We start from the raw sequence: 114,150 nt of genomic DNA, 5'->3' as shown, positions 1-114,150 counted from the left end.
CATGCGGGTGAGGCTGTCACCGCTGGCTCGACGGCTGCTCGAAGAGCTCCCGAGCCCGGCCCGAGGCGCCTCCGGCGGCCCGAGGCTGCCGTTACAGCCCAAGGTGCCGGTACGACCCAAGGTGCCGGTACGGTCCAGACTCCCTGCGCGATACAGGGCGCCTGCGGGGCGCGCTGGGAGGTCCTCCGTGTCCCGGCCGGTGCGGTGCGCGGGGCTGGGAGCGAGGGCGTGTGCAGGGACGGGGGGCGCCCCATCGTCCTGCGACGGCGGGGCGCGCTCCTCGTCGGCGTTACGCCCCGGAGCTGCAGCCCGACGCTGTTCCCCCGCTCAGCCCGTCCATGGTTCGCCGGGTCTCTGGGCGTCCGCCGGCCTCCCGGAATCACCGTCCGCGTCCGCCGCCCTGCCGGATGCTGCGCCACCGTCCGCTGCTTTCTCGGGCGCACCGGGGTCGCCCGGGCCACCGGGCCCTCCAGGGCCCCCCGGGCCTCGGGGCTCCAGCTTGACGTCCTTCAGCATCAGCGCGAGCACCAGGCCGACCAGCAGCACGGGCACGGCCGAGAGGAACACGGTGGACAGCGCCCCGCTGTAGACATCCGCGACAGCCGAGGCGGTCTGCGGATCGAGTGCGTCGATCCGTTGCGGCTCCAGCGTGCCGCCCACCAGCCGGTCCGCGACGTCCGCCGGGAGGTGCCGAGCGGCCTCGGTGGCCAGTCGCGCATTGAGGAGCGAGCCGAACACCGTGGCGCCGAAGGCGACTCCGATGTTGCGGGCGAGTCCGACCGTGGACGTGCTGACGCCGATGTGCTGCCGGGGGGCGGTGCTCTGGGCGACGAGGGTGGTCACCTGCGAAGAGAGCCCGACGCCGATGCCCATGACAGCGAGCAGGGCGCTGACGGTCGCGGCTCCGGTGTCCGCGGAGGTCAGCGACATGAATCCGGCGGCCACCGCGGCGAGCGCGGTGCTGGCCACCGGGAACCACTTGTAGCGCCCGGTCTTGCCGATCACCTGCCCCGCCACCACCGTCGCCACGGCCATGCCGATCATCGCGGGCAGGAACAGCAGCCCCGTACGGGTGGCGCTGACGCCCTCGACCGTCTGGAACAGCAGCGGTACGAAGTTGACGCAGCCGAAGAAGGCGAAGCTGACGGCGAAGGCGACGACCACGCAGATGGTGAAGGTCCGGTTTCCGAACAGCCCCAGCGGGACGACCGGTTCGGCCGCGCGCCGCTCGTGACGCGTCCAGACCGCGCCGAGCAGCACCGCACCCGCGCCGAGCGCGAGGACGGCGATGTGCCCCCAGCCGTAGCGGCCCGCCAGGTCGGTCACCAGGACCAGGCAGACGATGAGGCCGGTGAGGAGTGCGGTGCCGCCGTAGTCGATGCGCGGCCGGATCGCGCCGTGGGCGGCGCGGGGCAGCAGGGCCCGGATGCCCGCCATGGCGAGCAGGCCGAGCGGCACATTGATGTAGAAGATCCAGCGCCAGCCGAGCTGGTCGGTCAGGAAGCCGCCGACCAGCGGCCCGGCCAGGTTGGCGATGACCATGACGCCGGCGAACCATCCCTGGTACTTGGCGCGTTGGCGCGGTGGCATCAGGTCGCCGAGCACGGAGAACGCGCTGACCTGGAGCCCGCCTCCGCCCAGGCCCTGCAGCGCGCGGAATGCGACGAGCTGGCCCATCGTGCCGGCCGCGCCGCACGCCGCGGATCCCGCGAGGAAGACCACGATGGCGGTCAGATAGACCGCCCGGCGACCAAAGAGGTCACCGAGTTTGCCGTATACGGGCATAGCCACACTGAACGTCAGCATGTACGCCGTGAACGTCCAGCTGTAGAGGTGCAGCGCGCCCAGATCCGCGGTCAGGCTGGGGCCCGCGGTGGCGACGATCGACTGGTCGAGCATCGACATCGCGCTGGTCAGGAGCAGGGCGGCGAGAAGCAGCGGGAATCGGGGCGGCAGGGGGCGCGGAGGCGGTGCGGTGGCCTCCGTTCCTTGCGGACGGCCTGGTCCGGCGTCGGTCATCGGGTCCTCCTCGGGCTACACTTCTGGGCTATTTGCAATTGTATGCCACGCGCATATAAATGTCTTGTGTAGCCTGGCGTCCGGGGGTGGAGATGCGACCGGGGGATTTCTCAGGCCGTGACCTGATCGCCGCCTGCCATCGAGCACCGCTCAAGCAGAAGTCAAGTAATCGACCTCACGCTCACGAAGTGCATCAGGCCGTATCAATGATGCAGACCAACGGGAGGGCCAGTGCTGCAGATCGGGTTACTTGGAACCCTGCAAGTCGTCCATGACGGCGTGCACGTCACGCCATCCGCACCAAAGGTCCGACAGGTTCTCGCGTTGCTGGCCCTGCGGGCCAACACCACGGTCCCGCTGCACCAACTCGTGGAAGAACTCTGGGAGGAGCGCCCGCCGTCCAGCGCGGCGACGACGCTCCAGACCTACATCTACCAGTTGCGCAAGCTGCCCGGGCTCTGCGATCCGCAGCTCCCCGGCCCCGCTGTGGGCCCCCGGGCCCTGCTCACCACCCCGGGGGGCTACCGCCTCTCGGTCCCTTCGGACTGCCTGGACTCACAGGAGTTCGGAGAACTCGCCGCGCGCGGCAGAGAGTCGATGGAGAGAGGCTCGGTAGCGGAAGCCGCCGACATGCTGCAGCGGGCCCTCACTGTATGGCGAGGGCCCGCTCTCAGTGATCTGGCCCCCGGCCCGATCGTCGGGATCGACGCCCTGCGGCTCGAGGAACAGCGCTACGAGGTCCTCGAGGAGCGGATCAACGCCGACCTGCTCCTCGGCCGGCACCACCGCCTCATCAGCGAGTTGACGGCGCTCGCCGCCGACAACCCCACCCGCGAGGGGCTCCACGCCAAGCTGATGCTCTCGCTCTACCGGGCGGGCCGGCGGCCGGAGGCTCTGGAGGTCTTCCAGCGCATCCGCCGCGTCCTCACCCGGGAGCTGGGGCTGGAGCCCTGCTCCGAACTCCAGCGACTGCACCAGCAGGTGCTGGCCGGCGACCGCGGTCTCGACCTTCCCGGCGGCCGGACGGCCGTCCACGGCGCGCCCACCGGTGGACCACCGGTGACGCTGCCCGCGGACGCTCCCCTGGTGGGACGGGAGGCCGATCTGCTGCACGTGGGGCGGATGCTGTCGGAGCCGGGGGGCACCGACGGCCCGCGGTGCGTCGCCGTATCGGGACCGCCCGGGGCCGGCACCACCGCTTTCACCGTCCATCTCGCCCACCGCCTGGGCGACTCCTTCCCGGACGGGCGGCTCTACGTGTCCTTCGGCAACCCTGCGGACCCGCTGGCCATCGACGAGGTTCTGGCGACCCTCCTCGAGGCCGTCGGCCACCGGCGCGCCGAGCTGCCGCCCCTCCGGGCCGACCGTGCCAGGATGTTCCACGCCTGGACCACGGGCCGCCGGGTGCTGCTGGTCATCGACGACGTGGCGACGACCGACCAGGTCACCGACCTACTGCCTGCCGACTCCGGGTCCGCCGTGCTCGTGGCCGGCTACCGGCGCCTGTACGGCAGCCAGTTCAGGGCGCGGGTCGATCTGCCGCCGCTGTGTTCGGAGCGCTCGCTCGAACTGTTCCTCGCTGCGCTCGGCCGGGACCGGGCGCTGGGCGACGCTCCGGGTCTCCACACGATGCTCGACCTGTGCGGGGATCTGCCCGGTCCGACCCTGGAGGCCGTGGGGCTGCTGGCGCTGCGGCCGCACTGGTCGATCCGTCAGCTCATCGACTGGCTGAGCCGCGACAGACCCGCTGTCGTGGCGCATCAGAGGCCGCATCCGTTCCACCACGTGGTGCGGCGCTGCGGCCGGCTCGAGCCCCGGCTCCGGGAGGCCCTGGCCAAGCTGGCCTGGGAGTCCACCGGCGATCTGACGGTGGAGCAGGCGGCCGCGATCCTGGGGAGGGACGCGGACGAGACCGAGGAACTCCTGGAGGAGCTGGTCGAGTTCTTCCTCCTCGGCGTCGACATGGCGAGCGACCCGACCACGGAGCGGTTCTTCCAGTACCGCCTGGCCCCGCTGGTGCGGACGGCGCTGCGCGCCATGCAGCCCGCACGCACCTGCGTCTGACAGCACGTGACTGATGAAGGGGGCGCCCTCGCGGGGCGCCCCCTTCCGGCGTTGTCCGTGACGCCGCCCGCGGTCACAACTCCAGGTCGTCCCCGAGGTCCAGGAGCCAGGAGTTGACCTGGAGCAGCATCTCGATGTTCATCCGGTGCAGCCAGTCCTGCACATCCGGACCGCCGCCGTCCTGCGAGACGACCGCGCGGGCTGCATCCAGGTCGAGCATCGGCAGCACCGGGGAGGCCGGGTCGGCCAGCACCTCCGCGAACTCCTCGTGCAGGGCTTTGGTGTACGTCGCGTCCTGACTCACCGGGAACGGCGCCTTGGGCCGGTCCAGGACCTTCTCGGGCAGCAGATCGCGGGCGGCGGCTCGCAGCAGGCTCTTCTCCCGGCCGTCGTAGGTCTTCATCTCCCAGGGAATGTTGTACGCGTACTGGACGAGCCGGTGGTCGCAGAACGGTACGCGCACCTCGAGGCCGGAGATCATGCTCAGCCGGTCATTGCGCTCCAGCAGCCGCGGCAGCCAGTGGGTCAGATGGAGATGGCAGATCTCCCGGGCGCGCCTCTCCTCCCCGTCCTCACCCGGGAGCCGGGGTATCCGGGCCATAGCCTGCGCATAGCGCTCCGCGTAGTACGAGCCCATGTCCAGCCGGGACTTGAAAGCCGGCGAGAGCAACCCCTGCCCCAGACCCTCACGGGTCCCCGGGTGCCACTGCTCGAAGGCGACCCAGGGGAACTGCTCCTCGTACGCCAGGTCGGGGATGTGCACCCAGCTGTAGCCGCCGAAAATCTCGTCGGCGCTCTCGCCGGTCAGCGCAACCTTGGAATACCGGTGGACGCCCGCGAACGCCTGATACGTGGAGGTGTCCATGTCCCCGAAGGGGGCGGGGACGTCCTGCGCGCGCAGGACAGTACGGCGCGCGACAGGATCGATCAGGTCGGCGGTGGCGAGCTCGATCTCCAGATGCTCGGCACCGATGTGCTCGGCGACGGCGCGGGCGTACGGTGAGTCGGGCGCGCTGCGCACCAGATCGGGCTGGAAGTTGTCGCTGTAGCCGCTGTAAGTGACCGTCGTCGTGCGGACGGGGCCCGCGCCCTCGGCGGCCAGGGCACGGGCCGCCAGCGCGGCGACGGTACTGGAGTCCAGGCCGCCGGAGAGCATCACGCTCAGCGGAACGTCGGAGACGAGCTCGCGGGCGACGCTGCGCTCCAGCAGCTCGCGCACGGTGGCGATGGTGCGCTCCAGGTCGTGCTCGTGCGGCTGTGCCTCCAACTGCCAGTACCGGCGCAGCGATATCTCGCCGCCCGGCCCATGAAGCAGCGTGTGGCCGGGCGGCAGATCGCGGATGTCACGGTAGACGCTCTCGCCAGGGGCGCGGGCCATGGAGAACAGCACCCGCAGTCCTTCCAGGTCGACGACCGGGCGGACCTCCGGATGGGCGAGCAGGGCCTTGGGCTCGGAGCCGAAGACCAGTCCCTCGCGGGTCTGCGCGTAGTACAGCGGCTTGATGCCGAAGCGGTCGCGGGCCAGGAAGAGCGTGCGCTCACGAGCGTCCCAGATGGCGAAGGCGAACATGCCCTCCAGCCGCTCGACGCAGCGCTCGCCCCACTCCAGATAGGCACGGAGCACCACTTCGGTGTCGCTGCGCGTGCGGAACCGGTGACCGCGGCCGGTCAACTCCGTGCGCAGCTCACGGAAGTTGTAGATCTCACCGCAGTACGTGAGGGCCGCGACCGGCTCCTCGCTCTCGTCCGCGGCCATGGGCTGGCGGCCACCGGCCAGATCGATGACCGCCATGCGGGTGTGCACCAGCGTCACACGCCGACCGGACCAGACGCCCTGGTCATCAGGCCCCCGGCAGGCCATCGTGCGCGCCATGGACTCGGCGACTCCGGGTTCCTCCCGGGGCCGGCCGTCCTGACGGACGGCCCATCCTGCGATGCCGCACATACGGGATCTCCTTCCGTGGCCTCTCGGTTGCCCTCGGTGTCCAAGATTTCCCGGAGCACTCGAAGCCGCTTGGAGAGGCGCTGGACCTGCCCGGTCCGGATCACGCCCGGCGCGCGTCCTTGCGGTACGCCGGGATCAGGACCGCGCCGACCGTCAGGTGCAGGCAGACCAGCGTGATGCGGTTGCCCGTCGTCAGGCCCGCGGCGAACAGGGGCCCGAGGAGGGAGAGCACGACCACCGCCGAGGCGATGGCGGTCCAGACCGTGCGGGCGCGGCCGGTCAGCCGCTCCAGGAGGGCCAGCAGGCCCCACCCCACGAGCGAGATCACGGCCACCGAGATGATCACGGCCGGGAGGACCAGCTCACTGGTCGTGGTGGAGCCGGGGCCGTCCGGGATTCTCAGATCGATCTTGAAAACCCGGTCGGCGAGGATCCAGATCAGCGCGTCGAGCACCACGGCTCCCACGAGGGCGAGCGCGCGCGTGCGCACCGGGCTGCCGGTGCGGGCGGCGGCGGGGGATGCGGACATGTTCTGCCTCCTTCGGTCGCGACCGTCCGGCGAGCGCCGGGTGGTCGACTCTGTGGCCGATACTGTGCACTACGCACATGAATGACCTTCGCACATAATGGTCTCACACCCAGGAATGCCCGGTCCAGTCGTATGCCAGTAGCCTCGAAGCGTGAAAGGTGCAGAAAAAATCGATACGCAAGCACGCAAAAGAGACGTTGACGCGCCGGTCGACGACACGGTGCTGACCGCCGTAGAGGCGGCGATGATCCGGATCCGCCGCCGGCAGTCCCGGCGCAGCCTCGCGCGGCCCGTGATGAAGGGCCTCGCCGAGCCGGTGGATCTCAATACGCTCGCTGTCGTCGACGCCGTCGACGAGGGCACGAGCGAGAGCGGCAGCGACATCACGGTGGGATTCGTCGCCGACCGTCTGGCCATCGACCCCTCCCGGGCCAGCCGGATCGTCGCCGATGCCGTCAGGTCCGGTTTCGTGCGCCGCGCGGCCTCGCAGGAGGACGGACGGCGGAGCTGCCTGGAGCTCACCTCGGTGGGAGAGGAGGCCGTGGCCGCCGCCCACCACACGCGACAGGCGTTCTACTCCGATGTGCTCAAGGACTGGGACCCGCGCGAGCAGCAGGAGTTCGCGCGCCTGCTCACCAAGTTCGTGCGCTCCTTGGACGAGGCGGCCCGCGGCTGACGGCCGGCGACGCAAGCGGCACGGCTCCGGCGAGCCGGGCCGCCTCCACAGCGCGGCGGCGGCCCGCACCGCGCGTCGCCCTGGCGAACGTTCACCGCGTCGCCCGGTGCCCTTTCACGGCATGGTCGCCAGGTGAACCTTCACCGCAGGTCGCCCGGTGAGCGTTCACCTCGAGGGACCGGCCCCCCGCGGACGAACCTCGTTCCATCGCACCGTCGCCCATGCGCCGTCCACCGGACCGTCGCCCACGCCCCGTCCACCGGACCGTCGCCCACGCCCCGTCCACCGGACCGTCGCCCACGCCCCGTCCACCGGCCTTCGAGTGACCTTCGAGCCCTCCCAGCGAGGCTGATCGCGCCAGAACCCCGCAAACCGACGGCGCGTCAGAGCCCCGCTGCCGCGGGGCGTTCGCGCCTTGTCCCGAAGGAGGCGCGACGGTGAGTACGACAGACCAGACGGAGAGGCGGCCCGTACCGGAGGCGAGACGCGGCCGCCCCGAGCCGGCCGAAGCATCCGGTCCGGCCGCCGCCACGGCGCCGCCCGCCGGGCCTCCGACCGGCATCCGCTGGGCCTACGTCATGGTGATCGTGGCGACGCTCGCCGCAATCGCCAGCAATGTCTTCGAGATCGCCCACCAGGTCGACACCGGCGTCGCCGGCGCCGCGACCACGGGCGACCTCGTCCTGACCATCGCGTTCTGCGCGCTGTTCGGGTTCTTTGCCGAGATGCTCAGGGCCGGCCGGCAGTGGGGCCGCGTGCTGCTGACGGTGTTCACCTCGCTGGGCATCCTGTTCACGGGTCTGGGCCTGGCCGGGATCGGCGGAAGGCCGCTCGTGGGGCCGCTCCAGGGCACCCTGGCCGTCGTCAGCCTCGTGGCGTCGGTGGCCGGCCTGGTCCTGCTGTTCGTCCCGTCCGTCAACCGCTGGATGGCGGCGGTGCGCGGGCAGAGCCGTACGATCCCGCAGCGGCTGCGCAAGGCCGTCCTCACCGCGCATGTGGCCATATCGGTCGGGTGGTTGGGTCTCGTGACCGGGATGTTCGCGATGTCGGTGGCGGGCGCCACCACGAGCAGCGCGGAGCAGCAGGCCGCGATGTACCGCACCATGTCGATGCTGGACGAGATCTTCCTCGGCATGACCAGCATGTTCGCACTGATCACGGGCATCGTGGTCGGCGCGGGCACCAAGTGGGGGCTGCTCCAGCGCAGATGGGTGGCCGTGAAGTTCTTCATGACCATGGGTGTGATGCTGCTCGGCTTCTCCGTCATCCACCAGCTCATCCTCAAGGCCAATGAACTGGTCGACGCCGAGGCCCCGGTCCGTGGCGGCGAACTGGACACGGTCGGCTGGTCGATGGCCGGATCGGCCGCCCTGGCCCTGCTGTCCCTGGTGTTCATGACGGCAGTGTCCACGTACAAGCCCTGGGGACCGACCCGCTGGGGCAGGAAGGGCTCGCCCCGGGCGGGCTCATCCCGGGCGGACTCGCGCCGGGGGGGCTCATCCCGGGCGGACTCGTCACGGGCGGGCTCGTCACGGGCGACGGGCTGATCCGGGCCTGAGCCCAAGGCCGTTGCCGGGAGTATCCGCTCCCTGGAACGCCCGCTCCGAACCGACCGACCCCGCACGACCGTGACCTCACGGCCATCACCCAGGGCCTGTGCGCACACGGCCCGGGCGCCGCTCGGACGGCGCCACGTACCGAGCGCGCACCGCACACGACGTACCGCCACACCACAGGTCGCGCACCGCCACGCACCACGTATCGCGCACCGCCCGGTTGATCCGCCCCACCACCGTCCGGGCCTTGCCCGTACGCCAGGAAAGGACAAGCATGACTGCGATCCGGGACACAGAAGTCCTGCGCCAAAGCCGCCTGTTGGGGGTCGGCACCTACCGGCCCGAGCGGTCCGTCCCCAACACCGAGATCGCCGAGCGGACCGGCCTCGACCCCGACTGGATCGAGCGCCGCTCGGGCATACGCTCGCGCCGCTACGCCTCCGCGACAGAGACCCTCCCCGCGATGGCGACGACCGCGGCCGAGAAGGCGCTCGCCACGGCGGGCATCTCCGCCGACCAGCTCGGCACAGTCATCGTCGCCACCATCACATCCATGGAGCAGATGCCCGCCGTCGCCGTCGAGGTCGCGCACCGGCTCGGTGCGGCGCACGCCGCCGCCTTCGACGTCTCAGCCGCCTGCGCGGGCTTCTGCCACGCCGTGGCGCTGGCGAGCGACCAGGTGCGGATGGGCCGTTCGGACTACGTCCTCGTCGTCGGTGCGGAGCGGATGACGGACATTCTCGACCACGAGGACCGCGACACCGCGTTCCTCTTCGCCGACGGCGCCGGTGCCGTGGTCGTGGGACCGTCCCAGGAGCCCGGGATCGGCCCCGTGGTCTGGCGCGCGGACGGCTCGCGCAACGCCGCCCTGAAGATGACCGCGCCCTGGCACGACGGCACGGGCGCCCGCCCCGACGCGCGGCCCGCCATCACCATGTCGGGCTGGAAGGTCTACCGCTGGGCGACCAATGAACTGGTGCCCGCCACCCGCCGGATGCTGGACCTGGCCGGCGTCACGGTGGACGACCTGGATGCCTTCATCCCCCACCAGGCCAACATGCTCATCACCGACTTCGTGGTGGAGCAGCTCGGTCTGACGGAGCGGACCGCCGTGGCCCGGGACATCGTCACCAGCGGCAACAGCTCGGCGGCCTCCATCCCGCTGGCCATGGACGAGCTGCTGGCGGGAGGCAAGGCGCCGAGCGGCGGTCTCGCCCTGCTCGTCGGCTTCGGGGCCGGACTGGTCTACGCGGGACAGGTCGTACGGCTGCCCTGACCCGAGCGCCCCTTCGGCCGAAGCGGGCACCCGGTTGCCGAAAGCACGGCCCGGGTGCTCGCTTCTTCATGCGCTTTCGCACCGGCAGCCGCCCGCCTGCCAGCCGCCCGCCTGCCAGCCAGCCGCCTGGCTGTCTGCCACCGGCCCCGGACACACCGCCTTGACCACTCGGAACGCATACGAGGACGGCCGTGCCGCGGAGAGCGCATGCTCCCCACGGCACGGCCGTCATCGCGTCACGCTCGCCGCGTCAGTACTCCGCGGCCACCTCGAACAGGGCGAAGGGGCGGGGCCGTTCACCGTCCTGGTACTGCCGCAGCGGGGAGGTCGTCCCCCGGTGCGCCGAGCCGGACTCCCAGACCTGGAAGGCCGCCAGGCTCTCCCACTCGCTGAGCACCGCGAAGGCCCCCGGATCGGTGACCTCGCGCAACAGCTCGTTGCCCAGCAGCCCCGGCGTGCCCGCCAGGTCCTTGCTGATGCGGTGGTACGCCTGCTCCACCGAGGGCACATCGGCCTCGGCGGCCCGGAGGTGGAGCAGCACCCGGACCCGTCCCGGCGCCCGGCTCATCAGGCCACCTCCACCAGATGCATCATCGCGAGCGAGCCGCCCGTACGGTACGGGTGGAGCTTCTCCCGGTGGGCAATGTGCTCCGGGCTGCTCTCGAAGGCGAGGAAGGAGTCCTTGTCCGTCCAGTCACTGACCACGTAGTAGACGGACTCCTCCCGCGCGCTGCGCGCCAGGGTGTGGCCGAGGTTCGCCGGCTGTGCGGTGACCTCCTTGCTGCCCTCCGCCCACACCTTCTCGAAGTCCGCCTCCAGGCCCGGCTTGACCTGCACGGTCAGCAGGACGCGAAACGCCCCGACCCGCTCCGCGGTCATCTCAGACACCTCCGTCGACGTGCAGGGTCTCGCCGTTCACGTACGTCGACAGGTCGCTGGCCAGGAAGAGGACGGCGCCGGCGATCTCGTCCGGGCGCCCGAACCGCCCGAGCGCCATCATGCGCAGATAGCGCTCGTTGTACGCGGCACGCTGCTCCTCGGTCAACTCGTCCGGCTCGGAGGTGTCGATGACCCCCGGTGCCACCACGTTGAACCGGATGCCCTTGCCGCCCAGTTCCTTGCACAGCGAGCGGGTGAGCCCGACCAGCCCCGCCTTGGAGGCGGTGTAGTGGCCGCGCAGCGGGATTCCGGCCATGGCGCCGCGTGACCCGATGTTGATCACCGAGGAGCCCTCGCGCAGCATCGGCAGCGCCTTGCTGATCACCATGAAGGGGCCGGTGAGGTTGGTGGTGACGATCCGCTCCCACTCCTCGAACGGGAGCTGGGCGAACGGGATCTGGCTGATGACACCGGCGTTGTTGACCAGGATGTCGAGGCGCTCGAAGCGGCTGCGGCACTCCGCGAGCACCGCCTCGACGCCCTCGGCCGTACCGACGTCCGCGCGGACGAGGGCGTGGTCCCCGCCGAGCTCCTTCAGTTCACGGGCCAGGCTGTCGGCGGCCTCGCCCTCGGTGCGGTAGCAGGTCACCACCGTGGCACCGGCCTTGGCCAGGGCCAGTACGGTGGCCCGGCCGATGCCCCGGGTACCACCGGTGACGAGGGCGTTCTTGCCCACGAGTCGAAGTTCCATGGCTTCCTCCGTCGTCTCGGGTCGCGTTCACAGTCGTGCGGTCGTCGGTCTGGCGCCGCGGCTGGGCGGGGTGCAGTGGCGAGGTGCGCACTCGGGCGGGTGCACGTGCGCGGGGTGCAGTCGCAGCGGGGCACTTGGGCGGGGTGCAGTCGCGCGGGCTCGCAGTCGGGCGGGACGGCCGAGCGCGGGTCGCGGTCGTCCACAAGCAGTGATGCCGTGGCGTCCCGTCGTGGCGGTAGGGCCCCGCGTCACCCGCGCAACAGGCGCGTGGATGGGGGCGGTTCACCGGCCGGCCGGGACGGGGCGGCACTCCAGGACCGCCCAGCGCCCCGGAACCGGGTCGTTGACCAGTTCGAAGCCCGCGGTCGCCAGCAGCGCGCGCCACTGTTCCCCGCCCCGCTCGCGTCCGCCGAAGCGAACCAGCATGTCCAGGTCGAGCAGCTTGCCGCGGTCCCACTGGTTGGCGGGGCCGACGAGGAACTCGCAGATCAGCAGCCGCCCTTCGGGGTTGTTCTCCAGCGCCTCGCGGACCCGGCCGAGGATCACGGCCGCCCGCTCGTCGTCCCAGTCGTGCAGAACGGCCTTCAGCACATAGGCGTCATGGCCCCTCGGCAGCTCCTGGAAGAAGTCGCCCGGGACCACCTCGACGCGGTCCGCGACCCCCGCGTCGCCGAACAGCTTGGGCGCTTCCTCGACCACGGCGGGGCGGTCGACGAGCGTGCCCCGTGTCTCCGGATGGCGGGCGAGCACCTCGGAGAGGAAGAAGCCACGCCCGCCGCCTACATCCGCGATACGGGGGAACCGCCCGAAGTCGTAGCCGTCGAGCAGCATCCGCGCGGTGGCCCGGCTCATGCCGGTCATCGCCCGGTCGAACAGGGCGCTCGCCTCCGGGTTCTCCTCCAAGTGCTCGAAGAACCCGTGCCCGTATGCCTCCTCGAAGGCGGGCTGCCCCGTGCGCACGGTGTGCATCAGGGAGCCGTAGGAGCGCCAGAGCATCTCGGTGCCGTTGTAGAGCACCATGTCCCGCTGGCTGCCGGGCACGTCGGAGCGCAGGACCTGGCTGAGGTCGGTGAGCGCGTACCGCCCGTCCACCTGCTCCTCGAAGACCCCGAACGCCGCGGCCACCCGCAGCACACGCCCGAGGGAGTCCGCGTGGGTGCCGGTGCGCTCGGCCAGTCCGGCCACCGGAAGCGGCCCGTCGGCCAGTTCGTCGGCGATGCCCAGCTCGGCGAGCACGTGCAGCACACGGGATATCCGTTTGCCGTCCGTCAGCAGCAACAGCCGTACGTGGGGCGGCAGCACGGCGGTCATCGCCGGGCCGACCACACCGGTCATGGTGTCCACACGATCTCCTAGGCCGGGAGCAGGTGATGGTGATGGGTGATGGGTGATGGGTGATGGGTGATGGGTGATGGGTGATGGGCTGAGTCACGGGGGAGCGTCATATGAGCAGCGCTGCCGCGCTGACATTGGCGACGAGCGCCGCGACGGCCAGCGTCCCCCGCACGCGGTTCCAGCGGATCCAGCGCTCGCGCGGGTCGAGCCGCTCGAAGTCCGGGGGCAGCGCCTGCGGGTCGAGCGTCTCCAGCCACCGGTTGATCGGCACGTTCTTGGTGAGCGAGACCGTCATGGCGCAGGCCAGCAGCAGGGCGGCGAGCCCCGCCAGCAGCCGCACGGGCGTGTCCCGCGCCGCGACCACCAGGGCCGCGTCGCACAGCAGGCAGCTCAGCAGCGAGACGGGCATGAACGGGTCGAAGCGCGTGACGAGGCCCTTGTGCACCGGGACGTACATCCCGGTGGGCAGGGTGGTGAACAACGGGGCGGCGAGCACGGAGATCGCCAGCCCGCCGGCCGCCAAGCCGCCGGCGAGCAGTGCCAACGGCATCAGTACCTGGACCAGCTCGGCCACGATTCACCCTTCCGCCCTGACCGCCACCCGATGCGGCGGACCACTGCCTCGACTCTCGGAGGTGTTGGTCGAAACGGGCTCGAAGACGGCTCGATGATCAACGTCCGGGCGCCGCCGCCCTGCTGGACACGCACGCCGGAGCCACACACGCCGCGGAAGCGGACTCCGCCGTCGAGCGCCTCTCCACAGCGAGTCGAGCAGGTGACGGCACGGTGACGGACACACCCACCACCGATCGGGAGTCGTGATGCTTGAGGAAGTGCTGAGCGGGATCGTGCTGACCGGGACGGGGACCGTCACAGGCATCTTCGTCGCGGTCGCGGTCAGCGTGGGTCCCGCCATGTCAGCCATGGGGCGCGCCGAGTATCTGCGCGCCCACGCCCTGCTGGGCAAGGGCTACCACCCGTTGATGCCGATCCTGGTGAACGTGGTGACGCTCAGCGGGTTCGCGCTCGCCTGGTTCGCCGAGGCGCCGGGCAGCGTGCTGTTCCCGCTCGCCTCGGTGCTGCTGATCGGGGTGCAGGCGGTCTCGCACCTCGGCAATGTCCCGATCAACCGCTCGCTGAGCGGTCTCGCCGCCGACGGCCCCTGGGTGGATCCGCGGCCGCAGTGGCGCGCCTGGCACCGCCTGCGGACGGGCCTGGCGGCGCTCGCCATGGCCGTCGACACCGTCGCCGTTCTCGCCGCCCGCTGACCTTCGCCGCCGCTGAAGAGGAGGAACCGCCATGCCACTGGACGCCGTCACCTATCGCGTCACGCCCGGCCACGAGGAGGAACTCACCGAGGTCTTCTCACCGCACAACTTCACCCGGGTCGACTCCCCCGTGATCAAGGACAGTTCGGGCGAGACCGTCGGGATGCTGCTCGGCACGGGCCTGTTCGTCCAGGGGGAGACCCTGGTCCGGGTGATCCACCACGACGGTGCCGGGGCCGCGCACATAGCCCGGCACATGTCGGTCCAGAAGGGCGTGCACGAGGCGGAGCGGGCGATCCTGCCGTATCTCGCCGAGTCCCGTGACACCGAGACCCCCGAGGGTTTCCGGGAGCACTTCCACCGCAGCCTGATGACCGTGCTGGAGCAGCACAGTCCCGACGAGCGTCCCGCCGCAGGCACGGTCGCCCTGCGCTACCCGCTGCGCAAGGGAGCCGGCGAGGAACTGGCCGCGGCACGCGCCACGGCGAACCGGCAGGCCTCCCTGCGGCTGTCCGATGAGCACCCGACAATCGTTCGCACGGCGCTGTTCCTGCACGACGACACCCTGGTGCGGGTCGTCCAGTACGACGGCCACCCCTACGACGTCGTGGGCTATCTCTCGGACCGCTGCTTCGGGCAGAACGCGGAGGGGTGGCTCGTGCCGTACCTGGACGGTACGGAGCGGCCCTCGCACCCGGACTCCTATCTGGCCCTGGTCCACGAGCAGGCGATGCTCTCGATCGCGCACATGTCCGTCCTGGGCGTCGACTGACGTGCCCTCGGGGCGCGTCGACGGGCGGATCCCGCCTGCCGGTGCCCGCCCGGACGCGAGAAGCCGCCGCCGCGCCTCAGGGCGCGACGGCGGCTTCGTCGTCGCCCCGTCAGGTCTCGGGGTGGTCGAACCACTCCCCCAGCTTGGTGCCCATGAGCGGGCTGCCGCGCAGCTTCAGCTTGCCCGTGAGGAACGCCTTCGCGCCGGGCAGCTTCCCGACGCCCATCGCCAGCATGTCGGGAAGCTTGATGCCGATGGTTATGTCGGGGCTCTCGTGCCGGCCCTTGTCGGCGCGGCAGGTGCCGCCCTCGACGTGCACATAGTGAAGCTTCTGGCCTTCGGCGGAGGCGATGTCGAACTGGAAGACACCCTTCTGCCCTTTGGCCTTCTCGGGGTTGAACTCCGAGACCAGCAGCTCGAATATCAGCGTCAGGGCCGCGTCCACCCCGCCCTCGCGGCCCGCGACCGCGGCTTCGAGTTCCTTGGACGGTGTCGACTCGACGAGTTCGATCAGTTCGGTGACCTGTTCCTGCTGCACGCTCATATGTGTGTCCTCCCGGTTTTTCAGGCTTCGGCCGTGGCGGCCGGTGACAGTGCGTGGACGACTTCGAGCAGTTGCATCTCCCCACCGGCGCGGATCGCCCACAGCTTGCGGAGGTACGCCTGCTGTTCGGGGCTCTGCTCGAAGGCCCGGAAGGACGGCTCGTCCGTCCAGTCCGTCAGCACGGTGTAGCTGCCGGGCTCGCCCGGCGTGCGCAGCAGCTGCTGCCCGTGGTTGTCGGAGAAGCCGCGGACGGTCTCCGCGTGGCTGCGCCACAGCTCCTCGAACTCTGCCTCGTGCCCCTTGGTGATACGGATCCGCAGCAGAACCCGCAGTGCGGCCGTCACTGCCTGACCGCCCGCTGCTCCGCGGCGGCCTTCTCCACCAGTCCCTTGATCCGAGTCATTTCCCGGCGGGTGTTGGTGTTGAGCCGCTCGGTCATCTCCTTGTCGCCGAACGGCAGCCCGGACCGGACCTCGAACTCCTGCCGCCAGCGCATCTCCACACCCGCGTCGGTCTGGGTGTAGGTCCACAGGAGGTTCATGAACTCGAACGGGCCGGTTTCGATGCGCCGTGCCCGTACGGTCCGAGTGGCCGGGTCGGGTGTGCGCTCGGAGACCCAGTCCCAGACGGCGCCGTTCTCGTCGGGGTGCAGGGTGAGGCGGAAGGTGATGGTCTCGCCCTTGCGGCCGAGGATCTCCGCCTTGGCGTACTCGGAGAACAGCTCGGGCCAGGACTCGACGTCGTTGGTCATGCCCCAGACCAGGTCCATGGGCGCGTTGATGACGATCGCGTTGTCGGTGGCGCTCGCCATGTCAGACCGCCGCCAGACTGGCGTTGACATAGTCGATGACGGCCTTCGGGGAGTCCATCTCCTCGATGGCCTCGTCCGGTATCTGGAGGTCGTACTCGCGCTGGAGCTGGCTGGCGATCTCCAGCACGGCGAGCGAGTCGTAGCCGATCTCGGTGAAGGAGGTGGCGAGGTCGGCCTCGGTGAGCTCCCTCCCGTCGAGCTCGCCGGTGCAACGGCTCATGATCGCCTTGAGGTCGTCGAAGCTGATGGTGCTCATCTGTTCCTCCTGGGGACGTGAAAAGCGGTGCCGGCGCGGGTGGTGCGAGCGGTGCCGGCGTTCAGACGGACTTGAGGACCACGGCGGCGTTGAAGCCGCCGTAGCCTCGCGCGAGGACCAGAGCGGTCCGCAGACGGGCCTCGCGCGGACGGTCGGTGACCAGGTCGAGGCGGTAGCCGGGGTCGGGACGCGCGTTGACCGAGGGCGGGATCACCTGGTCGCGCAGGGCGAGCACGGCCGCGGCGACGTCGAGCGGCGCGCCACCCGCGTAGAGCCGGCCGGTCATCGTCTTGGGCACGGAGACCGGGACGCCGGCCGGACCGAACAGGGCGGTGATGGCCTCGGCCTCCTGGCGGTCCAGCTCCGGCAGGCCGTGGCCGTCGGCGAACACCACGTCGATGTCCACGGGCGCCACCCCGGCGTCGGCCAGGGCGAGTTCGGCCGCTCGCCGCAGACCGGGAGGCCGCCCGGAACCCGGACGCGGGTCGAAGGTGGCCGCATAGCCCGCGATCTCGCCGTAGATCCGCTCCGCGCCCCGGGCGCGCGCGTCGTCGTGGCTCTCCACGACGAGGATCGCGCCGCCTTCCCCCGGCACGTAACCGCTCGCCTCGGGGGCGAAGGGCACGAACGCGCGGTCGGGACGCAGGTCCTCGCTGAGCCTGCCATGGGACAGCTGGCAAACCAGCCCGTACGGGGAAAGGGAGGCGTCGGTTCCGCCGGAGACCACCAGCCGGGTGCCCTTGGCCAGAACCCGCCGGGCCTGCGCCAGGACGTCCAGGCCGCCTGCCTGCTCGGAGCAGAGCACGCCGCAGGGACCCCGCATGCCGTGACGGATGGAGAGCTGTCCGGTGGTGGCCGCGTAGAACCAGGCGATGGACATGTAGGCGCCCACAGCCTGGGGGCCTTCGGTGTAGAGCTTCTGCAGCTCGCGCTGGCCGAACTCCACACCGCCGGAGGAGTTCGCGGTGATGACCGCCATCTCCAGGTCGTTCATCAGGTCCGGTTCCACCACGGCGTCGGCAAGGGCCTCGTTCGTGGCGCCGAACGCGTACTGCGTCATGGCATCGGTCTCGCTGACCAGCCGCTGGGGTGCGTGGTCGGCCGGGTCGAAGCCGGTGGCCTCGCCGGCGACCTGCACCGGGTAGCGGGACGGGTCGAACCGGCTGATCCGGCCCAGCCCCGACTTGCCGTCCAGCGTCGCCTGCCACCACGCCTCGCGGTCCAGGCCGTTGGGCGCGACGACACCCACACCGGTGATGACGGACGCGGTCATCGGATCCTCCTCGGTGACGTGAGCACCACCGCGCTCTGGAACCCGCCGAAGCCGCTGCCCACGCTGAGGACGACGTCCAGTTCGGCCTCACGCGCCGTGCCCGGCACGTAGTCGAGGTCGCACTCGGGGTCGCGCTCCTCGTAGTTGGCGGTGGGCGGGACGGTGCCGCGGTCGATGGCCAGCGCGCTGGCGGCGATCTCGATGGAGCCGATCGAGCCGAGTGAGTGCCCGACCATCGACTTGATGGAGCTGACCGGGATCCGGTACGCGTGCTCGCCGAGGCTGCGTTTGTACGCGGCGGTCTCGTGACGGTCGTTCTGCTTGGTGCCGGAGCCGTGGGCGTTGGCGTAGTCGATCTCTTCCGGGTTGATCCGGGCCTCGTCGAGCGCGGCGGTGATCGCCTCGCCCATCTCCCGGCCGTCCGGCCGGAGGCCGGTCATGTGGTAGCCGTTGGCGCGGGCGGAGTAGCCGGCCACCTCGCAGTAGATTCGGGCGCCCCGCCGCCGAGCGTGCTCCAGCTCCTCGATCACGAAGACCGCGGAACCTTCGCCGAGCACCAGCCCGTTGCGCCGCCGGTCGAAGGGGCGGCAGGCGTGCTCGGGGTCGTCATTGCTGGTGGAGGAGGCCCGCAGGGTGTCGAAGCAGGAGACGGTGATCGGGTAGATCGGCGCGTCCGTGGCGCCGGCCACCATCACCTCGGCGGAACCCTCGCGGATCAGGTCGACGGCGTACCCGACCGCGTCGATGCCCGCGCAGCAGCCGGAGCTGACGACCGTCGCCGGGCCCTCGGCGCCCGTGGCCCACGCCACCTCGGTCGCCAATGAGCTGGACATCACGTACGAGTAGAGGTGCGGCACCATATAGCCCTGATCCACCAGCCACCGGCGGCCGTTGTCGCTGACGGTGCGGTACTCCTGCTCCATGGAGATGGCGTTGCCGACGCCGTTGCCGACGCTGACGCCGATGCGGTACGGGTCCTCGGCGCCGAGGTCGAGGCCGCTGTCGGCGACGGCCTCGCGGGCGGCGACGATCGCGAACTGGCCGGCCCGGTCGGTGCGCCGGATCTCCTGGTACGACAGACCGTTCTGCTCGGGGTCGAAGTCGCACTCGGCCCCGATCCGGCTCCGGAACGGCGCCGGATCGAAGAGGGTGATGCGCCGGGTCGCCGTACGGCCTTTGACGATCATCTCCCAGAAGTTCTCGCGGCCAGGCTGCCCCGGGGCGACGACACCGATGCCGGTGATCACCGCGCGTGCGGTCATCGCACGTCCCCCACTTCGGGCAGGGTGCCCTCCCCCGGGAGCGGCTCGCAGTCCACATGCCCCAGGTCGGGGCGCGGGGCCAGAGGGCTCAGGAAGAAGGCCACGAACGCCTGCTCGGTGCCGGGGTTCTCGATGCGGTGGCGCACACCGATCGGGACCATGAAGGACTCGCCCGGCTCCAGCACCACCTCCCGGCCCTCGATCCGCAGCAGGATGCGGCCGCGGATGGTGTGGAAGAACTCCTCGGAGTAGGGGTGGTAGTGCTCGGAGACGAACTCTCCGGGCTCAAGCGTGCCAACGCCCATGAACCCCGAGGTGGCTCCGCAGGTCTTGGGGCTGAGCAGGACACGCAGATCGCCGCCGCGCTTGCGGTTCGGCTCAACGTCGTCGATGGCGACCTTGGTCAGGTCGGAGGTCTGCATAGGTGCTCCACAGGTGGGGACGGAATGAGCGGGGACGGGATGCGGCGGACCGGCATACTCAAGGCGTCCACGTGTAGAAGGGCTCGGCCATGGAGTCCTTCGGCTCGCGCCACGACGGGTCGTACGGCGTCATGAACTCCTGCAGCCGGGTGTTGATGTCCTGGTAGAGCGGGTGGCTGCGTGCCTTGTAGAGCTCGCCGTTGATCGGCGCCTCCGCCTCGACGAGGTGGAAGTACAGGCCGTGGAAGCGGAAGAGCGTGCGCCGCTGCACGCCGATCATGTGCGGCAGATCGGTCGCGTCGGACTCGGCGAAGAGCGCGGCCACCTTGTCCGCGTCGTCGTGGTCCATCCGCGCGACGATGAGGGTGCGGTGCGCCATGGGGACTCCTTCGGGTAAGGCCCGGAGCGGTCGGGCGGGACGGACGGCCGTGGCGCCCGTGAGCGGACGGGCACCGTGCCCGGAAGCGGTCGGGCAGCTGTCCGAAAGCGATGCTGGCCCCGGGGGCTTGAGACCTCGTCCAGAGCAACTCGACGTCAGATTCGTGCCGTTCTGTGGCGGAGTAACAGGGCGGTGAACGCAGCTGCTGCGGCGAAGCCCGCCAGGTAGATCCAGAGCGGCAGCACGCCCACCAGATGCGACAACTGCCCCCCGGCGCCTGCCCCCAGGGCCGCCCCGAGATAGAACAGCCCCATCATCCGGCTGCCGTGCCCCTCCGGAGTCGACTCCGCCGTGGTGCTCAGGCCCACCGGCCCGAAGACGAGCTCGCCGCACGTCATGCACAGAAAGGCCCCCAGCAGCCACAGCGCGGACACCAGGGTGCCCCCGCCGGAGGCGAACCAGGCCCCGGTGGCGAGGACGGCGAAGCCGCCCCCGGCGCACAGCAGCCCCGCGGTGAACTTCTGCACCACCCCGGCGCGTGCCCCGATCCGCAGCCACAACCAGGCGAACAACGGCGCCAGGAGCAGCAGGAAAAGGGGGTGCGCGGACTGGAACCAGCTCGCGGGCACGGTGAAGCCGGCGATCTCGCGGTCGGTGTGCTCTCGCGCGAACAGGCTGAAGACGGAGCCGAGTTGGCCGTACATCGCCCAGAACAGCACCGAGGGCACGAAGATGCGCCGGTAGCCGCGGATCCGCATACGCTCGGCCTCGTCCAGCTCCGCGCCGCGCAGCAGCCGCCGGAAGTACCAGACGGGTGCCACCAGCGAGGCCAGTCCGCACAGGGCGAGGACGGGCCGCAGCGGCAGGCCGCCCGCAAGGGCCACTGCACCACCCAGCAGTACGGCGGCGGCAAGGGCGGCCCACGCGCCGCGGATCAGCCGGCGCAGCGCACCGGGCGGCAGGGGGCGGCCGGGTCCGGTCGCGGCTCCACGCAGCGAGGAGGCGCCGTGCAGGTACTGGAGGACGCCGAAGGCCATGCCGACCGCCGCGGCACCGAATCCCAGGTGCCAGTCGACGCGTTCGCCCAAAGCACCCGTCACCAGCGGCCCGACCAGGGCGCTGACCTGGATGCTCATGTAGAAGAGCGAGAACGCGGCCTGCCGTCGACTGCTGCTGGCCCCCGGGTTCATCTGGTCGAACATCACGGGCAGGTTGGGCTTGAGCAGCCCGGTGCCGCAGGCCACGAGGACCAGGCCGAGATAGAACGTGGTGTGGGCCGGCACGGCCATGGACAGGTGCCCGGCCATGATGATCAGGGCGCCGGAGAGCATGGCCCGGTGGGTGCCCAGCACCCGGTCCCCGAGCCAGCCCCCGGGCATGGCGGCCAGGAAGGACGCGGAGATGTAGAGGCCGAACAGTGCGCCGGCGGTGCCGTCGGAGAGTCCTAGGCCGCCCTCGGAGGCGGGCGCCGTCGCGTACAGGAAGAGCAGCGCCTGCATGCCGTAGAAGCTGAACCGCTCCCACATGTCGGTCATGAAGAGGGTGGAGAACCAGCGCTCGCGGAACATCGACCGTAGCGGTTGGTCGGGGTCGTCCCGCACTGCTGCCGTGCTCGCGGCCGTGCTCGCAGCGGTGCTCGCGGCCGTGCTCGCAGCGGTGCTCGCGGCCGTGCTGCTGCCGGAAGTCATGACGCTCTCCTCACAGCGCGATCCCGCCGTCGATCTGCACCACTTGGCCGGTGATGTAGTCGGCGGCGTCGGAGACCAGGAACGCAACGAGCTCCGCGACGGATTCGGCGCTGCCGAACCGCCCCATGGCGATCTTGCCGAGGGCCGCCTCCCGGGCCTTGGCCGTCATGCCATCGAGCATCTCGGTCTCGATGAATCCGGGCGCGACCGCGTTGACCCGCACCCCGTACGGGGCGACCTCCTTGGCCAGGGCGCGGGTGAGGCCGTTCAACCCGCCTTTGGCGGCGGCGTAGTTGGTCTGACCCGCGTTGCCGTACACCCCGATGACCGAGGAGACGTTCACCAGAGCGCCGGCCCTGCGAGTGAGCAGTCCGCGCACGACGGCGCGGCAGACGTTGAATGTGCCGTCCAGGCTCGTGCCCACCACGGCCTGCCAGTCCTTGGCGGCCATCAGCGCCATCGGCCGGTCCCGTAGCACCCCCGCGGAGTTGACCACCGCATAGGCCGGGCCGAGCTTCTCCTCCGCCTCGCCGACGAAGGTGCGGACGGCCTCGGCGTCGGTGACGTCGCAGACCACGTGGTGGGCCCGCGCTCCGGTCTCACCGACCAGCTGCGCCGTCTCCAGGGCGGCTTCGTCCGCGGACCGCGAGCAGAAGCCGATGTCGAACCCCGCCCGCGCCAGCCGGACCGCGACCGCGCGGCCGATGCCCCGCGAACCACCGGTCACCAGCGCACTGCGCCTTTGCTGCATCTCGCGTCCCCTCCCACGTGCCCGGCACGGCCGGGCGGCTGCTCCGGCCGTGCGCGAGCATCGTCCAGCCGCCTCGAGGGAGGCTCGAAGGAGTCACGCCAGGCTGTCCCCCATGGTGGAGAACCTCTTCGAACAGAACATGCTCTGGGCCGTGCTCACGGCCGTCTTATGGGGCTTCGCGGCCCGCGGAGCGCGGCGGCTGGCGACCCGGCCCACGCCGGCGTCGGTCCGCCGCAGAGCCCGGCTCGGCCTGATCCTTCTGTCCTGCGCACTGATCGCACTCGCCGTGCGGGCCGCACTGGCCCTCGCCCTCGTCGACACGGCCGGGTGGCTCGGGGGCGCGGACTACGTCCTGTTCGGAGCACTCCCCCCGGTGCTCGCGGGCGTCGCCGTCGTGGCGCTGGCAGTGCCGGCGTACCGACGGGTGCTGCTCACGGCACGCGGCGCGGTACGCGACGGGGTAGGCGATGCGGCACCGGATCGGGTTCGCGATGCGGCACCGGTACAGGCCGATGTGCTCGCTGCGGCACCGGCAAAGGACGGGCCGCACACCGATGACACCGCACAGACCGATGACGCCGCGCGGATCGATGACACCGCACAGACCGATGACACCGCGCGGATCGATGACGCCGCGCGGACCGGTCTGTCCGAACTGCGCCGCCAGGCCGCCCGGACGCGGCTCGTCGTCCCCGTGCAGGCCGGCTGCGTCGCGGCCCTCCTGGGCGCCGCCTACTCGCTCCACCCGCCCACACCTCCGTACACCGGCATGGTTCTGGTGGAACTCGCCCTGCTGGGCGCCGCGTCGGGTGCTCTGCTGCTGCTCCAGCAGCGCCGCCGTACCGCCTTGGAATCGCCCGGGTGGCGGCCGCCGTCCCGTTCGAGGCGCCTGCTGCGCGCCACCGCCGTGGCGACCGGTCTGACCGTGCTGACCGTCGGGGGCTGCTCACTGGCGGCCGAACAGAGCAAACTGCCGGGCCGGATGGGCGAGTCCGGACACGCGCACTCCCACGACACCGGAGGCGGCGCCTCCGCCGGGCGGGCCCCCGCGCGGAGCGTCGAGGACCTCACCCGTGACCGCAAGGGCGAGCCGGACCGGCGCTTCACGCTGACCGCGACGGACCGCACGATGCGCCTGGCGTCCGGCGAGAAGGTGGCGGCCCTGGCCTTCAACGGGCAGCTTCCCGGGCCCGAACTGCGCATGCAACGCGGCGAGTTGGTCGAGGTGGTCCTGGTCAACCAGGACGTTAAGGGCGGGGTGACCCTGCACTGGCACGGCGTCGACGTCCCCAACGCCGAGGACGGCGTGGCCGGGGTCACCCAGGACGCCGTACGCCCCGGTGAGCGTCATGTGTACCGCTTCCGTCCGGACCGGGCGGGCACCTTCTGGTACCACTCGCACCAGCAGTCCAGCAGTGCGGTGGCGCGCGGCCTGTTCGGGGCGCTGGTGGTGGAGGAGCCCGAGGTCGGCGACCCTGAGGTCGTGGACCGCACCGTCGTCGCGCACGCCTGGACCATCGGTGGCGCGAAGCCCTCAGCGGGCGGCCCGCCCCGCGGTGGCGGGGGCGGAGGGGGCGGCGGCGAAGGCGGAGTTGGCGGGGGCGCCCTGAGCGGTGTCAACGGCACCGGCGGCACCCTGCGTACTGCGTTCGGCGACGACACCCGGATGCGGAAGGAGGAGGTCCCGGCCGGGACCGCGGTGCGGCTGCGCCTGGTGAACGCCGACAACTGCCCCCGTACGTACTCGCTCGCGGGAGCGCCCTTCAAGGTCGCGGCGATCGACGGCAACGACGTGACCGGGCCGACCGAACTGCGCGACCGGCGGCTGCGGATCGCGGGCGGCGGCCGGTACGACGTCACGTTCCGCCAGCCCGTCGGCCCCGTCCATCTGACCGTGGTCGGCGACGCCAACGCCTCCAGCGCCAGCCACGGCTTCGAGGGCTGCGGCGAGGACGGCGCCTACGGAGCGGGCCGGGCCGAAACGGCCTCCCTGCTCCTGGCACCGGACACGACCGTCGCCGAGCGTCCCGCCGCCGTCACCGGGCCGCTGTTCGACCCCCTGCACTACGGCTCTCCCGGAAGCGCCCCGTTCGGTCCCTCGCCCCGCTTCGACCGGGACTTCCATCTCGTCCTCGGCAACAGCTTCGGCTTCTTCGACGGACGGCCCATGGTGCTGTGGACCATCAACAACGCGGTCTACCCCGAGATCCCGGCGCTGCTGGTCAAGCAGGGCGACCTGGTGCGCACCACGTTCCTCAACCGGAGTCTGGACGACCACCCCATGCATCTGCACGGCCACCGCATGCTCGTCCTGTCCAAGGACGGGAAGAAGGCGACGGGCAGCCCGTGGTGGACCGACACCCTCAACGTCGCACCGGGCGAACGCTACGAGGTGGCCTTCCGCGCCGACAACCCCGGCCTGTGGATGGACCATTGCCACAACCTCGACCACGCGCGCGACGGCATGGTGCTGCACCTGGCCTACGACGGGGTGTCGAGCCCTTACGAGGAGGGGAGGTCCACCGGCAATCTCCCGGAGTGATCCGGGTGCGAGATTCCTGCCTGGGTTGCTGCCGAGGTTTCCCCCGGGGTTTCCGCCAGGGTTTCCGCCAGGGTTTCCGCCAGGGTTTCCGCCGACGGGCCCTCCGGCCGGGCCGGTGCTCCGGCCGGCGCCCCCTGAAGCGGCTGCGGCGCCCCCTCCATGCGCAGCTGCTCGCGCGCCGCGCCCGCACTCCGCCGGTCCGCCCCGGGCCCCAGGGCCCGGGGCGGCAGCGCGGGCACCACCGCGCTGCGCCCCGAGCGCACGGCCTCGTGTCCCCGGGCCAGCACCGTGAGGCTCTGCGAGGGACCGGCCTCGACGAGCAGGCGGTCGCCGTCCCGCAGCACCCGTTCCAGCGTCGGCCAGAACAGCACCGGAGCCGTGGGCTGAACGGCCCAGAACGCGGGAGCGGTCGCCTCCTCCGGGCTCAACAGCCGTGCGCTGTAAGCGGAGTAGAGCGGCGTACGAGGCTCGGCGAGCCGCATCGAGGCGATGAGCGCCTCGGTCTCCGGCACCAGCGGCGCCAGTGCCGGGCTGTGGTACGGAGTGCGGGACGCCAGCCGGCGGAACGTCCTGCCGTCCGCCACGAGCCGCTCCGCGACCGCGCGCAGCGGCTCCTCCGGGCCCGACAGCACGGTGTGGCGCGGGGCGTTGACCGCACCCACGACCACGCCGTCGCCCAGATACCCCGACAACTCGCGTTCCGTGGCAGCCACCGCGAGCATGCCGCCCGCCGGTGTCCCCCGCTGCATCCGCACCCGCGCCCACAGCAGCCGCACCGCGTCCTCCAGACGGAACACCCCGGCGAGTACGGCGGCGGCGAACTCCCCCATGCTGTGGCCGAGATACGCGGCCGGCCGCACGCCCCAGCTCTCGACCAGCCGCCCCATCGCGTAGTCCACGGCGAACAGCAGCGGCGCGGAGCGGGCGTCGGCGTCCATGGACTCCGCGGGCGCGTCGGCGAGCCAGTCGGCCCGCACGGCCTCGCCCTCGGGGCCGAGTTCGGCCAGGACGGCGTCGACGGCGCCGGTGAAGACCGGCTCGTGTCCGTAGAGCCCGGCCGCCATGCGCGCATGCTGGGCGCCCGTGCCCGGGAACATCAGGACGACGGAACGGTGCTGGAGACACGTCATGGCGCGAGCGTGGACGGCTCGGGTCGAGCCGCACTCCACCCGTAGGTCCAGGGGCCGTCGAGCCCGTCTTGAGCAGGTGCGCGCACCCTGGTCGGCATGAGCGTTGTCGAGGAAACGCCCCTGAGCACCCTGGCCCCCGCGAACGGCCATCTGCGCGACCGTGCCGCCGAACTCGCCGAGCTGCACGAGAGCGTGCGGCGCGGCCCCAGCGAGCGCGCGACCGAAGCGCAGCACGCCAAGGGCAAACTGACCGCGCGCGAGCGGCTCGCGCTCCTCTTCGACGAGGACACCTTCACCGAGGTCGAGGAGTTGCGTCGGCACCGGGCCGCCGGCTTCGGCCTGGAGGACCGCCGGCCCCACACCGACGGTGTAATCACCGGCTGGGGTCAGGTGCACGGCCGCACCGTCTTCGCCTACGCCCATGACTTCCGGATCTTCGGCGGGGCCCTCGGTGAGGCCCACGCCGAGAAGATCCACAAGTTGATGGATCTTGCCGAGTCCGCGGGCTGCCCGGTGGTCGGCCTGTGCGACGGCGCGGGCGCCAGGATCCAGGAGGGCGTGACGGCCCTCGCCGGCTACGGCGGGATCTTCACCCGGAATGTGCGCAACTCCGGCGTCATCCCGCAGATCAGCGTGATCCTCGGGCCGTGCGCCGGCGGCGCCGCGTACTCGCCCGCGCTGACGGACTTCGTCTTCATGGTGCGCGGCACGTCCCAGATGTTCATCACGGGGCCGGACGTGGTGCAGGCGGTCACGGGCGAGGTCATCACGCACGACGCCCTCGGCGGCGCCGACGCCCATGCCTCCGTCTCGGGCGTGGCCCATTTCGCCTACGACGACGAGCGGAGCTGCCTGGAGGACGTACGGCACCTGCTGTCCCTGCTGCCCTCCAACAACCGCGAGCTGCCGCCCGAGGAGCCCACCACGGACCCGGCGAGCCGCCGCACCGAGGCTCTGCTGGACCTGGTTCCGGCCGACCCCGGCCGGGCCTACGACATGCGGGCGGTGATCGCCGAGATCGTCGACGACGGCGAGGTCTTCGAGATCCAGGAGTCCTGGGCGACCAACATCATCTGTGCCATCGCCCGGCTCGACGGGCAGGCGGTGGGCATCGTCGCCAACCAGCCCGCCGCCTTCGCAGGGGTGCTGGACATCCATGCCTCGGAGAAGGCGGCGCGCTTCGTCCAGACCTGCGACGCCTTCAATCTCCCGCTGGTCACCCTGGTCGACGTGCCCGGCTTCCTGCCCGGCGTCGACCAGGAGCACGGCGGCATCATCCGCCACGGCGCCAAGCTGCTCTACGCGTACTGCAACGCCACGGTGCCGCGCGTGCAGCTCATCCTGCGCAAGGCCTACGGCGGGGCGTACATCGTCATGGACTCCCGCTCCATCGGCACGGATATTTCGCTGGCCTGGCCGAGCAACGAGATCGCGGTGATGGGCGCGGAAGGCGCGGCGAACGTCGTGTTCCGCCGGGAGATAGCCGCCGCGGAAGACCCGGAGGCGACGCGCGCCCGTCTGGTCAAGGAGTATCGCGCCGAGCTGATGCACCCGTACTACGCGGCCGAGCGCGGCCTCGTCGACAGCGTGATCGACCCGGCGGAGACCCGCAGCCGCCTGATAGGGGCGCTGGCGATGCTGCGCGCCAAGCACGCCCCGCTCCCCACCCGCAAGCACGGGAACCAGCCCCAATGAGCGGCCCGGACGGCGTCGTCCGCGTCGTCCGCGGTGAGCCGCGGGCCGAGGAACTCGCCGCGCTCCTCGTCGCCCTCGGCGCGCTCGCCGGCGCCGTCACACCTCCGCGCGCCGCACCGCCCCCGTCGGCCCCGTGGACCCGCCGCGCCTCCGGTCTGCCGGCCGCGGCCTGGCTCACGCGTCCCCATCCGGCCTGGCGCGCCCCATAGGCCCGCCCGGCGGAGCACCTGAAGGACGCCCCCGGGCCACTCCGAGCGCGAACCACACCGGACAGCCCGACAGCCCGACAGCCGACAGCCGGACAGCCGGACAGCCGGACAGCCGGACAGCCGGACAGCCGGGCAGCCTGACAGCCCTCATGGGCCACGAGATCCGGTGGGCTTTTCGGGCATAACAATCCGAAACGGACTTTCTGTCGTATGAGAGAAGTGCGCTCGCTCGATCCGGTCCGAGACGGCTCGGCCGGTTCCGGACCGCCGTGTCCCCGCCCGAAGCCGCGTACCGGGCCCCTGCCCGTACCCGGCCAGGGTCCCGACCGCACGGGACCGCGGGGCGGTGGCCGGCGCGGTGACTTGAGGTGTCCTCCCGTCACCGGCCGTGAGCGCAGTCGCACCACAGCACGACCATCACCATCGTTGCGGAGCGTCCGATGACGATTTTCCAGCAGCCCGACACCGTGACCCGTCCTCATGTCGACTCCGAGCTGCCGGGACCGCGCTCGTCGGAACTCCTCGAACGGCAGGAGCAGCGGGAGTCGAACGCGAGGGTCTACCCCCGTCACTTCCCCATCGCCATCGAGGAGGGTTTCGGCAGCTTCGTCCGCGATCTGGACGGCAACGTCTTCATCGACTTCCTGGGCGGCGCAGGCGTCCTCTCCCTGGGTCACAACCACCCGGAACTGGTGCGCTCGGTCGCCGGACAGCTCGGCAGATTCACCCACGGCCTGGATTTCCCCACCCCGGTGAAGGACGCCTTCACCGACGCCCAGCTCTCGATGCTGCCCCTGCGGCTGCGCACCAGGATGAAGCTCCATTTCTGCGGCCCGACGGGAGCCAACGCGGTCGAAGCCGCCGTAAAACTCTGCAAGACCGCGACGGGGCGCGCCGACATCATCTCCTTCCAGGGCGGCTTTCACGGCTGCACCCACGCCGCGATGGCGCTCAGCGGCACGGTGGCGCAGAAGGAGCCCGTGCCGGGCGGGGTGCCAGGCGTCCACTTCTTCCCCTACTCGTACTGCAGCCGCTGCCCGATGGGTCTGGACCCGGACACCTGCGACACCAACTGCGTCGGCTTCCTCGAACGGTCGCTGAACGACGGCCTCGCGGGCATCCCGCACCCCGCTGCCGTCGTTCTCGAGCTGGTGCAGGGCGAGGGCGGTGTGGTGCCCGCCGGACCCGAGTTCGTACGCCGGGTTCGGGCGCTCACCCGCGATCTGGACATCCCGCTGGTGGTTGACGAGGTCCAGACCGGCGGCGGGCGCACCGGCACCTGGTTCGCTTTCGAGCAGTACGGCATCGAGCCCGATGTCATCGTCGCCTCGAAGGCACTGAGCGGCATCGGCGCCCCGGTCGCGCTGATCCTCTACGATGAGCGGCTGGACGTCTGGGCCCCCGGTGCGCACACCGGGACCTTCCGCGGCAATCAGCTCGCGTTCGCCTCCGGCCTCGAAGCCATCAAGATCTTCCGCCGCGACGACGTGCTGGGCAATGTCCGGCGCCGCGGAGACCAGGTCGAGACGCGGCTCGCGGAGCTCAAGGACCAGCCATGGGTGCGCGAGGTGCGCGGACGCGGGCTGATGTGGGGGATCGAACTCGCCGACCCCTGTGACGGACGCCCGGCCGGCGCGCTCGCCGCCGAGGTGCAGGCGCGATCGCTGCGGCGCGGGCTCATCGTGGAACTCGGCGGCCGCGACGACTGCGTCGTCCGAATCCTGCCGCCCCTCAACGTGACCGCCGACGTCCTCGACATCGCCTGCACGATCCTCGTCGACACCATCGCGGAGTGTGCACCCGCGACGCCGTCGACCGCCGCCGCATAGAAACCTCCGCATAGAAGGCCCCCGCACAGGAACAGCCGCACAGGAACCACCGCACAGGAACAGCGGCACTGGAACCACCGCAGAAGAACAACCCCAGAGAACAACCCCAGAAGAACAGCCGCACTGGAACCGCAGAAGAACAACCCCCAGAAGAACAGCCGCAACGGATCGACCGTATGAGCACCGCCGTATGAGCACCGAGGCACGCCGCACACAGTCCCACCAAGGCCGGGACGTGCCCCCGTCCGCCCGGGCGGGCCCGGTGCTGGTTTCCCCCGGACACGAACAGACGGTCCGCTGGCGCCACGGCGAACGCCTGGAGCACCTTTTCGAGGCCCGCTGCGACGTACTGCGGCAGAGCGGCGGGGACAGGCGCCCGGCCGTGGACGAGGGCAACTCCGTCCTCACCTACGACCAGTTGGACGCCCGGGCCAATCAGCTCGCACGCCACCTCCTGGCCCGGGGCGCCCGCCCCGGCGACCGCGTCGGGCTCCTCTTCACCCGGGGGGTGCACGCGTACGTCGGCATGCTGGCGGTGCTCAAGGCGGGCGCCGTGTACGTACCCCTGGACGCCGCGTTCCCGCCCGACCGGCTGGCGTACATCGTGCGGGACGCCGGCGTCCGTACCGTCCTCGCGCACACGCGGTTGCGGGACCGTCTCGAGCACACGGGCGCCGCCGTGCTCTGCGTCGACGAGGACGCGGCGCTCCTCGCCGCCGAGGACCACAGGCGCCTGCGGCGCGGCGAACGCGGCGACCCGCCCGACGACCTCTGCTACATCATCTACACCTCCGGTTCGACGGGCCGCCCCAAGGGCGTGGCCATCACCCACGCCGCCATCTGCAACTTCGTCCGCGTGGCCGGCGAGGTCTACGGGCTGCGGCCGGACGACCGGGTCTACCAGGGCATGACCATCGCCTTCGACTTCTCGGTCGAGGAGATCTGGGTGCCGCTGATGGTCGGCGCGACCCTGGTCCCCAAACCGGCAGGCTCCCCGCTCGTCGGCCGGGATCTGTGGGAGTTCCTCGACAGCCGCTCCGTCACCGCGCTGTGCTGCGTGCCCACACTGCTGGCGACGCTGGACGACGAACTCCCCTCACTCCGCTTCCTGCTGGTGTCCGGCGAGGCCTGCCCGAAGGACCTCGTCACCCGCTGGCACCGGCCGGGGCGGCGTTTCCTCAACGTCTACGGCCCCACGGAGGCCACCGTCACCGCGACTTGGACGCCCGTCCACCCGGACAAGCCCGTGACGATCGGTGTGCCGCTGCCCACCTACTCGGCCGTGATCCTCGACCCCACGGCCCAACGGGCCGTCGGCGTCGGCGAACTGGGCGAGATCGGCATCGCGGGCGTTGGCCTCGCCCGCGGCTATCTGAACCGCGACGACCTCACGGAGCGGGCCTTCGTCGAGGACTTCCTCCGGATCGGCAACAACCCGTCCGGCAGGATCTACCGGACCGGTGACCTCGGGCGGGTCAACGACGACGGCGAGATCGAGTACCACGGCCGCATCGACACCCAGGTGAAGATCCGGGGGTACCGGATCGAGCCGAGTGAGATCGAGTCCGTCCTGCTGCGGGTCCCCGGCATCGCCCAGGCGGTCGTCGCCACCCATGAATCCGCACCCGGTCTCGTCGAGCTGGTCGCGTACTACAGCCCGCAGCCGAACGCCGACCGGCCGACCCCCGGCCGTATCCACCAGGAGCTGCGCGCCCGGCTTCCCGCCTACATGGTGCCCGCGTACCTGGAGGAGGTGGCGGCCCTTCCCGTCCTCCCCAGTGGCAAGGTCGACCGCAGGAATCTCCCGGCGCCCAGCGGCCCGCGGAGCCCGGCCACCCGCCCGTACACCGCTCCGTCCTCCGGCACCGAGGCGGCTCTGGCCGGTCTGCTGGCCGAGGTCCTGCGCCTCGACCGGGTCTCGGCCGACGGCCACTTCTTCGACGACCTCGGCGCGAACTCCCTGCTCATGGCACAGTTCTGCGCGCGCGTGCGGAGGCGCAGCGGGCTGCCGTCGGTGTCGATGCGGGACATCTACCTCCACCCGACGATCAGCGGCCTCGCCACGGCGCTCGCCGAAGCCCCGCCGGCCACCGTCGACGCGCCGGCGACGGAAGCGCCGCCGGTCGAACGGCTCCCGGGCGTCCCGCGCTACGCCCTCTGCGGGGTGCTCCAGCTCCTGCTCTTCCTCGGTTACGTCTATGCCGGTTCACTGCTGCTCATCGAGGGCTACCGCTGGGTCGCGGACGGCGGCGGGCTGATCGACGACTATCTGCGCTCGACCGCGTTCGGCATCGCTTCCTTCCTGGGCCTGGCGACGTGTCCGGTCGTGGCCAAGTGGGTCCTCGTCGGGCGGTGGAGACCGTGCGAGGTCCGGCTCTGGAGCCTGACGTATGTCCGGTTCTGGACGGTCAAGACGCTGATCCGGATGAGCCCGATGCTCTTGTTCGCCGGTTCGCCGCTGTATGTGCTCTATCTCAGGGCCCTCGGCGCGAGGATCGGGCGCGGCACGGTGATCTTCTCGCGGTCGGTTCCCGTCTGCACCGACCTGCTGACGGTCGGCGAGAACACGGTCATCCGCAAGAACGCCCTGATCAACTGCTACCGCGCCGAGGCCGGCCGGCTCCGCACCGGTCGCGTGACCCTCGGTGACGACGTCCTCGTCAGCGAGCACACGGTGATCGACATCGGGGTGACGATGGGCGACGGCGCCCAGCTCGGCCACGCCTCCTCACTGCACCCCGGGCAGACCGTGCCCCCCGGCGAGTCCTGGGCCGGGTCACCGGCCCAGCGGACCGGCACCGACTTCAGGGCCGTCGAGCCGGCGCGCTGCGGCACCGTCCGGCGCGTTGTGTACGCCACCGCGCAGCTCCTGACCGTGCCCCTGCTCTACGTACCGGTGGGCCTGGGCGCGCTGGGCGCGCTGCTCCCGCGATTCCTCACCGCGGACGGTCTCGACCTGACGAGCCCGGCGTTCTACCTGGACCAACTGGCCGCGTCCCTGGTGCTGTTCTTCGGCCCTCTGCTCGCCGGGCTCGCCTTCGTCGTGACCGTCCCCCGCCTGCTGAATGGCGTCCTCAGGCCGGACCGGGTCTATCCCCTCTACGGGTTCCACTACTCGGTCCAGCGGACGATCGCCCGCCTCAGCAACATGTCGGCATACATGGGCCTCTTCGGGGACAGTGCGTTCATCGTCCACTACCTGCGGTCCATCGGCTGGGACCTGTGCAAGGTCGTGCAGACGGGCTCGAACTTCGGTGTCGCGCAGCAGAACGAGACGCCGTTCCTGGCGGTCGTCGGCAGCGGCACGATGGTCTCGGACGGACTGTCGGTCATCAACGCGGAGTTCTCCAGCACCTCCTTCCGCGTCACCAGGACGGCCGTGGGACCGCGCAACTTCCTCGGCAATGACGTGGCCTACCCGTCCCGCGGTAGGACGGGCGAGAACTGCCTGCTGGGGACGAAGGTGATGGTGCCGGTGGACGGCGAGGTTCGCGAGGGCGTCGGGCTGCTGGGGTCGCCCTGCTTCGAGATCCCGCGGTCGGTGCAGCGCGACAGCAGGTTCGACCATCTGAAGAGCGGCGAGGGGCTCCGCCAGGGGCTCGCGGGGAAGCGACGCCACAACACCGTCACGCTCGTCCTGTTCCTGCTCGTGATGTGGATCGAGTTCTTCGTCCTGCTTCTGCTCGCGGTGCTCGCCGCGGACCACTACACGGCTCTCGGCGCCCTGGCGGTCGCCGCCGCCCTTCTGCTCGGTCTGGCCTTCACCATCGCCTTCTCCACCCTGGCCGAAAAGGCCGCGCTCGGATTCCGCTCCCTGCGCCCGCGGTTCTGTTCCATCTACGACCCGCAGTTCTGGCAGCACGAGCGCATGTGGAAGCTCAGCATGGTCCCGCTGTTCAACGGCACTCCCTTCAAGCCTCTGCTGTGGCGGCTGGCGGGCGTACGTATGGGCCGCAGGGTCTTCGACGACGGCTGCGGCATTCCGGAGAAGACGCTCGTCACGATCGGCGACGGCTGCGCGCTGAACATGGAGTCCACCGTCCAGTGCCACTCACTGGAGGACGGCACCTTCAAGACCGGCCGCATCACGATCGGCGCCAACTGCACGCTGGCTCCGGGCGCGTTCGTACATTACGGGGTGACGATGGGCGACGGCGCGACTCTGGGCCCCGACTCGTTCCTGATGAAGGGCGAGGAGATCCCCCCAGGGGCACACTGGCGCGGCAACCCGGCGCGGGAAGCCGTCCCCGCGCGCGCACGTCACGGTGTCGCCGCTGACGACCACCGCAGGGACACCGATTGACCGGGGCTGGTCGCGGGGTCGTCACGGCCGGCACCAGCCCTCAACTCCCCTCCCCCGCCGGGCTGGTCGCCCCGTCCCGCTCTGCAGCCGCGTCTGCATTGCCCGGATCTCGTCGCTCTTCTGTGTCGCCGCAACAGCGATTGTTCGTTCGTCCTCGGATCGCGAGGCTGTTTCGACGTATGCGCGGGCTTCGGGACCCACATACGCCCCCTCGGGCTCCACATACGCTCCGTCAGGCGGCCCGCTTCTCGACCTCACGCCAGAAGAGATCGACGCGGTCATTCCATTCGTCGGGGATCTCCTGGAAGGGCTGGTGTGCCTCCCCCTCCAGTACCACGAATCGAGCGCCGGGGATTCGGGCGGCGACGTCGCGGCAGACTTCGGGGCGGCAGACGGAGTCTCGGCCGCCGGCGAGGACCAACGTCGGCGCGCTGATGTCCGGCAGGCGGTCCCTCGTATCGTGATCGACCAAGGCGTCGAGAAAACGCCGGACGTCCGCGGCCGTCTGCTTGTGCGGGAACGCGAGCACTTCCTCGATGAACTGGTCGACGGTCCCGTCGTTGTGCGCCCGGGCCGTGTAGATGTCCAGGAAGAAGCCCTCCAGGAACGCTCGTTCACTGGGTGCCACCTCGACCAGCCACTGGATGAACCGCAGCCACCGGCGCAGGTAGTGGTCCTGCACCGCCCACGTGCTCTGCAGGACCAAGCTGCGCACCATCTCGGGGTGGCGGAGCGCCAGTTCCTGGCTGATGGTGCTGCCGCCGGAGAAGCCCGCGACGTGGGCGGAAGGAATGTCCAGCGCCCGCAGCACCGCAGCGGCGTCATCGGCCATGATCTCGGCCGAGACGCGTCCCTCGGGCATGGCCGTCCGGCCCGCCCCGCGATTGTCGAAGGCGGTCAGCCGGTAGCGGTCGGACAACCCGTCGAGCTGGAACTGCCAGGACTCGCAGGTGTCCCCGAGGCCTCCGATCAGCAGAACATCCGGTCCGGTCCCGGCCTGCTCGATCCAGATGTCCAGCTCACCGGCGCGCGCGTGCCGTCCCATCGGTCAGCCCTCCTTGGATTGCCGTGCCGGTTCCGCCCTCACTCCAAGCATCCGCTTGTGGAGCAAGCCCCGCCAGGCGGATGGTCCTTGGAGAGGCTTGCGAAACGGGAGACGCGGACGGCCGGTCCACGGGAGGGGTCCGATCACCCCTCGGAGTTCGCGCTGTCTGCCAGTGAGCGCGCCTCATCCGCAAGCTCAGCATCACAACGCTACGGGTTGAGGACGATCTTGCCGGAGACGGTGCCGGATTCAGCCAGCCGCAGTGCGTCGGCGATACGGGTGAGCGGCAGCTGGGCAGCGATCTGCGCGGTGACATCACCGCGCTTCAGGGCCGCGAACACCTGGGTGAGGTCGTTCCGCATCCGGGCCCGGAACCGGTTCCTGGCCAGGGCCCGCCCGGCCCAGACGTTGTAGAAGTAGGCCCTGCGGCGGTTGGGCAGCACGTTCCACATCCACACTCGGCCCAGAAGCTTGAACACGGGCCACTGCTTGGACCCCTCATCGTCCCGAGTGGAGGCGCTGCCGTACGAGACGAGCGTGCCGCCGCGCGCGAGGACGCTCCAGGAGTCGACGATGCCACGCCCGCCGACATGGTCGAAGACGGCGTCCACCCCGCCGGGGGCGAGCTCGCGGACACGTGCCGCGACGTCCGCGGTGCGGTAGTCGACCGGGGTGACGCCCCGGTCCCGCAGGGCCTTGTGGTGGCGCGCGGACGCCGTGCCGATCACCTTCACCCCGACAGCCTGGGCGAGCTGGACCAGGACCGAACCGACGCCGCCGTTGGCGCCGTGGACCAGGATGGTCTGGCCGGCGCGGACGCGTGCCTTGCGGTGCAGCAGCTGCCAGGCGGTGATGCCGTTGACCACCAGCGTCTCGGCGTCCGCTGCCTCGACGCCACTGGGGACGGGCACCACGTCGGCCGCGTCGACGAGCACGTGGCTGGCCCAGCCGCCGACCTTGACCATCGCGGCCACCCGTATGCCCACCAGGCTCGGCTCGACGCCCTCGCCGGTGGCATGCACCGTGCCGACCAGGTCGTATCCGGGCACAAAGGGGTACGGCGGTTGGTCGAAGTAGCGTCCGCGCCGCATCTGCTGCTCGGCGAAGGAGACCCCGGTCGCCTCCATCCGGATCACCACCTGTCCCGGTCCCGCCGTCGGGACGGCTCCGTGCCGGATCTGGAGTCCTTCCGGCTCCACCTTGCCCGGCAGTACGACCTCGACGAGCTCTTCGGTGTTCATGACGACCTCTTGCGTTACTTGGGTGTTCTGTCACTGGAACTCGCGGGCCACTTCGCCGGGATGGGTTTCGACCCGGCGCTGCTCTTCGCGGCGGAAGTGGACGTCCTCCTGGCACGTTGACCAGGCCCCACGTGGTTCGACATGGTCGATACAACCAGTCGGCCTCGCTTGCCGCGGTCCCTGCGGGCACGATGGGTCGACAGCGGCCCGCCATGTGACAACAGTTGATGGGAAAGCCCCGACATCGCATGGCTGCCGTGGCAGACAGGCCTGAACACGTCGGATGTTGCAATTCCTGGCGTTTCGCTGATCGTTCGGTGTCGTGCCCGGCCCGGCTCGAGCAACGTTCGCGAACGCCGGTCAGTGTGCCAGATCCCGAGGTCGGGACAGCTCCCTTGCCGACGCGCCGGCGTACGGACAGAGGACGACGTGCCGCGTGCTTTCCCGTACAGGGCGCTGGCTGAAGGCCTGGTGTCCTGAACGTCCCGTGCCTGCCGCTCGGATGACCGCGGATGACTCTCGCTCATGGCAATTGGTTCGGACTACCCAGAGGATCTTGGCCCGAAAGCGGACCACCCTCACCGCGAGCGCGGAGCCCTTCGAAGGGGACACGGTGAGTGCGAGCTGCGCCGCAGACCGTTGCACGCTGCCACGCCCGCGCAGCTGAAGCGCGTCGCTCGATCGCTCCCACCCCCCGCACGCACTGCGGAAGGCCACTGAGCCTCGCCCCGCCAGTACTGGGACGCCGCTCCAACAGCCCCCCGAAAACGCGAATTCCCGCCCGATCCATAGGATCGGGCGGGATCTCGTGAACCATCCCCGAGCCGACTCAAGAACAGTCCCAGTGTGGACCTGAGGGGATTTGAACCCCTGACCCCCTCGATGCGAACGAGGTGCGCTACCGGTCTGCGCCACAGGCCCTTGCAACGGGTGAAACCTTAGCATCCCGGCCCGGGAGCCTGGAAATCCGTTCCGGGGCCGGTGCGCTGTGTGCGCCGGTCAGGCGTGTGCGAGGGAGCGACTCACTCGTTGGCGGCGCGCGGGCGGTCCATGTCGCCAGCGTCCGCGGCCGGTGCCGTGCCCGCAGACGGCGGAGCGTACTGGTCGAACAGGGGCGTACGGCCCCGCTCCCGGGCCCGGCGGCCCGCTGGGCGCCGGGCGGCGGGCCCCGACTCGTCCGAGGCGGCGGCCTCGGCGGCGGGACCTGCGGTGCTCGACCGCGCCGAGCTCCATGCGTCGGGGGCGTCGAGGTCCAGACTGCCGGTGGCCCGCGGCGCGACGGGCGCGGTTACATACGTGGGCAGCGGCACCGGAACCGGGTCCCAGCTGTCGCCGTCGGCCGCGCCGCGACGGCGCTGCTGGTCGACCCACTCCGCGTGGTCGGTCTGCTCGACCAGGGCCCGCCGGCCGGCGGCGTGCGGGGATGCGGGCACCGGGGCGTCGGCGGCCGGGGCGTCCGGGAGGGAGGCCCGGCCCTCGTCTCCGGAGTCGTCCTCGGCACCCGGTTCGGGGCGGGCGGATGTGCGGGGGCGGCGCTCACGCAGTCGCTGCGCCGCGGCCTCCGCCCGGCGCCGGTCCATGGTCACGGCGAAGCGACGGCGCTCCTGGACGCGCAGGTGTGCGATGTAGAGGCTCAGAAGGACGGCCGGAACGGCCGGGGCCCATAGGAAGGCCAGCCCGCCGACCGCCGCGACGATGGAGCCGAGGGTGAAGCCCAGGAAGAGGACCATCGTGGTGCGCCGGCGCCGGGCGATGGCCTTGGAGCGCCGGGCCCGCTGGGCGGCCGACAGCGCGGGGCGCTGTGCGGCGGGCCGGGGCGCGGGGCGCTCAGCGCGCTCTCGCGCCGTGCCCTCACGCCCGTTCGCGGCTTCGTCCCGCCGGCGGTCCGCCTCGTCACGCCGGTGCAAGGCTTCCTCGGGACTCGTGGTGCGCAGCAGCGTCCGGGTGGAGGCGGACACGGCGAAGGCCCGGACGTCGACCGATCCGGTCTGGGCGTCCGGCTCGGCACTCCGCCCCGGTTCCTCTTCCTCCCCGTCGGCGGAGCTTCGCTTCTCCAGGTCCTTGGCGTACCGGCGCTCCATCCCCGCCCGTCCGGCGAGCAGCCGGATGGCGGTGCTGAAGCGTTCCGTCGGACGGGCTTCGTTCAGCTCGTCCTGCCTACGGAGCCACATCGGCACCAAGTAGGCGGCCCAGGCCCCGACAATGACTGCGTAGATGAGGCCGCTGCTGCTCACGCCTCACACGGTAGAGGGGTTTGCATGGGGCCATCTGCCAATTGGCGCGGTGTGTCGCACGATCTGGCTGATATCTCGAACTTTTCTTGTGATTGTTGAGATCAGCAGACGGCGGAATGTGATCTACTGCGGTCAATTTCGAACAGATTTTTTATTTGTACGCCGTTCCCGGACGCGACCTGTGCCACCGCGCGACCATGCCCTCGGGGACTTCCTCCGCCGTCAGCGCGTAGACCAGGTGGTCACGCCAGTCGCCGTCGATATGGAGGTAGCGCGGACGCAGCCCCTCCTCGCGGAATCCGAGTTTTTCGACGACTCTGCGGCTCGGTGCGTTCTCGGGGCGGATGCAAACCTCGACGCGGTGCAGCCCGACCGTACGGAAGCAATGGTCGACGGCGAGTGCGACGGCGGTCGGCATCACCCCGCGGCCCGCCACGGCTTGGTCGACCCAGTAGCCGATGTGGCCCGAGCACATCGAGCCCCAGGTGATTCCGGCGACCGTGAGCTGCCCGACGAGTCGCCCCCGGAACTCGATGACGAACGGCAGCATGCGTCCGGCGTGGGCCTCCCCGCGCAGGTGGCGGACCATCTGCCGGTAGGTGGGGCGCTGGGTCAGCGGCCCGCCGGGAGCCGGGGGCGGGACGGTCGCCTCCCAGGGCCGCAGCCAGTCCCTGTTACGGCGGTTGACCTCGCGCCAGAGGCGCTGGTCGCGCAGCCTTATGGGACGGAGGGCGACATCGCCGTCCGCCAGCTCGACGGGCCAGGGGACGTTCAGGTTCAGCTCCCCGCTGGTCTGGGGTGGTCGCCGCCGCGGATCTGGTCGACGGCGTGGACGAGCAGGCGCTCCAGCACGGCCAAGCCGTCCCGGACACCGCCGGTGGAACCGGGGAGGTTGATGATCAGCGTAGTCCCGGCGACGCCCGCCAGCCCGCGGGAGAGTACGGCAGTGGTCACCTTGGCCAGCCCCTCGGCGCGGATCGCCTCGGGGATGCCCGGGATCTCGTAGTCGAGGAGGCGGTGCGTCATCTCGGGGGTGCGGTCGGTGGGCGAGATGCCGGTGCCGCCCGTGGTGAGCACTACGTCGTACGCGGCGGCGACCGCCTCGCGCAGGACGACCTCGACCGACTCGCCGTCCGGGACGACGCGCGGCCCCTCGGCCTCGAAGCCCATCGCGGCCAGGCCCTCGACGAGGAGAGGGCCGCCCTCGTCGGCGTAGACGCCGGCGGCCGCACGGTTGGAGACGGTGACCGCCAGGGCGCGGTAGCGGCTCATGCGCCGCCCCGCTCACCGGCGCCACCCGGCTCACTGCCCCGCTCACCGGCGCTGCCCCGATCACCGGGTCGGGTGTGCCCGCCTCCCGGCCGGTGCCAACTCCCGGACTTTCCGCCGGTCTTCTCCTCGACCCGCACGTCGGTGACGCCCGCCGCCTTGTCCACGGCCTTCACCATGTCGATCACCGTGAGGGCCGCGACCGAGACCGCCGTCAGGGCCTCCATCTCCACCCCGGTCCTGTCCGTCGTCTTCACGGTGGCGGCGATCTCCACCGCGTCGTCCGCCACCCCGAGGTCGACGGTGACCCCGGAGACGGCGAGGGGGTGGCAGAGCGGGATGAGGTCCGGGGTCCGTTTGGCCCCCATGATCCCTGCGATACGGGCGGTAGCGAGGACATCGCCCTTGGGCAGGCCCTCCCCCCGCAGCAGCTCGACGACGCGCGGCGAGACCAGCACGCGCCCCGTGGCCCGGGCGGTCCGCGCGGTGACGTCCTTCCCGGAGACGTCGACCATACGGGCGGCGCCCGCGTCGTCGAGATGCGTGAGGTGCTGTTCGCCGCTGCTCATCGTTCTCCCGGTCCGGTATCCGTGGGCAGACACCGTACCGGCAGCGGCGGTCAATCAGTCGAGGAGGACCACGGTCACCTCGGCGCCGGGCTCCACGGATGTGGTGTCCTCGTCAACAACGATCAGGGCGTTGGCGTGGGCGAGGGCCTTCACCAGGTGGGAGCCCGCGCCCCCCACAGGGGTGACGGTCCCGTCCGTGTACCGCCCGCGCAGGAATTGGCGCCTCCCCTTCGGTGAGGAACCGATGCCCTGCGGGCACGTCGCGCGGACGGTCTCCCGCTCGACCGCCTCGAGGCCCATGAGGGAGCGGATGGCGGGGCGTACGAACAGCTCGAAGGAGACGAACGAACTGACCGGGTTGCCGGGCAGGGCGAGCAGTGGCGTGCGGTCGCGGCCGATCCGCCCGAACCCCTGGGGTTTGCCGGGCTGCATGGCGAGCTTGCGGAATTCGACCCGGCCGCGTGTGGCGCCGTCCTCCCCGTCCCCCTCGAAGCGGGACAGCGCCTCCTTTACCACGTCATAGGCGCCGACACTGACGCCGCCGCTGGTGACGATGATGTCGGCGCGGATGAGTTGGTCCTCGATGGTGGAGCGGAGGGTGGCTGCGTCGTCGGCGACGGCCCCGACACGATACGCGATGGCTCCGGCGTCGCGGGCGGCCGCGGTGAGCGCGAAACTGTTGGAGTCGTAGATCCGGCCGGAGCTCAACGCCTCGCCCGGCGGGACGAGTTCACTGCCGGTGGACAGGACGACGACCCGCGGGCGGGGGCGGACCCTGACCGTGCCGCGGCCGGTCGCGGCGAGCAGCCCGATCTGCGTGGGGCCGAGGACCGTCCCGGCGGTGAGGGCCAGTTCCCCCACGGAGGCGTCGGATCCACGTCGGCGGATGTGCGCGCCGGGCTCGGCGGCCCGGTGGATGCGGACCTCGCCGGTGGCGCCCTCGGGGGCGTGTGCCGCGGCCGCCATGCCGGAGGCCGGTCCACCGCCCGTACCGCCGTCGGTCCACTCGACCGGGACGACCGCCTCGGCGCCCGGCGGGAGTGGTGCGCCGGTCATGATGCGGGCGGCCTCGCCCGGGCCGACGGCGGGCGACTCCCCACTGCCCGCCGCGACGTCCCCGACGACGGTGAGAACGGCCGGGTGCTCCCCGGTGGCGCCGGCGATGTCGACGACCCGGACCGCGTAGCCGTCCATGGAGCTGTTGTCGAAGGGCGGCAGGGCGGTGGGGACGGTGACGTCCTCGACCAGCACACAGCCCTGGGCGTCGAGGAGTTGCAGCTCGATGGGCTCCAGCGGCCGGACATGGCGGAGGATGTCGTCCAGATGCTCCGTCACCGTCCAGACGCGGTCCTGCTCTCCCCGCGCCGCGCCGTGGCCCGGGTCCGTGCCGGACCGGTCGTCCCCCAGCCCGCCCGTGGCCGCGGCCCGGTCAGCGGTGTCGCTCAACGTGGTCCATCTCCTCCGTGACGTAACTGCGAAGCCAGGCCCGGAAGTCCGGTCCCAGGTCTTCACGTTCGCACGCCAGTCGGACAATGGCACGCAGGTAGTCGCCGCGGTCCCCGGTGTCATAGCGGCGGCCCTTGAACACGACGCCGTGCACGGGGCCGCCGAGCGTCGGGGTCTCCGCGAGCGTGCGGAGGGCGTCGGTGAGCTGGATCTCGCCACCGCGGCCCGGCTCGGTCTTCCGGAGCACCTCGAAGACGGCCGGGTCCAGGACGTAACGGCCGAGGATCACGTAGTTGCTGGGCGCCTCGGACGGCTCGGGCTTCTCCACCAGGTCGGTGACCTGCACGACGTCGTCCTCGCCAGTGGCCCGGATCGCCGCACAGCCGTAAAGGTGGACCTGGGCGGGGTCGACCTCCATCAGCGCGATGACGCTGCCGCCGTGTTGCTCCTGCACCTCGATCATGCGGGAGAGCAGCGGGTCGCGCGGGTCGATGAGGTCGTCGCCGAGGAGGACGGCGAAGGGCTGCTCGCCGACGTGCGGGGCGGCGCACAGGACGGCGTGGCCGAGGCCCTTGGGGTCACCCTGGCGGACGTAGTGCATGGTCGCCAGGTCGCTGGACTCCTGGACACGGGCGAGGCGGGACTCGTCGCCCTTTTTCAACAGGGCCGATTCCAGCTCGTAGTTGCGGTCGAAGTGGTCCTCGAGGGGGCGCTTGTTGCGTCCGGTCACCATGAGGACGTCGGGAAGACCGGCGGTCACGGCCTCCTCCACCACGTACTGGATCGCGGGCTTGTCGACCACCGGCAGCATTTCCTTGGGCGTGGCCTTGGTGGCCGGAAGGAACCGGGTGCCGAGTCCTGCGGCGGGGATGACCGCCTTGCTGATCCGGGAGCGCGATTGAGTCATGCGGCACACCATAACCGGTGAGTATGAGGAGAAGATGGGGCCCTGATTCATACGTTCTCATAAAGAGAGGTTTGTGCCCACCGTGAGTCGAAGTCACGCTAGGAAAGCCGAGTTGCGGCGGGATCTCCTGGCGGTAAGAGCCCGGTTGACAGTGGATGACGTCTCGGAGACCGGCGCGGTTCTGGCGCGGCGGGCCCTGGAGCTGCCGGAGCTGGCGGAGGCGCGCACGGTCGCCGCGTACGTGTCCGTGGGGCGCGAACCGGGGACGCGCGCGCTCCTCGACGCGCTGCGCGCCCGGGGTACCCGCGTCCTGCTGCCCGTACTTCTCGAGGACAACGATCTGGACTGGGGCGTCTACGAGGGCGCGGACCGGCTCGCGGCCGCCCGGCGCGGGCTCCTGGAACCGGAGGGCGGGCGGCTGGGCCAAGAGGCGATCACGACCGCTGACGCCGTGCTGCTGCCCGGCCTCGCCGTGGACGAACGGGGCCTGCGCCTCGGCCGCGGCGGCGGCAGTTACGACCGGGTCCTGGCCCGGCTGGAGCGGGCGGGTGCCGACCCGGCTCTGGTGGTGCTGCTCCACGACGGCGAGCTGCTGGGCGCGGGCGAGGTCCCGGCCGAGGCGCACGACCGGCCGGTGCACGCCGCGGTGACGCCCTCGGGGGTCCGCCGCTTCGCACGGGCCTGAGGTCCGTCTTCAACCGCGCGGCCCCGCTCACCGGCATGGACGCGGGGGCAGGGCCGCGGTACCGGCGGACAGGGCCTACGGCGTCAGGGCCAGCGTGTCCGTCGTCGCTTGCCGGACCTTCCCGTCGGTGAACGCCCAGGGCAGCAGTTCGCCCTTGGCCCACTTCTCCGTCTGATCGGTGTAGTGCGGGTTGTAGGCGTGCCCGGACGCTCCTGAGAGGTTGATCCAGCGGGACTTGTCCATGTCCCCCAGGTTCACGATCATCCGCATCGACGGCACCCAGATGACGTCGTACCCGCCGGCCGCGTTCCAGCCGGTGGCGTCGACCGCGGCCTCTCCGCCGCCCAGATTCCACGGGCCCCGGTTGAGGAGGTGCTGGACCATGCCGGGCCCGGAGGTCCCGAGCGTCTGGTTCGTCAGCGTGAGCTGATGCAGGCGGCCCCAGCTCCAGGTGTCGATGTCCTTGCCGAGCTTGGCTGTGAGCTCCGAGCGGGCGTCGCGCATGGCGTGGGCCAGGAGCTCGTCGCGGCTGCGGTCGCCGGGGTTGCGGACGGTACCGGTGGTCTTCCACCAGTCGTTGTTCTCGTCCTTGAGGATGGTCCGGACGACCTCGTACCAGCGGTCGCCGCCGTCGGGCTGCGCCTGGTTCGCGGCGCGCTCGCCGCATTCGCGTACGGTCCTGGCGTTGCCGTCCAGGTCCTCCAGCGGGCCGGCGTCGTCCGCGGGGCGCACGCGCAGGCACTGGCCCTTGACCCGTACCTCCTTGGGCAGCTTGTTGCCGAACGCGAGCTTGAGGGTGTTGCGCCAGACCGCGTTGAAGTAGGCGGCGGCTGCCGAGTCCGCGTCCTGGGTGTAGTCCCAGCCCTCCAGGAGTTTCTGAGCCTCCCGTACGAACGGGTCCTTGACGTCGATCTTGAGGAGGTACGGCGTCAGCAGCTCGGCGATCTCGCTGCTGTTGTCGAGCTGCATGGACTGCATGTCGTCCGTCGAGATCTTGCCGCCGTCCTTGATCTTCAACTGGATCAGGTCGTTGATCCGCTGGCTGCGCGCCCCGTAACCCCAGTCCTCGGTCAGGTGGTACGGGTAGGCGCGCTGATCTATGACGGCCTGGTTCGCGGTCACGATATAGCCCCGGGAGGGGTTGAACTCCCAGGGGAGCGCGGACTGCGGGATGTAACCCGTCCACTTGTAGCGGGAGTCCCAGCCGGGGGCCGGATAGCGTCCGTCGGCGGGGTGACGGCCGTCGCCCTTGCCGCGGACCGGGATGCGGCCGGGCGCCTGATAGCCGATGTTGCCCCGGGCGTCGGCGTAGATGATGTTCTGCGAGGGGACGTCGAAGGCGGCCGCGGCCTTGCGGAAGCTCGTCCAGTCCTTGGCGGTGTTCAGCCCGAAGAGCGCGTCCATGGATGTGCCGGGCGACAGTGCGGTCCAGCGCAGTGACACCGCATAGCCGCTGCCTCTGTCGGGTGCGGCGTCACGGACGGGGGCCTGCTTGCCCACCTTGCCCAGCTCGTTGTTCCGGTCGGACACGATCGGCCCGTTCCCGGTCGTGCGGATCGTGATCTCGCGCGAGTCACCGTCGGCGACCTTGATGGTCTCCTTGCGCGTCTTGAACGGGAGCTGCTTGCCGTCGGAGAGATAGGTGCTGCTGGTGACCTTCTCCAGATAGAGGTCGGAGACGTCGGCGCCGAGGTTGGTGAAACCCCAGGCGATGTCCTTGTTGTGACCGATGACGACACCGGGCATACCGGAGAAGGTGTAACCGGCGACGTCGAAGTTGCAGGACTCGCTGACGGTGCGGCAGTGCAGCCCCATCTGGTACCACAGGGAGGGCATCTGCGGCGCGAGGTGCGGGTCGTTGGCGAGGAGCGGTTTTCCGGTGGCGCTGTGCTTCCCGGACACCACCCAGGAGTTGGAGCCGATGCCGCTGCCGTTCGGGCCGAGCAGCGCGGGGACCTCCTCCAGGGTGCGCGACAGGGACGAGAGCTGGGTTGCCACGTCCTGGGTCGCGCCGCCGACTCCGCTCGCCCCGCCCGCACGGGAGGCGGCGCCGGTCGCGGCGGCCTTGGGGTCGAACTTGTTGGTGACGCCGTTCACGGCCCCGCTTCCGACAACCGGCTGGTTGCGGTCGTACGGGTAGTCCGGGTAGAGGTCCTCGATCTGCCGCGGGGTGAGACGGCTCGACATCAGCGAACGGTCGATCTCCTCCTGCATGTTGCCGCGCAGGTCCCAGGCCATGGCCTTGAGCCAGGCGACCGAGTCGACCGGGGTCCACTTCTCCGGGGTGTAGTCGTGGCTGAGGCCCAGCGCCGCGTACTCGACGGAGAGGGCCGAGCCCTCGTGGTCCGCCACATAGGCGTTGACGCCCTCGGAGTACGCCTGGAGGTACTGCTTCGCCCGCGGCGACAGCTTGGTGTCGTACTCCTCCTGGGCAACCTTGCGCCAGCCCAGCGTGCGCAGGAAAGCGTCGGTCTCGATCTGCCCCTTCCCGAACATCTCGGACAGCCGGCCCGCCGTCATGTGCCGGCGTACATCCATCTCCCAGAAGCGGTCCTGCGCCTGGACGAACCCCTGGGCGCGGAACAGGTCCTCGTCGGAGTCCGCGTAGATCTGCGGGATGCCGTGGTCGTCGCGCTTCACCTCGACCGGCCCGGAGAGGCCCTTGAGCTTGATCGAGCCCGTGGTCTCCGGGAACGAGGCACGCACGGTGCTGACGCTCCAGTAGGTGCCGTAACCGAAGCCCGTCAGCAGCAGCACCACGACTGCGATCACGAGGAGGCGGGCACGACGACCCTTCTTATTGCCGGAAGGGCCGGTCTTGTTGGCGGGCATCGCTGTCCTTCGCGGGGCAGGTGAACCTGGGAGTGCTGGAGCAACCATAGGCGGAGCCGATGAGCCGCCCGTACGGGGAGTCGGAGCCCGGCGCCGACCCGCGTCAAGAACCGGTAAAATGTTAGGTAAGGCAATGAACTTCCAGTCGGCGAGCGGGAACGTTTCGGTCGATAACGTGAGAAAGGGTCTGGCCCCTGACTGTCCACCACCTCAACGAACTCCTGCTGGTCTGCTCGATCCTTCTGCTCTTCGCGGTGGCGGCGGTCAGGATCTCCTCGCGCAGCGGGCTCCCGAGCCTGCTCATCTATCTGGGGATCGGTGTCGCGATCGGCGTCGACGGCATCGGGGTCGAGTTCGACGACGCCCAGCTGACCCAATTGCTCGGTTACTCCGCACTCGTCGTGATTCTGGCCGAGGGCGGTCTGTCGACCAAGTGGCGTGACATAAGGCCCGCTCTGCCCCTCGCGGCGATGTTGTCGACGGTCGGAGTCGCGGTGAGCGTGGGGATCACCGCGGCAGCGGGCCGCTATCTGGTGGGGCTCGAGTGGCGGCAGGCCCTGATCATCGGTGCGGTGGTCTCCTCGACGGATGCGGCGGCGGTTTTCTCGGTGCTGCGGAGGGTGCCGCTGCCGCCGCGGCTGTCGGGTGTGCTCGAGGCCGAATCGGGCTTCAACGACGCCCCGGTGGTGATCCTGGTCGTGGCCTTCTCCAGCGTCGGCCCCGTCGACGCGTGGTATCTGCTGCTGGGCAAGGCCCTCCTGGAGCTGGCGATCGGAGGGGTGATCGGTCTGGGGGTGGGCTGGCTCGGGGCGTACGGACTCCGGCATGTGGCGCTGCCCGCATCCGGCCTCTATCCGATCGCCGTGATGGCCATCGCCGTCACCGCGTACGCCGCCGGCGCGCTCGCCCACGGCAGTGGCTTCCTCGCGGTCTACGTCGCGGCCCTCATCCTGGGCAACGCCAAACTGCCGCACTGGCCCGCCACCCGCGGCTTCGCCGAAGGCATCGGCTGGATCGCCCAGATCGGCATGTTCGTGCTGCTCGGACTGCTCGTCACCCCGCACGAGCTGGGCGACTACATCGTGCCGGCACTCCTCGTCGGGCTGGGGCTCACGCTCGTAGCGCGCCCCGTCTCGGTGCTCGTGAGCACGATCCCCTTCCGTACGTCCTGGGCGGAGCGCACGCTGCTGTCCTGGGCGGGCCTGCGTGGGGCGGTGCCGATCGTGCTCGCCACGATCCCGATGGTGTACGGGGTCGACGCCAGCAAGGACATCTTCAACATCGTCTTCGTGCTGGTGATCGTCTACACGTTGGTGCAGGGGCCGACCCTGCCCTGGGTCGCCGGCCATCTGCCGCTCGGCGAGGTGGACACAACCTCGGACCTGGGGATCGAGTCGGCGCCGCTGGAGAGGCTGAGCGGACACCTGCTGTCCGTCTCCGTCCCGGGGGAGTCGCGGATGCACGGTGTGGAGGTGGGCGAACTGCGGCTGCCGGCGGGATCCGCGGTCACCCTGGTGGTACGGGACGGAGAGAGCTTCGTGCCGTCGCCGACGACCGTGCTGCGGCGGGGGGACGAACTGCTCGTCGTGGCCACGGACCGTGTGCGGGACGCGGCGGAGAAGCGGTTGCGGGCGGTGTCGACGGGCGGCAAGCTGGCGGGCTGGCTGAGCATGGGCAACGGCGGCGGGCGATAGCCGAGGCTCTCGTCCGCGCTTTTCCGCTTTGCCCGGCTCCGGGGCGGGCACCGTCCAGGGCCTCGACCCAGGACTCTCGTCGACTTTTGTCCACTCTTGTTCGGCCTCTCTTGTTCGGCCTCTCTTGTTCGGCCTCGGGGCGTTGACCGTCCAGGTTCGACCAAATCACAGGGGGAAGGCCGCCCCGGTCGTACACATCACAGGGAATGGGCCGCATCTCCCTGTACTATGAAGAGGCACATAACGATCCACTCTGCCTGATGCAGAGCTGGCGCGACCGCTCGGCGGCCGCGGTCCTTCTGCCTCCTTCTCGGCGCGGACCCGGTATCTACCCCGGTCCCGCGCGAGAGGACAGCTCTCGGCGCACTCCGTGATCCCGGCACGGGCGCGCTACCAGGCGGCAGAAAGGCACGGCCGTGGCATCCGCGGTCTCCACCACCACCGCACGTTCCGTCAGGCGTCCCGGCTACGGGCAGTTGCTGCGCACACCCGGCGCATGGACATTCCTGCTGCCCGGCTTCGCTGCCCGGCAGCCCTTCGCGATGCTCACGATCAGCATCGTGCTGCTGCTCCGCCACACCACGAGCTCGTACGGCGTCGCGGGAGCGGTCGCTGCCGTCACCGGTGTCTCCATGGCCCTGTTCGCCCCGCAGGGCGGCAAACTCGCCGACCGCTACGGGCAGAGTGCGGTCCTGGTGCCCGGCGTTCTGATCCACGCGGCGTCGGGGGCGCTGCTGACGGCGCTCGCGCTGGCGCACGCTCCCCTGTGGGCGCTCTTCGTCGCCGCCGTGCCGACCGGCGCCTCCGTTCCGCAGATCGGCCCCATGGTTCGGGCGCGCTGGGCGTCCACGCTCGGGGGCGCCGGACTGCTCGTGGGCGCCATTGGGGACGGCTCCGCCAGCGGCCCCGGCACGAGTTGGGGACGGAACCCACTCCTGACGACCGCGGCCGCCTTCGAGTCCGTCACGGACGAGTTGACGTTCGTGATCGGCCCGGTGCTCGCGACAGCGCTGTCCACCGGCGCGCACCCGGCCGCGGGCCTGATCGCGGAGGCCGCGCTCACGCTGGCGGGCGGTCTTCTCTTCGCGGCCCAGCGCCGCACGGCACCGCCCGCCGACCGGCGGGCGGCCGGACCCGGCGGGAGCGAGGCGCGCGGCTCGGCCCTCGCCGTACCGGGCGTACGCGTGCTGGCCGTGGCGTTCCTCGGCATCGGCTCGGTCTTCGGCGGCATGCAGGTCGCGCTGACCGCCTTCGCCGAGGAGGCCGGTCACCCGGGCATCAACGGCGTGCTGTACGGGATCTTCGCCGCGGGCAACATGCTCGCGGGCGTGGCCTGCGGCGCCGTCGCCTGGCGCACCTCGCCGCAGCGACGGCTGCTGGTCTCGTACGCGGCGCTGGCGCTGGCGTGCTCCGCCCTCTGGGCGGTACATGCACCGCTGCCGCTGGGCGGGCTGGGGCTGCTGGCCGGGCTGTGCATCGCTCCGGCTCTGATCACGGGATACACGCTGGTGGAGTCGCTGGTGCCGGCGGAGTCCCGCACCGAGGCGTTCACGTGGCTGACCGGAGCGGTCGCCCTCGGGCAGGCCGCGGCGGTGACGGCTGCCGGGAGGCTCGCCGACGGCTTCGGTGCGAGCGCCGCGTTCACCGTGCCACTGACCGGAACGGCGCTGGCGCTGGCGACCGTGGTCGCACTGCGCGGGCGTATCGCGCCCCGTCGGCCGGGCCGGGTCGCGGCGGGAGCGACACCGGTGACGCCGGGTGAGGGTGATGCGGGCTTGGGCCGTACGGGCACGGGTGATGCGGGCCTGCGCGGTACGGGCCCGGGTGATGCGGGCTCGGGTGCGCCGGGCGCGAGCACGACCGGAGCGGGTTCGGCACGTGGGGTCGATCACCGTGTGCCGGTTGCAGTGGACTGATCCGACGGAATGCTGCACTATATTGCGTCGTTAGCACTCATCGAGTGAGAGTGCCAGGAGGAGCAAGTGCCGACCTATCAGTACCAGTGCACCGAGTGCGGCGAGGGCCTCGAGGCGGTGCAGAAGTTCACCGACGATTCCCTCACCGAGTGCCCCAACTGCAATGGGCGACTGCGCAAGGTGTTCTCCGCGGTCGGTGTCGTCTTCAAGGGCTCCGGCTTCTACCGGACGGACAGCCGCGGCTCGTCGTCCGATTCGGCCGGTAACGGGGCGAAGACCTCGTCCGGGTCGTCCACCGAGTCGAAGGGCAACAGCGGCTCGTCCTCCTCGTCGGACGGTTCCTCGTCCTCGGCTTCGCCCTCCTCGTCTTCTTCGTCGTCGTCTTCGTCGTCGTCTTCGTCGTCGTCTTCGTCCTCGTCTTCGTCCTCGTCGACGTCGGCGAGGTCGGGCAGCGCGGCCTGAGGCACAACGGCCCGGCCGGTCGCCGTCGCTGATTCGTACCCGACCCCCCTTCCTCCGAGTCCGGGGGAGCGGGGTCCGGCGTACCACCGGCCCCCATAGGGTGGGGCACATGGTCGAAACGAGCAGTTCCCAGGCGGAAATCGGCGTCATCGGCGGGTCGGGGTTCTACTCCTTCCTCGACGACGTGACCGAGGTCACGGTCGACACCCCCTACGGTGCGCCGAGCGACTCGCTGTTCCTGGGCGAGATCTCCGGCCGCCGGGTCGCGTTCCTCCCCCGGCACGGCCGCAAGCACCACCTCCCCCCGCACCGCATCAACTACCGGGCCAACCTGTGGGCGCTGCGCTCGCTCGGCGTCCGGCAGGTGCTGGGGCCATGCGCGGTGGGTGGTCTGCGGCCGGAGTTCGGGCCGGGCACGCTGCTCGTACCGGACCAGCTCGTGGACCGTACGAAGGGGCGCACGCAGACCTTCTACGACGGCGAGGCGCTGCCGGACGGACGCGTGCCGAACGTCGTGCATGTGGCCTTCGCCGACCCGTACTGCCCAGTGGGGCGTGAGGCCGCGCTGGCCGCGGCGCAGGGCCACGGCTGGGAGCCGGTGGACGGCGGGACGCTCGTGGTGGTGGAGGGGCCGCGCTTCTCGACCCGTGCGGAGTCGCGCTGGCACGCGGCGCAGGGCTGGTCGGTCGTCGGCATGACCGGGCACCCGGAGGCGATCCTGGCGCGCGAGCTGGAGCTGTGCTACTCGACGATGACTTTGGTGACGGATCTCGACGCGGGCGCGGAGACGGGCGAGGGCGTCTCGATGGCCGAGGTCATGCGGGTGTTCGGGGAGAACGTGGCCCGGCTCCGGTCCGTCGTCTTCGACGCGGTGAAGGCGCTGCCCGAGCCGGATGGCCGCTCCTGTCTCTGCTCGACGGCGCTGAATGGCATGGACACAGGGCTGGAGCTTCCGTAGCGCTGGGGAGGGAGGGGTGCCTGAAGGCGATGCCCGGAGGCGCTGGCGTGGGCTGTGTTCAGTGGTGGTTCCGTGACGCTTCGTGGCGCTCCGGAACCTCCGCGGACGCACCTCCGGGGACGGGCCTCCGGGGGCGGAAGTCGCGGACCTGCGTTTCGTCGCCGGGCCTCCGCGGACGCACCTCCGCGGACGCACCTCCGGGGACGGGCCTCCGGGGGCTGAGCGTGCCCGGGCAGTCACGTGAGGGTGACGAAGTTTTCCACAGCTGTGGGGCTGTCCACAGGGCTCAGCGGGGCGGCGCGAACACGGGCAGTGTGAGGGCGGAACGAGAGCGAAACAGCTCTCCCCAGCGCTTCGGCGACCCCGCTCTCCACGACAGGTGGTGTCCTGCCCATGTCCCGCAACGTCCGTCACACCGGTGGCGCGCTTCCCGCTCCCCCGCCTCGCTCGGTTCCTCACTTCGCGCCCGTGCGCTCGGGCGGCCGACGGTATCGCCTGGTCAGAGCCGTGCGGAGGCGTCGTCGCACCCTGGCCATCCTGCTCGCCACCGTGGCTGCGCTGGTGGCCGCCGCGGCCCATTCCGGCGAAGGGGAATGGACAGCGCTCGCCCTCCCTGTCGTAGATTGCGGAACCGTCTGTTCCTTTGGTCGTGCGCGCAGAGAGAGGCTCCGACGTGAGCGAGGAGAACAAGGGCGCCCTGCAGGGCTTCAAGCAGTTCCTGATGCGCGGGAACGTGGTGGATCTCGCCGTCGCGGTGGTCATCGGAGCGGCCTTCACGAACATCGTGAACAGCGTCGTGAAGGGCTTCATCAATCCGGTCCTGGGCGCCATCGGCTCCACGAACCTCGACCACTACTCGCTGTGTCTGAGCGACAGGTGCGTCAAGAACTCATCGGGGGAGGTCACCGATGGGCTCTACTTTCTCTGGGGCTCGGTCCTCAGCGCCACGATCACGTTCCTCATCACGGCCACGGTCGTCTACTTCCTCATGATTCTGCCCATGAACCGGTACAAGGAGCGGCAGGCCGCGAAGGCTCCCGTGGAGGCGACACCGGCCGAGGTGACCGAGATCGAGCTGCTGGCCGAGATCCGCGACCTCCTGGCGGCCCAGCGGGACGGCACGGCACGGGACCGTCTGCCCGCCCAGAAGCACCGGCCGTAGCCTGGACCGCGGGAGAGCCGCGGCAATCGCGGCGCGGTTCGGGGCGGTGCGGAGTGGAGAACCGCGGGACATCGGCGCCCGGCGCGATCCGGCGGATCACTTTCGACCGGGTCCACAGGCCCAGCGGCTGGGCGTGGTCACCTTGCCCGGCGCCGCCTCCGGCATACTGCTCGTCGCACGGGGGCTGGTCCACGGGTACGCGGTACGCGAGCGGGCCCGGCTGCAGACCCCGGAGCGCAACCGGTGAGCACGGCCGAGGCGGCGGCACGGTCCTGGCCGGGCGGGCGGCCCGTCAGACGTGGTGCGGCGGCTTCTCGTCGAGGAAGCGGGCCAGATCGGCGGCGCTGTCGCCGCCCGAGTGCCGGTCCCCCCAGCCCTGGTCCGTTTCGTCCGTGGAGGGCCGGGCCAGTGGATCGTCGAAGTCCAGCCTGGCGGCCAGGGCGGCGGCGCTCTCCGCGGGCTCGGGCCGCTCGGGCGTAGGGACGGTAGTCATGCGTCCAGCGTACGGGGATGGCCCGGGAGGCGGCCCCGGCAGGTGCCCGTGGGGTGATGTCCGGCTCAGCGGTCCTGGGGATCCAGCAGCCACAGCACCAGGACGACGGCGAACGACAGCCCGAGAAAGCCCGTGCACCACCAGGCCGTGCGTGTGCTCCCCTGCATCCAGGCATCAACGGCCACGGCAAGTGCCCAGAGCTGTCCGACGACCACGGCGATGGCCAGGGCGAGTCGGCCCGACAGTCTGGTGGAGCGACCTGGCTGCCGCTGGGTGTCCGAGGCCGGGCCCGGGCCGCTGTGCCGGACTTGTGGGTCGGTCACACCTGCTCACTCCCTACCGGAGGGGCGTCGGGGCAGCCGATCTCGCGGGCCGTGTCCGGGTAGTCCTTGATCAGCTGTCGGCACAGCCCTTCCTCGATCGTCTCGCCGGAGCGGGCGGTCCCGATCGCCCAGATGCTGCCGTCCAGTTGCTCGACGACCGCGACCTTCGGCAGGCCGCGCGGGGGCGGGCCGGCGACGACCTCCCCGGTGCGTACATCGAAGACGCCCTCGTGGCACGGGCAGTACAACTCGCCGTCGGCCTGCGGCTTTTCGCGCCAGAGCACCGCGCACGCCATGTGGGTGCAGACGGCGGAATAGCCGACGAGGGACCCATCGGTGAGCCGTACGGCGACGGCCCGGTCGCCGGCGCCTGGATACCCGAAGGCGACGGCCTGTCCCACGGCAAGCCGGGAGGCGATGCGCTTGGGCCCCGGGGAACCGTCGGCGTCGGCCTCCCGGTGCAGCATTCCTCCGGCGACACCCACCCCGCCCAACGCCAGACCGCCGGAGACGACGGCCAGGATGCGCAGATAGTCGCGCCGGGTGGTCGGTGCGCCGGCACCGGGACGGCCGGGCGGAGCCTCCGGCTGGTCGTCCGTCTCCTCCGTCAGGCTCATCGCACGTCCACTCCGTTCACCTCGACGACCGGGAGCCCGCTCGGCACCGTCCACTGCACCTTGTCCGCGGGTACGACTGTCGCCACGCCGGTTCCGACTCTCACACCGCCGAAGGCGAACGTGTCGGTGACCTGGACGCCGGGGCGTGCGGCGTGGAGTTCTTCGAGCGTTCCGTAGAACAGCGCACCCGTGGGACAGACGGCAGCGCACAGGGGGTCGAGATCCCGCGCGGTGCGGTCGTGGCACAGGTCGCACTTCATCGGGACCTGTGTACGGACGTCGATCTCCGTGGCGCCGAAGGGGCAGGCGTTCACGCAGTCCGAGCAGCCGATGCACCGTGTGACGTCGGTCTGCTGCACCACGCCGTCCGGCGTGACGCGCAATGCGTCGGCCGGGCACACCTGGACGCATGGCGCGGCCGGGTCCTCGCAATGCATGCACAGGGTGGGAAAGGAGGCTGCGCTGTGGCCCTCGTCGGGCTGGTCGATGTGTACGAGCGCGGTGCCGCGATGGGAGTCGCACTGGCGGCAGGCGGAGACGCAGGCTCCGCAGCCGGTGCAGCGATCCGGGTCGATGAAGAGAGTCCTGCCCATCATCGGCGGCTCAGCCCCTCTCGCCCACGGTTGGGGCCCCCGGACCCGCGGACGGACCGGCGGATGGGCCCGCGGGCGGACCCGCGGACGGGCCCGCAGGCCGGGCCGCGGGCCGTACGGCGGCGGGCGGAGGAGGCGGGGCGGGCACCTCGTCGGGAGACTGCCCCCGTTCGATCCGGCAGGCGCACAACTTGTAGGCGGGGACGTGGGACTGCGGGTCCCGCGCGTCGGACGTCAGGGCGTTCGCCGCCACAGGGAAGGGCCAGTGGTGCGGCACGAACACCGTGTCGGGGCGGATGGCGTCGGTGACCACGGCGGGCAGGACGACCGCCCCGCCGCGGGTGACGACACGGACCGGGTCGCCTGTGCGGTAGCCGTGCGAGGTGTGCAACTCGGCCCGGGGATACGCGGATTGTTCGGTGAGTCCCGGCACCCGCCGTGTGTGGTTGCCGGAGAGGTAGTGCGCGCCAGTACGGCCGGTGGTGAGCGAGAGGGGGTACTGCGTGTCGGCGGGTTCGGGGGGCTCCTGCCACTCCACGGGCTGCAGATGGAATCTGCCGTCGGGGTGGTGGGTGCGGCCGTCCTCGAACAGCCGGGGGGTCCCGGGGTGGTCGGTGGAAGGGCAGGGCCAGGCGATGCCCCCGGTCTCCATCAGCCGTTCGTAAGTGATGCCGGAGTAGTCGTAGGGGGTGCCGGCAGTTGCGGTCCGCACTTCGTCGAAGACCTCGCGCGAACCGGCGAAGGCGAACGCGTCGCCCGAGCCCAGCCGCAGCGCGAGCTGGCACAGCACCCAGATGTCGGTCCGCGCTCCGGGCGGGGGGTTCTGCGCCTTGTTGTGCTTGACCACCCGCGCCTCGGCGTTGGCCATGACGCCCTCGTCCTCGGCCCAGGCGGCGACGGGCAGGACCACATGGGCGTTGGCGGCGGTCTCGGAGAGGAAGACGTCGCACTGGACGTGGAGGTCGAGGGCGTCGTAGGCGTCCTTGGCGGCCGCACGATGAGGAAGGGAGACGAGGGGGTTGGTGGCGACACCGATCAGGCCGCGGATCTCGCCGTGGCGCATCAGGCGGGCCATGTCCGCCAGCGAGGCCCCGGCGCCGGGCAGTTGGGAGGCGTCGATGCCCCAGATGCTGGCGATCTCCCGGCGGTGGTCCGGGTCGGTGACGGACCGGCCGCCGGGGAGCGTGTCGGCGTGCAGGCCGTGTTCCCGCCCGCCCTGGGCGTTGGCCTGGCCCGCAAGGGTGCCGTACCCGGCGCCTGGCCTGCCGATGTTGCCGGTGGCGACGCAGAGATTGATGAGGGAGAGGCAGTTGCCCACGCCCTGGGTGTGGTGCTGGAGGCCGCGTGCGTGCCAGGCCATGGCGTTGCGTGCCCGCCCGAAGATCCGGCCCACCTGTTCCACCTGTGCGACGGAGACACCGCAGATCGAGGCGGCACGCTCCGGGGGATACGCCTCCGCGGTCTTGCGCACCTCCTCCCATCCGGTGGTGTGCGCGGCGAGGAAGGCGCGATCGGTGAGGCCGTCGCGGATCACCACATGCAGAACGGAGTTGAAGAAGGCGGAGTCGGTGCCGGGGCGGAGGGCGACGTGAATGTCCGCGGTGCGGGCGACGGCGGTCTCACGGGGGTCGACGACGATCAGCGTCGCCCCGCGGTCCCGTGCGCCCCAGATGTACTGCATCACCACGGGGAAGCACTCCCCGGTGTTCGAGCCCGCGAGAAGGAGACAGTCGGAGTGCAGCATGTCAGCGAAAGGGTTGGTGGAGCGGTCGATGCCGAACGCAAGGTCGGCGGCTGCGCTCGCGGCCGCTGCGCCCAGCCTGCCGTTGCTGTCGACATGCCGGGTCTTCAGCGCCACGCGGGCGAACTTGCCCAGGAGGTAAGCCTTTTCGCACGTCAGGCTTCCGCCGCCGACCACACCAACGGCGTCGGGGCCGAACACCGCCTGGATCCGCTGCATTTCGGAGGCGGTGTGGTCCAGCGCCTCCTCCCAGGTAGCCCGGCGGAAGGACTCGTCGCGGGTGCGGCGGATCAGCGGGGTGGTGAGCCGCTCGGCATGGTCCAACTGCTGGTAGGCGTCGATTCCCTTGGAGCACAGGCGCTTGCGGTTGATGTCGTGGTCGCGCGGTTCCACGCCGAACACCGTGCCGCGCCGGTCAACCCGGAGATACAGACCGCACTGCACACCGCAGTAGCCGCAGTGGGTGGGCACGCGCCGCTCACCGGTGCCTGGCGACGTCATGTGGCACCCTTCTTCGCCTCGGCGAAGTACGCGCCGCCGCGCAACTGCCGTTTGCAGCGCGGGCAGTACGCGGTCCACTCCTCCAGCCGGAGGTCGAGCTCGCCCATCGTGCTGCGGAGGCCGGCCGCGGCGGGATCCGTACCGAGGGGTTCCTCGCACCTGCGGCAGGAGAGGACCTCTCCGGACCGCCGGGCGCGGTCCCCCAGCAGCCGGGCACCGACCGAGGCTGGTCGCTGCACGATGTGGAAGAACTTCCCGAACGGCAGGCAGATGAGGGTGAAGACCACCGAGACCATATGGAGGACCGCCAGAAACGAATAGCCCCGGCCGCCCAGGAAGAGGGAGGAGAAGGTCAGGAGCAGCCCGGTCACGGCGATCACGATCAGCGCGAGCAGCGGCAGCATGTCGTACGCGAAGTTCTGGCCGGTGGCGCCGCCGCGATTGCGCATGCGCTGCCAGAGGAAGTACCCGGCTCCCGCGATGACCAGGACGGCGGCCAGGTCCAGCACATGGAACAACGCCCACCCCACGAAGCCGAGCGCGTCGAAGCCGATCACCTCGAAGCCCCAGATGCGCAGCACATATCCGGGGCCCGTGGGGCGCCTCGCCGTGAAGGACACCCAGCCCCAGGTCAGCGGAAACGTGATCAGCGCGGCAAGCAGACAGCCCCAGACGATGAGCTGGTGCGCGATCCAGCGGGCACGCGAGCCCGCGCCCGGGGGCGTTCGGAAGCCAAGATGGACGGCGAGCGTGCGGGCCACGGCCGTAGGGGCCGCGCGGAGTCCGGCCTTGGAGAACAGGGAATGCCGGCCCTGCCGGTGGAGGTTGCGGGGGGCGGGCGCCGAAAGGCGGACAGTGCAGCGGTAGGCGACGCCGAAGGCGAGGAAGACGGTGGCGACGGCATAGGGCAGCAAGGCGGCGTCGAAGGTCCGGAGGTAGCGGCTGCCGAACACGATGGCGAGGACGAGCAGCAGGGAGACGGTGGTGGCCACGGTGGTTGCCCGCAGCGCGGTGGGGGACGGCGCCGCTGCTGCCGGACGGGCGGCTGAGGGCTCGGACACACGGTCACCGTAACGGCTTATGGGGCTATGAGCCCGATATGCGAGGCGCGCGGGTGAGAGATGGGATGAGGGTGCGTACAGGCCACGGACCGTCACGGAACACGGGGACGAGAGGCGGAGGGGACCCGAGATGAGCGAGCACTCACGGTCCGGGCCCTCAGGCCCTGGGCATGGCGGGACCGCGGCGCCCCTGCGTCCTATGACCGCTCGCAGCCGCGATGAGGCGCACCGCGCCGCCACTCCGCTGGAGCTCTTCTTCGACCTGGTCTTCGTCGTGGCGATCGCCCAGGCGGGGGTCTCCCTGGCCCACGCCCTCGCCGAGGGCCACTACGCGCACGGCGTCGTCGGCTACGTCACGGTCTTCTTCGCCATCTGGTGGGCGTGGATGAACTTTTCGTGGTTCGCCTCCGCCTACGACACGGACGACGTCCTGTACCGGGTCACCACGCTGGTCCAGATGACGGGTGTGCTGATCCTGGCGGCGGGTGTGGCCCGTGCGTTCGACGACAACGACTTCGCGCTCATCTGGTTCGGCTATCTGGTGATGCGGATCGCGCTGGTCAGCCAGTGGCTGCGGTCCGCCAGGTGGGCCCGTGGTGCCGAGCGCGGAATGGCCCTGAGATACGCCACCGGGGTGACCGCCTGCCAGCTCGGGTGGCTCGGGCTGCTGCTCCTGCCGGACCATGCCAGACCGTGGCTGTTCCTGGTGATGGCGCTCCTCGAGTTGTCCGTGCCCATGTGGGCCGAGCGGAAATGGCAGACGACGTGGCACCCGCATCACATCGCGGAGCGTTACGGACTGTTCATCATCATCGTCCTTGGCGAGACCGTGTTGGCGGCGACGGCGGGCGTCCGGGTCGCCGTCGACGAGAGCGACGAACTTGGCCACCTGCTGCCGATCGCGGGCGGCGGGCTGCTGATCATCTTCTCGGCGTGGTGGATCTACTTCGTGGTCCCGGCGCATGAGCGGCTCACCTCGAACCGGGTGGCGTTCCTGTGGGGGTACGGCCACTACCTGGTCTTCGGCTCGGCTGCCGCCATCGGCACGGGCATCGAGGTCACGGTCGAGGAAGCCATCGGCAAGGCGCACATATCAACCGAGGCGGCATCACTGACCGTCACGATCCCGACGGCCCTGTATCTGTTCACCGTCTGGCTGCTGCACGCCCGGTTCAGCAAGCGCGGGATCGGCCAGGCCATCCTGCCGGTGACCGCCGTGCTCGTGCTCGCCTGCACGTTCGGGGGACGAGCCGCGGTGCTGCTGGCAGGTGTCGTCTCGGCTGTCTCGGTGGTGGCCGGCGTCATGGTCTCCACACGTCAGGCGCGAGCCGGGATGGATCGACGGGAGCAGGAGACCGTATGAATCCGCGGAGCCCAGCACATGAAACCGGAGTGGGCAAGCGCATGAGCCGGGGGCGGGGAAGGGCAGCGTGTACGGAGTGGGAGAGCACATGATTCTGGTCACCGGAGCCACGGGCAAGGTGGGCCGCAATGTCGTCGAGGAGCTGCGCGAGGCGGGCGTCGCCGTACGCGCGCTGGCCCGCGAACCCGCCGCGGCAGAATTCGACGCACGGGCAGGAGTCGACGTGGAGGTCATGCGCGGCGACCTGACGGACCCTCGGTCTCTTGTGCCCGCTCTGCGGGGCGTCGATGCGGTGTTCCTGCTCTGGCCGTTCCTCACCACAAAGGCGGCGCCTCCCGTGCTGGAGGTGATCGGCGAGCACACGCGCCGGATCGTGTACCTCTCCTCCCAGGGTGTACGGGACGACGGCGCCGTACAGGCCGACCCGATCAACGCCTTCCACGCCGAGATGGAGCGGCTGATCGAGCGTTCCGGTCTGGAGCGGACGGTCCTGCGGCCCACCGGCTTCGCGAGCAACGCCCTGGGATGGGCCGAGCAGATCCGTGAACGGGACGTGGTGCGGCAGCCGTTCGGCGACCTCGCCCGGCCGCTTATCCACGAACGGGACATCGCGGCGGTCGCGGCCCGCGCGCTCGCCCAACCGGGCCACCGGGGCCGGACGTACGTCCTGACCGGGCCCCGCTCCCTGACCACGCGCGAACAGACCGACGCCATCGCCGAAGCCATCGGCCGCCCGCTGGCTTTCGAGGAAATGCCGATGGAGGAGGCACGCGCATCGATGCTCGCCCAGGGTCTGCCCGCCGAGGTGGCGGATGGCATGCTCGCCGCCCACGCGGAGATGATGCGGAGCCCCGAGCCGGTGAACCGAAAGGTGGAAGAGCTCACGGGGGCACCGGCCAGGACGTTCCGCGAGTGGGCGGCCGATCACGCGGACGAATTCCGATGAGGAAAGGGCGCCAGCTCTCGAGCGCTTCCCCGACCGACCGGAGATGCACGCGGTTCACGAGACCGACCACCAAGCCCTCGATGTGCTGGAACACGGCGGATAGATTCAAGAACGCGGCGGACCATGGCCACTGACAGCCCGGTCCGCTTCTGCGACCCGATCAGTCCATGGCATGCACGGTTCGACCGAGAACACCTCATGCAACATCAACTCGCTGCTTGGCATGGAAGCGTCAACGGTCTGCTGCGGCAACACTTCCCATGAGCACCGGGCTCCCGCCACAGCCGCGAACGCGCTTCGATGCCGTCGCCGCCGAACCCAACAGCCTCCCCACGCAAGGCGCTCGGCTGGGAAACCCAGCCGAGCGCCTTTCGAACTGCTCGCGGCCCGACCAACACACCGGTGTTGCGACGAACATTGAAATCCGCCGGGCGGGCGCCGGGGCTCTGCTCAGGGAGAGGGCGCAACGCCCTCGCGGGCACTACGCCGCCTCATCAAAACCCGTGTCGCGAGCCAGCTTCTTCAGTTCGAGCAGCGCATGCTTCTCGATCTGCCGGATCCGCTCGCGCGTCAGCCCGTGCTGCTTGCCGACCTCGGTCAGTGTGCGCTCCCGCCCGTCGTCGATCCCGTACCGCATCTTGATGATCGACGCGGTGCGCTCGTCGAGCTTGCCGATCAGGTCGTCCAGCCCCTCGCGCCGGAGCATCACGAGCACCGACTGCTCGGGCGTTGCCGCCGAGGTGTCCTCCAGCAGGTCGCCGAACTGGGTCTCGCCCTCGTCGTCCACGGACATGTTCAGGCTCACCGGGTCACGCGCCCAGTCGAGCACGTCCCCGACGCGCTCGGTCGTGGAGCCCAGCTCCTCGGCGATCTCGCCGTGCTCCGGATCGCGGCCGTTCTCCCGGTTGAACTCCCGCTGCACCCGCCGGATCCGCCCCAGCTCCTCCACCAGGTGGACGGGGAGCCGGATCGTGCGGGACTGATCGGCGATGGAACGTGTGATGGCCTGACGGATCCACCAGGTTGCGTACGTGGAGAACTTGAAGCCCTTGGTGTAGTCGAACTTCTCCACAGCGCGCACCAGGCCCGCGTTGCCCTCCTGGATCAGGTCGAGCAGCGGAAGCCCACTGCGCGGATAGCGGCGTGCCACGGCGACGACGAGACGGAGGTTGGAGCGGATGAAGTTGTCCTTCGCGCGCTCACCCTCGGCGGCCAGGGCCTCGAGCTCCTCGCGGGTGGCACCGGCTCCGTCGGTCTCACCGACGTCGCCGTCGAGGATCTGCCGGGCGTAGATTCCCGCCTCGATGGCCTGGGACAGCTCGACCTCCTTGGCGGCGTCGAGCAGAGGGGTGCGCGCTATCTCATCGAGATACATGCCGACCAGGTCACGGTCGGCGATCTCTCCGCCGACGGCGCGACCACTGTTCACCCGGTCGGTCTCGGTGGTCGTGCCGTCGGACTTACGACGGGCGACGGCGCGGGTTGCCATGCGTGCTCCCTTTCACGGTGTCGGTCTGACGCGGGTTGATGGCGGCGGTTCACCCTGGCATCGGGTGCCCGTTCCGATGGAAACAACGACTGGAATCCGGACACAATTCCCAAGCCGCCCGACAATTTTTGTGATCATGCAGTACCCTGTCCGGCTCACAGAGGGAGGCGACATGGTGTCGGCATCGTCGGAAGTGCAGGTCAGACCCGGCGCGGAGGACGACCTCGAAGCCCTTACGGGCCTCTACAACCACTACGTCCGCGAGACGGCGATCACCTTCGACACCGGGCCCTTCACGGCCGAGGAACGCCGACCATGGCTGCTCTCCCACAAGAAGGACGGCCCGCACCGCCTGCTGGTTGCGCAGGAGCGACCCGGAGGCCGGATTCTCGGATACACCACAAGCAGCCGCTTCCGTCAGAAGCCCGCCTACGACACCTCGGTCGAGGTCAGCGTCTACTGCGCTCCCGACGCCGCCGGGCGCGGCGTCGGCACGCTGCTCTACAAGGCGCTGTTCGAGGCACTGGAGGGCGAGGATCTGCACCGCGCGTACGCGGGGGTCGCCCTGCCCAACGAAGCCTCGGCCCGTCTGCACGCACGCTTCGGCTTCGCCCTGGCCGGGACGTTCCGTGAGGTCGGACGGAAATTCGGCCGCTACTGGGACGTGGCCTGGTACGAGAAACCGCTCGGGCCCTCGGCGCTAACTACGGCTGCCCCGTCTCTGCGACGCGCTTGATCGCCGCGAGGCGGGCGTCCCACTCGGCGGCCATCCGGTCCAGAAGGCGCGCAGTCGCGCCGAGCGCTTCGGGCCGCACCGCGTAGCGCATTTCGCGCCCCTCGCGCCGGCCCGCGATGAGTCCTGCCCGGTCCAGCACGGCGAGGTGCTTCACCACGGCCTGCCTGCTGACGGGCACCTCCGTGGCGAGGAACGTCGCGGTCGCCTCGCCGTGCCGGGCGAGGGCGTCGAGCAGCCGCCGGCGCATGGGGTCGGCCAACGCTGCGAACACCTCGTTCGCGGCCTCGTAAGCAACGACCTCCGAACCAGCCGCCCCGTAGCCAGCCCCCGAACCGGCAGCCCCCGAACCAGCAGCCCCGCAACCAGCAGCCTCGGAACCAGCGGTCATTCCGCGGGCCGCGCGGGCAGCACCGTGGCCGCCCCCGGCGCCTCCCCGACCCCGCTCGTCACCCTCGCCCCCACCAGCTCGTACGCCCCCTTCGCCTCCCCGCCTCCCACGCCTCCGCCGCGCGGGGCGCTCATCCTGCCGCGTCCGGCGGCGCCACCGGCCCGGCCAGCGCCTCGACGTGATCGAACACGATGCCGAGGGCCCGTCCCCCCGGCGCCACGGCTCTCGTACGTATCGTCCGGGCTGGGCCCGGCCGGAACCGCGCGGCTCACCAAGAGCCCGGGTTCTCGTCGGCCGCGTCCCGGCGGTCTGCGTCCCGGGCGGCCGGTGCGCTGTCCCGGTTGTCCGCCATGGGGCTGTCCCGGTTGTCCGTCATGGGGATTCACCTCCGTGCGCGGTCGCACGCGGCCTGATCAGCATCCGCCGCCGCACCGCATCCGACGCCGCATCCGCAACCCCAGGGTTGCACGAACACCAGGATGGCACGCACACACACCGTCACGCACCCGCTAGATTGCGTATCAAGTTGCGCATCAAGCGGAGCCCGCATCACAAGCGGAGCCCGCTTCACACACCGGCCAGCAGATCCAGGATCTGCGAGCCGTACTTCGCCAGCTTGTTCTCGCCCACACCACCGACCGCGCCCAGCTCCGCGAGCGTCGACGGCGCCACCGTGGCGATCTCGCGCAGCGTCGCGTCGTGAAAGATCACATACGCGGGGACGCCCTGCTCCTTCGCCGTGGCCGCACGCCAGGCGCGCAGCTCCTCGAAGACCGATACCGCCTCCTCGGGCAGCTCCGCCGGGGCCGGGCGGCGCGCATTGTCGCTCCTCGACGGCTTCGCGGCCCGCGTCGCCCGCTCGGGGTCGCGCCGCAGCGGCACCTCACGCTCCCCGCGCAGCACCGCCGCGCTCGCGTCGGTGAGGACCAGCGTGCCGTACTCGCCCTCGACCGCCAGCAGCCCCTGGGCCAGCAACTGCCGCGCCACGCCCCGCCATTCGGCCTCGCGCAGGTCCGAGCCGATCCCGAACACGCTGAGTGCGTCGTGGTCGAACTGGATGACCTTCGCCGTCTTCTTCCCGAGCAGGATGTCGATGATCTGGCCCGCCCCGAACTTCTGCCCGCGCTCGCGCTTCAGCCGGACGACGGTCGACAGCAGCTTCTGCGCCGGGACCGTTCCGTCCCAGGACTCGGGCGGCGTAAGACAGGTGTCGCAGTTGCCGCACGGAGTGCTCTTCTGCCCGAAATAGGCCAGGAGTTGGACGCGACGGCATTCGACGGTCTCGCAAAGGGCCAGCATCGTGTCGAGGTGGGTGGCCAGGCGCCGCCGGTGGGCCTCGTCGCCCTCGGAGTCGGCGATCAGCTTCCGCTGCTGGACGACGTCCTGCAGACCGTACGCCAGCCAGGCCGTCGACGGCAGACCGTCGCGACCCGCCCGCCCCGTCTCCTGGTAGTAGCCCTCGACGGACTTGGGCAGGTCCAAGTGCGCCACGAACCGTACGTCGGGCTTGTCGATGCCCATCCCGAAAGCAATGGTGGCGACGATGACCACCCCGTCCTCGCGCAGGAACCGGGCCTGGTGCGCGGCGCGGGTCTGCGCGTCGAGCCCGGCGTGGTAGGGCAGCGCCTCGATCCCGCTGCGCACCAGAAACTCGGCGGTCTTCTCGACCGAGGCGCGCGACAGGCAGTAGACGATGCCTGCGTCTGCGGGGTGCTCGGTGCGCAGGAGCTGGAGAAGCTGTTTCTTGGGCTCGACCTTCGGCACGATCCGGTACTGGATGTTGGGCCGGTCGAAGCTCGCCACGAAGGCACGGGCGTCCTGCAGCTTCAGCCGGGAGGCGATCTCGGCGTGGGTGGCGGGCGTCGCGGTTGCGGTGAGCGCGATACGGGGGACGTCGGGCCAGCGCTCGTGCAGTTCGGACAGGGCCAAGTAGTCGGGGCGGAAGTCATGGCCCCACTGGGACACGCAGTGGGCCTCGTCGATGGCGAAGAGCGCGATCTCGCCGCGGTCGAGCAGGCGCAGAGTCGTCTCGACCCGCAGCCGTTCGGGGGCGAGATAGAGCAAGTCCAGTTCACCCGCGAGGAATTCGGCCTCGACCAGCCGCCGTTCGTCGGGATCCTGGGTGGAGTTGAGGAATCCGGCGCGCACGCCGAGGGCCCGCAGAGCGTCGACCTGGTCCTGCATGAGCGCGATGAGCGGCGAGACGACGACGCCGACGCCGTGCCGTACGAGTGCGGGGATCTGATAGCAGAGCGACTTGCCACCGCCGGTGGGCATGAGCACGAGCGCGTCGCCGCCCGCGGCCACATGCTCGATGATCTCCTGTTGTTCGCCCCGGAAGGAGTCGTAACCGAAGACGCGTCGCAGTGCCCGCAGAGGCGGTGCATCGTAGGCGCCGACGGCCTCCGGAACGGAACCGTCCGGCCCGTCACTCACGTCACTGCCGTCACTCGGGTCGCTCGTCACGGGACCGGTCGCCTCGGGGTCGTCCATCCGCCCATCTTAGGAGGATGCGCATACGGCACGGGGCGTTCCCGCCTCGGCGCGAAAAGGCGGCACAACCGGTGATTCCCCTAAACCTCATCCGTTCAATTCCTTCACATTGCGGGGAAGGTGTGTTCGCTCGCGGGACCCCTGGTGGCGGCTTTAATCAAGGTGTTACTCCCGCGTACGGTTCATGACACGCTGAGGGTGAACTCTGATGTCGCCGCTGCCCATTCGGCGCGGCACTTCCCGGAGTTACCCGCGTACACCACAGAGGTCCTCCCCCCACAATCCGACAAGGATGGGACCGCAATATGCAGAACTCGCCGGAGCGCGCTCCCGCGCCCCGGGGTGCGGCCCCGCCGCACCCCCACGCGACCGGGCGGGCGGCGCACGGACCGCCCCACCCGGGCAGGCCGGAGCGCCGCCGTCATGAACCGCCTCCATGGGGGCCGCAGTTGTCCCTCGCTGCTGCCCAGGCCCGCCGTGCCCCGGGCACCGGCACCGTAGGGGCCGGCCGTACGGATCCGGGTGCCCCCCGCGCCGGGACCGAGGGCCGTCGCGCCCCGAGCGGTGGCCGGGGACACCCTTGGGCTCCGGGCATGCGCGGACGCTGAGTACCCAGGGGCCCCTGGGTATCCATGCGCTCCGAGTATCCAGGCGCGCCGAGTTCCAGGGACTCCGCCTCGCAGCGGCACGTCATTCGTCCGCCCCGCTCTCACCCCACGGTCCGAAACCGCTCTCACCCGCGGTCCGAACCGCTCTCACCCATGGTCCGAACCGGCAAGTCCCCCGGTTGTTTCCGCCGTATCCACGCCCTGTTTCCGCCCGCGGACGCAACCCACCACACATTCCCGGGCTCTTGCCTGCCGTACCGCATTTTGAACAACTTCCGTGCAGAGGAAGGAAATTCACAGGTGCTCACCTCGCACCCGACCATCTCACTGCATTCCTCCGCGGCGCTTCCCGGCGGCCCGGACGAACAGCCCCCCACCGGTGGGCGCGTGCTGGCGATCGGCATGCCCGGACCGAGACTCGAGCAACTGACCAGGACCCTGGTCTCCACCGGGCACGAGGTGAGCCATGCTCTGCCCGGGCGCGTGAACGAGGCGCTCCAGCAGGCGCCCCCGGACGCGATCGTCTCCCTGGACGACGACCGGAGCGGGCCGTTCGGCGCGTACGGGCTGGATGTGATCCGTGAGGTCCGCGGCGCCCCCGCGGGCCGTGCGCTGCCCCTACTCATGGTGACGGACAACCCCGGCCCGGCCGATGTCGCGGACATGTTGCGGCAGGGCGCCGACGACTGCATACCCGAGACCTCCGACCCGGTCGAACTCGCGGCCCGTATCGAGGCCAAGCTGCGCCGCGTTCCGGTCCCGGTCGAGAATCTGCTGCTCGACCCGCGCACCGGCCTGTACTCCGAGCCGCACTTCCTCGATGAGCTGGACCGCGAATTGCAGCGCCCCGAACAGGCCCGCCGCGGCGGTGTGCTGGCGATCGTGAGTGTCGCCGAGATGAGCGTCCTGGAGTCCCGGCTGGGCCCGCGCGTCCGCCGCGAGGTGGCCGAACGCCTCGCCGGAGTCGCCGAGAAGATCGGCAGCCCCTGCGACCGGCTGGGCTGGGATCACGAGGGCCGCCTGCTCATGCTGATGCCCGGCGTGGAGGAGGAGGCCGCGCGCCGCCGGCTGCAGGAGCTCGCGCACACGGTCGCGAGCACCCGTTTCATCGTCGCCGACGAGAACGTGCTGCTGACTCCCGCGATCGGCTGGACGCCGCTGGCCGGGTGCAACCGCCGGACGCGGGTCGTGGAGCAGGCGCGCGGTGCGACGGCCGAGGCGTCGACCCACCGCGATCTGCGCCCGGTGCGGTATGCCCCGTGGATGCGCGGCAACCCCCGCCGCAACCCCCTCGGCACGGCGGTCCGCTCGCTGTTGACGTGGCTCTCCCCGGTCGTGGTGCTCGCGGTCGGCGTGGGCGTGCCGTTCGTGCTCTACCAGCAGGTGTACGCGATGGGCTTCGACCTGGGGTCCGTCATGTACTGGGTGGTGGTCTCCGGACTCGTGGTCTCCGCCCTGCTGATCGTGCTGGAGTGTCTGTTCTCCCTGGATTCCGTCCCCCGCCCGGCGAAGCCGGGTTCGCCGTATCCGCCGGCCAGCGCGGTCATCGCCGCGTATCTGCCGAACGAGGCCGCCACGATCGTCGACACCGTCGAGTCGTTCCTGCGCCTGGACTACCCGGGCGAGTTGGAGATCGTGCTCGCCTACAACACACCGCATCCGCTGCCCGTGGAGGACACCTTGCGGGCTGTCGCACGCCGCGACCCGCGGCTGGTGCTGCTTCCCGTCCAGGGCAGCACGTCCAAGGCCCAGAACATCAACGCCGCCGTCACCCGCGTCCGTGGCGAGTTCGTCGGCATCTTCGACGCCGACCACCACCCGGCCCGCGACGCCTTCCGGCACGCCTGGGACTGGCTGTCGAACGGCTACGACGTCGTCCAGGGCCACTGCGTCGTCCGCAACGGCGACAGCACCCGGGTCTCCAAGCTGGTCGCGGTGGAGTTCGAGACGATCTACGCGGTGAGCCACCCGGGCCGCACCCGGCTCTACGACTTCGGGGTGTTCGGCGGATCCAACGGCTTCTGGCGCACCGACCTCCTCGCCCGCACCCGTATGCACGGCTCGATGCTGACCGAGGACATCGACTCCACGATGCGCGCGCTGAAGGAGGGCGCGCGGTTCGCCATGGACCGTACGCTCATCTCGCGCGAACTCGCGCCCACCACCCTCACCTCGCTGTGGAACCAGCGGTCGCGCTGGGCCCAGGGATGGCTGCAGGTCTCCCTCCGGCACCTCTGGCAGGCGCTGCGCTCCCCGGTGTTCACACGCCGCCAGAAAGCCGGTCTGTTCGTGCTGCTGGGCTGGCGGGAAGTGCAGCCGTGGCTGACGCTGCAGATCCTGCCCGTGCTGCTGTACTCGGCCTGGCGGGCGGGCGGCATCGGTGAACTCGACTGGGCCGTACCGGTCTGCCTGCTGGCCACGCTGTTCACGGTCTCGGCCGGGCTGATCCAGGCCGCGTTCGCCTGGCGGCTGGCCGTGCCCGAACTCCACAGGCGCCGTGCCTGGTTCTGGACTTACGTCCTGGTGTCCACCGTCTTCTACAGCCACTTCAAGAACATGCTGGCGCGGCAGGCCTGCCTCAAGGAGGCGCTGGGCGACCGCCAGTGGCGTGTCACCCCGCGTGCCGTGACGGCGGTGACCGAGCCGTGAGCCCCGCCTCCGCCGCACCCACCGGAACCCCTCGGACGAGGGCCGCCTCCCCCCACGACAGGGCGGCCCGGACACGTACCGAGGCGGTCTCCTCGCCCCGGCCGCCGGAGGGCGCCCCTCCCGGCGGCCGGGCGCGGGAGATCGAGGGCTTCCGTGGTCTGGCCGCGCTGAGCACGGTGGTCTTCCATGTGTGGCAGCAGTACTTCCGCTACGACGCGGACGGTATCCACCCGCCGGTGGACAACCCGTATGTCGGCGCGGTGATCTCGCTGGAGGTCATCGATCTCTTCTTCGTGATGTCCGCCTATCTGCTGACGCTCTCGTACGCGCGGGCGGCGATCGACGGCGGCTCGGTGCGCCCGGCCCGGGTCTTCCTCTTCCGGCGCGCGATACGGATCGTGCCGCTCTACTTCCTCGCGGTGCTGCTCGTCTGGGCGTCCCGCAATCCGACACTGCCGGGCAACTGGTCCGACTTGCTGCAGCACCTGACGTTCACTCATGTCTTCAGTCAGGAGCAGATTTTCTACACACTGGGCCCGACATGGTCCCTGTCGCTGGAGATCATGTTCTATCTCGCGCTCGTCGCACTGGGCCCGCCCGCCGTAAGGGCCTGCCGTTCGCTGCGGCAGCGGAGTTCGCGGGTCGCGCTGTGCGCGGGAGGGTGCCTCCTGCTGTTCGTGGTCCCGGTGCTCTGGATCGCCGTGGCCCACTACGCGTACGACATCCCGCACACCGAATGGCCGGTGTACTTCGGCCCGCAGGCCCGCTTCGGCGGCTTCGCGGCCGGCATGGGGCTGGCCGTGGCGATGGTGGCGCTCGGCGAACGGGGCAGGATGGGCACGGGAGCGGCGGTCGCGCTCCGGAGCAGCGTGCTCGTGGGCCTGTTCCTGCTGTCGCTGATCTCGGCGCCGGAGAACGCGCTTTTCACCTTCTTCCACCCGCTTGCGGCCCTGCTGTGGGTGCTGCTGCTGTACAGCACGATCCACGTCCGGCGGCAGGGGCGGTGGCAGAAGGCGCTGACGGCCCGCTGGCTCACCGGTGCCGGGCTGGTCAGCTACAGCCTCTTCATCTGGCACGAGCCGATCATGCTCCAGCTCCACACCTCAGGCCTTCTGCCTTCGGGCCCGGGCGGCTATCCGCTGGCCGTGCTGATCGTCCTGGCGGTGGCGGTGCCCGCGGCCGTGGCGAGCTACTGGCTGATCGAGTACCCCTCCGGACTGCTGGGACGGCTCAAGGACAAGTCCGGGGGCCCGCGCGACTTCTACGCCGATCCGGCGCGCCGGACGTTCTGACCATGAGCGTGGAAGGTGGGCACGCGGCGACGGCCCGCCCGCGCCCGGGTTCCCCGGCGCGGGCCGACGCTCACCAGGCGCGGTCGGCCCTTCCCCGCCCCCCGTCCGTTCCACGTTCCGCAGCGGCACCGCGAGACGCCGCTCCGACACCGGGCAACTGCCTGGCCCCGAGCGGGCGTTGGCACCCCCAGCACGCTCCGGCACAGCGCGGACGGCCGGACGGTGCCCCATCGCGGGCCAGTCCGTCCGGAGGTCAACACCGCGTCCCACGTGGGCTGTCCGCACATGTACGAGGCCCCGGGCGCACGGAGAGACGGGAACACCGGCTGAACGTGTACTGCGCGCAGCCCACGTCGCGCACTCCCCGCGCGCGCCACGATCGACAGCGCAGCGATCCGGGCCCTGTTTCGCACGCCCTGCCCGAGCGCCGGCCTCCGCGATAGCCTGGGCCTGAGAGAGCCCGCGCCCGAAGGACGCTGCACCGAGGGTCCGTGGGCCGTTGCCCGGCGCCGTCGACGCCGGTATGCGGAGCGTCCACGGCCAGGGACTGGGTCATGGTGGAGGACACGCACGAGTCGCCGAGCGATCTGCCCGATCCGACCGCGCCGGCGGTGGGCTATGCGGGAGTGTTCAGCGACCTCCTTCCCATCGCGCTGTGGCGGGCCGACGCCGACGGGCACATCCTGCAATGGTCGCTCGCCGCCCGGGAACTGCTCGGCTACACCCCCGATGAGCTCGTCGGCAAGCATCTGAAACCGTTCCTCGTACCGGAGACGCACTGGGAACTGGCCGACCGGCTCATGGGCCGCGTCCTCTCGGGCGAAGCCGTGGTCGGGTGCCTCCCGGTCCGCCACCGCGAAGGACACATCGTCCAGATGGAGACCTGGATATGCCCCTCGGCGGACGAGCGCGGCCGTACGGGCTTCCTCGTCGTCTCGGCGGAGACATCAGCGGTCCTTGGCATGCGGGACTCGCTCGCCGCCCTGGAAGGGCTCTTCGCCCAGTCCCCCATCGGGCTGGCCATGCTCGGCCCCGACTTGCGCTTCCTGCGGGTGAACGAAGCGCTGGCCCGGATGACCGGTGTGCCCGCCACCGAGCACATCGGCAAGCGGGTCGGCGAAGTCGCGCCGGACGTCAACGCGGCCGGCCTGGAAGCCGTCATGCGGCAGGTGCTGGACAGCGGTGAGGCCGTGGTGGACCTCCGCCGCCCCGGGCGAACCCCCGCCGACCCCGATCACGAGCGGATCTGGTCCTGCTCGTACGCGCCCCTGCTGGACGGCGCCGGCAGCCGGCTGGGCGTGATCGCCTCCCTGATCGACATCACCGAGGAGCAGCTCGCGCACGCCGAGGTCGAGCGGACACGGCAACGCCTCGCGCTGCTCGCCGCCGCCGGTACGCGGATCGGCACCACCCTGGACCTGCGGCGCACCGCAGAGGAAATGGTGCAGGTCCTGGTGCCGCAGCTCGCCGACTCGGCCGATGTGCAGCTGCTGGAAGGGGTACTGGGCCCGGACGAGGCACCGCCGTCCACCCAGGGCTGGGCGCGCCGAGTGGCCCGCAAGTACAGCGACCCGGCCGCTCCCCTGCAGGAATTGGCGGTGGGCATGACCTACCAGGTGCCACGCGAGTCGGTGTACGAGCAGGTGATCGCCAACGGTCGCGCCATCAACCTCTACATGTCGGACATCCCCGCGCTGCTCACGGATCCGGGCGCCGAGCGGCTGCGCACCTACCTGCGGCGGCGGGTCGGCGCGTGCCGGCTCGTACCGCTGGTCGCACGCGGCACCGTGCTCGGCGCGGTCATTGTCACCCGCACCCGCGACCGCGATCCGTTCGACGACCAGGAATGCCTGCTCATGGACGAAGTGGTGGGGCGGGCGGCGCTGAACATCGACAACGCCCGCATGTACACCAGCGAGCGGCGCGCGGCCCTGACCCTCCAGCGCAGCCTGATGAGCTCCGCGCTACCGAACGTGAGCGGTCTCGACCTCACCGCTCGCTATCTGCCCGCCAGCGCCCATGAGGTCGGCGGCGACTGGTTCGATGTGATCGCCCTGCCCGACGGCAGGACCGGGCTGGTCATCGGGGACGTGATGGGTCACGGCATCCACGCGGCGGCGGTCATGGGCCAGCTCCGTACGGCGTTGCGCACCCTGGCCCGCCACGACGTCCCCCCGGCCGAGATGCTGGTCTCCCTCGACGCCGCCGTGGCCGACTTCGGCGAGAACGAGATGGCGACCTGCGCGTACGCCGTCCACGACCCGGCCGCCGGTGAGGTCCTCATCAGCCGGGCCGGCCATCCGCCCCCCGCGGTGGCCGATGCCGGGGGCCGGGCCGGATACGTCGAGGGGCCGCCGGGCCCGCCCCTGGGCGCGGGCGGCGGGGACTTCCGGGCCGAACGCGTTCGGCTGGCCCCGGAGAGCCTGCTGGTGATGTACACCGACGGGCTCGTCGAGGCCCGCGACCGGGACCTCGGCCGGGGCATGCACGAACTCGTCCGGGCCCTGCGGAACCTCGACCGGCCGCTGGAGGAGATCTGCGACGGTCTGCTGAACCGCATGCTGCCCCCCGTGGTCCAGGACGACGTCGCGGTGCTCCTCGCCAGGCCGTCTCCCCGCGCACCGGCGGCACGATGAGCGCTCGTTCCCGGTTCGTACGAGGGTGGTAGGTGATGGACATACCGGTGACGAGACCCCACGAGGGCCCGGACGACCCGTTCGCCGTGCACCGCGCGGCCTCGGCGGTGCTGGACGCCCGCGGGACGATCGTCGGCTGGAGCCCGCAGGCGGAGGAGCTGCTCGGCTACCCGGCCGAGGAGGCTCTGGGCCGCTCGGCACGCGACTTCCTGGTCGACCCGCAGGACGAGGACGACGTCGGGGACGCGGTGACCGCCTGCGTGGAATCGGAAGGCTGCTACTTCGGGGTCGTGCCCGTCCGGCGCCGTGACGGCGGGCGAGTGCACCTGGGCTGCCGGGTCCGCGCGATGGCACGGCCGAACGGGCCCGAGTGGTTCATCGTCGGCGCCCCCGCCCGGGACGTGATGCGCTGGGAGACGGACCGCTCGGTCCTGGACGGGATGTTCCGTCGGTGCCCCATCGGCCTCGCGGTGCACGACCCGGAGCTCAGATTCCTGCGGGTGAACCGGGCGATCGCCGGCTTCGGCGAGATTCCGCCCGAGGCCTTCCAGGGGCTGCGCATCGGCGACTTCCTCATGGAGCCGGAGACGGAACGCGTGGAGACCCAGCTGCGGCGGGTGCTCGTGACCGGCGAACCCACGATCTTCATCGAGCAGCGCGGCCGGCTGCAGAGCGACCCCGGCCAGGAGCGGGTGGTGTCGATCTCCGCCTTCCGGATGGAGGACCCCGCCGGGCGCATCCTCGGCGTCACCGAAACCGTCGAGGACGTCACCGACCGCTACCGCGCGCGTCAGCGCCTCGCCCTGGTGAACGAGGCCGGCGCCCGCATCGGGACCACCCTGGACGTGGCGAAGACCGCCCGCGAACTGGCCGAGGTCGCGGTCCCCGAACTGGCGGACTGCGTCTCGGTCGACCTGCTGGAGCCGGTTGCCCGGGGCGAGGAGACCTCCAAGGGGACCACCGGGGCCCTCCACCGGGCCGCCGTCCACACCGTCTCGCCGGAGGCGCTGGACCTGATGTACCCGGTGGGTCACGTGACGCGCTTCCCGCCGGACGCCCCGCAGGCGCTGTGCATGGCCGAACAGCACCCCGTACTGGAACCGGTCCTGGAGGTCTCGCCCGGCTGGTCGTCCCTCGACCCCGACAAGGTCGAACGCGTCCGCGAGCTGGGCGTCCACTCGCTCATCTCGGTTCCGCTGATGGCGCGCGGACTCGTCCTGGGGGTGGTGAGCCTGTGGCGCTGGCGGCGGCCCGAACCGTTCGAGGAGGACGACCTCACTCTGGCCGAGGAACTCGCCGCCCGCGCCGCCGTCTGCATCGACAACGCCCGCCGCTACACCCAGCAGCACGAGGCGGCGCTCGCCCTGCAGCGCAGCCTGCTGCCCCGCGAGGTCCCCCGGCACCCGGCCGTCGACATCGCTCACCGCTATCTGCCGGCCGACGCCACGGCGGGCGTGGGCGGCGACTGGTACGACGTCATACCGCTCTCGGGCCTGCGCATCGCCCTCGTCGTCGGCGACGTGGTCGGCCACGGTATCCACGCCGCCGCCACCATGGGCCGGCTGCGCACCGCCGTCCACACCCTGGCCTACCTGGACCTGCCCCCGGACGAGGTGCTCTCCCACCTCGACGATCTCGTCGACCGCCTGGCCGCGGAGCAGGAGCCGACCCCGGAGACGGCACCGCAGGTGGTCGGCGCGACGTGTCTGTACGCGGTGTACGACCCGGTCTCCCGGCGCTGCTCCTTCGCGCGGGCCGGTCACCCGCCGCCCGCCGTCGCGTCACCCGACGGAGCGGTGCTGATGCCGGAGTCGCCCGTGGGCCCACCGCTGGGGCTGGGCAATCTGCCGTTCGAGAGTGCCGAGTTGGAGCTGGCCGAGGGCAGTGTGCTCGCCCTCTACACCGACGGCCTGATCCGGGCCCAGCACCGCGACCTCGACGAAGGGCTGACCCGTCTGCGCAGCGCGCTGACCGACGTCTCCCGACCGCTGGAGGCCGTCTGTGCCGCGGTCGAGGACGCGCTGCCGCCCGACCGTTCCCACGACGACGCGGCGCTCCTCCTCGCCCGCACCCGCGGACTGGCGGCGCACCAGGTGGCCACCTGGCAGCTCCCTGCGGAACCGACCGCGGCAGCCCGTGCCCGTACGCTCGCCGCGGCCCAGCTCACCGAGTGGGGACTTGAGGAGATCGCCTTCACCACCGAACTGATCGTCAGCGAACTGGTCACCAACGCCTACCGCTACGGCGGCGGTCCCCTCGTCCTTCGCCTCATCCGCGACAGCCACCTCATCTGCGAGGTCTCCGACACCAGCAGCACCTCCCCGCGCTTGCGCCGCGCGCGCACGACGGACGAGGGCGGACGGGGCCTGTTCCTGGTCGCCCAGCTCACCGAACGGTGGGGGACGCGCTACGTACGCGAGGGCAAGACGATCTGGACCGAACAACTCCTGGTCTCGGCGCCGGAGGTGGGGGGTCTGGGCGAGGCGCTGCTGTCGGCGGAGTGGTGAGCGGCGCTACGGGGGCGGACGGTGAACGGCGCGTGCGAGGGGCGGACACGGAAGGCGCCCGCGAGGGGGACGGTAGACGGCGCCTGCGGGGCGGACACGAACGGCGCGTGCGAGGGCGGACGCGAAAGCAGGCCGGGACCGCCCAACTGCCCTGCTCCGCACGGGGGTTCACTGTACGGCCCGGGTCGTCACCGTACGTCGGCAGCCGCGGGACCCCCGGCCGCCTCCGCAACAACACATCGCGGTTGCGGACGGAGAGCCTGGACAGCGCACCGGCGAGCTCCCGGCGCACCCCGTGAGCACTGACCCGAGCGGCCACCCGGTCGGCGATACCGTCGTGCTGCGGCACGTCATCGACCGGGAGCTTGGCGAGAGCCTTGAAGCGCCTCGCCTCCGCCCGGCGATGGCGGCCGACGAGGTTGGTCGCGATGCCGAACAGCCAGGGGCGGGCGTCGGCCCGCTCGGAGTTGTACTGGTGCCGCCGCTGGAACGCGATGGCGAAGGTTTCGGCCATCAGGTCGTCGGCGACGTCCGTGCCGAGCCGGCGTGCCGTGTAGCAGTGCACCGACGCGGCGTGGCGGTCGAAGAGAACGGCGAATGCCTCGGGCTCATCCCAGGACCGCTCGATCACCGAGGCGTCACTGTGCTGCTGCCCCACCCTGACGCCTGGTTCGACGGTCATCGGGGCTCCTTTCGTCCGAATGTCTCGAAGACTTGGGCTTTCGCCTGTTCTTCGCCCTTCGGTGGAACCGGGTTCCATCCGGCGTCGGGACCGCTAGGCAGGGGGCCTTCCGGAGGAACGTGGAGGCAGTCTGCGCTACGGACCTGAGCAGCGAAAAAGGGCCGGTCCGGCGGAATACTCCGCCGGACCAACCCGTGGCCGGAGGGGCGCCCGGCCGCGCGCGAGAGCGCGGTCTCGGCCCGTGGCCGGAGGGGCGCCCGGCCGCGCGCGAGAGCGCGGTCTCAGCGCATGAGCGGGGCCGCGGACGGCCCGTGTGCGCGAGCCCCGGACGCCCGTGTGCACGGACACGGGACAGCCGTGCCCGGACCCAGGACGGCCGTCTGCGCGGATCAAGGACGGCCATGTGCGCGGACCAGCGCAGCCCACCCCCGTACCGGCGAGGGTGATGCGAAGACGCCGGGCGCTCGGACGCCGACCCGCCGTGGTCGGACCGCGAGGACCGCGGTACGGACAGGCACGCCGCCCTCCGCCCCGGACCGGAATCGCGCGGCCGCAGGCCCGAACCGGTAACGCCACCCTCCGCCGGTCCGGATCACGCGACCGCTCGCCCGGAGCGGTCACTCGGCCGCCGGCCCGGACCGGGTCACGCGGCCGGCGGCCGTTCCGGTGCTCCGGGGCTGCCTCCCTCACCGCCGCCTGTTTCCGCCTGACTCTCCCGGCCCTCCTGGCCCTGTCGGCCGCTGAAGACCGGCAGCGCCCGCACCACCTCGGCCGGGAGGGCCAGGCCCTGCTCGCTGGACGGGTCGACCGTCAGCCACAGGTCGTCCGCCGGCCAGTTCGCAGCCAGGTCGGCAATCGGCAGACGGACGACAGCAGCGGGGTCTCCCCCGGCCGCCACGAGTGCCTCCTCGGTGGTGAAGGCGGGGATGTAGCGCGTGCCGTCCTGCTCGATCACCGGCAGGGCGATGGCCCCCTCGGGGACGGCCTCGCCCTCGGGAGACGGTGCCTGCGGCAGAAGCGCCGTGCTGTTCGCGAGATCGACCAGGGCGGCCCGCGTCTCCGCGGCCTCCTTCGCGGCCTGGACCTCCGCTTCCTCCGCGGACCGGGTTTCCTCGGTGGAAGGCGCCTGGTCGGCGGTGGGCGGGTGATCATCGGGAGTCGAGGTGCTCACGGTGCTGGCTCCTCTCGCCGGGCGTCGTTTCCGGCCACCCGCCGATACGGACGGCCGGGCTTGCCGCCGTAGCCGCCGGCTGTTGCCCGGAGACACCGAACCGGTGCAAACACGGCAATACCACCAAGGCTAAGGCGCCCTCCCCCCTGCACGGCCACCTGTGCAGCAGGGAATCGGCCGGTGGATCACGGAATCGACCCGCAGCGAAGGGCGGACAGTGCATCTCGCGGAACAGGACCGGACCGGCCTCCCCCGGCCAGGACCGGACCGGACCTCCCCCGGCCAGGACCGGACCAGACCTCCCCCGGCCAGGACCGGACCAGACCTCCCCCGGCCAGGACCGGACCGGACCTCCCCCGGCCGGGACCGGGCATCTCGCGGCCAGACGGACGGGCGCGGCGCGCGGTACGGCGCGTCGGAGGACCGGCCGCCCGTCGCGAGCAGACGATCAGGGAGATGTCGTCCCAACACAGGAAGGATCGATCGTGGCCACCACGCGCAACGCGCACACCGAGTGGGAAGGCGATCTGCTGAAGGGCATCGGGGAGGCCACGCTCGACTCCTCGGGAGCCGGCCGCTTCCCCGTGACCTGGGCTTCTCGCGCCGAGGAACCCCAGGGCAGGACCAGCCCGGAGGAACTGATCGCCGCCGCCCACTCGAGCTGTTTCTCGATGGCCCTGGCGAACACGCTCACCCAGGCCGGGACCCCGCCGACCACGATCACGACGAACGCCGCGGTCACCTTCCAGCCGGGCACCGGCATCACCGGTATCCACCTCACCGTGGAGGGCCGGGTACCGGGCGCCGACGAATCCGCCTTCCGGGCGGCAGCCGAGGACGCGAAGACCAACTGCCCGGTGAGCCAAGCACTTACGGGCACGACGATCAGTCTCACCGCAGCGCTGGCCTGACGCGAGGGCCTCAGCGGAAGACCCCTGGCCGATCATGGTCGGGGGTCTCTGCATGCCCGGCGGCCACGGCGCGGGACACATGGAACCCGTACGGACCGAAGCGCGCTTCATTTGCGCAACGCCGCGACATTGCCGGAACCTTGACCTGGTTGCTCTTGTCTCCTCAGGCGCTCCGACGCGACTCTCCGTCAGTCCTGGTCGAAGGCAGGCCCAGTGAGCCCCCGCATGGCGGCACGAAGATTACGCAAGGAGATGTCGTACGGGGTGTGGAGCGCCTGCCACTCGACGGACTCGTCACCTACGACGACGCTGGTTGATGCGATCGCGACTCGCAGGGCTCGCAGGAGGTCGTAGGCCTCACGGCCGGCCTCATAAAGGCCGGCCGGTGCCACCAGAAACAGTTCGTATCTGGCGGCAATCACGCCAGTCGAGCGGAAAGCCGACACCACATCGCTCCTCGCGATCGGCGTGGGGCGACTCAACGCAGGTTGCCGTACTTCGATGCCGTACCGCACACGGCTACTGGTCCCGCGCGGCGAACCAATCGGCCAGCGCGTCAGTGCAGCCGTGATACCACTCCTCAGGTGCTGAGTAGAAGCCCGTGGGCGCTTTCCCTCCAGCCATGATCCGCTGCACGATCACATGGCAGTTCTCGAGCAGTGTGTCCTGCACTGTCCCTGGTCCGAAGCCCGGAACCTTCAGTGTGATCCGGTTATGGGCCAGGACGGTCTTGGTGATCGAGTAACCGCGGTCGTGGACGCTGGGTGACCCCTTCCCGCCGGACGCTCCCGACTGACCGTTCGTGGCCCCGCTCCACAGAGCCCAACCCGAACTCAGGACGGCCAGGGAGACGACAAGCCACGTGAGCCCCTGGAGGAAGGCGGGGAGAAGGCAGAACCGCCGATAGATGCGAGAGGCGACATGCACACGTTCGAGGCTAGCGTGTCCCCAAGCCCGGGCAGCGAGGATCGAACTCGTGCTGTCAGCATGGGATTCACCGGCTATCGGGATGTTTGACAGGACCTGGTCGCGTCCTCTTGCCGACCACACTCCAGGCAGCTGCCTGGAATGCCTCGACGTGGTCCGAGAGCTTCCCTGCTACTTGACCGGTGAGCCATCGCCGCGCGAAGTCGTGCAGCGGCCCAAGGAGCAGCGACGGGAAGTACTCCGGCTTGACGGGCTGGAGTTCGCCCGCATCGACCCACGTGTGCCACATGTTCTGCACAACACTCGTCCACTCTTGGGCAACCTCGGCCATGACCGGTGTGACGTCGGCATCCGGTACGGCGGTCCGCAGATAGATGAAGCGTGCCCATTCCGGATTGCTCTCGACCCAGTCGAAGAGGGAGGCAACGATCCCGTCGACGGCCGCCTTGGCGTTGGGTGCAGACTCCAGAGCCGTCTTCAACGCGGCGAGGTTGTCCCGCATGCCGGCCGCCACGAGCGCGGCGACGACGCCCTGCTTGCTGCCGAAATGGTGGTAGATGCTGCCCACGCTGGCACCGGAACGCGAGCAGATGTCCTGGATGGTTGCCGCCTCGACGCCCCTCTCTACGAAGCACTGCAGTGCCGCCGCGAGGACCTCACCGCGGCGTCCCGCGTCAGGTGAATTACCGCTTGCCATGGCTAGAACTATATTCTACGGTGGTGACTAGAATACGGTTCTAGTAGGAGGTCTCATGTCGTCCCTGTTCCGCGCGATGCCTTGTGGAGACGCCACGACCCCACCCGATCCCGTGGACCTCGCCGGCGTTGAAGCCGGCACTGCACTGCCGAACGCCGACCGGACCGAGCTCGACACCGGGCACGGCCGGCCACCGAAGACCCGGACGGCTTCCCCGAAGCCGGCCCGCCCCCTTCTTCCCTGTATGAGGGAGAACGCCGATGCCGCATGAGATCCGAATCGTCAATACGGTTCAGATCCGGCGCACTCCGGCCGAGGTTTTCGCCTACGCAGCGGCTGCCCGGAGCTGGCCGGAGTGGCATCCCACCGCGACCTCGGTGAGTGGCGAGGTGGACCGACCGGTCGAAGCCGGGGACGAGGTCATTGAGCAGGACCGCTTCGCGATGCTCAAGGGCAGCATTCACTGGCGCGTCCGGCACGCAACTCCGGCCCTCAGCTGGACAATCGACGGCGTCGTGCACGGCGTACCCCTCTCCGAGGGGACCACGACATCGGTCGAGTACGTCCTGTCTGCCCAGGCCGACGGAACCAGGCTCGACCGCACGATGACTTACAACGTCCCCGGCAGGGCCCTCCGCGTCCTTGACGCGCTCTACTTCAGGCGCCACAACGCCCGACAGTCCGAGCGCGCGGTTCGCCGTATGAAGAAGATTCTGGAGTCGTAAGCATCGCGGCCCCGTCCGTCATCTCCCGGAACCGGCCGGAGAAAGGTGCGTACTGGAGTGGGCGACTCGCATTGGATTGTCCCGAGCCCCCTGGTGGCCGGGTAGGGCGGGGATTCTCTGGCGGCGCGAGCCGTCGATGTGGATGGTCGTGCCGCCGTCTATTTGGTTGATTCGACGATGCGCCCCTTCTCGACGCCGGCTCCGGCCCGGACACGGCAACCGGATGCGGCGCGTTCGCGACCCGCCAGCGGGCCTTGGCGGATGTGACCAGTTTGAATACCACCGCCAACGCGGTAGTGCGGGAGCCGGTCCCGCGGGTGACCTAAGGCCGACGTCAGCGTGGCGGAAGGCGTGACCAGTTGAGGAACGCAGCCACCGTGCCGGGGTGGCATACCCGCTCAGTACTGGGTCATGGACGGTTGAAGGACCGGTGGTTCAGGCCGGATTCGCGAATGTGTCCTGGGGCGACAACCTGGTTGGGGAGGCTGTCCCGTCGCTCGACACAGCGGGCCTTGCAACGGTTCACCGTCACCGGGCGCCACCCCGGCGACGTCCTTTCGCTGGCGTCCTTCACCGGACCACAAAAGATTCGGGCGCGAAGGCAACGTCAGCCAGAACGTACGCGAACTCGCCAACTCCCCGAGATCAACCATCTGTTCAGAGGAGAGATCCATGGCAGACCCGACAAGCAGAGATGTGCCAGGTTCCACAAAACAGGATGACGAACAATAGGAGGCGATTCACCATGGGCACTCGACCCTTGATACGCGGAGCCGCTTGGTGCGGCCTGGTGTACGTCGTGCTCTTCGGGTTCGGCTGGCTAACATTCGCACAGTTCTTTCCACCGATCGCTCCGACTGCTACCGCTGCCGAGGTAGCACGAGCGTTCCAAGAGCGCAGAGCTCCGCTGATGCTGGCAAGCGTCTTCATGATGGTCTCAACGTTCACGTTGTTCCCGGCCTCGGCGCTGCTGCTGATGATCGTGCGCAAGATTGAAGGATCGGTTGGGATCGTGACCCTCATGATGGGTTTCACCCTGACCACCTACCAGGTGCTCAATTTCTACACCGGGCTCTCTTTCGCAATGGCGTCTTTCCGTTCGGACCGCGACCCTGGGCTGATCCAGTACGCCAGCGACTACGGATTCCTCCAATTTCTGGGAGGAATTCCGATGTTCTTGATGGTGTGGCTCCTCAGCGCGTACGCCTTCTTGGTCATGAACCCGCGTGAAAACCCGATGGTTCCACGCTGGTTCGGCTACGTGAACCTGTGGATCGGAATCCTCTACCTTCCCGAACTGCTCGTTTTCTTCTTCAAGTCCGGTCCTTTCGCCTGGGACGGCGTGGTTGGTTTCTGGATCCCGGCCATCCTATTCATCGCCTACTTCTTTATTACCCCCTTCATTCTGGTCCCCTTCGCGAAGAAGCATTTCTCATGAGTGGCGCGGCCCCGACCTCACCCGGTACCGAGCCCGCCCAGAATCCCGCCTCCTCAGGCAGAAAACGGGAAATCCTTGACAGGAAACCGCGCACGCCCCACGTACCTGGCGAGCCGGAGTTGTGGATCTTCATCCTTGGCGACTTGGCCATCTTCGGTGTGTTCTTCACTCTCTGGAGTTGGAACCACGCGCACCAGCCTGAACTCTTCACCTGGGGCCGCGGGAAAGTAAGTTTGACCCTCGGGCTGATCAACACCGTCGTGCTGCTGACCAGTTCCGCCGCTGTAGCGGTGGGACTGATCTTGGCACGGGCCAGAGGGCCCCGGGAGGCGTCGCAGTACCTCAAAGTCGCCGCTGTCCTCGGCGGTTTCTTCGTGGCAGTGAAATCCGTCGAGTACACCAAGCACATCGCGGGGCCGCCCCACAGCCTGGGCAACGACTTCTTCATGTATTACTTCGTCTTCACCGGGATCCATCTGATCCATGTCCTCGTCGGGATCATCGGATTGACATGGGCTTTCCGCCGGTGTCGGCGTCCCCAGCGCGGGCGTTCCGAGATTCCGTTCCTCGAAGGGGTCGCGGTGTACTGGCACATGGTCGACCTGCTGTGGATCGTCCTCTTCCTTCTCATCTACCTGATCTGACCCCTCTTAGGTGCGAACATGACTCAAAGTTCAGCAAGCCTGCGCACCAACGTCCTCGCCGCCGCCGTGGTGTGGATATTGCTCGTTGGATCAGCTCTGATCTCCGGGCTGGAGACCACCCCATCCATGTCGGTTGCGCTCACCACGGGCATCGTGTGTCTTGCCGCGCTGAAGGTGGTGCTGGTGATTTCCGTCTTCATGGAAGTGCACCGTTCTCCGTTGTGGCTCAAGGCTCTGTGCGGCGTGTGGACCGCTGTGGTCTTCAGCGTCATCTTCTTGCTGAACGTAAATTAGTTGGCAACTCAGGCAGTCTTTGGGGGTTTTCGCGTGATCCGGCTGCACATCCGCACGGCTGCGCGACATTCCTCACCACGGCCGGAGTGGCTCCGCGCGTGGTGATGTGGGCACCCTCCGGTGAGCCGGTCGGACCGTCCGTGCCGCCGCCGTGCCGAGTCGCCGAGTGCCGCTGCCGTCATTGCCGTCGTTCTGGTGACCAGCACCGTCGCTGCTGTAGTCGGCAGTGCGCTCCAGCACCACTCGGGCGGAGTCCCCGCCGGCATGTTCCCGACGGGACACACGAAGTGACGGGCCAAGCTATGACCTGCGAGCCGGCGGCGTCCATAGTCCGACGGAGATTTCCCGAGGCATCAGTTGGCTATATTGCGAGAGCGCGGAACTGCACGAGAATTGGGTTCTCGAACCCGAATATTCTCCCCGCCACCGCCACAGTTCCTCCGTCCTCTGGGCAGATGTCATGTATCTCAATTCTGGCAGCCGCAGACCTTGGCTTACCGGTGACCGGGTTCAGTTCGCAAACCGACACCCATACTGATGTCGCGGAGCTGATGACGCTCGGACCCCAATTGAGGCGCCTCTTGAAGTTGCCGGGGCCCAGCTCGACATTGAAGTGCTCGACGAACATCGGTACTTCCAGCGGTGTGTCGGCGGAGTCGGGCTCCACTGGGTGGACGAGCTCGACCGCCGGCTCGTCCACCCCCGTACCGTACGAAGAGGCCGTCCGGGTCGCCTTCGGGCCGCCGTCCGGGGTCGACTTATGAGTAGTCATCGATTCCCTCCTGCATTCCTTGCATCCGTGTCGAGCCCTCGCTCCGGGGCCGATGGGTTGCGTCAACAGTTCTGAGGTCGATGCATTCGGAAAGGTGGACGCACAGCGGTGTGAGCCCGGGAATAGCGCCATTTTGATCTTGACTCCAGCTTACTCCCGGCATTGGGAGGGCGCAGGGCGAAAACGTCGGATAGGCAGAGCCAGGCGCTGACCGTGAGCGGGGAGGGTGTGACTCAGCGGGCGGCGGAACGGCTTTGGCCGGAGCTGCTTTGGCGCGAGTGATCACGGCTCCGTAAGCTTCCGGCGCATCGGGCAGTCTGTGGATCTGCCCGCTATGGCACGACATTGGGGCCATGATCTTCGAGGCTCGCGTCGAAGTGGCTTCCTGAGAAGTCATCTCATTTTGATTGGTTCGATCAGGCTGCCGGGAGTTCGATCCGAGCCTGATCCGGCTGCTGTCGTCCACTGCTGCGAGGGCCGGACAGAGACGCTGGTGTACATCCCCGGCGTCGTCGATGTCACCAGTGGATGTCCGAAGCAAGCCGGCAGCACCCTGGTGGCATGCCTCGGTGTTCGGCAACCGCAAGCTGACATCGCCAGGCCCCCACGCCTGCTGAAGCTCGGCGGATGGGGATCGGCTTCCGGTCTCGGCTGAACGGCGATGAACCAAGCTGAAGGAGACGGAAAGTCAGACGGACGCGCTTGTCGTTGTCACTGAAGCCTTCCACGGGCCGCATTCGGCTGTTTGGCCAACGAAGCGAGATGCCGTGCCGGGCGTCGACGAGCGTCAAAGGTCTTCGGCCTGTGATCATGGAGCGTTCTTTGAAAGTGATCGACGAAGGGCTCCAAGTCGCGAGGGCCGATGATTCGCCATCGTGGGGCGCTCGTGGAAAGGGAAGCAGGTGATGTGGTGGACTGGTTGACATCGCTGCCGGCGGTGGTGCTGGTTGTGAGCGGTCTTTTGCTTGCATTGCTGGTCGCGGCCGGAGCGCGCATCGGCGTCCGGGCGCTCGTACCGGTCGAGGAACGGGACCGGGTGCCGCATATCGCCACGCCTCTGATGCCGACACTCGGTGCTGCCTTCGCGATCTTTGCGGCACTCTCACTGGCCAGCGAGGCCGGCTACCTGCGCACAGCAGAGGAGTTGGTGAGCGAGGAGGCTGCCGCGGCCTCCCGCCTGGCGTGGGCGGCGACAAGTCCGCGAGTCCAGTCGGAGCCGATTCACGCGGCACTGCTGGACTACCTGCAGACCACGCTTACCAAGGAATGGGAGGGCGCAGCCGCGGCGACCGGTGACGACCCGGCCACCAGTCACGCGATCGCTCAGCTGGAGCGGAGCGTCCGCGCCGAGGCGGCCAGGCCCGAGGTGGGAACCCCGGCAGGCTCGGAGTTGCTGGTCGCCCTGGACGGTGTCACCAATAGTCGTCGCGCACGCGTCGCGGCCGCCTCGCGCGACGTTCCGTCGCTCTACGTCGTCACGCTTGTGGTCAGCGGACTGGCCTTGATCGTGAACTCCGGCGCGCTGGTCTTCCGCAGCAGCCTGCGAACGTCACTGCTCATCGTAGGTATTGCGAGTGTGGTCGGCCTGAGCCTGGCGTTGCTCTTCGCACTCAGCGCGCCATGGAGTGGACCGTTCATCGTCAGTGGGCATCCACTCAACGCCGTCATCGGGGATCTGAAGTCCGGCTTCTTCGAGGGCAGGCCGTAGCGGCGAGCAGGCCCACCGTGGCGACGTCGGGGACGATGACGCCGCCCGCGACCGAACCCGACTCGGGCCCCCGGACCATGATCGGTCGGGGCCTGGCCCGGCCCGGCAGTATTCGAACCTGCGCACACGGCTCCGGAGGCCTTTGTTCTGTCTCGGGTCCTCGCAGGTCATGCGCTTGCTGCGCCCTGCCGAGGAAGTGGCTGTCCATAACTGGTCCATGTCCGAGCCGGGACCCGGGGACCCCTCGGGAGGAGGACCCCACGCGCTCGTAGTGGCACGCATGTGGCACGGAGCCGGAAACGGTGAAGGGCCAGCCTGGGAGGAAGACCCGCCTGAGCCGACCCTTCTGTCTGTGCCCCCGGCAGGATTCAAACCTGCCAAACCCGCTCCAAAGGAGTTCGATCCGGCGTGCGGCCCGGCCCCCGCCCGGCGGACTGCCTAGCGTTGCCGACTCCGCAGAAGGACGCCTGAGCCCGGCCCTGTACGACCTCGTAGGTGTCAGACGTGGATGTCAACCGGACTGCTGCCTGACCTCAACGATCACGACCTCCGGTGCACAGCGCACGCCTATCGCATGCATCGACGAGCTGGAACGATCGCGGGCGCTATCGTGGCCACGTGGATGAAAACCGAGCGCTTCGAGTCGTCGACGCGTTGCGGCAGCGCGGCATAAGCGCTCACCTGGCGCGCGAGGATGTCTACCAGATCGGCGTGCGCGTGGTCCTGGGCGACGGCCGCGAGGCCGTCTGGGACACCGATGACACCGCTGGCCTCGAAGCGCAGGTCATGCGGGACGGGATCCTGGTCGGCTTCGTGCCGTCCATCGAGGGCTCCGAGAGCTTCGACCTCAACCAGACCGTCGACGCGATCGCCCGGGTCGACTACGACCAGCCGATCGCCCGCGAGAGGCCCACCGCTCCACCACCGTCCGCACCGCTGACGCCGGAGGGCGGCGTCTTCCGCCGCTTCCTTGGTGGCTTCCGCGAGCGCTAAGTGCCATATATGTGCAGTAGACCGTCGCAATGGTGGTCAGAGTCTGTGAATCTGTGGGCTTACGCCAGCGCAAGTTCGAACCTTGCACCCGCCACCCTTTCGGGAACATGCCCCTGACCAGCACATCTGGTCAGGGGGCAATTCCATTCCGCTGACACCGCTGTGCAAAGCAGGTCGGCAGATCAGGCCGCCGTGGCGCTCGCACGCTTGGCGCGGACATCTTCGGCTGTCAGTGCATGGCCGCCGATGGCCCACTCGCCACTGGGTGTCTCGGTAATCACGACGTGCGTGGAAGGCCGCAGTCCTTCGCCTTCAATGGCGATGATTGCCTCCGAGACGTTCTCGACCATCCGTCGCTTCTCTTCGGGTGTGAATGCTCCGGCGATCACCTGGATGTCGATGAACGGCATGACTCGCTCCTCTCCCCTGTGGCATTGGGGTACCGGGTCCTACCGGTTCCCACATTAGCCCCATTCGCACAAGAAGGTGTAGATAAAGTCCGGTGGCCCTTGATTGGTCCGCCGATTCCTGTAACGGGCGGTGACCTAGGGTCAATCGGCCCATACAACCCTCCCCAACTCCCATCCCGTCCGCCGTCGACCCACACACCGTGGAGCGGGCGCGGTCCATGGCGTCCAGGTGGGGCGCGCCACTGTACGAACGGCCTGGACGCCATGGGCATGGGAGCTCCCCGCAGACACCACGACGGGCCCGCGGTCGTCGGGACGCCCCTCCATCCCGGTGCCGGCCGACCCCCCGGAGGCATTGCCCACCGCCTCAACCACGAAGCCTCCGCCAAGATGGCGTTCGGCGGCATCTTCCCCCTACGCCGTGCCGGCCACGGTGCAGATCCCCGAGGACCGACCCGCCACCGCCATCTCCGGTGATTCCAGCGGTGGTTGGGGTCGTACGGCCCCGTGCCCACCCGTTCCGCCAGGCTCTCGGAGTGGCTGCCCCACTGGCTGGACAATGTGATCATGCCTCGGCGCAAGCTCACCGCGGCGGGGTCGGGAGCCGAAGGCGGAGCGCGTACGACAAGTACGAGGCTCACGTCCGGCTGTACCTGGTTCCCATGATCGGCTCGAAACGGCTTGAGGCGCTGGGCGCTGCCGCGGTGCGCCGCTTCCTCGTCCAGCTGGATACCAAGTCGACCCCGGCCACCGACAAGAAACCGCATCGCGTCCTGCGGACAGCTCTCACCGCTGCTTGCCGCGAGGAGCTGGTGACCCGGAACGTGGCGAGCCTCGTCGAGCCGCCTCGGGCCAATCACGGGAGCTGAGCCCCTGGACGGTGGAAGAGGCGCTGGGCCTCCTCGCTGGACGAGGGGTACGTCTTCGCCACTCGCACCGGCCGCCCCGTCGAGCCGCGGAACGTCTACCGGTCCTTCACCCGCGTCGCCGAGACCGCCGGAATTCGCGTGATCCGGCTGCACGACGCCCGGCACGGCTGCGCGACACTCCTCACCTTGGCCGGGGTGGCTCCGCGCGTGGTGATGGAGATCCTCGGGCACAACCAGATCAGCATCACCATGGACGTGTACACGCACGTCGTGCAGGACACCCAGCGGGAGGCGATCAGCCACATGGACCGGCTGCTCAAACGCCGCCCGTCGGCCGCCTGAGAGGCGACTGCCGTCAAAGGTGCCGTCAAAGGTGCCGTCAAACGGCCCGGACCATGATCGGTCCGGGCCGTTTCCGCTGGTGCCCCCGGCAGGATTCGAACCTGCGACACCCGCTTTAGGAGTTCGATCCGAGCTCGCTGCGCTGGCTGTCGTCGACTGGTGCGACGGCCGGACATAGACGCTGGTGTACGCCTCCGTCCGGCGTCGTTGATGTCAGCCTTGGATGTCAGAGAACTTCTGATTCGTAGCTCTCCGAGCGCGGAACGGGCAACCGTCGGCTGCCGCTCAGGACTCGCGCCTGTTCGCCTCGCAGCGCTTGAAGAGGTAGTAGCCCACGGTTTCTCCCTTGATCGCGACGTTCTGACCAGATGACATGAACTTGTCGCGGCTCTGCTGGCCCTGCTCTACGAACACGAATGAGCCGTTCACCAGCTCCCACCCCTCTCGACACACGGCGTTGAGGACGACTACGGCATCCGCCGTTCGCTGCGTGGTCGTGCTACCAACCATCGCAACGATGATCGCTTGCTGGCTCATAATGTCGATTGAGCACTGATACACGAGGTCCCCCCGCTCAAAGCACTGGCGCGCTTGACCCACTGGTGTGGCCAGGAACGCCTGTCTCTCACGTTCAAGTCGCTCGGCCTGCTGCTTCTCTTCCGCCTCCTGCCGCTTGCGCTCCTTCTCCGCGGTTGCCTGGGCCTGTTGCTCTGGGCTCTTCTTCGACATGAATGCCATGCGGCTCCCCCTTCAGGTGTGACGGCCGTCACGCTATCTGGGGAGGTGCTCAATGGGGGGCCAGTTCCGACAACTGGACGCCAACGTGCGCGTTGTTCTTGAGGAGTCCCATGGGCTCGCGGACCAATGCCCCAACACGCTTTCCAACTGTGTTGGTGGGGTGGGGTGTGTGCAGGGGTGTTCACCTGGGTTCATGGGCGGCTGGCGACTGGGATGCATCGGCCTCCTGGTCCCCTCTGAACTGACGTGAACCTGCCTGAATGAGACGGAAACTGAGACGGCTGGGCCTGCGCCACAACGGCTGTGGAGAGCACTCAAGGCCTCCAAGTCGGCACGGTGGATAGCGAAGGTGCGTTCGGATAAGCGAAAGCGTCCGAGTACCTGACGCAGGAGGCCGGCGGGCGTGAGGATGTGGCCGTGTCCAGTGAACAGCTCGTCCGCTTCCAGATCTCGGACCTCGTCGCCAACGGCCTCGCGCCCGTCTCTCCGATGCCGACCCAACGAGGATCAGGCTTCACGACGCACCCCGTCGCCAGCACGGAGCAGGCGGTCAAGCAGCGCTCTTTCCGGAAACGACGTTCGAGGTAGCTAACCGACTCCGTGCTCACCTCCTCGACATGGCCCGGGACATCCGTGCAGGGCGGTACCGTTGCAGCGGTGTCACAGCTCAGAGTGTGCAACGCTGCGCCGATCAAGTCCGTTCTGGGACGTTCATCAGTAATGCGCGTCGCGGGCTACCAGGCACAGAAGGCATCGAAGACTACCTGGGCCTGCGCCGCGTCAAGGCACAAGTGTGAGAGAGCGTTCACCACTGCAGTACACCGCCCTACGGTGATGGCGTCTCATCGTCAAAGTACCCGAGCAGCTGACCGCAAGGAGTCCAACGGTCTCGCGGGATCACGCCGCGAGCCTCAGCATCGACGCAGACGCTCGGTGTGGGGAGATCTGACAGGTCGTCGTCTGTCGCGCTGTCGGGGATGCTGTCCGAGAGGTCCGGTTCCAGGGTGTGCGTCTCGGTCACAGTCACGGTCGGTGAGGGGCTCGCCTCGTCATCCAGATCGAACAGGAAGTTGATTCCACCCAGGAACATGACGATGGCGACAGCAGCGAGGAACAGCCACCAGATGGCCACGAGCAGGCTAGGTTCAGACGACGGCCGACGACTCATCACGACTCATCATGGCGCTCACCCGCCGCTCATGTGACGGATTTTGGCGACATCATGAAGCGATGTGGAAGCTGTCTTAACGCCTGTGCTCTGAGCTTGGGAATCACCGGCGTGAATCGGCTGGTTGCCCCCTGACTTGCGAAAAGTGTCGTGTTGCTGCAACGCGTGGTGATGCGACTAACCGTTGGTGACTGATATGCCTCGGTCGTTCTGGCATGGATCTGGCACGGCTGTCATGACCAACATTAGGAGTTCGCACACCGGCCCATACGAATGGCTTGCGTTCGGGCCCTGTGGGGCCGGAGTCCGACCGGGCTCGACGCGTCCATCGTCGTCGGCACCGTTGATGTCAATTGATGAAGTCGGGCTGTCCGACACCCCTCCCTCCCCTGGGAAGTCCTTGTTTCCTCGGGTTGAGGCGCCCGAGTCGCCCAGGCTGTCAGGGCCGGGCGCCGGCATCCTGGCGGTCATTGGGTAACCCGGGGGTGGTTGCGCTGTTGGAGTGGGAGATGAAGCGGGGCCATGACGGGCAGGGACCAGCCGGCGTTGAGGAAGGGAAAGGGCTTGGCTGGGTTCACGCGACGCGAGGAGGCTCCGATGCGAGGGCAGAGGATCGCAACGGCCACCATGGTGGTTCTGGCGGTGGGCGGATGGGCAGCACTGGGCTCCGGGACGGCATTCGCCGAAGTCGGTCCCGACGGGGCGAGGGTGAAAGCGCGGGCGACTGGTGGGTCTTCCACGGGCGGGGCTGTCTTCCAGCAGAACGTTGCGCAGTCCGCTCGGCAGAACAACAACTGCAACAACCCCAACATGCAGGACGAGGAGATCTCGCTCACCGATAGCCGGGCCACAGGCCGGTGTGTGACCAGCGACGGCTCTTTCACCGCCTTCTCTCGCATCCAGGCCGGTCGCGCGGAGGCCGAAGGCGGCTCATCGACCGCAAGTTTGGTTCAGCAGAACACCGCGCAGCGCGGCGGGCAGAACAACAACTGCAACAACCCCAACGAGACGGAAATCTCCCTGGAGGGCGGCCGGGCGGAGGACCGCTGCACAGACCAGGACTTCTCCTTCAGTAGACACACTCTGATCAGGAGCGGCGGGGCCCGAGCTGAAGGCGGCTCCGGCACAGTCGAAACCGTGAGCCAGCAGAACATCGCCCAGGAGGGGCGGCAGAACAACAACTGCAACAACCCCAACTTCACGGATAACATCGAGGTGACCGGGGGGCGGACGGAGAACCGGTGCCACAACCGGGATCACTCCTTCAGCAAGCACACCTTGATCAAGGGCGGCGGCGCCCGAGCGGAAGGCGGCTCCGGCACAGAGGCGTCCGTGAGCCAGCAGAGCATCGCGCAGGAGGGGCGGCAGAACAACGCCTGCAACAATCCAAACGACAACTCCGGAATCCCGGTGGCGGGGAGCCGGGTGGGTTGCGGGAACAAGGACGGCTCGTTCAGCAAGCACACCTTGATCAAGGGCGGCGGGGCTCGTACTGAAGGTGGCTCCAGCACAGTGGCCGGCGTGAGCCATATGGACATCGCGCAGGAGGGGCGCCAAAACAACGTCTGCGCCAACCCCAACCGCTCGGGCCTATTCGAGCTCTCCGAGTCGCGGACGCAGGACCGGTGTCACAACCGGGACCACTCGCTCAGCAAGCACACCTTGATCAAGGGCGGCGGGGCTCGTGCCGAAGGCGGCTCCAGCACCGGCGGCAACGTGCGACAGCAGAACATCGCGCAGGAGGGGCGGCAGAACAACAGCTGCGCCAACCTCGGCAACTCAGGCAACATCGAGGTGACCGGTGGGCGGACGGAGGATCGGTGCCTCAACCGGGACCTCTCGTTCAGCAAGCACACCCTGGTCAAGGGCGGCGGGGCTCGTGCCGAAGGCGGCTCCAGCACAGCCGACACCGTGAGCCAGCAGAACGTCGCGCAAGAAGGACGGCAGAACAACAACTGCGCCAACCCCAACGCCTCGGGCAGCATCAATGTGACCGGTGGGCGGACGGAGGATCGGTGCCTCAACCGGGACCTCTCGTTCAGCAAGCACACCCTGGTCAAGGGCGGCGGGGCTCGTGCCGAAGGCGGCTCCAGCACAGTCGACACAGTGCAACAGCAGAACCTTGCGCAAGAGGGGCGGCAGAACAACAACTGCGCCGACCCCAACTCCTCGGGCGACATCGAGGTGACCGGGGGCGGGCGGACGCAGGTCCAGTGCCTCAACCGGGACCACTCCTTCAGCAAGCACACCCTGATCAAGGGCGGCGGAGCCCGCGCCGAAGGCGGCTCCAGCACAGGTGGCGAGGTGGAGCAGCAGAACATCGCGCAAGAGGGACGGCAGAACAACAACTGCAACAACCTCAACGACACGGAATTCATCGTGACCGGGGGGCGTACGGTCGGCCGGTGCGGGAACCAAGACATCTCGTTCAACAAGCACGCCCTGGCCAAGGGTGGCGGGGCTCGTGCCGAAAGTGGATCCAGCACCGGCGGCAGCGTCTTCCAGCAGAACGTTGCCCAGGAGGGCCGGCAGAACACTAGCTGCAACAACCACAACAGCGGGGACTTCGGTCTGACCGGAACCCGGTACGAGGTGGGCTGTAAGACGGTGGACGGCTCCGCCAACGTCCACACTGCGGATATCGGTGGAGGAGCCAAGGCCGAGGGCGGTTCAGCTACGGCCGACCTGTTCCAGCAGAACATCGCGCAGGAGGGCAGGCAGAACAACAACTGCGGTAACACCAACAACCTCACCTTCACCGCCACCGACAGCCGCACACAGGCCCACTGCGTCGCTGTCGACCGTTCCACCAACATCGGCACGGTCAACCGGTGAGTCGGACCAGCCCGTACCCGAAGCCGCAACCCATGCGAACGCCGGTGAGCCCGTCGCTGAGGTCCTTTTGGCCGGTCAGCCGTGATGCCTCGCGTGTCTGCGCTGGCCTCTGATCAGTGTCGCTGGCCGTTGGCTCAGCCCGAGGTCGGCGGAGCGGCTTTGGCCGGTGGCCTGCCTGGTTTGGGGTCGAGCATGATCAGGGGGCCGTACGCTGACCGGCAACTCGGGCAGGCTTGTCCCCTGCCCGGAATGTGAACGAGTGGCCCCCTGGTCTTGCTCGACGCGGGACCCGGACCGGGGAGGTGGGTAAAGCCGTGGAGCCGACCGTCCCCACCCCCGGCCTGGTATTTCGCCCCCCTTTGTGGGCGCGGGCGGGCGACGACGCGCGGCCCCGTTGGCGTAGACATTGAGGGGCAAGCGCGGCGGCGTCCGGCCGGCGCCGCCGCGCTGTGCGCGGCACCTCTGATCTCAGCATCAGACTGCTACCGCAGTTCAGGAGGCCGGGAAAGCAGACGCCCGAGCGTCAACTGTGGTGCTCTCCCTAGCTCCCGCCTCTTCCTCCACGGCCTGGTGCTACCGGTGTCCTTGAAGCCTTCTGGAGCCACTCGGTGCATGGCGGCATGGGACGGGCGCTGACCTAATGTGGGCTGGTCTGTGGTGGGGTGCCCAGGGCAGGCAGCGAGCGAAGCGAGCCCTTGATGAAGTAGGGAAAGTTTGACCGCGCTTGCTCGCGTACCGTGTGTCCGATCCCGGGTGATGCTTGACAGTTCGGTCCCAGCTGATGGTTGACAGTGGCCGTGATCGGCTTTTCTGTGCGCGTCGTTGCGGCGTGTGTGGGGAGGCCGGGATTGGCGCTGGTGGAGTTGTCGGTTGTCGAGCAGAGATACCGGGCTGTCCTGGCGGTGCTGGCGGGTGCGAGCGTGACGGAGGTCGCCGCCCAGCTAGGGGTGTCCCGGCAGACGGTCAGCGGTTGGAAGTCGCGGTATGCCGCCTCCGGTTTGGCGGGTCTGGCGGACCGTTCACGCAGGCCGGTCTCATGTCCACATCAGGTGGCTGCCGAGGTGGAAACGGCGGTGTGCGAGTTGCGGCGCAGCCATCCTCGGTGGGGTCCGCGGCGGATCGCTCATGTTCTGGAGCGGTCCGGGGCGGTGGCGCCGGTGCCGTCGCGGATGACGGTGTATCGGATCCTGGTCCGCCATGGGCTGGTGGAACCGGGAATCCGGCGCCGGAAGCGGTCGGATTACAAGCGCTGGCAGCGGGATCGGCCGATGCAGTTGTGGCAGATGGACATCGTCGGCGGCGTGATGCTGGTCGACCCGATCACCGGGGAGCTGTCCGAGGCCAAGGTCGTGACCGGCGTGGATGACCATTCGCGGTACTGCGTGATCGCGTCGGTGGTGGAGCGGGCGACCGGGCGGGCGGTCTGCGCGGCGTTCGCCCGGGCCTTGCAGAGGTTCGGGGTGCCGGAGGAGGTGCTGACGGATAACGGCAAGCAGTTCACCGACCGGTTCGGGCAGGGCGGGGAGGTGTTGTTCGACCGGGTCTGCCGGGAGAACGGGATCGCGCACCGTCTCACTCAGCCGGCGTCGCCGACCACGACGGGCAAGGTCGAGCGGTTCCATCAGACGCTGCGGCGTGAACTCCTCGATGACTGCGGGGCGTTCGAGAGTATCGGGGCTGCTCAGGCGGCGCTGGATGCGTGGGTACAGGAGTACAACTCCGTGCGGCCCCATCAGGCGCTGGACATGCAGTCTCCAGCCGACCGGTTCACCCCGGTGCCCGAGCAGGAGCGGGACGTACTGGGCCTGAGGGTGCCTGGAGTGCTCGCGCTGGTGCCGCAGCAGCGGACACCTCCTGCGGAACCGGATCCGGCCATAGTGGCGTCCGTGCCGGACGGCCTGCCTGAGCTGGTGCCGGCAGTGGTGCCGGTGGAGCCCGGTGGGCCGGTGGAGTTCGAGCGGGTGGTGCCGGCGAGTGGGAATCTGCAGGTCGCGGGCAAGCAGTTCTGGCTCGGACCGGCCCGCTCAGGTCTGATGGTGACCTTCTGGGCCGACACCTCGGTGATCCATCTGCTGATCGCGGGGGCACGGATCAAGACCGTGCGGTCGCATCTGTCGGTGGCGGATCTGGGACGGCTGGCGGCCCGGGGTGGACGTGCGGCCGGACCGGCGCCGCTTCCGGGCGCTGATGGGGCGGCATTCGAGGTGGACCGGGTCGTGAACAACAGCGGCCTGGTGAGCCTGGGCGGGCACCAGGTGCTGGCAGCGGAAATTCTCGCAGGCCGCCAGGTGAGCATCCGGATCCACGACGAGACATTGTCGTTCTTCGACCCGTCCTCGCGGGAACTGCTGCGGGTGCGGCCCAACTCGCTGACCAGTGAGGAGGTCCGCAGGCTGCGGGGCCTGCGTCCGGCCGGACCGCCGCCGCGTCCGGGTATCGAGCCCGTGCGGGTGCAGCGGCGGGTCAGCGCGGTCGGCACCGTCATGGTCTGCCGCCAGGTCGTCTCCCTCGGCCGCCCCTACGCAGGCCAGACCGTGACCGTCCACGTGTCCGACACGACGATCAGCGTTGAGCTGGACGACCAGGTCCGGATGATCCGGCGCACGACCGACGTCCCGGTCCGTAACGTGAAAGCCAACAAGCCCCACGGGGCTCCCTATGTTGTCTAGGCCCACCGTCAAGCATCACCTGGGACCACAACGTCAGGCATCAGCTGGGATCCGACATGCTCGCGTACCGTGCGCCCTTGTCGGCCAGGAGTGCAGGCTGATGGCATGTCTCCATGGATGTGAGGTCACGTGGGGGTGCAGCTTGAGTGGGTTACGGGTCACGCCGTGGAAGCGGTTCGGGCATGATCGGCTCTACGTGAGCCTCCCCGATGGTGGCAACGCCGCGTGGTACGACCGGAAGACCGGCGAGATCCACGTCTTCATGGAAGACCACAGGGACGCAGTGCTCGATGTGCTTGCTCCCTACCTCACTGGTACGTCAGCTCCGACGAAGGCCGATGCGCCACCGGGAGCCCAACCGGGGTCTCCCCCACCGCCGCCGGAGGATGATCTGGCGCTGAACCGCCCTGGTGATGCTGTGCGCGCCAGGGCCAACGAACTCGCCCCGAGCCGCGTTCGCTACGCCTTGGGGAAGCTTGTAGGGCGGCAGTCCGAAGCTGATAGCTGGATGAAGGGGCTCAAGGGTGAGAAGACGATTGGCGGCGAACTGGAGCGCCTGACCCGAAGAGGTTGGCGAGTGCTGCACTCAATACCCCTCCCGGGCGAGGTGGACATCGATCACTTGCTCCTCGGGCCCGGAGGCGTCTTCTCCATCAACACCAAACGGCACCCCGGGGCGCAGGTTTGGGTGGGGGACGAATCAGTGAAAATCGGCAACAAGCCGTATCCGTACGTGCGGAAGAGCCGTCATGAGGCTCGACGGGCCGCAAAGGCGCTCACACGGGCCTGCGGGTTTGAGGTCGTCGTACATCCGGTATTGGCCTTCGTCGGCACCGCCAAGGTGACTGTGGTCCCGTCGTTAGACGACGTGCGGGTTCTCCGGGATCGTGAGTTTGCGGCACTGGGGCCGATGACTGGCGTCCTGCACCCGTCCACTTTGGATGCGATCTACGCCATGGCACGCAGCCGGCGCACCTGGCTCAGTGCGTGATCGACCCCTGTAGGAGCTCAATTGAGGCGGCTAAGCTGGTGCGAACCAGTCGATGAGTCGGGAGAGTGCTGAGGGGATGGTCACGAAGAAGGCGCAGCTTGAGGACACGATCCGCGGGTGGATTGCGTCTGGCGAACTGGCGCCGGGGGACAAGCTGCCGTCGGAGCGAACCTTGGAGGAAGAGCAAGGCGTCGGACGTACGACCGTGCGCATCGTCCTGGCAAAACTTGCCGCCGAGGGGCTTGTCATGCCCCACCATGGCAAGGGCTACTTCGTGGCCAGTACCGCCAAGACCACTGGGGGGTGAGCGCCGACGTGTCGAATGCTCTGGAGCCATGGCAGATTCACGGCGAGCGGACGCTCTATGACAATCGCTGGGTGAAGCTGGACCTCGTCGATGTCGAGCCACCAGGAGTCAAGCGCTTCGAGCACCATGTCGTGCGCCTCCAACACGTCTCAATAGCCGCTGTCCTGGACGATCAGGACAGAGTGCTGATGCTGTGGCGCTATCGATTCGTACCGCAGACGTGGGGCTGGGAGCTCCCAGGCGGCATCGTCGATGAGGGCGAGGACGCTCACTCGACCGCGCTGCGGGAGGTCGAAGAGGAGACCGGCTGGAGGCCAGACTCCCTGAAGCACGTCGTCACCTATCAGCCCATGGTTGGGATGGTCGACTCCCCGCACGAGATCTTCGTTGGGTGTGGTGCAACGCAGGTTGGGGAGCCAACTGACCTGGAAGAGGCCGGCCGCATTGAATGGGTGCCGCTCGCCGACATTCCAGCGATGATGGCCCGCGGCGAGCTGATGGGCTCGGGCACGTTGGTCGCCCTCCTGCATCTGCTCGCCTCCCGAGGGAAGAGCGCTGCGCCTACAGCATCTGCGTGAGCTGTTCGATGCGCCGTCGGCGCCGAACCGAGCCAGTGCGATTGGCCAGCAGGCGGGCTTGTCGCAGGTGCTCTTGAGCTTGGTCGTACTCTTCGCGGGCCAGATGCGCCTGTGCCAGATCGCAGCGGAGACCCGACTCGGCGCGGATGAACGTCGGGTCGAGCACATCAATCGCCCGGTAGAGGCTGTTCACCGCATCGTCGTCACCTATCAACGCCAGAGCATTTCCGCGCCATCGGGCAAGGTGGCCGCTGTTCAGGAAGATGCTCAACATGTCGGGGTCGCGCGCGTCTTCACCGTCCGGCAAGCATGCCTGCGCCTGTTCCATGGCTCGACGGCAGTCGTCGGGCAGGCCGGCCTTGGCACATAGCTCGGCCTCGGCCGCGTACAGCCAGGAGCGCAGGCGTGGCGACATCCTCTTGCCTCCAGATCGCTGCGCGTCTCGGACGAGATCCACTGCGAGCTGCGGGCGCCCGGCGTCGCAGAGCACGTACGCCTGTTCTGCCATGGCATGGACGAGATACATCGGCTCTTCGGCCTCTTGAGCCGCGCGTTTGCCCAGTTCGTAGTGCCTCCAGGCTCGCTCGACGGCGCCCACATCAAGGGCCTGCCAAGCCGCGAGAGTGGCTGCTCCCGCCAGAGCAAGTGCAACGGGGCGACGGGTCTCCGGGAGCACCGCAAATGTGAGTGCGTCCTCCAGCGTGGCAAGGTGCCCGGTCATCTGGTCCACGAGGCTCGCGGCGCCCATCTGTCGGTCGACGGTTCGCAGTAGCTCGGTTTGATCCATGAACGTCTTCACCATGGTGAGGCTGACGTTGCGGGCTGAATCAATGCGGTTCACCAGCTCGTCGTAGCCACCGACGAAGGCCGGCGGCCCGGGGTCCGTGGGTTCTCCTGTCAGCTCATCATCCGTGACGCCGAGAAGGGCCCTGAGGATCACGGCATATCGCTCGCTGATCGGTCGCCGCCCGTTCTCCCACTCAGAGACGTAGACACGCAGACTCGCTGTCGATGCAACGCCGAGCATGTGCTGTCGGGCATGTCGCTCGATCTCGCGTACCAGCCGCTCCTGTGACCACTCTCGCCGGGTTCGTGCTTCTCGAAGTCCGTTGGTCACCTGTACCGCCCCGCCCGGTAGGTCGCCTGCCCTCCACATCAACGATGCCCGTCGTCCCAGGTCAGGCGGGGTTAACAGTGAGCGAGTTAACCCCTGTTGGCTACCGGGGAGTTGGGAATCGCTGTTCTCTAGAAGTGTCGCAGACAGGCGAGTTGAAGCGCCAAGGATGCGACAGGACTTGACACTGGTGCGCACCAGTTGCACAGTACTGGTGCGCACCAGTTGGGAAACGCAAAAGCCCCGACGGTTCAACCGCCAGGGCTCAGACACCTCAACGCAGGGAGCGGCGCCCTACCGCCAAGCAAGTCGCCGCTCCCGCCCCTCAGACAAGGGAGCTCAATTATGCGTCAGATTCCCGTTGACACGGCGTCGGCGATGGTGATGGTGGCCGTGCCGCCGCAGGACAAGGTGATCAACAAGAAGACCGGTGAGGTCGCTGCCGACCGGGAGACCGGGGAGACGTTGAAGACGGTGGACGTGATGTTCGCCGCGAACGGCAGCGCTGAGGTCATCACGGTGACGGTGCCCGCCTCGGGCGTCTCCGACGAGCTGGCCATGGGCACGCCAGTGGCTCTGACCGGGCTGGTGGCTCGTCCGTGGGAGAACGAGTTCAACGGGCAGAAGCGGCACGGGATCAGCTTCCGCGCGGTCGCAGTAACCTCGCTGGCCGAGGCTCCTGCGAAGGCGGCCTGATCATGACCGAGTTCACGGTCGCGCTCCTGGTGGTCGTCGCTGCCGCAGTGATCCTGCGGTGGCGGCGCCCCGCCTGGTACTGGATGACCTTCGGCGTCACCCTCGCATCCTTACGGGTCCTGGTCCGCTACACCTCCGTCATGGACGCCTGCGGGCTCACCGTCCCGCCTTCCCGCTGGCGTCTGACGCTTGCCCGGCTGACCGGTCGCCCTGTGCCGGAGTGGCGTGCCCCGCGCATCCTGCGTCTACGGCCGACCCGGACCGGCCTGGCCCTGCGGCTCAAGGTCCGGCCCGGGCAGGACGCGTTCGACTTCTCGGCCGCCACGGACCGGCTGCGGCACTCCTTCGGGATGTACGGCGTCACCTCACGTGAACTGCGCTCAGGTGTCGTTGAGTTGCGGATGACCGGCTACGACGTCCTGGCCCGGGTCCAGATGCCCACCAACACCGACCGCGCCCCCATGCGCGTGCCCGTCGCCCTGCGGGAAGACGGCTCCGTTCACTACCGGGACTACCGCACGGTCCCCCACGGGCTCACCCTCGGCGCCACGGAGTCGGGCAAGTCGGTCTACCAGCGGAACCTGGTGGCTGGCCTCGCGCCGCAGGATGTCGCCCTGGTGGGGATCGACTGCAAGCAGGGGGTGGAACTCTTCCCGCTCGCCCGCCGGTTCTCCGCGCTGGCGGACAACCCGGATACCGCGCTGGAGCTGCTGGAGGCGCTGGTGTCCCGGATGGAGGGCGTCTACCAGGTCATCCGATCCGAGCAGCGCATCAGTGCCAGCGTGGATGATGCCGAGATCGCCGCCGACATCTGGGACCTTCCCGAGGACCTGCGCCCGGTCCCGGTCGTCCTCCTGGTCGACGAGGTCGCTGAACTCGCCCTGTTCGCCAGCAAGGAGGAGGAGAAGCGGCGGGACCGGATCATCACCGCGCTCGTCCGCCTTGCCCAGCTCGGCCGCGCCGCGGGGATCTATCTGGAGATCTGCGGGCAGCGCTTCGGCTCCGAGCTCGGCAAGGGCATCACGATGCTCCGCGCCCAGCTCACCGGCCGCACCGCCCACCGCGTGAATGACGAGACCAGCGCGAACATGGCCTTCGGCGACATCGCCCCCGACGCCGTCCTGGCTGCGGTCCAGATCCCGAGCGAGACCCCCGGTATCGCTGTCGCCGGTGACTCCACGGGGGGTTGGGCCCGCATCCGCGCTCCGCACACCTCGATGCGGCAGGCCGTGAACATCTGCAACAAGCACGCTGGCATCACGCCGGAGCTGCCTGAGTTGGCGCCCTTCCGCCCCGCCGTGGCGCCGCTGCCCTCGGCCCGGGTGCCTCTATCCAAGGCCGCTCCCGCTACGGCCTGACCTTCCCCGCACAACGGTCGGCGTGACCGCCTTCGCGCCAGGTCCCTACCCGACCCATGCCTGAACCTGGAGGTGAACTCGTGGACGCTCACGAGGACTTCGAACGCACCGTGCGCCTCCTCAGCGCCCTGGCCCTGTACGCGCACCTGCTCGGCGCCGATCAGGACTTCGTCGCCATGGTGGGCCCGGCCCTGGCCGCGTCCCTGCCCTGCGGCATCGTCCCGCACGGCTACGACCCGGCCAACGACCCCGAAGAGGACGCGTGATGGCCCGGCCCGCCATCCGGCTGGAAGCCGTCCTGGTCCAGGCCGTCATCGCCGGTGCCCTGTCCTTCGCCCACCTGCACGACCTGGCCGCCGCTGCCGGACAGGACGGCTGGAAGGCGTGGGCCTACCCGGTCAGCGTCGACCTGCTCCTGGTCGCTGCCTGGAGGCGCCTCCGCAGCGATGGGCCCTCCCGGCTGGCCTGGTGCTGGTTCGTCATCGCCCTGGTGGCCTCGCTCGGCGCCAACGTCGCCACGGCCGGGTTCCTCGACCTGCAACACTCCCCGGCCTGGCTCCGGTTCGGCGTCGCCGGGTGGCCGGCCCTCGCCTTCCTCGGCGGAACCCTCCTCGCCCACACCAACCACACAGGCCAGGAGCCTGTGGCGGAACCGGTGCCCGCGGCTGCTGAACCGCGCCACGACGAGGTGGAGCCGGTGGCAATGGAGGTCTCGGAGCCTGCGGCAACTCTTCCGGAGCCTGTCGAGATCCCCGCTGCCGAGGAAGTCCCAGAACTTCCCGCCGCTGATCCGGCTCCGCCGGTCCCGGCCGCTCTGGTCGAGCACGCCCGGAAGGTCGCCGACGCCCACCAGGCCCGCACCGGCTCCCGGATCGACATCGACACCCTGCGGGCCCGGCTCGGTGTCCCGCCCCAGCTCGCCGACGCCGTCGCAGCCCAACTCACCTGACAGAAAAGGAGACTCGACTATGCCCCGTCGTGACCACTTCCACTCCGTGATGCGGATCGGCCCGGTGCAGATCGGCACCCACCGCGACCGCCACGGCCGCACCAAGCACGCCGCCGTGTGCACCGCCGACCGCTGCGGCTGGTCCTCGGACTTCACCAGCCAGTCCGCGGCACAGCTCGCCGCCCGCACCCACCGCTGCACCGTCCGCTGAGGAGCAACGACACATGGATGTCCCGCTCTGGCTCGCCCTGATCGCCGTCGGCTACCTCGGCATCAAACTCATCCGCCCGCCCTGGTGGCTCGTCGCCGTGCTCCTCCTCGGCGGCTTCCTCCTGGCCGACAGCCTGCTCGCCCCCGTCATCAACACCGCCATCAAGTAACCCGCATCGAAAGGAGAACCCTCATGCTCCGGCCCAAGGTGCCCACCAACCCGGCCCCGACCGGCATCGTCACCCGGACCGCTGTCGTGCAGCACACGCCCGTACCGACACCGGTAGCGCCGGCGCCGGTCACCGCACTGCCCTCGCGGCCGACGGTTCAGCTCACCCCGGGCGCCCTGGTCGCGCTCGTCGGTGGAGGTACTGCCGTGGTCCTGGTCGTCGGGGCCGTCCTGGTCTCGATGCTCCTCGCGGTCGCCATCACCGCCGCATCGCTCACGATCTGCTCGCTCGTCATCCGCTCGCTCATGAACGCCCAGCAGCAGCGTTGACCGGCTCCCGGGCGGCCTCAACCGCCAAGTCTCCGCCGCCCGGGAGCCGTGCCCTGTCCGAACCACAGATCCGGAAGGAACCACCATCATGACCCAGCCCCGCCCCAGCCGCGGCTCGCGCATGTGCCCGGCCTGTGAAGGCTTCGCTTCCGCCGCGATCACGCTCGGCGGCCGCGACCGCCACGGCAAGCTGCGCACCATCACCGCCCACTGCCCGGACTGCCAGGGCACCGGCACTACCCGCCGCCGCACCCCCGCGCAGGTGGGCGCTCGTGCCTGACACGCTGCTCGACCCGACCACCCTCAGCGACCTGCTGAGGGTGGCCTCGGCGTCCGACTTCCACCGCTGGGAAGAACAGATCCACCGCACCGGCGGCTGCGCCGACCCCATCCACCTCACCGGCTGGACCCTCACCAAAGACCGCACGACCGGCGAGACGCTGCACCACTACTCCACCGGGTCCGAGCCCGGCGGACGCCTCCGGGTCGCCTGCGGCAACCGCCGCGCCTCCCGCTGCCCCTCCTGCGCCTTCACCTACGCCGGGGACACCTACCACCTCATCCGCGCAGGCCTGGCCGGAGACGACCGCCGCAACATCCCCACCACCGTCCGCGACCACCCCCGCGTCTTCGCCACCCTCACCGCCCCGTCCTTCGGACCGGTCCACAACCGGCCTGAGACCGGCCGCTGCCGCTGCGGGACCCGCCACCAGGCCGACGACCCCGCACTGGGCACCCCACTGGACCCCGAGACCTACGACTACGCCGCCGCGGTGCTCTTCAACAACCACGCAGGCGAACTGTGGCAGCGCTTCGCCAACCGGCTCCGCCGCGAGATCGCCGCCCGCGCCGGACTCACCCAACGCGCTCTGACGGAGTCGGCCCGCATCTCCTACGGCAAGGTCGCGGAGTTCCAAAAGCGCGGAGCCCTGCACTTCCACGCCGTGATCCGCATCGACGGACCCGACGGCCCAGACACCCCGCCGCCCTCCTGGGCCACCGTCCAGCTCCTCACAGACGCCATCCACGCAGCAGCGGCCCACGCCTACACCTCGGTGGCCGTGCCCGCGGCCGAGGGGCAGCCGGCCCGCACCTTCCGCTGGGGCACACAGCTCGACGTCCGCCCCGTGAAGGCCTTCGGTGACAGCTCAGACATCACCGAACAGGCCGTCGCCGCCTACGTCGCCAAGTACGCCACCAAAGCGGCCGAGACCACCGGCACCCTCGACCGCCGCATCGTCGAACTCGCCGACCTCGACCGCCACCAGGTCCCCGAGCATGCCCAGCGCCTCATCCGTGCCTGCTGGGACCTCGACCCCCTCTACCCCGACCGGCGGCTGAAGGCGTGGGCTCACATGATGGGCTTCCGCGGCCATTTCTCCACCAAGTCCCGCCGCTACTCCACCACTCTCGGCGAACTCCGCCAGACCCGCGCCGACTACCGCGCCGCCCAAGAACAGCAAGCGCTCGGCTTGGACGCCCGCGAACCGGACACCGTCCTCGTCCTCGCCGACTGGCAGTACGCCGGACACGGCCACACCCCCGGCGAATCCGCCCTCGCCGCATCCATCGCCCAAGACATCCGCACCAACCGAGAAACCGCCCGCGAAGCCCTGCGCGACCAACTCGCCCTGGAAGGAGCCGCAGCATGACCACCGCAACCGCTGAGCTGCTGACCGTCAAGGAAGTCATGGCACGGCTCAAGCTCGGACGCTCCAAGGTCTACGACCTGATCCGCTCCCACCGTCTGGTCTCGATCAAGATCGACGGCTCGCGCCGCATCCCTGCGGACGCCGTCCGAGACTTCATCCTCGGCCAGATCGAGGAGGCCGCCTGATGGCACAGCAGCGCAAACGCAACCCCAACGGCGCCGGCACCATCACCAAGCGCAAGGACGGCCGATACCAGTGCGCCGTGTACGCGCTCCAGCCCGACGGCACCCGCGCCCGCAAGTTCGCCTACGGCAAGACCTGGGCAGACTGCGACGCCAAGCGCCGCGAGTTGCTCGACAAGGTCGACCAGGGCGTCCCCGTGCCCACCCGCTCGGCCAGGCTCTCGGAGTGGCTGCCCTACTGGCTGGACAACGTAATCAAGCCTCGGCGCAAGCTCAGCACGTACGACAAGTACGAGGCTCACGTCCGGCTGTATCTGGTCCCCATGATCGGCGCGAAGCGGCTTGAGTCGCTGGCGGTTGCCGATGTGCGCCGCTTCCTCGTCCAGCTGGAGAACAAGACGACCGCTGCCACCGCCAAGGAGTCTCATCGCGTCCTGCGGACGGCTCTCGCCGCTGCCTGCCGTGAGGAGCTGGTGACCCGGAACGTGGCGAGCCTGGTCGAGCCGCCTCGGGCCAAGTCTCGGGAGTTGAGCCCCTGGACGCTGGAGGAGACGTTGGACTTCCTCGCTGCCGCCCGTAAGGACCCGCTCTACGGCGCCTTCGTTCTCGCAGTCGCCATGGGACTCCGACGGGGTGAGATCGTCGGCCTTCGCTGGACCGACGTCGACCTGGACCAGCGCGTGCTCTACGTCCGGCAGCAGACACAAAGGCGCCGCGGCGTCCTCTACGACGACGACCCGAAAGGCCGGCGCCGTCGGGCCGTGCCGCTCCCGGCCATGTGCATCGCCCCGCTTCGCTGGCATCGGATGCGCCAGGCCGAGGCGAAGCAGCGAGCGGGTGACACATGGAAGGACGAGGGGTACGTCTTCGCCACGCGCACCGGTCGCCCCGTCGAGCCGCGGAACGTCTACCGGTCATTCACCCGCGTCGCCGACTCCGCCGGCCTTCGCGTGATCCGGCTGCACGACGCCCGGCACGGCTGCGCGACACTCCTCACCGCGGCCGGGGTGGCTCCGCGCGTGGTGATGGAGATCCTCGGGCACAGCCAGATCAGCATCACCATGGACGTGTACACGCACGTCGTCCAGGACACCCAGCGGGAGGCCATCAGCCACATGGACCGGCTGCTCAAGAGGCGCCCCGGTCGTGAGTGATCACCGCCGTTGATGTCAGATCTGGATGTCAAAGACCCCCAGCCAAGATCGGCTGGGGGTCTTTCCGCTGGTGCCCCCGGCAGGATTCGAACCTGCGACACCCGCTTTAGGAGAGCGGTGCTCTATCCCCTGAGCTACGGAGGCCGGACGCGGTGGTGGTCGCCACACGTCGCCAGTGCCGGTTCCTGGCTTGCGGGCAGGCGTGCCTGTGGCAGGCCGGGATGGGCACCGGGGACAGCCTAGCGGACCATGGTCGCTCCTTGCTCATGACTCATGGCCGCATGCGCCGATCGCCTGGCTGCCGGGGATCGTCGAGGCTGCTCGCCCGACGGCCGGGCCGCCAAAGATCGTGCCGGAGCGGGAGGTCCGTGGTCATATGGGCATGGGCACGGCAACGATTGAGACTTGCCGCGCCTCATCGGCACAAGCCCCGCGGCGCCTACGGCCGGCACGCCCCGGTCGAGACCTCGGCGGGCCTCGGGGTGCCCCTGCCCCCCGCGCGCCGCCGAAGCGGGATCGTCCGAAACGCGCCGCGGCCTCGCCGTGCTGAAGGGGATCCATCGCGCGGCATTGACCGGTTGCGGAGTCTCTGACTACGGTCAGAGAGTGGATGAGACGCTGATCGCACAGGTGCGGCGATTCAACCGGACGGTCACCGAACGGGTGGGCGCCCTCAACGATCGCTTTCTTGGCCGGGGCCGCCCGATCGGCGAGGCGCGTCTGCTGTGGGAGATCGGGGAAGAAGGGCGCGACGTACGGCAGTTGCGGGCCCAGCTCGGGCTCGACTCCGGTTATCTCAGCCGTCTGCTGCGCTCCCTTCTGGCCGACGGTCTGGTGACCGTCGAGCCGCTGCCGCGCGACAAGCGGGTGCGGACCGTACGGCTCACCACCGCCGGGCAGGAGGAACGCGAAGCGCTCGACCGCAACAGCAACGAGCTGGCCGCCTCGCTCCTCGAACCGCTCACCGAGGCCCAGCGCGACCGGCTCGTCTCCGCCATGGGTGAGGTCGACCGGCTGCTGACCGCGTCGATGGTCTCCGTCGCCGCGACCGACCCCGAGACCCCCGAGGCGCAGTACTGCATGCAGGAGTACTTCGCCGAACTCGGGCGCCGCTTCGACAGCGGCTTCGACCCGGTCCGGAGCATCCCCGCCGACCCCGATGAACTCCGGCCCCCGGCCGGGCTCCTCCTCGTCGCCCATCTCCACACACAGCCCGTCGGCTGCGGAGCCCTGAAGTTCCGCGGTGACGAGCCCACCGAGATCAAGCGCATGTGGGTGGCCCCATCCGCGCGGGGCCTCGGCCTCGGCCGCCGACTGCTCACCGAACTCGAGGCGCACGCCGCCCGCCACGGCCGCAGCCGCGTCCTGCGCCTGGAGACGAACGGTGCGCTGACCGAGGCGATCGGCCTGTACCGTTCGGCCGGGTACGCGGAGGCCGACGCGTTCAACGACGAGCCGTACGCACACCATTGGTTCGAGAAGCGGGTCACCCCGGAGCCGTCGGCGGGCATTAGACCGGGGACTGGTCGCCCTGTTCGGGCCGTTGGGACGCCAGCGGGTCCGCGGCGCTCCGGCCGGTGAGACGGGCGAGTACGTACGCGCCGGCCAGGCAGGACGCCGAGAACCCGCGCCCCCCGTACGCGCTGGCCAGGCAGGACGCCGACAACCCGCGCCCCCCGTACACACCGGCCGGGCAGGACGCCGACAACCCGCGCCCCCCGTACACGCCGGCCGGGCAGGACGCCGAGAACCCGCCCCCCCGTACACGCCGGCCGGTCTCCGGGCGGGGCCCAACGCGTAGGGCATGGCCCGTACATGCGGATGGCGACTACGGCCGTTCGGTTCTCCTCCCCACGTCTCTTTCTCCGTAGGCCCCGAGTCGTACAAAGCGTGGCCCGTAGAGGGATTCGCCTCGATGTCCGCACACGAAAGGGTCGTTCCGTCCCGAGAGTTGACCGGAAGGAACGGCTATCGTGCGGATACGACGCACAGCGCCCCTGCTCGCGGTGGGGATCACGGCGACCCTGATCCCCGCGCTCGCCCCGGCGCAAGCGACCGCGGCGGACTCCCTGGAGCGATTTCGGACCCAGAAGCCCGCGTGGCACCGGTGTGCCGACTCGCTGCCGGCCTCCTATCAGTGCGCGAAGATCAAGGTCCCGCTCGACTACAAGCACCCCACGGGCAAGACGATCAAGGTCGCGATCTCCCGTATCAAGACCAGCGATCCCGGCAAGCGGCACGGCGTGATGCTCTTCAACCCCGGTGGCCCTGGCGGCGAGGGGCTGTCGATGCCGCTGATGATGAAGGAGACGATGCCGAAGAAGCTCCGCGAGAAGTACGACCTCGTGGGCTTCGATCCGCGTGGTGTCGCGCAGTCCAGCCCGGTGGGCTGCGGTCTGTCCGAGAGGGAGCAGAACGTCGAACGCCCCTACAAGTCCGAGACGTTCGACCGTGACGTCTCCTGGGCGCGCAAGGTGGCGGACAAGTGCCGCGCCAAGGCAGGCGACAAGCTTCCGCACATCACCACCCGCAACACCGCCCGCGACATGGACGTGATCCGCAGCGTCCTGGGTGAGAAGAAGATCTCCTACCTCGGCTACTCGTACGGCACCTACCTGGGCGCCGTCTACGCGCAGATGTTCCCGCAGCGGACCGACCGCTTCGTGCTCGACAGCGCCGTCGATCCCGCCCGGATCTGGCGCGGCATGATCCAGGTGTGGGCCGAGGGCACCGAGCCGGCGTTCGACCGGTGGACCCGGTGGGCCGCCCGCCGTAACAGCACCTACAAGCTCGGCGCCACCCCCGCCGATGTACGGAAGACCTTCTTCGCCCTGGTCGAACGGGCGGAGGACGAGCCGATCGAGTACGACGGCGACAAGGTCGACGGCGACACGATCCGCGCCATGACGCGGCCTCAGTTCTTCAGCCCCAAGGAAGCCGCCACCACGGTGCGCGACCTGAAGAAGGCGGCAGACGGGGCGCACGTGCGGCGCGCCGCCCCGGAGCCCGAGGGACCGGCCGACAACGGCAACGCGTCCTTCCTCGCCGTGGTCTGCGGTGACACCGCCGCTTGGCCGCGCGACCCCGAGCAGTACCGCCGGGACGCCGTTCGCGAGAAGGCCAAGTACCCGCTGTACGGCGACTTCGGCTCCAACATCATGCCGTGCGCGTTCTGGGACAAGCCCGCCGAGCCGGTCACCCCCATCGACACCACCGAGGGCGTGATGGTCGTCCAGAACCAGTGGGACTCCCAGACGCCCCTGACCAGCGGCCTCGGAATGCACCACGCCCTGAAGGGCTCGCGGCTGGTGTACGTGAAGGGCGGCGAGGGCCACGGAGTGTACTCCGGGGACCCGGCCATCTGCGCGAACCGCGCGGTCAACGCCTATCTGGGCACCGGCAAGCTCCCGGCGGAGAATGTGACCTGCAAGGCGACGAGCGCGCAGAACCGTGAGGCGGCCGAGCGTCCGGGCCCGGCGCCGAAGCGCGTTCCGGCTGTGCCGGGCCGCTTCTGAGGTCCGGCGCGGCTCGACGAGTCACCGCGCCGAGCCGGCGCACCGCTCCACAGCGGCGTGGGTCTCCGTCACCGGCGGAGGCCCACGCCGTACGTGTGCCGGTACGCGAACCGCGCACGGTACGTGTGCCCGTACGGCCTTCCGTGCACCGTACGTGGCGCAGTGGTCGTCCGGCTCCCGGTTCCCGTACGGCCGTTGGCGGGGGCGATGGGCGAGGAGTGACAGAGCGAGGAGTCACGACGCCAGGAGTCACGACGCCAGGAGTCACAGGGCCAGAAGTCACGGGTCAGGAGTCACGGGGTCAGGGCCGGGTGACCTTCACGCGGTAGTTGCCCGAGGTGTCCCGGCGCAGGACTTCGACCGTGACACCGCTCGCCCGGTCGGACATCCTCTGTCCCGCCGCGAACGTCGCGTCCGTCAGCTCGGCGTTGATGTTCGGCTGCTGCGCGCAGCCGCCGCTCGACGGGTTGCCGTCCTTGACCGAGACCGGACCGTCACCGCTGCCGACGCCCGTGTCCAGCCAGTAGACCAGGACCCCGGGGCGGCAGACCGCGGCGTCGTTGCCTCCTTGTGTCCGGACCTCGATGCCGTAGCCGGTGCGCTCGGAGACCGGCACGTAGAGCAGTTTCGTGCCCCCCGTGCGGGCCAGGGGCGTGAGGGTGTGCTCGGTGCTGCCGCTGCCCGTGGCGCAGGCCACCTGGCCGGCGCGGAGCCAGCCGAGCTTGTGCTTGTGCCAGGCCAGGAAGTCGTTGTTGGCGCCCCAGTCCTCGGACATGATGTCCCAATGCCCGGCTCTCCCACCGCCGTTGGAGGTGTAGAGGTCGGGAAGGCCGAGGGCGTGGGCGTTCTCGTGCGGCAGGACGCGGTAGGCATTCTCCAGCCCGATCGTCGAGCCGTCGTCCTGGCGGCTGTAGACGAAGGACATCTGGCGCAGCGGGACACCGTCCGCCTTCGGCGCGTCCTGGAGTCCGGCGAAGGTCACGGACAGCACGGTGTCCAGCGCGGAGGGCCCGGCGTTGGGGGTGACGAGGATGTTGACCAGGTCGTACGCGGCGAAGTCCACCCGGCTGTCGGCGGCCTTGGCGATGTCCCGGACGAGGTTGCGGTAGCCCGGCTCGTAGCTGACCCCGCGGTCGATGCCGTACGCGCTGAACGGCCGCGGCATACGGAGCCAGTCCCGGACCGGGGCGTGCGCCTCGTACGACAGGGCGCCGTACGAGCTGGTCCTGTACCAGTCGGCGGTCTCCGGGAAGAACTCGGCCAGACGCTCCTTGGCTGTGCCCTCGCCCGGCGCGTCGGAGAAGTCGATCATGAGGTTGAGGGCCCGGAGCCGTCCGGTGGAGGGCACGTGCCTGGGCGGGGTGGGGATGCCCTCCGACATCTGGACACCGGAGACGGCGGCCGGGGAGCAGGGCGCCCCTGGCGCCGCACGGGATACGGGGGTGGGGCCGGAGGCGCCGAGGGAGGCGGTGGCCGTACCGGCGGCCGGCGCGGTGAGGGCGAGGGCGCTGACGGCGAAGAGCGCGGTACCGCGGCGTGGTCTGCGCAGCCGGCGGCCCGGGCGTATGTGGGGCCGGGTGGTACCGCTCGATGCGGCGCGGTGGGTGGTGCGCGAGCGGGTCTCGCGTATTCGGGGGCGGGTGGGCTTCATGGCTGTCCGCCTTCCGGTCCGGGCAGCCGTCCTCCCCGACTGCGCCTGTCCGATCACGGTGCGGCGCCGACCGGGCCGGTGGCGCGCGGGGTGCCGCCGGACGGGGGGAGTGCCTGCGCCGTTCGGGCGGCTTGCGACTCCGTATGGTTACGAGTCGCGTGCGGAGGGTTATGGCGCGGCGCCCGCACAGATCGCGTGAGGGACGTCACAAGGCTTGTCGAAATATCCGGGGAGTTCTTCCCCGTTTGGATCAGTGTCCGTACGAACCGGGGAGGCTTTCCCCGGTTCCGTTCCGGACGCCCAGGAGTGCGCGACCGAGCGGCTACGAGGGGCCGAGACCCGGAACACCTCGTACACCGCAGAGCCGCACCGCCCCGAGCCGTACGACCCCCAAGCCGTACGACCCCCGAGACCGTAGACACCACACACCGCGACACCACCCAGACCGCAGACCACCCAGACCACAGACACCACCCAGACCACAGACACCACCCAGACCGCAGACACCACCCAGACCGCAGACACCACCCAGACCGCACTCACCACCCAGACCGAAAGGAGCGTCATCGTGGGCCGCACCACCGTGAAGAGCCACGAGCCCCGACTGCGGGCGGACGCTCTGCGCAACCGGGAGCGGATCATCTCCGCCGCCCGCGAGATGTTCGTCGAGCAGGGGGCGGACGTGCCGATGGATGAGGTTGCTCGCCGCGCAGGCGTCGGCAACGCCACGCTCTACCGGCACTTCCCGGACCGCCGCGAACTGATCCACCGCGTGGCCCTGCACGTGATGGAACGGATCACCGGCCAGGCGGACTCGGCGCTCACCGAGGGGGCCGACGCGTTCGAGGCGCTCCGGCGCTTCGTGCACGCGGCCGCCGACGAGCGCATCGGCGCTCTGTGCCCGCTGATCTCGCAGGCGGGGGACACCGGGGACCACCCCGAGACCGTGGAGGCCGGTGAGCGCTTGGAGCGGGCCATCAACTCCCTGATGGAGCGGGCGCGTTCGTCCGGACAGCTCCGACCCGACATCGCCGTCGGCGATCTGATCGTCGCGGTCACCCAGCTCACCCGGCCGCTGCCCGGCGACGGTTGCGCGCATTTCGACGGGTTCGTTCACCGCCATCTGCAACTGCTGCTGGACGGACTGCGCGCCCCGGCGCGTTCCGAACTGCCCGGCTCCGCCGCCACATTGGAGGACCTCCGGCAGCGTCCATGAATCCTGCGCCGCTCCCGCGGCGCAGTCCCTCTCCCCCGTCCGCGGCCCCGCCCCTTCCGGCCCCGACCCCTTTCACATCCCTTATTTTCACGTCCCTTTTTGATCTTTCCTCATCACGAGACAGGCACCGTCATGCCAGAAACAGCCAGTTCCGCCTCTCCCTCCGCGCCCGCCGCAGTCGCCCCGCCCGATCCCGGGCGCTGGAAAGCTCTGGCCTTCATCGCGATCGCCCAGCTCATGGTCGTCCTCGACGCGACCATCGTGAATATCGCCCTGCCCTCCGCCCAGGCCGACCTCGGCATATCCGACGGCAACCGGCAGTGGGTCATCACCGCCTACGCCCTCGCCTTCGGCGGACTCCTGCTCTTCGGCGGACGCGTCGCCGATCTGTGGGGCCGCAAGCGGGCCTTCGTGGTGGGACTCCTCGGCTTCGCCGCCGCCTCCGCCCTGGGCGGCGCCGCGGCGAACCCGGCGATGCTGCTCGGTTCCCGCGCCCTCCAGGGCGCCTTCGGCGCTCTGCTCGCACCCGCCGCCCTCTCCCTGCTCGCGGTGATGTTCACCGAGGCGAAGGAGCGGGCCAAGGCATTCGGCATCTACGGCGCCATCGCGGGCGGTGGCGGCGCCGTCGGGCTGATCCTCGGCGGGGTGCTCACCGAGTACATGGACTGGCGCTGGACCTTCTTCGTCAACATCCCGTTCGCCGTGGTCGCCGCGACCGGCGCGTACTTCGTCATCCGCGAGCCCGAGGGCGGCCGCAACCGTTCCCGGCTCGACGTCCCCGGCGTCGTCCTGGCCACGCTGGGCCTGGTCTCACTGGTCTACGGCTTCACCCGCGCCGAGTCCGACGGCTGGACCGACTCCCTGACGGTCGGCCTGTTCGTGGCGTCCGCCGTGCTGCTCGCGTCTTTCGCCCTCGTGGAGTCCCGCGTGAAGGCCCCGCTGCTGCCGCCGCGCGTGGTGACCGAGCGGAACCGCGGCGGCGTGTACGCCTCGCTGGGCCTGGCCGTCATCGCAATGTTCGGTCTGTTCCTCTTCCTCACCTACTACCTGCAGGTCGTGAAGGGATACACGCCGGTGACCACCGGCTTCGCCTTCCTCCCCATGATCGCTGGCATGATCACCGGCTCCACGCAGATCGGCGCCCGGTTGATGAACCGCGTCCCGCCCCGCCTCCTCATGGCGCCCGGCTTCCTGGCCGCCGCCACCGGCATGCTGATGCTGACCGGGCTCGAGGTCGGCAGCTCGTACGCCTCGCTCATCCTGCCCGCGCAGCTTCTGTTGGGTCTCGGCATGGGCACGGCGTTCATGCCGGCGATGAGCATGGCCACCTACGGGGTCCAGCCGCGCGACGCGGGTGTGGCCTCCGCGATGGTCAACACCTCGCAGCAGGTGGGCGGCGCGATCGGTACGGCACTGCTGAACACCATCGCGGCGAGCGCCACCACCGCGTACGCCGCTTCGCACGCCGCGGGCGCGACGAGCCGGGCGGCCGCGGAGGCCCTGGAGCTCCAGTCGATGGTGCACGGCTACACCGCGGCGATCCGGTGGGCGGTCGGCATCCTGGCCCTGTCCGCGATGATCGCCTTCGCCTTCGTCAACACCCGCGGCCAGGGCGGCACTGGGCCGGTCACGGGATCGGCGGAGGATACGGACGCGGAGGCCGACGAGGATGCGGGGGTGCCCGCACCGGTTCTGGCGCACTGAGCATGCGCCGGCCCGCGCGCGGCACCCGGTCATGGGTCACCCGCGCTGAGCTGTGCATCCCGCCCCGGTGCGCGCCCGGTCAACCGGGCGTCCCCGGGGCGGAGTTCGCCGCGCGCGCCACGGCGCGCGCGGCGTCCGTACGCGGTCGCTCATAGCACGGGCACGGCGCCAGCGGGCACGATCCGTGACGAATGAGCCAGTTGTGGGAAGCGCTGCGAAGAACCGGGGCGATGAGCACACTGAGTACATGACTCATGACGCTGGGCGAGTGCCGCCCGTACCCGAGCATCTGGTCATCAAGGTGACACACCGGGACGACCCAGTATCGGCCGTGACCGAACACGACGCGTGGGAGGCAGTCGATGCCTTCCCGTATGTGGCGGGCATCGGGCCGGTGTTCGGCTGCGCCGAGGAGTTCCGGGGGCGTTGGAGGATTTTGACGCTGGGCGACGGCTTCCCGCAGACGGCGCGGGATTCCCTGGGCGCGCACTTCCGCTTGCTGGCCAAGGAGGCCGACGAGTCGGGAGACGGCGGCACGGCGGCCGAGCTGATGGCGGCGGCCCTGCGGCTGGACTGGGAGGTCGTGAACGAACTGACGGTCGCCAGGCGGCGGTTCCGGATCATCCGGGCCGACCAGTTCACGCGGATGGGAGACGACGGACCCGAACCGCCGCGCCCCACCGACCCGGACACGGAGCCTGCGGGCGGGAGCCGTCCGTCCTCACGCCGTACGAAGGGGTTCCTCATCGATCCCGCGGCCGCGACGGGCGTCAGCGACGGACTGCTGCGGCTCGAACTGCTGCCGCTGGTCTACACGTCCGCGACCGTCCCGCCCGCGGTCCGCGCCGATTCGCTGCGGGCCCTCGACACCCATCCGGGCGGTGTCCTGCTGCCGACCGAGTTCGCCGTGGCCGAGGAGGTCGGGGGCCGCTGGCAGCCGATGGCCGCGGCCGGCCCGGCACCGCAGACCGCCCGCGACACGCTCGCCTTCTACTTCCGTGAAATGGGCCCGCGCATTCTGCGGCTGGACGATGCGGAGCAGGCCAAGTTCGCGCGGGCGGCCGACCGGCTCGACGCCGACCGCACCGACGAGGTCGCCGTGCTGGGCCGGCGGTTCCGTGTGGTCCGCGTCCAGCAGTTGGTCCGGGTGGGCCCCGACGGGCCGGAGCCGCCCCGTCCGTCCGACTACGACCCCTACCCGCCGGCGGAGGTGCAGGCGCAGCACCTCCGGGAGGAGGGGGCTCTCGACGCGGATGACGAGTGAGTCGAGCGGCGGCCGTGCGCAACGGACCACTGGGATCCGTCCCGATTGCGGTCCTGACGGGCACCAACAGCGGCCGCGCGCCCAGGAGTCCGGGCGC

98 protein-coding genes, 2 tRNA genes and 4 pseudogenes are annotated in these 114,150 nt (G+C 69.9%); 54 read left to right on the top strand and 50 right to left on the bottom strand.

The features are described from left to right. Window positions 1–327 precede the first annotated feature (327 nt). A complete protein-coding gene (locus tag AB0M26_RS01125) occupies window positions 328–2,019 on the bottom strand; it encodes an MDR family MFS transporter (RefSeq protein ID WP_365252468.1) in 1,692 nt (563 codons plus the stop codon). 279 nt (window positions 2,020–2,298) lie between these two features. On the opposite strand from AB0M26_RS01125, the gene AB0M26_RS01120 reads away from it, so the two are divergent. Further along, window positions 2,299–4,083 carry a BTAD domain-containing putative transcriptional regulator gene (locus tag AB0M26_RS01120; protein ID WP_365252465.1) on the top strand — a complete coding sequence of 595 codons (1,785 nt, stop codon included), beginning with the start codon at window positions 2,299–2,301 and terminating at the stop codon, window positions 4,081–4,083. Between the two features lie 73 nt (window positions 4,084–4,156). On the opposite strand, the gene asnB is transcribed toward AB0M26_RS01120, so the two are convergent. Then, complete coding sequence (gene asnB, locus AB0M26_RS01115) at window positions 4,157–6,028, bottom strand: asparagine synthase (glutamine-hydrolyzing) (RefSeq protein WP_365252462.1); 1,872 nt, start codon at window positions 6,026–6,028, stop codon at window positions 4,157–4,159. A 100-nt stretch (window positions 6,029–6,128) separates the two neighbouring features. Beyond that, complete coding sequence (locus tag AB0M26_RS01110; RefSeq protein WP_365252459.1) at window positions 6,129–6,557, bottom strand: DUF6069 family protein; 429 nt, start codon at window positions 6,555–6,557, stop codon at window positions 6,129–6,131. A gap of 169 nt (window positions 6,558–6,726) precedes the next feature. On the opposite strand from AB0M26_RS01110, the gene AB0M26_RS01105 reads away from it, so the two are divergent. From AB0M26_RS01105 to AB0M26_RS01095, 3 genes are all read left to right on the top strand, one after another. Further along, complete coding sequence (locus AB0M26_RS01105) at window positions 6,727–7,233, top strand: MarR family transcriptional regulator (protein ID WP_365252992.1); 507 nt, start codon at window positions 6,727–6,729, stop codon at window positions 7,231–7,233. A gap of 437 nt (window positions 7,234–7,670) precedes the next feature. Beyond that, window positions 7,671–8,780 carry a hypothetical protein gene (locus AB0M26_RS01100; protein ID WP_365252456.1) on the top strand — a complete coding sequence of 370 codons (1,110 nt, stop codon included), beginning with the start codon at window positions 7,671–7,673 and terminating at the stop codon, window positions 8,778–8,780. A 283-nt stretch (window positions 8,781–9,063) separates the two neighbouring features. Then, window positions 9,064–10,065 (top strand): beta-ketoacyl-ACP synthase III, encoded by a 1,002-nt coding sequence (locus AB0M26_RS01095; protein ID WP_365252453.1) that lies wholly within the window; start codon window positions 9,064–9,066, stop codon window positions 10,063–10,065. A gap of 250 nt (window positions 10,066–10,315) precedes the next feature. Here AB0M26_RS01095 and AB0M26_RS01090 read toward each other — a convergent pair whose 3' ends face one another. The 5 genes from AB0M26_RS01090 to AB0M26_RS01070 form a co-directional block, all read right to left on the bottom strand. After that, window positions 10,316–10,633, bottom strand: coding sequence for an antibiotic biosynthesis monooxygenase (locus tag AB0M26_RS01090; RefSeq protein ID WP_365252450.1), 318 nt, complete (start codon window positions 10,631–10,633; stop codon window positions 10,316–10,318). After that, window positions 10,633–10,944 carry an antibiotic biosynthesis monooxygenase family protein gene (locus AB0M26_RS01085; protein WP_365252447.1) on the bottom strand — a complete coding sequence of 104 codons (312 nt, stop codon included), beginning with the start codon at window positions 10,942–10,944 and terminating at the stop codon, window positions 10,633–10,635. The genes AB0M26_RS01090 and AB0M26_RS01085 overlap by 1 nt, the downstream gene beginning before the upstream one ends. A 1-nt stretch (window position 10,945) precedes the next feature. Then, window positions 10,946–11,695, bottom strand: a complete 750-nt coding sequence (locus AB0M26_RS01080; protein WP_365252444.1) for a 3-oxoacyl-ACP reductase family protein — start codon at window positions 11,693–11,695, stop codon at window positions 10,946–10,948. Window positions 11,696–11,977: 282 nt separating this feature from the next. Then, window positions 11,978–13,030, bottom strand: a complete 1,053-nt coding sequence (locus AB0M26_RS01075; RefSeq protein WP_365252989.1) for a methyltransferase — start codon at window positions 13,028–13,030, stop codon at window positions 11,978–11,980. 106 nt (window positions 13,031–13,136) lie between these two features. Next, window positions 13,137–13,604, bottom strand: a complete 468-nt coding sequence (locus AB0M26_RS01070) for a DUF1772 domain-containing protein (protein ID WP_365252442.1) — start codon at window positions 13,602–13,604, stop codon at window positions 13,137–13,139. Between the two features lie 247 nt (window positions 13,605–13,851). On the opposite strand from AB0M26_RS01070, the gene AB0M26_RS01065 reads away from it, so the two are divergent. Continuing rightward, window positions 13,852–14,298 (top strand): DUF1772 domain-containing protein, encoded by a 447-nt coding sequence (locus AB0M26_RS01065; RefSeq protein WP_365252439.1) that lies wholly within the window; start codon window positions 13,852–13,854, stop codon window positions 14,296–14,298. A 31-nt stretch (window positions 14,299–14,329) separates the two neighbouring features. After that, the gene (locus AB0M26_RS01060) at window positions 14,330–15,070 is read left to right on the top strand and encodes a SchA/CurD-like domain-containing protein (RefSeq protein ID WP_365252436.1); all 741 of its coding nucleotides are present in this window, start codon (window positions 14,330–14,332) and stop codon (window positions 15,068–15,070) included. A gap of 109 nt (window positions 15,071–15,179) precedes the next feature. Here AB0M26_RS01060 and AB0M26_RS01055 read toward each other — a convergent pair whose 3' ends face one another. From AB0M26_RS01055 to fabG, 10 genes are all read right to left on the bottom strand, one after another. Continuing rightward, on the bottom strand, window positions 15,180–15,614 hold the full coding sequence (locus AB0M26_RS01055) for an SCP2 sterol-binding domain-containing protein (RefSeq protein WP_365252433.1): 435 nt from the start codon (window positions 15,612–15,614) through the stop codon (window positions 15,180–15,182). Window positions 15,615–15,634: 20 nt separating this feature from the next. Then, window positions 15,635–15,958: an antibiotic biosynthesis monooxygenase family protein gene (locus tag AB0M26_RS01050; RefSeq protein ID WP_365252430.1), complete on the bottom strand. Its 324-nt coding sequence runs from the start codon at window positions 15,956–15,958 to the stop codon at window positions 15,635–15,637. Beyond that, the gene (locus tag AB0M26_RS01045) at window positions 15,955–16,425 is read right to left on the bottom strand and encodes an SRPBCC family protein (RefSeq protein ID WP_365252427.1); all 471 of its coding nucleotides are present in this window, start codon (window positions 16,423–16,425) and stop codon (window positions 15,955–15,957) included. The genes AB0M26_RS01050 and AB0M26_RS01045 overlap by 4 nt, the downstream gene beginning before the upstream one ends. 1 nt (window position 16,426) lies before the next feature. Then, the gene (locus tag AB0M26_RS01040) at window positions 16,427–16,681 is read right to left on the bottom strand and encodes an acyl carrier protein (protein WP_365252425.1); all 255 of its coding nucleotides are present in this window, start codon (window positions 16,679–16,681) and stop codon (window positions 16,427–16,429) included. 61 nt (window positions 16,682–16,742) lie between these two features. Beyond that, window positions 16,743–17,954 (bottom strand): ketosynthase chain-length factor, encoded by a 1,212-nt coding sequence (locus AB0M26_RS01035; RefSeq protein ID WP_365252423.1) that lies wholly within the window; start codon window positions 17,952–17,954, stop codon window positions 16,743–16,745. Next, a complete protein-coding gene (locus tag AB0M26_RS01030; RefSeq protein ID WP_365252420.1) occupies window positions 17,951–19,216 on the bottom strand; it encodes a beta-ketoacyl-[acyl-carrier-protein] synthase family protein in 1,266 nt (421 codons plus the stop codon). Before AB0M26_RS01030 ends, AB0M26_RS01035 begins: the two co-directional genes overlap by 4 nt. Continuing rightward, a complete protein-coding gene (locus tag AB0M26_RS01025; RefSeq protein ID WP_365252417.1) occupies window positions 19,213–19,638 on the bottom strand; it encodes a cupin domain-containing protein in 426 nt (141 codons plus the stop codon). Before AB0M26_RS01025 ends, AB0M26_RS01030 begins: the two co-directional genes overlap by 4 nt. A 58-nt stretch (window positions 19,639–19,696) precedes the next feature. Then, window positions 19,697–20,017 carry a TcmI family type II polyketide cyclase gene (locus AB0M26_RS01020; RefSeq protein ID WP_365252414.1) on the bottom strand — a complete coding sequence of 107 codons (321 nt, stop codon included), beginning with the start codon at window positions 20,015–20,017 and terminating at the stop codon, window positions 19,697–19,699. Window positions 20,018–20,172: 155 nt separating this feature from the next. Then, complete coding sequence (locus AB0M26_RS01015; RefSeq protein WP_365252411.1) at window positions 20,173–21,705, bottom strand: peptide MFS transporter; 1,533 nt, start codon at window positions 21,703–21,705, stop codon at window positions 20,173–20,175. A 10-nt stretch (window positions 21,706–21,715) separates the two neighbouring features. Beyond that, a complete protein-coding gene (fabG, locus tag AB0M26_RS01010; protein WP_365252408.1) occupies window positions 21,716–22,456 on the bottom strand; it encodes a 3-oxoacyl-ACP reductase FabG in 741 nt (246 codons plus the stop codon). Between the two features lie 112 nt (window positions 22,457–22,568). On the opposite strand from fabG, the gene AB0M26_RS01005 reads away from it, so the two are divergent. Further along, window positions 22,569–24,998, top strand: coding sequence for a multicopper oxidase family protein (locus tag AB0M26_RS01005; RefSeq protein ID WP_365252405.1), 2,430 nt, complete (start codon window positions 22,569–22,571; stop codon window positions 24,996–24,998). On the opposite strand, the gene AB0M26_RS01000 is transcribed toward AB0M26_RS01005, so the two are convergent. After that, entirely contained in the window at window positions 24,959–26,128 is a 1,170-nt protein-coding gene (locus tag AB0M26_RS01000; protein WP_365252402.1) for an acyltransferase domain-containing protein, read from the bottom strand. The genes AB0M26_RS01005 and AB0M26_RS01000 overlap by 40 nt on opposite strands. A 96-nt stretch (window positions 26,129–26,224) precedes the next feature. Between AB0M26_RS01000 and AB0M26_RS00995 the strand changes: the two genes are divergently transcribed. The 4 genes from AB0M26_RS00995 (at window position 26,225) to AB0M26_RS00980 (ending at window position 34,164) form a co-directional block, all read left to right on the top strand. After that, entirely contained in the window at window positions 26,225–27,823 is a 1,599-nt protein-coding gene (locus AB0M26_RS00995) for an acyl-CoA carboxylase subunit beta (protein ID WP_365252400.1), read from the top strand. Next, window positions 27,820–28,032 (top strand): acyl-CoA carboxylase epsilon subunit, encoded by a 213-nt coding sequence (locus AB0M26_RS00990; RefSeq protein WP_365252397.1) that lies wholly within the window; start codon window positions 27,820–27,822, stop codon window positions 28,030–28,032. Before AB0M26_RS00995 ends, AB0M26_RS00990 begins: the two co-directional genes overlap by 4 nt. A gap of 440 nt (window positions 28,033–28,472) precedes the next feature. Continuing rightward, window positions 28,473–29,861 carry a diaminobutyrate--2-oxoglutarate transaminase family protein gene (locus AB0M26_RS00985; RefSeq protein ID WP_365252394.1) on the top strand — a complete coding sequence of 463 codons (1,389 nt, stop codon included), beginning with the start codon at window positions 28,473–28,475 and terminating at the stop codon, window positions 29,859–29,861. Between the two features lie 190 nt (window positions 29,862–30,051). Then, window positions 30,052–34,164: a Pls/PosA family non-ribosomal peptide synthetase gene (locus AB0M26_RS00980; protein ID WP_365252391.1), complete on the top strand. Its 4,113-nt coding sequence runs from the start codon at window positions 30,052–30,054 to the stop codon at window positions 34,162–34,164. 232 nt (window positions 34,165–34,396) lie between these two features. On the opposite strand, the gene AB0M26_RS00975 is transcribed toward AB0M26_RS00980, so the two are convergent. Both AB0M26_RS00975 and AB0M26_RS00970 read right to left on the bottom strand, forming a co-directional pair. Next, window positions 34,397–35,209, bottom strand: coding sequence for an alpha/beta fold hydrolase (locus AB0M26_RS00975; RefSeq protein ID WP_365252388.1), 813 nt, complete (start codon window positions 35,207–35,209; stop codon window positions 34,397–34,399). 209 nt (window positions 35,210–35,418) lie between these two features. Continuing rightward, window positions 35,419–36,450, bottom strand: a complete 1,032-nt coding sequence (locus tag AB0M26_RS00970; RefSeq protein ID WP_365252386.1) for a medium chain dehydrogenase/reductase family protein — start codon at window positions 36,448–36,450, stop codon at window positions 35,419–35,421. A gap of 21 nt (window positions 36,451–36,471) precedes the next feature. Here AB0M26_RS00970 and AB0M26_RS00965 point away from each other — a divergent pair. Next, window positions 36,472–36,570: pseudogene (locus tag AB0M26_RS00965) on the top strand (TetR/AcrR family transcriptional regulator); the annotation flags it as partial. Between the two features lie 727 nt (window positions 36,571–37,297). Here the strand turns inward: AB0M26_RS00965 and AB0M26_RS00960 are convergent. The 7 genes from AB0M26_RS00960 to galU all read right to left on the bottom strand — a co-directional run bounded on the left by AB0M26_RS00960 (window position 37,298) and on the right by galU (window position 42,875). After that, a tRNA-Ala gene (locus AB0M26_RS00960) sits at window positions 37,298–37,371 on the bottom strand. 101 nt (window positions 37,372–37,472) lie between these two features. Then, complete coding sequence (gene glpR / locus AB0M26_RS00955; RefSeq protein WP_365252383.1) at window positions 37,473–38,684, bottom strand: gephyrin-like molybdotransferase receptor GlpR; 1,212 nt, start codon at window positions 38,682–38,684, stop codon at window positions 37,473–37,475. 151 nt (window positions 38,685–38,835) lie between these two features. Continuing rightward, the gene (locus AB0M26_RS00950) at window positions 38,836–39,459 is read right to left on the bottom strand and encodes a GNAT family protein (protein ID WP_365252986.1); all 624 of its coding nucleotides are present in this window, start codon (window positions 39,457–39,459) and stop codon (window positions 38,836–38,838) included. 2 nt (window positions 39,460–39,461) lie between these two features. Next, on the bottom strand, window positions 39,462–39,956 hold the full coding sequence (locus tag AB0M26_RS00945; protein WP_365252380.1) for a MogA/MoaB family molybdenum cofactor biosynthesis protein: 495 nt from the start codon (window positions 39,954–39,956) through the stop codon (window positions 39,462–39,464). After that, entirely contained in the window at window positions 39,953–40,522 is a 570-nt protein-coding gene (gene moaC / locus AB0M26_RS00940; RefSeq protein WP_365252377.1) for a cyclic pyranopterin monophosphate synthase MoaC, read from the bottom strand. The genes AB0M26_RS00945 and moaC overlap by 4 nt, the downstream gene beginning before the upstream one ends. Window positions 40,523–40,576: 54 nt before the next feature. Beyond that, the gene (gene glp / locus AB0M26_RS00935; protein WP_365252983.1) at window positions 40,577–41,857 is read right to left on the bottom strand and encodes a gephyrin-like molybdotransferase Glp; all 1,281 of its coding nucleotides are present in this window, start codon (window positions 41,855–41,857) and stop codon (window positions 40,577–40,579) included. Between the two features lie 94 nt (window positions 41,858–41,951). Next, window positions 41,952–42,875: a UTP--glucose-1-phosphate uridylyltransferase GalU gene (gene galU, locus AB0M26_RS00930; RefSeq protein ID WP_365252374.1), complete on the bottom strand. Its 924-nt coding sequence runs from the start codon at window positions 42,873–42,875 to the stop codon at window positions 41,952–41,954. 82 nt (window positions 42,876–42,957) lie between these two features. On the opposite strand from galU, the gene AB0M26_RS00925 reads away from it, so the two are divergent. Beyond that, the gene (locus AB0M26_RS00925) at window positions 42,958–43,560 is read left to right on the top strand and encodes a 5-formyltetrahydrofolate cyclo-ligase (protein WP_365252371.1); all 603 of its coding nucleotides are present in this window, start codon (window positions 42,958–42,960) and stop codon (window positions 43,558–43,560) included. 75 nt (window positions 43,561–43,635) lie between these two features. On the opposite strand, the gene AB0M26_RS00920 is transcribed toward AB0M26_RS00925, so the two are convergent. Next, window positions 43,636–46,392, bottom strand: a complete 2,757-nt coding sequence (locus AB0M26_RS00920) for a penicillin acylase family protein (protein WP_365252368.1) — start codon at window positions 46,390–46,392, stop codon at window positions 43,636–43,638. Between the two features lie 194 nt (window positions 46,393–46,586). Here AB0M26_RS00920 and AB0M26_RS00915 point away from each other — a divergent pair, with 194 nt between their 5' ends. The 5 genes and pseudogenes from AB0M26_RS00915 (at window position 46,587) to mscL (ending at window position 52,584) form a co-directional block, all read left to right on the top strand. After that, window positions 46,587–48,086, top strand: coding sequence for a potassium/proton antiporter (locus tag AB0M26_RS00915; RefSeq protein WP_365252980.1), 1,500 nt, complete (start codon window positions 46,587–46,589; stop codon window positions 48,084–48,086). A 416-nt stretch (window positions 48,087–48,502) separates the two neighbouring features. After that, window positions 48,503–49,822 (top strand): annotated as a pseudogene (locus tag AB0M26_RS00910) (MFS transporter); the annotation flags it as partial. Between the two features lie 246 nt (window positions 49,823–50,068). Continuing rightward, window positions 50,069–50,464 carry an FmdB family zinc ribbon protein gene (locus AB0M26_RS00905; protein WP_365252365.1) on the top strand — a complete coding sequence of 132 codons (396 nt, stop codon included), beginning with the start codon at window positions 50,069–50,071 and terminating at the stop codon, window positions 50,462–50,464. A gap of 109 nt (window positions 50,465–50,573) precedes the next feature. Next, on the top strand, window positions 50,574–51,422 hold the full coding sequence (locus AB0M26_RS00900; protein ID WP_365252362.1) for an S-methyl-5'-thioadenosine phosphorylase: 849 nt from the start codon (window positions 50,574–50,576) through the stop codon (window positions 51,420–51,422). Window positions 51,423–52,143: 721 nt separating this feature from the next. After that, window positions 52,144–52,584, top strand: coding sequence for a large conductance mechanosensitive channel protein MscL (gene mscL, locus AB0M26_RS00895; protein ID WP_365252977.1), 441 nt, complete (start codon window positions 52,144–52,146; stop codon window positions 52,582–52,584). Window positions 52,585–52,876: 292 nt separating this feature from the next. Here mscL and AB0M26_RS00890 read toward each other — a convergent pair whose 3' ends face one another. The 6 genes from AB0M26_RS00890 to AB0M26_RS00865 all read right to left on the bottom strand — a co-directional run bounded on the left by AB0M26_RS00890 (window position 52,877) and on the right by AB0M26_RS00865 (window position 57,859). After that, a complete protein-coding gene (locus AB0M26_RS00890) occupies window positions 52,877–53,077 on the bottom strand; it encodes a hypothetical protein (RefSeq protein ID WP_365252359.1) in 201 nt (66 codons plus the stop codon). A 65-nt stretch (window positions 53,078–53,142) separates the two neighbouring features. After that, complete coding sequence (locus tag AB0M26_RS00885) at window positions 53,143–53,400, bottom strand: hypothetical protein (protein WP_365252356.1); 258 nt, start codon at window positions 53,398–53,400, stop codon at window positions 53,143–53,145. Next, complete coding sequence (locus AB0M26_RS00880; RefSeq protein ID WP_365252353.1) at window positions 53,397–54,017, bottom strand: Rieske (2Fe-2S) protein; 621 nt, start codon at window positions 54,015–54,017, stop codon at window positions 53,397–53,399. The genes AB0M26_RS00885 and AB0M26_RS00880 overlap by 4 nt, the downstream gene beginning before the upstream one ends. Then, window positions 54,014–54,613 carry a 4Fe-4S dicluster domain-containing protein gene (locus AB0M26_RS00875; protein ID WP_365252350.1) on the bottom strand — a complete coding sequence of 200 codons (600 nt, stop codon included), beginning with the start codon at window positions 54,611–54,613 and terminating at the stop codon, window positions 54,014–54,016. The genes AB0M26_RS00880 and AB0M26_RS00875 overlap by 4 nt, the downstream gene beginning before the upstream one ends. A gap of 7 nt (window positions 54,614–54,620) precedes the next feature. Beyond that, entirely contained in the window at window positions 54,621–56,852 is a 2,232-nt protein-coding gene (locus AB0M26_RS00870; RefSeq protein WP_365252347.1) for a molybdopterin oxidoreductase family protein, read from the bottom strand. Continuing rightward, window positions 56,849–57,859: an MFS transporter gene (locus AB0M26_RS00865; protein WP_365252974.1), complete on the bottom strand. Its 1,011-nt coding sequence runs from the start codon at window positions 57,857–57,859 to the stop codon at window positions 56,849–56,851. The genes AB0M26_RS00870 and AB0M26_RS00865 overlap by 4 nt, the downstream gene beginning before the upstream one ends. A gap of 184 nt (window positions 57,860–58,043) precedes the next feature. Between AB0M26_RS00865 and AB0M26_RS00860 the strand changes: the two genes are divergently transcribed. Together AB0M26_RS00860 and AB0M26_RS00855 are read left to right on the top strand one after the other, a co-directional pair. After that, window positions 58,044–59,276 carry a low temperature requirement protein A gene (locus AB0M26_RS00860; RefSeq protein WP_365252344.1) on the top strand — a complete coding sequence of 411 codons (1,233 nt, stop codon included), beginning with the start codon at window positions 58,044–58,046 and terminating at the stop codon, window positions 59,274–59,276. Window positions 59,277–59,343: 67 nt separating this feature from the next. Further along, on the top strand, window positions 59,344–60,222 hold the full coding sequence (locus tag AB0M26_RS00855) for an NAD(P)H-binding protein (protein ID WP_365252341.1): 879 nt from the start codon (window positions 59,344–59,346) through the stop codon (window positions 60,220–60,222). 481 nt (window positions 60,223–60,703) lie between these two features. Here the strand turns inward: AB0M26_RS00855 and AB0M26_RS00850 are convergent, their stop codons facing one another. Further along, window positions 60,704–61,711: a sigma-70 family RNA polymerase sigma factor gene (locus AB0M26_RS00850; protein WP_365252338.1), complete on the bottom strand. Its 1,008-nt coding sequence runs from the start codon at window positions 61,709–61,711 to the stop codon at window positions 60,704–60,706. Between the two features lie 172 nt (window positions 61,712–61,883). Here AB0M26_RS00850 and AB0M26_RS00845 point away from each other — a divergent pair, with 172 nt between their 5' ends. Beyond that, window positions 61,884–62,447, top strand: a complete 564-nt coding sequence (locus tag AB0M26_RS00845) for an N-acetyltransferase family protein (protein WP_365252335.1) — start codon at window positions 61,884–61,886, stop codon at window positions 62,445–62,447. On the opposite strand, the gene AB0M26_RS00840 is transcribed toward AB0M26_RS00845, so the two are convergent. Beyond that, window positions 62,416–62,718: a metalloregulator ArsR/SmtB family transcription factor gene (locus tag AB0M26_RS00840; protein ID WP_365252333.1), complete on the bottom strand. Its 303-nt coding sequence runs from the start codon at window positions 62,716–62,718 to the stop codon at window positions 62,416–62,418. The genes AB0M26_RS00845 and AB0M26_RS00840 overlap by 32 nt on opposite strands. Window positions 62,719–63,402: 684 nt before the next feature. Continuing rightward, window positions 63,403–65,328 (bottom strand): DNA helicase RecQ, encoded by a 1,926-nt coding sequence (gene recQ, locus AB0M26_RS00835; RefSeq protein WP_365252330.1) that lies wholly within the window; start codon window positions 65,326–65,328, stop codon window positions 63,403–63,405. A gap of 908 nt (window positions 65,329–66,236) precedes the next feature. Between recQ and AB0M26_RS00830 the strand changes: the two genes are divergently transcribed. The 4 genes from AB0M26_RS00830 to AB0M26_RS00815 all read left to right on the top strand — a co-directional run bounded on the left by AB0M26_RS00830 (window position 66,237) and on the right by AB0M26_RS00815 (window position 75,020). Continuing rightward, entirely contained in the window at window positions 66,237–68,585 is a 2,349-nt protein-coding gene (locus AB0M26_RS00830) for a glycosyltransferase (protein ID WP_365252327.1), read from the top strand. Beyond that, complete coding sequence (locus AB0M26_RS00825) at window positions 68,582–69,877, top strand: acyltransferase (RefSeq protein WP_365252324.1); 1,296 nt, start codon at window positions 68,582–68,584, stop codon at window positions 69,875–69,877. Before AB0M26_RS00830 ends, AB0M26_RS00825 begins: the two co-directional genes overlap by 4 nt. A 554-nt stretch (window positions 69,878–70,431) precedes the next feature. Beyond that, complete coding sequence (locus AB0M26_RS00820; RefSeq protein WP_365252321.1) at window positions 70,432–72,513, top strand: SpoIIE family protein phosphatase; 2,082 nt, start codon at window positions 70,432–70,434, stop codon at window positions 72,511–72,513. A 35-nt stretch (window positions 72,514–72,548) separates the two neighbouring features. Then, the gene (locus AB0M26_RS00815; protein WP_365252318.1) at window positions 72,549–75,020 is read left to right on the top strand and encodes a SpoIIE family protein phosphatase; all 2,472 of its coding nucleotides are present in this window, start codon (window positions 72,549–72,551) and stop codon (window positions 75,018–75,020) included. A gap of 229 nt (window positions 75,021–75,249) precedes the next feature. On the opposite strand, the pseudogene AB0M26_RS00810 reads toward AB0M26_RS00815, so the two are convergent. Next, a pseudogene (locus tag AB0M26_RS00810) lies at window positions 75,250–75,702 on the bottom strand (sigma factor); the annotation flags it as partial. Between the two features lie 643 nt (window positions 75,703–76,345). After that, window positions 76,346–76,873: an SseB family protein gene (locus tag AB0M26_RS00805; RefSeq protein ID WP_365252315.1), complete on the bottom strand. Its 528-nt coding sequence runs from the start codon at window positions 76,871–76,873 to the stop codon at window positions 76,346–76,348. 485 nt (window positions 76,874–77,358) lie between these two features. On the opposite strand from AB0M26_RS00805, the gene AB0M26_RS00800 reads away from it, so the two are divergent. Continuing rightward, a complete protein-coding gene (locus AB0M26_RS00800; protein WP_365252312.1) occupies window positions 77,359–77,784 on the top strand; it encodes an OsmC family peroxiredoxin in 426 nt (141 codons plus the stop codon). 188 nt (window positions 77,785–77,972) lie between these two features. On the opposite strand, the gene AB0M26_RS00795 is transcribed toward AB0M26_RS00800, so the two are convergent. The 3 genes from AB0M26_RS00795 to AB0M26_RS00785 form a co-directional block, all read right to left on the bottom strand. Further along, window positions 77,973–78,299 (bottom strand): hypothetical protein, encoded by a 327-nt coding sequence (locus AB0M26_RS00795; RefSeq protein ID WP_365252309.1) that lies wholly within the window; start codon window positions 78,297–78,299, stop codon window positions 77,973–77,975. A gap of 4 nt (window positions 78,300–78,303) precedes the next feature. Next, window positions 78,304–78,711 (bottom strand): hypothetical protein, encoded by a 408-nt coding sequence (locus tag AB0M26_RS00790; protein WP_365252306.1) that lies wholly within the window; start codon window positions 78,709–78,711, stop codon window positions 78,304–78,306. A gap of 67 nt (window positions 78,712–78,778) precedes the next feature. Next, the gene (locus AB0M26_RS00785) at window positions 78,779–79,408 is read right to left on the bottom strand and encodes a TetR/AcrR family transcriptional regulator (RefSeq protein WP_365252303.1); all 630 of its coding nucleotides are present in this window, start codon (window positions 79,406–79,408) and stop codon (window positions 78,779–78,781) included. 260 nt (window positions 79,409–79,668) lie between these two features. Between AB0M26_RS00785 and AB0M26_RS00780 the strand changes: the two genes are divergently transcribed. The 4 genes from AB0M26_RS00780 to AB0M26_RS00765 all read left to right on the top strand — a co-directional run bounded on the left by AB0M26_RS00780 (window position 79,669) and on the right by AB0M26_RS00765 (window position 82,509). Next, the gene (locus tag AB0M26_RS00780) at window positions 79,669–80,133 is read left to right on the top strand and encodes an SRPBCC family protein (protein ID WP_365252300.1); all 465 of its coding nucleotides are present in this window, start codon (window positions 79,669–79,671) and stop codon (window positions 80,131–80,133) included. Window positions 80,134–80,878: 745 nt separating this feature from the next. Further along, window positions 80,879–81,571, top strand: a complete 693-nt coding sequence (locus tag AB0M26_RS00775; protein WP_365252297.1) for a hypothetical protein — start codon at window positions 80,879–80,881, stop codon at window positions 81,569–81,571. Next, entirely contained in the window at window positions 81,568–82,215 is a 648-nt protein-coding gene (locus tag AB0M26_RS00770; protein ID WP_365252294.1) for a cytochrome c oxidase subunit 3, read from the top strand. The genes AB0M26_RS00775 and AB0M26_RS00770 overlap by 4 nt, the downstream gene beginning before the upstream one ends. Before the next feature lie 18 nt (window positions 82,216–82,233). Next, the gene (locus AB0M26_RS00765; RefSeq protein WP_365252291.1) at window positions 82,234–82,509 is read left to right on the top strand and encodes a cytochrome C oxidase subunit IV family protein; all 276 of its coding nucleotides are present in this window, start codon (window positions 82,234–82,236) and stop codon (window positions 82,507–82,509) included. A gap of 361 nt (window positions 82,510–82,870) precedes the next feature. On the opposite strand, the gene AB0M26_RS00760 is transcribed toward AB0M26_RS00765, so the two are convergent. Continuing rightward, window positions 82,871–83,281 carry a hypothetical protein gene (locus AB0M26_RS00760; protein WP_365252288.1) on the bottom strand — a complete coding sequence of 137 codons (411 nt, stop codon included), beginning with the start codon at window positions 83,279–83,281 and terminating at the stop codon, window positions 82,871–82,873. Window positions 83,282–84,191: 910 nt separating this feature from the next. Between AB0M26_RS00760 and AB0M26_RS00755 the strand changes: the two genes are divergently transcribed. Both AB0M26_RS00755 and AB0M26_RS00750 read left to right on the top strand, forming a co-directional pair. Next, the gene (locus tag AB0M26_RS00755; protein WP_365252285.1) at window positions 84,192–84,989 is read left to right on the top strand and encodes a hypothetical protein; all 798 of its coding nucleotides are present in this window, start codon (window positions 84,192–84,194) and stop codon (window positions 84,987–84,989) included. Between the two features lie 618 nt (window positions 84,990–85,607). Further along, a complete protein-coding gene (locus AB0M26_RS00750; protein WP_365252282.1) occupies window positions 85,608–85,982 on the top strand; it encodes a hypothetical protein in 375 nt (124 codons plus the stop codon). 182 nt (window positions 85,983–86,164) lie between these two features. Here AB0M26_RS00750 and AB0M26_RS00745 read toward each other — a convergent pair whose 3' ends face one another. Then, window positions 86,165–86,392, bottom strand: a complete 228-nt coding sequence (locus tag AB0M26_RS00745; protein ID WP_365252279.1) for a tautomerase family protein — start codon at window positions 86,390–86,392, stop codon at window positions 86,165–86,167. A gap of 504 nt (window positions 86,393–86,896) precedes the next feature. Here AB0M26_RS00745 and AB0M26_RS00740 point away from each other — a divergent pair. Continuing rightward, window positions 86,897–87,603 (top strand): annotated as a pseudogene (locus AB0M26_RS00740) (tyrosine-type recombinase/integrase); the annotation flags it as partial. 285 nt (window positions 87,604–87,888) lie between these two features. Here the strand turns inward: AB0M26_RS00740 and AB0M26_RS00735 are convergent. Together AB0M26_RS00735 and AB0M26_RS00730 are read right to left on the bottom strand one after the other, a co-directional pair. Beyond that, entirely contained in the window at window positions 87,889–88,341 is a 453-nt protein-coding gene (locus AB0M26_RS00735; protein WP_365252276.1) for a hypothetical protein, read from the bottom strand. Between the two features lie 826 nt (window positions 88,342–89,167). Beyond that, complete coding sequence (locus AB0M26_RS00730; RefSeq protein WP_365252273.1) at window positions 89,168–89,473, bottom strand: hypothetical protein; 306 nt, start codon at window positions 89,471–89,473, stop codon at window positions 89,168–89,170. Window positions 89,474–90,106: 633 nt separating this feature from the next. Between AB0M26_RS00730 and AB0M26_RS00725 the strand changes: the two genes are divergently transcribed. The 5 genes from AB0M26_RS00725 to AB0M26_RS00705 all read left to right on the top strand — a co-directional run bounded on the left by AB0M26_RS00725 (window position 90,107) and on the right by AB0M26_RS00705 (window position 96,889). Further along, a complete protein-coding gene (locus tag AB0M26_RS00725; protein WP_365252270.1) occupies window positions 90,107–92,344 on the top strand; it encodes a hypothetical protein in 2,238 nt (745 codons plus the stop codon). 848 nt (window positions 92,345–93,192) lie between these two features. Then, window positions 93,193–95,013: an IS481 family transposase gene (locus tag AB0M26_RS00720; protein ID WP_365252971.1), complete on the top strand. Its 1,821-nt coding sequence runs from the start codon at window positions 93,193–93,195 to the stop codon at window positions 95,011–95,013. A 196-nt stretch (window positions 95,014–95,209) separates the two neighbouring features. Continuing rightward, window positions 95,210–96,004, top strand: a complete 795-nt coding sequence (locus tag AB0M26_RS00715; RefSeq protein ID WP_365252267.1) for a nuclease-related domain-containing protein — start codon at window positions 95,210–95,212, stop codon at window positions 96,002–96,004. 76 nt (window positions 96,005–96,080) lie between these two features. Further along, window positions 96,081–96,311 (top strand): winged helix-turn-helix domain-containing protein, encoded by a 231-nt coding sequence (locus AB0M26_RS00710; RefSeq protein WP_365252264.1) that lies wholly within the window; start codon window positions 96,081–96,083, stop codon window positions 96,309–96,311. Beyond that, window positions 96,308–96,889, top strand: a complete 582-nt coding sequence (locus AB0M26_RS00705; protein ID WP_365252261.1) for an NUDIX hydrolase — start codon at window positions 96,308–96,310, stop codon at window positions 96,887–96,889. The genes AB0M26_RS00710 and AB0M26_RS00705 overlap by 4 nt, the downstream gene beginning before the upstream one ends. Here the strand turns inward: AB0M26_RS00705 and AB0M26_RS00700 are convergent. Next, window positions 96,873–97,916 carry an XRE family transcriptional regulator gene (locus AB0M26_RS00700; RefSeq protein WP_365252968.1) on the bottom strand — a complete coding sequence of 348 codons (1,044 nt, stop codon included), beginning with the start codon at window positions 97,914–97,916 and terminating at the stop codon, window positions 96,873–96,875. The two genes, AB0M26_RS00705 and AB0M26_RS00700, sit on opposite strands and share 17 nt — an antisense overlap. A 432-nt stretch (window positions 97,917–98,348) precedes the next feature. Between AB0M26_RS00700 and AB0M26_RS00695 the strand changes: the two genes are divergently transcribed. The 11 genes from AB0M26_RS00695 (at window position 98,349) to AB0M26_RS00645 (ending at window position 104,703) form a co-directional block, all read left to right on the top strand. Next, the gene (locus tag AB0M26_RS00695; protein WP_365252258.1) at window positions 98,349–98,699 is read left to right on the top strand and encodes a hypothetical protein; all 351 of its coding nucleotides are present in this window, start codon (window positions 98,349–98,351) and stop codon (window positions 98,697–98,699) included. 2 nt (window positions 98,700–98,701) lie between these two features. Further along, on the top strand, window positions 98,702–100,057 hold the full coding sequence (locus tag AB0M26_RS00690; RefSeq protein ID WP_365252255.1) for an FtsK/SpoIIIE domain-containing protein: 1,356 nt from the start codon (window positions 98,702–98,704) through the stop codon (window positions 100,055–100,057). 80 nt (window positions 100,058–100,137) lie between these two features. Beyond that, window positions 100,138–100,323 (top strand): hypothetical protein, encoded by a 186-nt coding sequence (locus tag AB0M26_RS00685; protein WP_365252252.1) that lies wholly within the window; start codon window positions 100,138–100,140, stop codon window positions 100,321–100,323. Next, complete coding sequence (locus AB0M26_RS00680) at window positions 100,323–101,006, top strand: DUF2637 domain-containing protein (RefSeq protein WP_365252249.1); 684 nt, start codon at window positions 100,323–100,325, stop codon at window positions 101,004–101,006. The genes AB0M26_RS00685 and AB0M26_RS00680 overlap by 1 nt, the downstream gene beginning before the upstream one ends. A 19-nt stretch (window positions 101,007–101,025) precedes the next feature. Further along, on the top strand, window positions 101,026–101,217 hold the full coding sequence (locus AB0M26_RS00675) for a mobile element transfer protein (protein WP_365252246.1): 192 nt from the start codon (window positions 101,026–101,028) through the stop codon (window positions 101,215–101,217). Between the two features lie 13 nt (window positions 101,218–101,230). Further along, on the top strand, window positions 101,231–101,386 hold the full coding sequence (locus AB0M26_RS00670) for a hypothetical protein (protein WP_365252243.1): 156 nt from the start codon (window positions 101,231–101,233) through the stop codon (window positions 101,384–101,386). 23 nt (window positions 101,387–101,409) lie between these two features. Beyond that, window positions 101,410–101,715: a SpdD-like protein gene (locus tag AB0M26_RS00665; protein WP_365252240.1), complete on the top strand. Its 306-nt coding sequence runs from the start codon at window positions 101,410–101,412 to the stop codon at window positions 101,713–101,715. A gap of 88 nt (window positions 101,716–101,803) precedes the next feature. After that, the gene (locus AB0M26_RS00660) at window positions 101,804–101,995 is read left to right on the top strand and encodes a hypothetical protein (RefSeq protein ID WP_365252237.1); all 192 of its coding nucleotides are present in this window, start codon (window positions 101,804–101,806) and stop codon (window positions 101,993–101,995) included. Beyond that, window positions 101,988–103,367 carry a replication initiator protein RepSA gene (repSA, locus tag AB0M26_RS00655; RefSeq protein WP_365252235.1) on the top strand — a complete coding sequence of 460 codons (1,380 nt, stop codon included), beginning with the start codon at window positions 101,988–101,990 and terminating at the stop codon, window positions 103,365–103,367. Before AB0M26_RS00660 ends, repSA begins: the two co-directional genes overlap by 8 nt. Further along, window positions 103,364–103,552: a helix-turn-helix domain-containing protein gene (locus tag AB0M26_RS00650; protein WP_365252232.1), complete on the top strand. Its 189-nt coding sequence runs from the start codon at window positions 103,364–103,366 to the stop codon at window positions 103,550–103,552. The genes repSA and AB0M26_RS00650 overlap by 4 nt, the downstream gene beginning before the upstream one ends. After that, window positions 103,552–104,703 carry a site-specific integrase gene (locus tag AB0M26_RS00645; RefSeq protein ID WP_365252229.1) on the top strand — a complete coding sequence of 384 codons (1,152 nt, stop codon included), beginning with the start codon at window positions 103,552–103,554 and terminating at the stop codon, window positions 104,701–104,703. The genes AB0M26_RS00650 and AB0M26_RS00645 overlap by 1 nt, the downstream gene beginning before the upstream one ends. A gap of 68 nt (window positions 104,704–104,771) precedes the next feature. On the opposite strand, the gene AB0M26_RS00640 is transcribed toward AB0M26_RS00645, so the two are convergent. Further along, window positions 104,772–104,847 (bottom strand) — tRNA-Arg (locus AB0M26_RS00640). Window positions 104,848–105,309: 462 nt separating this feature from the next. On the opposite strand from AB0M26_RS00640, the gene AB0M26_RS00635 reads away from it, so the two are divergent. Both AB0M26_RS00635 and AB0M26_RS00630 read left to right on the top strand, forming a co-directional pair. Then, a complete protein-coding gene (locus AB0M26_RS00635) occupies window positions 105,310–106,284 on the top strand; it encodes a MarR family winged helix-turn-helix transcriptional regulator (protein ID WP_365252226.1) in 975 nt (324 codons plus the stop codon). A gap of 392 nt (window positions 106,285–106,676) precedes the next feature. Then, window positions 106,677–108,218 carry an alpha/beta hydrolase gene (locus AB0M26_RS00630; protein ID WP_365252223.1) on the top strand — a complete coding sequence of 514 codons (1,542 nt, stop codon included), beginning with the start codon at window positions 106,677–106,679 and terminating at the stop codon, window positions 108,216–108,218. Window positions 108,219–108,519: 301 nt separating this feature from the next. On the opposite strand, the gene AB0M26_RS00625 is transcribed toward AB0M26_RS00630, so the two are convergent. Beyond that, window positions 108,520–109,869 carry a M6 family metalloprotease domain-containing protein gene (locus AB0M26_RS00625; RefSeq protein ID WP_365252221.1) on the bottom strand — a complete coding sequence of 450 codons (1,350 nt, stop codon included), beginning with the start codon at window positions 109,867–109,869 and terminating at the stop codon, window positions 108,520–108,522. 568 nt (window positions 109,870–110,437) lie between these two features. On the opposite strand from AB0M26_RS00625, the gene AB0M26_RS00620 reads away from it, so the two are divergent. From AB0M26_RS00620 to AB0M26_RS00610, 3 genes are all read left to right on the top strand, one after another. Beyond that, window positions 110,438–111,085: a helix-turn-helix domain-containing protein gene (locus AB0M26_RS00620; protein WP_365252218.1), complete on the top strand. Its 648-nt coding sequence runs from the start codon at window positions 110,438–110,440 to the stop codon at window positions 111,083–111,085. A 132-nt stretch (window positions 111,086–111,217) separates the two neighbouring features. After that, a complete protein-coding gene (locus AB0M26_RS00615) occupies window positions 111,218–112,789 on the top strand; it encodes an MFS transporter (RefSeq protein WP_365252215.1) in 1,572 nt (523 codons plus the stop codon). Window positions 112,790–113,036: 247 nt separating this feature from the next. Continuing rightward, window positions 113,037–114,053, top strand: coding sequence for a DUF5954 family protein (locus AB0M26_RS00610; protein ID WP_365252212.1), 1,017 nt, complete (start codon window positions 113,037–113,039; stop codon window positions 114,051–114,053). Window positions 114,054–114,150 lie beyond the last annotated feature (97 nt).

This window comes from Streptomyces sp. NPDC051776, from assembly GCF_040681345.1.
Classification (GTDB): domain Bacteria; phylum Actinomycetota; class Actinomycetes; order Streptomycetales; family Streptomycetaceae; genus Streptomyces.
The sequence above is the reverse complement of the archived record's forward strand: the minus strand, read 5'-3'. Positions and strand labels throughout refer to the sequence as shown.

What these genes read in the sequence shown, in the direction of transcription:
- AB0M26_RS00900 (WP_365252362.1), top strand. Translation starts at nt 50,574, where the DNA reads ATGGTCGAAACGAGCAGTTCCCAGGCGGAAATCGGCGTCATCGGCGGG.
- AB0M26_RS01090 (WP_365252450.1), bottom strand. Translation starts at nt 10,633, where the DNA reads ATGAGCCGGGCGCCGGGACGGGTCCGGGTGCTGCTCCACCTCCGGGCC.
- AB0M26_RS00880 (WP_365252353.1), bottom strand. Translation starts at nt 54,017, where the DNA reads ATGAGCCTGACGGAGGAGACGGACGACCAGCCGGAGGCTCCGCCCGGC.
- AB0M26_RS00995 (WP_365252400.1), top strand. Translation starts at nt 26,225, where the DNA reads ATGAGCGTTGTCGAGGAAACGCCCCTGAGCACCCTGGCCCCCGCGAAC.
- AB0M26_RS01005 (WP_365252405.1), top strand. Translation starts at nt 22,569, where the DNA reads ATGGTGGAGAACCTCTTCGAACAGAACATGCTCTGGGCCGTGCTCACG.
- AB0M26_RS01065 (WP_365252439.1), top strand. Translation starts at nt 13,852, where the DNA reads ATGCTTGAGGAAGTGCTGAGCGGGATCGTGCTGACCGGGACGGGGACC.
- AB0M26_RS00700 (WP_365252968.1), bottom strand. Translation starts at nt 97,916, where the DNA reads ATGCTCGGCGTTGCATCGACAGCGAGTCTGCGTGTCTACGTCTCTGAG.
- AB0M26_RS00725 (WP_365252270.1), top strand. Translation starts at nt 90,107, where the DNA reads ATGCGAGGGCAGAGGATCGCAACGGCCACCATGGTGGTTCTGGCGGTG.
- AB0M26_RS01025 (WP_365252417.1), bottom strand. Translation starts at nt 19,638, where the DNA reads ATGCAGACCTCCGACCTGACCAAGGTCGCCATCGACGACGTTGAGCCG.
- AB0M26_RS01125 (WP_365252468.1), bottom strand. Translation starts at nt 2,019, where the DNA reads ATGACCGACGCCGGACCAGGCCGTCCGCAAGGAACGGAGGCCACCGCA.
- AB0M26_RS01110 (WP_365252459.1), bottom strand. Translation starts at nt 6,557, where the DNA reads ATGTCCGCATCCCCCGCCGCCGCCCGCACCGGCAGCCCGGTGCGCACG.
- AB0M26_RS00875 (WP_365252350.1), bottom strand. Translation starts at nt 54,613, where the DNA reads ATGATGGGCAGGACTCTCTTCATCGACCCGGATCGCTGCACCGGCTGC.
- AB0M26_RS00775 (WP_365252297.1), top strand. Translation starts at nt 80,879, where the DNA reads ATGGGCACTCGACCCTTGATACGCGGAGCCGCTTGGTGCGGCCTGGTG.
- AB0M26_RS01000 (WP_365252402.1), bottom strand. Translation starts at nt 26,128, where the DNA reads ATGACGTGTCTCCAGCACCGTTCCGTCGTCCTGATGTTCCCGGGCACG.
- AB0M26_RS00765 (WP_365252291.1), top strand. Translation starts at nt 82,234, where the DNA reads ATGACTCAAAGTTCAGCAAGCCTGCGCACCAACGTCCTCGCCGCCGCC.
- mscL (WP_365252977.1), top strand. Translation starts at nt 52,144, where the DNA reads ATGCGCGGGAACGTGGTGGATCTCGCCGTCGCGGTGGTCATCGGAGCG.
- AB0M26_RS00680 (WP_365252249.1), top strand. Translation starts at nt 100,323, where the DNA reads ATGGCCCGGCCCGCCATCCGGCTGGAAGCCGTCCTGGTCCAGGCCGTC.
- AB0M26_RS00710 (WP_365252264.1), top strand. Translation starts at nt 96,081, where the DNA reads ATGGTCACGAAGAAGGCGCAGCTTGAGGACACGATCCGCGGGTGGATT.
- AB0M26_RS00660 (WP_365252237.1), top strand. Translation starts at nt 101,804, where the DNA reads ATGACCCAGCCCCGCCCCAGCCGCGGCTCGCGCATGTGCCCGGCCTGT.
- AB0M26_RS01055 (WP_365252433.1), bottom strand. Translation starts at nt 15,614, where the DNA reads ATGAGCGTGCAGCAGGAACAGGTCACCGAACTGATCGAACTCGTCGAG.
- AB0M26_RS00845 (WP_365252335.1), top strand. Translation starts at nt 61,884, where the DNA reads ATGGTGTCGGCATCGTCGGAAGTGCAGGTCAGACCCGGCGCGGAGGAC.
- AB0M26_RS00645 (WP_365252229.1), top strand. Translation starts at nt 103,552, where the DNA reads ATGGCACAGCAGCGCAAACGCAACCCCAACGGCGCCGGCACCATCACC.
- asnB (WP_365252462.1), bottom strand. Translation starts at nt 6,028, where the DNA reads ATGTGCGGCATCGCAGGATGGGCCGTCCGTCAGGACGGCCGGCCCCGG.
- AB0M26_RS00945 (WP_365252380.1), bottom strand. Translation starts at nt 39,956, where the DNA reads ATGAGCCGCTACCGCGCCCTGGCGGTCACCGTCTCCAACCGTGCGGCC.
- AB0M26_RS01060 (WP_365252436.1), top strand. Translation starts at nt 14,330, where the DNA reads ATGCCACTGGACGCCGTCACCTATCGCGTCACGCCCGGCCACGAGGAG.
- galU (WP_365252374.1), bottom strand. Translation starts at nt 42,875, where the DNA reads ATGACTCAATCGCGCTCCCGGATCAGCAAGGCGGTCATCCCCGCCGCA.
- AB0M26_RS00695 (WP_365252258.1), top strand. Translation starts at nt 98,349, where the DNA reads ATGCGTCAGATTCCCGTTGACACGGCGTCGGCGATGGTGATGGTGGCC.
- AB0M26_RS00970 (WP_365252386.1), bottom strand. Translation starts at nt 36,450, where the DNA reads ATGAACACCGAAGAGCTCGTCGAGGTCGTACTGCCGGGCAAGGTGGAG.
- AB0M26_RS01085 (WP_365252447.1), bottom strand. Translation starts at nt 10,944, where the DNA reads ATGACCGCGGAGCGGGTCGGGGCGTTTCGCGTCCTGCTGACCGTGCAG.
- AB0M26_RS00990 (WP_365252397.1), top strand. Translation starts at nt 27,820, where the DNA reads ATGAGCGGCCCGGACGGCGTCGTCCGCGTCGTCCGCGGTGAGCCGCGG.
- AB0M26_RS00850 (WP_365252338.1), bottom strand. Translation starts at nt 61,711, where the DNA reads ATGGCAACCCGCGCCGTCGCCCGTCGTAAGTCCGACGGCACGACCACC.
- AB0M26_RS00665 (WP_365252240.1), top strand. Translation starts at nt 101,410, where the DNA reads ATGCTCCGGCCCAAGGTGCCCACCAACCCGGCCCCGACCGGCATCGTC.
- AB0M26_RS00675 (WP_365252246.1), top strand. Translation starts at nt 101,026, where the DNA reads ATGCCCCGTCGTGACCACTTCCACTCCGTGATGCGGATCGGCCCGGTG.
- AB0M26_RS01095 (WP_365252453.1), top strand. Translation starts at nt 9,064, where the DNA reads ATGACTGCGATCCGGGACACAGAAGTCCTGCGCCAAAGCCGCCTGTTG.
- AB0M26_RS01035 (WP_365252423.1), bottom strand. Translation starts at nt 17,954, where the DNA reads ATGACCGCGTCCGTCATCACCGGTGTGGGTGTCGTCGCGCCCAACGGC.
- AB0M26_RS00785 (WP_365252303.1), bottom strand. Translation starts at nt 79,408, where the DNA reads ATGGCAAGCGGTAATTCACCTGACGCGGGACGCCGCGGTGAGGTCCTC.
- moaC (WP_365252377.1), bottom strand. Translation starts at nt 40,522, where the DNA reads ATGAGCAGCGGCGAACAGCACCTCACGCATCTCGACGACGCGGGCGCC.
- AB0M26_RS00980 (WP_365252391.1), top strand. Translation starts at nt 30,052, where the DNA reads ATGAGCACCGAGGCACGCCGCACACAGTCCCACCAAGGCCGGGACGTG.
- AB0M26_RS00735 (WP_365252276.1), bottom strand. Translation starts at nt 88,341, where the DNA reads ATGGCATTCATGTCGAAGAAGAGCCCAGAGCAACAGGCCCAGGCAACC.
- AB0M26_RS00770 (WP_365252294.1), top strand. Translation starts at nt 81,568, where the DNA reads ATGAGTGGCGCGGCCCCGACCTCACCCGGTACCGAGCCCGCCCAGAAT.
- AB0M26_RS00610 (WP_365252212.1), top strand. Translation starts at nt 113,037, where the DNA reads ATGACTCATGACGCTGGGCGAGTGCCGCCCGTACCCGAGCATCTGGTC.
- AB0M26_RS00650 (WP_365252232.1), top strand. Translation starts at nt 103,364, where the DNA reads ATGACCACCGCAACCGCTGAGCTGCTGACCGTCAAGGAAGTCATGGCA.
- AB0M26_RS00625 (WP_365252221.1), bottom strand. Translation starts at nt 109,869, where the DNA reads ATGAAGCCCACCCGCCCCCGAATACGCGAGACCCGCTCGCGCACCACC.
- AB0M26_RS01030 (WP_365252420.1), bottom strand. Translation starts at nt 19,216, where the DNA reads ATGACCGCACGCGCGGTGATCACCGGCATCGGTGTCGTCGCCCCGGGG.
- AB0M26_RS00860 (WP_365252344.1), top strand. Translation starts at nt 58,044, where the DNA reads ATGAGCGAGCACTCACGGTCCGGGCCCTCAGGCCCTGGGCATGGCGGG.
- AB0M26_RS00690 (WP_365252255.1), top strand. Translation starts at nt 98,702, where the DNA reads ATGACCGAGTTCACGGTCGCGCTCCTGGTGGTCGTCGCTGCCGCAGTG.
- AB0M26_RS01020 (WP_365252414.1), bottom strand. Translation starts at nt 20,017, where the DNA reads ATGGCGCACCGCACCCTCATCGTCGCGCGGATGGACCACGACGACGCG.
- AB0M26_RS01040 (WP_365252425.1), bottom strand. Translation starts at nt 16,681, where the DNA reads ATGAGCACCATCAGCTTCGACGACCTCAAGGCGATCATGAGCCGTTGC.
- AB0M26_RS00615 (WP_365252215.1), top strand. Translation starts at nt 111,218, where the DNA reads ATGCCAGAAACAGCCAGTTCCGCCTCTCCCTCCGCGCCCGCCGCAGTC.
- AB0M26_RS01045 (WP_365252427.1), bottom strand. Translation starts at nt 16,425, where the DNA reads ATGGCGAGCGCCACCGACAACGCGATCGTCATCAACGCGCCCATGGAC.
- AB0M26_RS00920 (WP_365252368.1), bottom strand. Translation starts at nt 46,392, where the DNA reads ATGCCCGCCAACAAGACCGGCCCTTCCGGCAATAAGAAGGGTCGTCGT.
- AB0M26_RS01080 (WP_365252444.1), bottom strand. Translation starts at nt 11,695, where the DNA reads ATGGAACTTCGACTCGTGGGCAAGAACGCCCTCGTCACCGGTGGTACC.
- AB0M26_RS00780 (WP_365252300.1), top strand. Translation starts at nt 79,669, where the DNA reads ATGCCGCATGAGATCCGAATCGTCAATACGGTTCAGATCCGGCGCACT.
- AB0M26_RS01075 (WP_365252989.1), bottom strand. Translation starts at nt 13,030, where the DNA reads ATGACCGGTGTGGTCGGCCCGGCGATGACCGCCGTGCTGCCGCCCCAC.
- AB0M26_RS00760 (WP_365252288.1), bottom strand. Translation starts at nt 83,281, where the DNA reads ATGACTACTCATAAGTCGACCCCGGACGGCGGCCCGAAGGCGACCCGG.
- AB0M26_RS00975 (WP_365252388.1), bottom strand. Translation starts at nt 35,209, where the DNA reads ATGGGACGGCACGCGCGCGCCGGTGAGCTGGACATCTGGATCGAGCAG.
- AB0M26_RS00985 (WP_365252394.1), top strand. Translation starts at nt 28,473, where the DNA reads ATGACGATTTTCCAGCAGCCCGACACCGTGACCCGTCCTCATGTCGAC.
- fabG (WP_365252408.1), bottom strand. Translation starts at nt 22,456, where the DNA reads ATGCAGCAAAGGCGCAGTGCGCTGGTGACCGGTGGTTCGCGGGGCATC.
- AB0M26_RS00815 (WP_365252318.1), top strand. Translation starts at nt 72,549, where the DNA reads ATGGACATACCGGTGACGAGACCCCACGAGGGCCCGGACGACCCGTTC.
- recQ (WP_365252330.1), bottom strand. Translation starts at nt 65,328, where the DNA reads ATGGACGACCCCGAGGCGACCGGTCCCGTGACGAGCGACCCGAGTGAC.
- AB0M26_RS01015 (WP_365252411.1), bottom strand. Translation starts at nt 21,705, where the DNA reads ATGACTTCCGGCAGCAGCACGGCCGCGAGCACCGCTGCGAGCACGGCC.
- AB0M26_RS00670 (WP_365252243.1), top strand. Translation starts at nt 101,231, where the DNA reads ATGGATGTCCCGCTCTGGCTCGCCCTGATCGCCGTCGGCTACCTCGGC.
- AB0M26_RS00890 (WP_365252359.1), bottom strand. Translation starts at nt 53,077, where the DNA reads ATGACTACCGTCCCTACGCCCGAGCGGCCCGAGCCCGCGGAGAGCGCC.
- AB0M26_RS00820 (WP_365252321.1), top strand. Translation starts at nt 70,432, where the DNA reads ATGGTGGAGGACACGCACGAGTCGCCGAGCGATCTGCCCGATCCGACC.
- AB0M26_RS00745 (WP_365252279.1), bottom strand. Translation starts at nt 86,392, where the DNA reads ATGCCGTTCATCGACATCCAGGTGATCGCCGGAGCATTCACACCCGAA.
- AB0M26_RS00870 (WP_365252347.1), bottom strand. Translation starts at nt 56,852, where the DNA reads ATGACGTCGCCAGGCACCGGTGAGCGGCGCGTGCCCACCCACTGCGGC.